We start from the raw sequence: 115,343 nt of genomic DNA, 5'->3' as shown, positions 1-115,343 counted from the left end.
TTACATGCTACAAACGACAAAGCTACTACTAATGTTACAATAATTTTTTTCATAAATTTTAAATTGAAACTCCTAAATAATTTTGTGGAGTTATTTGTTTTAATTCATTTTTTACCTCTGTTGAAACATTCAATGTGTCAATAAATGCGTGAATTGATTGTGCATTGATCACCTCGTTTGTTCGGGTTAAATCTTTCAAAGCTTCGTAAGGATTTGGATACGCTTCACGACGCAATATGGTTTGAATTGCTTCGGCAACAACTGCCCAATTGTTTTCTAAATCGCTCGCAAATTTTGATTCGTTGAGCAATAATTTGTTCAATCCTTTTAAAGTAGCTTCAAATGCAATGATAGTATGACCAAAAGGTACACCGATATTTCTTAAAACGGTGCTATCGGTTAAATCGCGTTGCAAACGAGAAATTGGTAATTTTGCTGCTAAATGTTCAAAAACAGCATTGGCAATACCTAAATTTCCTTCTGAATTTTCAAAATCAATTGGGTTAACTTTATGTGGCATTGCAGATGATCCCACTTCCCCGGCTTTGATTTTTTGCTTGAAATAGTCCATAGAAACATACGTCCAAATATCGCGATCTAAATCAATAATAATGTTATTTATACGTTTTAAAGCATCACAAAAAGCCGCAAAATGGTCATAATGTTCTATTTGAGTAGTTGGAAAAGAATGTTTTAAACCTAACACTCTCTCAACAAAATTCTCACCAAAAAATTGCCAGTCTTTATCTGGATAAGCCACTTTATGTGCGTTGAAGTTTCCGGTTGCGCCACCAAATTTAGCAGCAAACGGAATGTTGTTCAACAAACGCAACTGTTCTTCTAAACGAACCACAAAAACCAAAATTTCTTTTCCTAAACGCGTTGGCGATGCAGGTTGTCCGTGTGTACGTGCCAACATGGGAATATCCTTCCACTCTATGCTTAATTCTTTTAACTTATTAATTAATTGAATAAAAGTGGGCATATATACTTTTTCAAAAGCATGCTTTGTTGATAAAGGTATTGCGGTGTTGTTGATATCTTGAGAGGTTAATCCAAAGTGAATAAACTCTTTATACTCTTGCAAACCTAATTGGTCAAATTTATGTTTAATAAAATACTCAACAGCTTTCACATCGTGATTGGTTGTTTTTTCGGTATTTTTTATCCACAGTGCATCTTCAGTAGTGAAATTGGTGTAAATTTTTCTTAATTCCGAGAATAAATCTTTGGATACATTGGCTACTTGTGGAATTGGCAATTCGCACAGCGCAATGAAATATTCAATTTCTACTAAAACGCGATATTTTATAAGAGCTTCTTCCGAAAAATAATCTGCTAATGGAGCTGTTTTTGTTCTATATCTTCCATCGATCGGAGAAATAGCATTTAATTCTGTTAACATAAATATTTCCAATATTTTTATAAGGAACAAATATACTGAGGTTTTACAGTTAAAAAAAACTTATTTTATTTTGAATTTTTAAAATCGAAATTTTGATAGTACAAATATTAATTACCACTTTGCAAGAGAATACCACTATTTTATCAAAGCTTTATTATTAATGAAGTTTTGTATATTTGATATTCAACATTTTGTAATGAACTAAAATATTGAAGGGAATGTTTTTAAAAAAGATAAAAATCGTCAGTATTACTATTCTGTTATGTTTAACAACATATTTTATTATAACTTGTTTTAATATTACTAATTATTCTAAGAAAGATGAAACTCAAATAGCGGATGTTGGTATTGTTTTAGGAGCTGGAATTTGGAACGATGAACCTTCTCCCGTTTTCAGAGAGCGAATTAATCACAGTATCAGTCTATATAAAGATGGATATATTAAAAAGATAATTTTTACAGGAGGAAAAGCAAATGGCAAAAAATTTTCAGAATCTTGTGTTGCAAAAAGATATGCTGAAAAACTTGGTGTGAATCCTACAGATATCTTTATCGAAGAAAAGTCAAAAATCACTCAAGAAAATTTAAAGTTTGCAAAAGAAATAATGATTGAGAATAATCTATCAAAAGCTTTACTGATTAGTGATCCGTTACATATGAAAAGAGCAATTCTAATAGCAAAAGATTTTAATATTAGCGCACACACATCTCCTACAAAAACCAGCCAATACAAATCAACAAACAAAAAATCAACCTTTTTAATGAGAGAAAGTATTTTCTATATAACATATCAGATATATAGAATTTTCAACTAAATGTCTTAATAATTTGAGAGTATTTAAATGAATGAAAGAATAAAAGAAGCTGTCCGACTTTTCGGGCAGCTTCAACTAAAAGAAAGTAAATCTTACTAAATAAAAACTAGATTTACTTTCCGATACAAAAAGTAACTTCCTTTGTATATCAATAGTTTAAAATTTCAAGGTACAAATAAGGTACAAATTCAATTATAAATATCAATTATTAAACAATGGTAAGGCGAAATGTTGGATAATATTTTAATAAATTATTCTATAATATTTCGTTTAATATAATTGTAAAAAAAAAAACCCTTGTAAATCACATTTTTTTACAAGGATATTTTTATTTAGTTATTCAGCTACTTCCAGAATGATTTTTGATTTTTTTCTATCTGAATAAATTTTACTATCAAATGTTTGCTTGACTTTCAGAACTGGGTTTTGAATTGAATATTTAGCTTTATACTCTGTACTTAATACTTCATTTATATTTTTTAAATATTCATCATTCAAAGATTTTAATGCTTCTAAATTTACTTTATTTTTAATAAATGTATTGCGTTGTTCTTCATCTTCGTAGTTCTCATATTCACGTCCAGATCTAATTCTCAACAAAATTATTTCTTGTGTAATATTGATTAAATTTTCATATTCTTTGATAGCGTACTCAAATGTTAAGGTATCTTTAACCTTATCGGCACTTTTAATATATTCATGTAAACTATCTCGTATGATTTTAATACTATCTTTTGCTATAATATCTTTTGTCTTTTCAATAGATAATATTTCAAAATTTAATTCATCAGGTGTAGTACTAAATTTTTCTTTAATTTGTTTCGCTTTAAACTCCTTAAAAATTTCTTTTTCTTGGCTATCATTACAAGATAAACAAATACCAAATAATGAAAGTAATACTATTTTTTTCATTGTAAATTTTTTTAAATTAATTCAAAAATAACAAAAATGTAGGCATAAATGCGTTCATTCAATTCTTTTTTCAATCGAAATTTGAATAATGGATATTTCAGAAGAAACATTTATATCAAATTTGGGCATTCACATAAGACAATTACGTGAAAAGAAAAATATGTCTCAACAAGATTTGGCAAATGATTGTTCTATACCTAAATCTCAAATTGCAAGAATAGAACGTGCAACCATCAATACTACTGTAAAAACATTAATAAAAATTTGTAACGCTCTTGAAATTGAACCAAAGGAACTTTTTAATATTCCATTGAAATAAATAAGTTTTTTTTACATTTTTTTATCAGTCTTCGGGTTCTGTTTCCCCACTCCCTAAATCTATAATCGTAATTGTTTTTTGTTCTGTATTTTCTCCAAAACCTAATTGATTTTGTTTAGGTAGCACATAAACCAATAGTTTTATCATTATTTCTATACGCTCATGCGGTTTTAATTCATTTAACATTTTAGGTAAATTTTGAAGTTCATTACTTACAATGTTTTGAATTATATTTTTTGTTTCTGTTGTTATACGGTTTGGTGTACCTTTTACACGTCCGCCTGTTTTTTTTCCTGTTGCCATTTTTATATTATTAAATTGTTTCTATTTTTATCTACTTTAGATAATTTACTAAAAAAAATAAATGTTTTTTTTTGGTGCATTTTTTACATTTCGTGCATTTTAAAATAATAATCGGCTAGATCAAAACCGTTTTCAAAGTCTGTATTTTCGATTAAATCACTAACTAGAATTTTAAAATTAAAGCTGTTTAATTCAGTTGCTTTATTTAACCAATTGATATATTCGCCCTTATCAGGATATGCAATAACATTTCTTTTTTTTAATGGTTCTAATGTTTCAAACTTAAAATTGCCATTGCTTCCAGTAGCTAACCAAATGAAATCAGGTAAAAATATACTCATTACAATTGCAGTTTTTTCACTCTCAACAATTGCAATAGTTTTTTGATAGTCTTCATTTATAAGGTGTAAACCAAATAAACATTGACATAGATTAAAATCAGGCTCATTTATTGCTTTATGTAGCCAATTAATATGATTGTAAGGTTCTTTTATTCTTTTACCGTTTTGCTTGTTGTATAGCATTATTTTTGCCCCTTGTATTTGTTCTTTATGGTTTATTTGCCAAAATACGGTTGCATTATTCCAAAAGTAATTTGTACCAGTTAAGAAGTAGTTTTGCATTGCATTAAAAACCTCATCGCTTGTAAACTTTGTTTTTAGAAATTCGGTTAAATTGTTATTTATAGGATTTTCAAAATACATTTTATCTAATAATTCTAAACCGTGAAAACTTGGTTTTACTTTTGGTTTTGGTGCGGATCTAACTTCATTTATTATAGTAACCTCATCAGTATTAAAATACTTACTTTCACAATTGAAATAATTTATTGTTGAGGTTTTTAAATACCACTCAGAAATAAAACATTTCTTTTTTTGTTGCTCCAGTATTTGCGACTTTGGTACTATTGAAATAATGCCGTTTAAATCGACTAACTTATAAGCTTTATCACTTATACTGGTTAATGCTAAAAAGTTTATTAAATACGCCTTTTTGCCCTTTGGTGGTGCTTTATGATAGTTGCAATTTTGTTCCCTATCACATCGCCCAAAATCAGTGGGCAAATATTCGCCCGTTTCTGTATTAATATAAAAAACAAAAGTCTTTTTATTACAGTTCGGGCAAATATGCTTTTTACTTCCTTTGTCTAATGAATATTTAAAATTTTCCATTATCAAAACAAATTTTTATTAGTAGTTGTAATGTATGCTACATTCCCAATATCAATGCGTTTAACAAAGATTTTGAAACTATGTAAACGCTTCATAAAATTTGACTTATTAACTGGTCTAAAACCGTCCTCGATACAAAACGCTTTGTACTGGTTGTATAGTGTGCTTATTGTAGTGTAATCTGTTGAGGTTGTATATTCAAACTCATCAATAAACATTTTAACGCTGTCGCTTTGCTTTTCGTAATTACTTCGTGCGTTTTCTATTGCTTCACATTTACTGAAATTCTTTTGTTCCAGTAGTCTGTCAAGTCCTTGCAAAATCCAATTAAATACGCCCGATAATTCATTATTGATTATCTTTTGTGGTAACTGTTTATCTTGTTGGCTTTCGTGAATAGTTACATCAAAACCAATAATTAAAAACCGTCTAAAATATGCGTTTGTATGTTCTACATCTTTTGGTAAATCATTACAGTTAAATATTAATTTCGCATACTCATTTAGTATAAATGGTTCGCCATAGGGCAAACGTGCTTCTATTGGTTCGCCCGATGCCATTTGTTTAAAAATATCGGTTTCTAATTTGCCGTTTATTTCACTCGCATAGTTAACAAGCTTATTAGCAATTTTTGCCCTAAAATAACCGTTGTCATTTGTTAAACTTTGTAATGAATAGTTGCTTATGTTCTCCGTTCCTAAAAGTGCGTTTATAATTTCAAAAAATACACTTTTACCATTTGCTCCAGTACCATAAAGAATAAGCATTTTTTCAAGTTTTAAAACACTTGGTTTAATGAATATGTAACCGCAATACTCTGCAAATACTTTTTGTTTGTCTTTATCGGGCAAAACCTCATCTAAATACTTTTGGAATAGTGGTGCGGTTGCTTCGGGTTCGTACTCAAACGGTAACTGGTGCGTTATAAAGTCATTTCGATCGAAATTTCTTAAACCTCTTTTTGTGGGTGTAATTTCAAAAGTTCCATTTTGTAAATTAATAAGTACATTTTTTTTATTTGTCTTTGGTGTAGGCAAATAAGCATCTGCTAAAAACTGTTTAAATAACTCATCTTTAAAAGTGTGAATTTTAGCTCTAAACTTTTCAACTCCCATTTTTAAAGCTACATTACCTAAAAAAGATTGAAAACTTTCTTTGTCTATTTCGCTCCAGTAGCTACCATTATACAAATAAATGTAACCGTTCTTTTTACATAAGCCCCAATTATTAGCCTTTGCAATATTTATAAGTTGTTCAATACAAAGTATTAAAAAATGGTTTTTAGTTAGCTTAAAACTATTTAATTGCCTTTGTAATTCTGAATATTCTTTAAACTCTTTTTTGTTTTCTTTATTTACACTTCCGTCTTCATTAAATGCAAGTGGCTTTAATTCTTCAATCTTTTGTTTAATAATTTCAATTTCGGGAAAAGCCAATAATGTAAAGTCTATTTGCCCAATACTTTTAATAAGTTCTTGTAAAATATCTTCGTTTGTTGTTTGTATTGGTTCAATGCTATTAATATGCTGTACAATATCATTTGTAATAAGGTTTTTAAGATTTTGTTTATTTGCTTCCATTACTCAAATTGTTTAATTGGTTAGACTTTGGTTTTAGCAACCTTTCAAACTCATTTGGGTTGGTGCTTATTAAGTGTGCTGGGTACTTTGTTAAAGGACAAATAACCTCATCTATTGACTGTATTAAACGCCCCTCTTTTTCAAGTGTGCGTTTGTATCTGCAACCTGCTTCAATTGGAATATTTAAAGCTGTACAAAGTGCTTTTTTTGTAGTTGTAACATATTGTAATGCAATATAAAACAAACGCTCATCTGAATATTTACTTTTACATTGTTTTAATGAAAGTTTAGTACCTTTTTCAAGTGTCTTTATTATGAATTTTAGTACAAATTCAGTATCTTGTACCCGTCTTTTATGTGGGCTGTTCATTTGGTTATTTTCCATAGTTCAGCCCTTTTTTATTGTTAGACAAATACGCATTTGCTTCTGCTTCTATTTCTGCGTTTGATTTTTTACGCCCTTGTTTTATCCAATCAATAATTGTTTGACGGTCAAAATACAGACGTTTGCCCTGTTTACATACTCCTGGTAATTCGTTTTTTGAAATTTTTGAGTAAATAGTTGGCTTTGTGAGGTGCAAAAGGATTGCAACCTCATCAATTGTTAAAAGCTGTTCGGGTTGGTTGGTGGGTTCAACCGATTGGGGTTTGTGTTTAAGGTCGAGTATTAAGTTTTCAATACTGCTTAACCTTGCTTCAATTACTTCAAATGGATTGTTCATTTTGTACAAGTTTTAAATTTATTGTACAAAGTTTTCACGGTTGCAAAGTGGGTAACCAATTACAACCAGTTACAAAGTTTATTGATACTCTGCTTCGTATATCTTTTTTAATATTGAAACCTCATCTTTTGCCCGTTCCTGCTTATCTGTGGGCAATAATTCAATAATGCTTTCAATTAGCCTTATTTTGTTGTCAAGTTTTTTTGGTGTACAAAGGTTTGGTTTCCCTTTTCTATTTGCTGAACTTGAAAAGTATGTAAACCTTTGGAATAGTTTTTCGCCTGAATTATGCCCGTATTCTTTGGCTATTTCGTTGCCGTTTTCCCTTGTTATTTGCAAACCTTCATAAGCATATTTTAAGGCTATTTGGTCAATTTTCAGTTCAGGTTTTTGCTTAACAATCGGTTGAGGTTGTAATTCTTTAAAATATTGTTGAAAAAGAGGTGCAAAAAGATTATTGTTTGAAAAAACAATACTCCACGCTTTGTAAAAATACCCTTGCTTTTGTCCGTCTTCAAACGCACCTACTATTTGATAATCATAATTAATTTTAAAACCCGTTAATGTGAAAGCCCAACTGTGTTTAAAAGCAATATGTTTTGTTAGGTATTCAAAAACTTTGTTCACATAATCTTGCTTATCGGCTAATAATGTTAAAAACGGTTTAATTTGTGTATTGTCAAACTCGTTAAAACCATTTTCAAATCCTTTAGCATATTCTTTAAAGTACGGTATTAAATCAGTAATATATTTTACTGGTTTATTATTTATTTTTCTTGGAACTGAACCTAAAGCAATACTATTCAATTTATAATGAAAGTCTGAACGTGAATAAAAAGCCCCAAAAATATTTATTGAATAAGGTTTTAAAGCCGTTTCTTTTTTACCAACAAATCCGTGTTTTTTCATTTCTTCAAATTCAGCATCATTGATAAGTTTTTTTGTTGATAAACAATAATATTCATAAATAGGTTCATCAATATTAAAATTATTTAATAAGTGATCGTGGTTTAATTCGTTTGGTACAATTTCAGTTTCATTGTCATTGTCATTGTCAAATTCTAAATAACAAGTACCGTAACATAAACGTTTTTCATTAAGATATTCATCATTAATAACTATACTTTTCATTTGTCTTTTATGCTTTAAGTGGTTACATATCTAATTTAATTTTGTTTACTGCTGTTCGTTTAGCTTCATCAACTATTTTGGCATAAACCTGTGTTGTTTTTAAATCTTTATGCCCTAACATTTTTGAAACGGTGTAAATATCCGTACCGCTAAACAGTTGTAAGGTTGCAAACGTATGCCTAAAACAATGAAAAGTAATATCCTTTGTTATTCCTGCTTTACCTATCCATTGAAATAAATGTTTGTTGTGGTATGCTGAATATTTAAGCCCGTCAAATACTTTTTTATCTTGTGGCATATCCTTTGGGTTTTCTGTGCCTAATGTAAAACTGTACGCTTGTTCCGAAATTGGTAATACCTCAACGCCTTTGGTTTTCTTTTGATCAAAGTTTAAAAAATACCCTTGCCCGTTAATATGTTCAATTTCGCCCCAAACCATTTTTTGAATATCTGAAAATCTTAAACCTGTAAGGGCTGAAAATAAAGCCGAACGCTTTAATAAATCGTTATTACAAGGTGTTTTTACCAGCGTATTAAGTTCGTCAATAGTTAAATATGCTTTTCTTGTTTCTTCTTCTTTAATAGGGCTTATTTTAGCGTTTAAATCGGTTTGTAATAAACCGTCTTTATAGGCTTGTTTTAATGTAGCTTTAACCTTATTGAAATACGAAACGGCTGAATTTTGCGAAAGTGTTGTTTTGTCGCTTTTTTTACTTTTAGTTGTTAGTAGGTATTCTTTAAAATCTTCAAAAAAACTCTCGTTGAGGTCGCTAAATTTTAATTTACCTTTTGTAAATGCTTCAAGGTAATTAAGTGCCGATAACCAACTGTTATAACTACTACCAGCACGTTTATTTGTTAGTTTTTTAAAGTAATCAATAAAACATAGCTCGCTTATCTCTTTTTTGCGTAACTGTTCTTTTTCGTATTCGCTGTATATTTCGGGTTTGTTTAAAAAGTTTTCACGCTTTTGGCGTATGCTTTCGCCTATTTTTAAGGTTTCATTATTATGCTGTTTGTCAATAGGTGTTTTCGGCTTTTCAAAGATATAAAGCCCTAAAAACTCCCTGCGTGTTGGTTCGCCTGTTTTTGGGTGTGGTATTGGTGGGTAAAAGTCAAGGTATAAGCTTTTACGCCCGTTATTTATTTTTTTTTCTCTTAAACTTACTTTAGTTGCCATTGTCTTTTATGGTATTAATGCACGAAATGTAAAAAATGCACGTTAAAAATAAACTTTTTTTAACTCAATAAATTATCAATTATCAATTGAGGTACATAGGTGTACAAGCCTTTTTTTATTTTAGGTATGTTTTTCCGTTTTATTAGGTTTTGTAATGCCGTTTCCGATATGCTGAACTTTCCCAATACTTCGTTAATAGTATAACAATCTGTAATTTCAGATTGCATTACTTCGGCTTTATGCTGTTCCGTTTTTGGTTGTTCAAATAGTTTATCAATTTCAGAACGCTTAACCCTTGTTATTCTTTGCCCTAAATTAGTGGCTCTAATTGTACCGCTTTCTATGTAATAATAAATTGAACGTACAGAACAATTTAATAGGGTTGCTACTTCACGAACAGTTAAAAACTCCTTTACTTGTATTACTTCAATAGGTTTGGTTTTTATCTGTTGGGTTTCGCTGTTTGACTTTTGTACTTTTTCTGCTCTTATACGGGCTTTGTATAATGCTTTACTACATTTATCAGAACAACACTTTGTTACAGTTGTTCGGGCTGTAAATTCAGCACCGCAATGCTGGCAAATTCTTTGTACCTTAATATTTGAACTCATTTAATATCTTTTAGAATTTTTAAATGTATTTAAGTGCAATTAAGTGCAAAATAAAAAGAGCTTTTCACTCATTTTTTGTACCTCGTATTTACAAGGTACAACAAAGGTACAAATTTGTACCTAACAAAACAAAGTAACACAAAATAAATATTAAGTTAAAACAAATAAAAAAAACCTATAAACAAGGGCTTTATGTGGTTTTTATACCATTTATTAATTATTTGTTTTGTAATGGTTACTTTCCGATACAAAAATTCGCAAAAATATTTCCCAACAATTCATCATTTGTTACTTCTCCAGTAATTTCACCGAAATAATATAAAGCTTGACGAATGTCGATTGCCATAAGGTCGGCAGATATGTTAGTATCTAGCGCGTACTGCACTTTTTGAATTTCTTCTAAGGCTTTTATTAAAGAATCGTAATGTCTTGTATTGGTTACAATGGTTTCATTGTTGCGTAATGCACCTGTATTTACAAAGGATAATAGTTGATTTTTTAACTCTTCAATTCCAAGGTTATTTTTAGCAGAAATGGTTTCAAGCTTAACGTTTAAAGGCTCAAGTTGACTTTTAATCGTTTGAATTTCATCTTCAGAAAGCAAATCCATTTTATTGATCACAACAATCAACGGTTTTAATGGAAACTGATTTTTTATTTTTTCAATTTCTATAATGTATTCCGAGCTTTGAACTTTAAATTTTAAACTTTCAAATAGATACAAAACCACTTGGGCTTGCTCTATTTTTTCGAACGTTTTCTTTATTCCGATGCTTTCTACCACGTCTTTTGTATCTCGAATTCCGGCGGTATCAATAAATCGGAACCCAATTCCATTAATCACCAACTCATCTTCAATCGTATCGCGGGTAGTGCCGGCAATGTCTGATACAATGGCGCGTTCTTCATTTAGTAATGCATTTAAAAGCGTAGATTTTCCCACATTTGGTTCGCCAACTATTGCTACAGGAATTCCGTTTTTAATCACATTTCCTACGGCAAAACTGTCAATTAAACGTTTTAATACAAATTGAATGCGTTGAATTAAACTATGAAAGGCGTTTCGGTCGGCAAATTCCACATCTTCCTCTGAAAAATCGAGTTCTAATTCTATTAACGATGCAAAATTTAGCAGTTCTTCACGCAATTTGGCTATTTCGTTACTAAAACCGCCTCGCATTTGCTGCATGGCTATTTGGTGTGATGCTTCGTTGTCTGATGCAATTAAATCGGCAACTGCTTCGGCTTGTGATAGATCCATTTTTCCGTTTAAAAAAGAACGCATGGTAAATTCTCCTGCTGTGGCCATTCTGCAACCTTTCCTTAATAATAATTGTATGATTTCTTGTTGAATAAATGTTGAGCCATGACACGAAATTTCAACGGTTGGCTCGCCTGTATAAGAATTAGAACCTTTAAACAAGGATACCAAAACCTGATCTATAACTTTTTCATTTTCTACAATATAACCTAAATGTAAGGTGTGCGATTTCTGTTTTAAAAGATCCTTATCCTTCACCGAACGAAATATGTTTGCAACTGTTTCTATTGCTTTTGGACCAGAAACCCGAATCACGGCTATGGCACCTGCACCCGAAGCCGAAGCTAAAGCAACTATTGTATCGTTTAAAATCATAAAAATAGAATTGAATAGCAAAGTTACGCCAAGTTTATAAATTCTACCAATTTAAAATGTTCCGACTATTTGTTTGTTGAAAATAGTTTTGATGATTATATTTTTTTTTTGTAATTTCCTAACAGCAAAACCAACAACCCTAATGCTATGAAAAAGATTCTTTTCCCAACCGATTTTTCTGAAACTGCCAGCAACGCTTTTGTGTATGCGTTGAAGTTAGCACAAAGTATTGATGCAGAAATTTATGTGTTGAACACCTACGAAATGCCTATTATTTCAACTACTTCGGCAGGTCAACCAGAACTGATACAAAGTGTTTACACTTCTATTGAGTTGAATCATTTTGATACTTATAAAAAAGAGGTTCCTAAACTACGAGCAGTGGCAGAACAGTTGAATTGTGGCGATATACCACTCACTTTTATTTTTGAAGAAGGTATATTGCTTACAATTCTGCAAAAAATAATTACCGACGAACATATTGATTTTATTGTGATGGGAACCAATGGCAACTCGGGTTTTGAAAAAAAACTATTAGGGTCAAACACCGTTCATGTAATGGAAAATGTAGAAATACCTATTTTAAGTGTTCCTAAAAAAGCAACATTTAAACGTTTGAATCATTTTGGTTTTGCAACAATGCTTCGCGAAAGTGATAAAGCTGGTTTGCAGCAAATTATTAAAATTGCAGCAGCTTTGAATGCAGATGTTAAAGTGTTGCATGTTTTGCGAAAAGAAAACCCAAGCGCAATGGAAGTTTTAAACAGTTGGAAGAAAGAATTTAATGCTACAAACGTAAGCTTTCATACGGTTTTAAATGAAAAATTAGAAGATAGCGTTTTCTTTTTTATCGATGATCAACTGATTGATTTAATGTGTATTGTAAAACGTCATTTAAACTTTTTTGAAAAGATATTTTCAAGTAGTTTAAGTAAGCAGCTATCATATCATGCCGATGTACCTGTTTTGGTATTGAAAGAGCAAATAAACAAGTAATTATTATGAAATTTTAGATTTTCTCAACATCAAATAAATCACCAAAGGCGCGCCTAATATAGATGTTACCGCATTGATGGGCAATATAAATTGTTCTCCGGGTAACTGGCAAATAATATCACACACCACAAGCAGCAATGCACCAATTATGATATTACCAATAAACAATTGAAAGTGATTGGTGGTTTTATAAACAATACGAGTAATATGCGGTACGGCTAAACCAAGAAAAGCTATTGGTCCTACAAAAGCTGTGCAAACGGCTACCAACAAACACGTGATTAAAATAATAAAAAATTTTATTTTTTGTATGTTCAAGCCCATGGTTTTTGCATATTGCTCTCCCATTAATAGCGTATTCAGTGGTTTATTTAATAAAAAAGAAACTGATAAAGTTGTTAAAATAATTGGAACGATAAAGCCTATTTGTTGCCACGAAATATTTCCTAAACTTCCTAAACTCCAAAACGTGAATTTTTTTAGTTCTTCGGCAGTAGAAAAATAAGCCAGAATATTTACAAAAGCACTCGTAAAACTACTAAACATTAAACCAATTATTAATAAAGTAGCTATTTGCCGAACACGTTGTGAAATTCCTAAAATAATAAGCATAACCAAAGTGCTTCCTGCCAAAGCAAAAAGGATAATGGCTACATTTCCGCTTAAATAATTTTGAACAGCCGCAGAAAATAAACTTTTCCCTAAAATACAAATAGCAACTCCCAAACTTGCACCAGAACTCACTCCCAAAATATAAGGTTCAGCCATGGGGTTTTGAAAAAGCGTTTGCATCATCATTCCGGCTATTGAAAGTGCCATTCCCACAACGCACGCAATGATTAATTTTGGCAATCGGTATTCTAAAACAATGTATTCCCAACTGGCTTTTCCCGAGAAATTACCCGTTAAAATATCAATAATATCAAGCACGGGAATACGAACCGAACCAATCATTAAATTGCAAATTGCGGCAATTACCACGAATGCTAAAAGTAACAAATGATATTTTAAATAGTTTTTAAACATTATTTTAGGGGTTCAATAAATACAGGCTTATAATTGGAAAGCAATTCCGGATGAAGAATCGAAATAAAATCTTTTAGCACCAAATCAGGTCGGTTGGGTGCATCTTCATAAAAGACAATTCCGCCAGTTGGTCCTTTTTTTATTGAGTAAGAATAAATTTGTTTGTTTTGATAAGGTGCAAACTTTTCGTAGTGTTTATTCGCTTCCGTCATTTGATTATAAGTGGTAAATTCACCAGGACCAATCCAAATATTGGCATTTAAGGCTTTGTCTAGAACAGCTTCCAATGACAATGACAAACTGCCAGTGCCTTTTGTATGACTCCACAAATAATTTCCACCTGCATCTTTAATAAACGCGGCCATCCAGCTTTCACCTTGTGGCACATACCAAACATCCTGAAAAATAGCGCCGCTTAAAACAGTTGGTTTCTTGCGAACATTCTCTACCAACTTCTTGGCATTGGTGTATTCTGAAACTATATTGTTAAAATATTCATCGGCTTTTTGCTGTTGATCAAATAAAACTCCGAAAAATTTCACCCATTCTGCTTTTCCTAATGGAGAAGTTTCTACCCAATCGGCATTATACAAAACCGGAATGCCGGCTTTTTCAAATTGGTTGAATTTAGATGTTTCACTGTCCATGCTCAACCCAACGATTATTTGGGGCTGCAAATCAACTGTTTTCTCAAAATTAAGATTTTCCTTGTCAGACAATTCTTGAATACCACCTTGCGCTATTTTTTTTCGAACAACCGCAGAAGAAATATAATTCAAATTGGGAAATCCTACTAATTTATCTGAATGATTTAAAGCTACAACCGATGATATATGGGTGGTTGAAGTCACAACCAAATTTTTTACAGGTACTTGAATAAAAGGATATTTCGATAAACTATCAGGAATTTCTTTGTTTGATTTTGCACAAACGTATGTAAATGATTTTTCAGCATTTGGCCAAGGTTTGGTAACTTTCATAACTGTGAAATCGGCATAATTGTGTATTTCTAATCCGTTGGCAAATTCAATTTGGTTGTTAATTTTTTCGTTTGTGAGTTCTGTAGCCTTTTTACAACTGATAAAAGCTATAAAAACCGATAGTAATACATATTTTAAAACATTCATTTTTGTGCGCTTAGTTATGCAAAGATAGTTTAACTAAAGCTTTTATTGAAGTTTATATTTAATTTTCCGAATATATTGAAATGTTAACTGCAAGAAATATATCTTCTATAATTAGATAGATAAGTCTTGGCTTAAAAATATTATTTAAGAAATTTTTTTAGCTAAATGGGTGAGATTAAACATAATTTATGAAGTATTTTTTTTAATTTATTTTCGAAGTTGTTTTATTACTTTTCAATAAAATAGCTATGGAATGGCATCAATACCTCCGAGTTTGAGTTTGCCGTTTTCTTCTTTGAGCCAAAAGCCTAATTGCACACCTTCGTGTCCATCGCCAAATTCATTTTTGTGTTGAGTGGTGTATAAAATTAAGCAATCGCCGTAGTCTGTTGTGTTGGTATAAAAGGTGGTTTCGTTGCGTTTTAACCGTTGCACCAAATCATCATTAAAAATGTTTTGGAAATGCTTGCTGTAAAAGTTTTGCTTATTTACAAAAGGTTCGTGCTCGGGTCTTTCTGTAAAGCACAAATAGCAATATATTTTGTCGGTGCTGATTTGTTGTAATGCTTGTGTATTCTTTTGTTCAATTAAAGCAATGAGCTCTGTGGTAAAAGCTTCTACTTCGGTTTGTAAAGCTTGTTTGGTTTCAAGGGTTTGCATTAAAGCTTTTAAGCCATTTTTTGTACCTTCAAAAAAATTATTCTCTTTAAATTTTGGAATGAAACTTTCATCGATGAGTTGTTTGGTTTCGTCATCGCTTAAAATATTTTCTATGCCTTTTCCGTTGTGGATGCGCATTTGACGGTACTCTTTAGAAATAGCTATTAAAATTCCGTTGTCTTTCCCTTTTTGACCAACGCCCCAAGTGTTTGCCAGCTGAAGCGTGTAGGCTTCAAAATCGTCTTTATCACAATAAGATTGGTCGAGCGTTACTACCACAATTTGTATGGTGGTACGTTTTTCAAAATCATGGACAAGACTGTCTAATTCCTTGATTTGATTTTCATTAAAAAGAACTTCAAAATCGGTAATGTAGCCTTTTGGTTGCCATATTGTTGGCTTAAAAACATATTCGTTTTTGGAATGGCTTAAATTTGCCAAGATAGTACCGTTTTCATATCTTAAAACATTGCTTGTAAAAACATCTTCGCCACCAGCATCTTTTTGCACCTGTTGTAAAATAATCTTGTCCGGCTCTTCAACAGTCCATTGGGTGCGGTATTCGGAAACAAATTTTTCACTTTCGGGATCTTCAATACCCATGTCATTTGTTCTAACTTCTTTTTCTTTTACAATTACAGTGTCTTTCTCAAATTGCAACAAAATATAACGGTTAATTCCCCAATGCTGTGCCCTTACACCGCCATAGCGAACAAAAAACGTTTTCGCAGCGAAGGAAGAAATTGACGGTTGCCTCATTACATTCATCAACATATCGCTTTTTGAACGAGAGATTTCTGATTTTTGTGGTATTTGGGCGCAGACTGTAAAAAACTGGTTCAACAATAAAAGGATTAGGATGTGGTTTTTCATTTATCTAATAGTTAATTAAAACTCCATCCCTTTATTCCATTTATATTGCTCAATAGGTGTCCATTGATTTTGTTTTTCTATGAACCAAATGGTCAATAATGTGCTTTCGTTTACTTCCCAGGTTACTTCTTTTATGGGAATGGATTGCTTTCTTTGTTGTTCGGTAAAATGATTAAACAAAGCAATTCTGAATTCTGAAACAGAAGCTTCATAAAGTGGAAAGGTTTCTTCGTTTACGGCTGTATATTTTTCTCTGATTTGGTCAAAAGTCAATCCTTTTACATCTTGCGGATTGATGAATTTTCTTGTGTTCAATTCAATGATAAAACTGTAAATAAGCGCTTCTTTTTTAGGGTTGATTTCACCCTCAATGTCAAAATAAATAGGTAGTTGGGTTGCGTAATCTATAACTCCTATTTCATCGAAACTTCTTAATTTTTTTTCATTACAATTCTGATCGCATGGAATGAGGTTGTATTTTAATCCTGTCAGCTGGTCTGTAAAAACCGTTTTGCCGTTGGGTAATATTTCGACTGTTCCTATTAATCGTTGTTGTTTTTGTTCTTCCAACGCTTCACATTCTGCACAGGGTTTTTGGGTTTGCCATTCTTCACGGGTAAACCAGCTGTAAGCCAGCCACGATAGTACGAGCAACAATGCTGTGATGGATAGGATTTTTAGGGGTTTCATTCGGTTAGTTCTTTTGTTTTATTCCATATATTTAAGCCTTTTTCTTTTATTTCTTCTCCAGTTTCTTTTAGGTTTTCTGTGTTTGAATACTTTTCTAAATTTACCAAAATGGTTTTAAAATTATCTATGGTTTTAAAAATTTCTTCTGTATGAGGCACATTTTGTTGTTCTAATATTTTTTTCCAATCGATGTTAGACAAAATTGAAAACATATATTTTGTGGCAATTTTACTTAGAAAATATTTGTCATAGAATCTGTTGAGTACTTGGTCTGATTTTCTATTTTTTATGTACTCAATAGATTCGTCTATTTTTTCTTTTTCGGTAGATGAAAGTAGCTGGCTTGTTTTTAATTTGGTTAAGGATGTAATGGCTTTATCATTTTGATTATTTTTTAGGTGTATATAGGTTTCTATAGACCATACAATTTCGTTGTCTAATCCAATTTCCTGTGCATCTTTAAGAAAAATATCAAAATCATTTAATGCGCGTTTTTCGTCTATTTCTCGTTCCATCATCAATCTATCAAATCCTCTGAAAAGGTGATTTAACGCGTGCATGCCTGTATGTGTTTGTTGGTTATTGAGATTTCCCCACCCAAACATTGCTTTAGTATAAGGCAAATGCACGTTTTTGTTATGATTGAGCCAATTGATATTTCTTGATATTTCGTCTTCTGACAAATAGTAAAGTTGTTTTTCAAAAAATAGAAAACCTCTAAAAAATTGTAGCAATGTTTTGATTTCTGAATCTGGAAGTAATTCGGGCTTTGTTTTAGCACACTCGTAAAGTGCCACTTCTTTTCCTAAATCTTGACTTAAAATGACTATGGCGCTTAAAATGGAATGTTCTATATTTTGAACATATAGTTTATCATTTCCTTCTAAATATTTAGTTTGTTTGCTGATAGAATCACCATAAATTGTATTGAAAGCATCTGATAATGTTGGGAATATATCTTCATCAGTTTCTATGATAAAACTTTTCATTTTTTTGTAGTCACGATACATGGAAATATAGTCTAACAGTGATAAGCTTTCTGTATGTTCTATGTCATATTTTATTACTTTATTAAAAATTCTATCCATATCTGCCTTAAAAGATTGAAATTCGGGTGAAATAGTGTTTTTTTCTGCTGAGGCTCTGATGAGTATTTTTCCAAATTTGTAGGTTGTGACTTTGTCAGAATCTAAGTTTTTTAGCAGTTCTTTTTTATCAATGTTTAGTAATTGTTGGTCAGTTTTATCTTTATCAGAACAACTTGTAATTAAGATAATCAGAAGACTAATAAATAGGTTTTTCATAGTTTTAATATAAAATGGTTTCGTCTTTCTTAGTATTTTTCAAGTTCATAAATGGTAGTGTCAGCCATAATTTTGTTAAGTAAATCGCTTTTTAGTTTAAACGCTTTATCATTTTTTGTGATAATATATTTTGAGTTTTCATTGTTTTTTTCAGCTAAAAAAACTCTATTTGTATCCATTTTTGTAATTATTAATTCTTTGTTTACAATCTCCAAATAGCTATCTAGATGAAATTTTGCTGAATTTTTATCTATAACAATTTGAATCTTTGCATAGGCTCGGGGATCGGCACTTTCTTCTTTTATTCTTAGAAAATTCCCCGTATAATTACCATCCCATTCAGTAAATTTCGTTTCAGATGATAGTGGCACATTATAAAGTATATTTTCTTCATATACATTAAAATTGCTTAATGAAATTCTTTTTTCATTCAAATTAAAAGTTTTGAATTGATTTTCATTCGTATATAAGTTGCTTTTATTCAATATTACTCTTGTCAAATAAAAATCACTTGCTGTATTTGAGAATATGTATGAATAAACACTTAGTGAGTCACCAACAATACTATTTTTAGAGAAAGATATTTCAGTATCACTCAATTTAATGTCTGAATAAGAATCCATACCTCCTGATCCTCCTGCGCATTTTAGGCAAGGGATTACATTATCTGACACAATCATTCGTTGATAGCTAGATGATACTTTTTTTTCTAAAACAAAAATTCTTTTTTTATTTGTTTTGAACTCTTCTACGTGGGTATAGATTTTTATTCTATAATTAGGTGATTCAAGAATATTTTCTTTGTTTAGAATGTAGTTTTCTGGGATATAAGAGACAATATTATTGTTTTTCTCTATCATTTGATTTTGAACTTGAATAGAATAATCATAGAAATTTAAGTGACGATCATTTAAAATACTAGAAATCAAATAATTACCGTTTACATCTTTTTCTAGAAGAAGGTGAATGATTGTCTTTTCTTTGTCTTCGAATAATGAAAAGCTAATGCTGTATTCATTTTTATTATATAACGGTTCAATGTCTAAGGTCTTTATTAATGTTTCTGCATCCCAATCTTGAGCTTGAATAAAAGGGTCATAATCCAAAATCAATTCATTATTGGAAGTTAGGCTATCTATTCTATTCAATATACGTTTGGAGAGGTATTTACTTTTTAAATATTGATTTTTCTCAACATCATAAGAACCATAAAAAACGGAATAAAAGTCTTTTATAGTTTGAATGGCTTTTTCTGTATGAACGGTATCTTGTTCAATTTTATTTTTTTTGAAAGTTGCATTCTCTTTTTCAATTACCTTATTTTGACATTTGATAAACGAAAAAGAAAATAATATCATTAAAACGTATAACTTATTCATTATTTTTTCAATTTTTTAAGGTACGATATTCTTTTATTAAATTATTTTCCTTTAATCCGTCGGCTTTCAGTAAAGTTCCGTTACTTCCTTTACTATTTATTATATAATTATCGTTAAATCTGCACTCGTGCTTCCCAAGATATCCAAACATTCCATAAAACAAATAAGCATAATGATTAAACCCAGAAATGTTATAAAATCGTTTACAATTTTCTTTTGTTTCTACAATAATAGTGTCCGTTTTCAAAAATTCATCGAACGGAATTTTTGTCCATAATTCGTGATTTTCTGAAGTAATATTATAACTTACCAAGGTGTCTTTAACCACTTTATTATTTCTAACAATATAAAATTTTAGGGTATCTATCTCTGATTTGTGAAATTTACCCAAAATAATTGTTGGTTTTTCTGTTATTACTTCTATACTATCACATTGTTCAGAAAATTTAATTCCATCTTCTTTAGCTCTGATTTGATTAGTTTTTAAATACCACCAAAACCAAGCCCCTATTAATGCGAACATTAAAACTAAACTACCTATAAAAAATAAACACCCTTTTAAATATTTATTTATCTTCATTATTCATTAATTTTTTTGTCAATACTTCATTTTATATTTATAATTCATTCTAATTTCTATTCCCTAAAATGTTCAATAGCCTTTGGTTTTTCGCTGTTGTTGTAAGGAGCAAAAAAGTAAACCGTGCCAAAATCTTTGGTGTGGTATTGGGTGCTTACATTTTGGTTGCTCAATAAACCCAACCTAAACCTGCCCGAATACCACTTATTGATAAATATTGCAGGTACAACAACAAATTTTTGGCGTTGCAGAAAGTAGCCGTTTTTAATTTTGCCTTTAATGTCGTAGGTTTTTAGGGTAAGGCTGTCGTCGGTATGCAGGCGAACGTTTATTTTTTTGCTGTTTACTACTTTTAGGGTGGCGTAGAGCGGTTTGTTTTTTACTGTTTGGTGCATTTCGGGATTAAAAAATGATGTCTTCCCCCATAATATGTCGTTGTGGTACATAATGGCAAGGGTATCGGTAAGATAGGTGCCGTTAAGTGCCGAAAGGTTTTCGGGCGTTAAGGCTACGTGGTTTGTCGGGTTTTCTACTTTGTGAAACGTAGCACACGATGCCAGCAAAAGCAGGCTACACAGCAGGGTTAAAAATGGCGTTGGGGTTTTCATCTAAAATTGGGTTATTGTTTGCAATATCTTGCAATACATCCTTTTGTAAGGTTCTTTACATACAATCTTCGTTGTCCGTAATGGTAATCTATAGTATCTATTACACCTATCAAAGACTTGTTTTTATGAGAAAAAATACTATCGTTTTTTACAAACAAATACTTTTTGCTAAAAATCATTAAATCCGTAACAGTACAATCATCTCCACAAGATTTCCATATAGAATTTTCTAGGGGGTTTTTGTCTTTACAAAATTGCAATGCGAAAGTTATGATTAGGATGCAGGCTATTTTTTTCATTTAATTTATCGAATTTAATGTTAAAACTATTGTTTAATTAATATCATAGAATCATAATTAAAAGTGTCAACTTTGTAGTTTCCATTTAGTTCGGGTAGGTTGGTATTAAAATGGAACAATTGATCTTCTCTAGTCCATTTACCCTGTGTATATAGGGTGTCGTACTTGGTTTTTTTACTTGTCTGTGAGTTTCCATAAATCAAAACTCTTTGAATATTTATAATAGAATCTGTTAAGTCAAGCTCAATATGTCTTTCAAAAACATTTTCCGGAAGATTATCTATTCCAAAATAATAGCCATTAGAGTAAGTATCTTGGACATTAGCAATGATATCAATTTTTCCTTCGTCATATTTCTGGTTTTTTTTAGTCATAAATAGTGTATCCTGTTTTTTTGTCATACTAGCAAGCCAAATATCTTGCAAATCTATTTGTGAGAAATAGGTAATACTTTTTCTTAAACGGATAGTATCCATATCCCAAACTGTTCCAACTGGCACACCACCACGATTTTTTCTCGCTTGTAATCTTTTATCCTCATAACCTTTTTTTTCAATTTTTTCTGAGACACCAACTGGAGCATTTCCAAATCGTATAAAAAACTCATTTTGAGTTATTTCTGATAATTCAAACTTTCCATTTTTATCTGAAAACGTTTCTCCAACCTTACAGTTTTCTATAGGTTTTCCTTGTTCATCTACTATTACTCCAATCATTTTAGGTCTAACAACTACAGGAGTACAAGAAGTAATAAATATGGATAATATGATCAGTGTTAAAGTTGTTTTCATAGGTGATTCATTTTCAATAGATTGTCTTTTTAATCATTTTTTTATTTAAGATGCTGAATTTGAAGCTTGTACTGGTTTTGTTCAATCTTAAAAACAAGCGTACTATCATTAATCCAAAAATATTTTTCTATGTAATCTAATGCTAAAATGCTAGAAAAATCCAGCAAATATTCAGGTTTTGAATTTGCATTTGTTTTTTCTAAAAAATGAGTACTTGCTTGCCCATTATAGTATCCATTTAGTCGAAAAGTATTTTGTGGTGACGGCAAATAAGAATCTGGATTTCCTATTCTGTTGATATCATCTTTTCCATTTTTTAAGTTCACTAAATAGTTAGAAGAATGTCCACATTCTAATAATAAATAATGATAGGCAGGATAGTAAGCAGATACGCCACATTCTAATAGGTCTGATGTAATTTCTATGCCATTTTCGGCTATGATTTTTTCTATTATGTAATAATCATCTTCAAATTTTCCTTTTAAATTTTTATTTAACCTACTGACAATTAAATCAATATCTGTGATTTTTTCTACACTAGGTTTTGGTGTTATATAAGCTTCATACTTAAGAAATTCATCCTTAGAAATTTCATCTATTATAATTTTATGTTCATTAGATATAACCTCTATATGCCTATTTGTAAATTCACTAAAAACATAACCTTTGCTATGAGAATAACCTGTCTCTGCAATTTCTATCCAATGGTTTTTATTGTTCCAATTTTCAGAATAATGTATAGAAAGGAAATTGAAACGGGTGAGGTTTGGTGCGTAATCTATGATTTCACCATTTAATGTTGGTTTGTTGCGTATATTAACTCCTGAATTTGGCTGAGTTGTTATGATAACTTGGTCCTGAATCTCTTTAAAACCATTATTGGTAATGGAATATTTTTTTCTTGTATAATTTGGATTATGGTAGATGTTATGCATGCCAATGGTAAGAATATTATAATCAACATTAGATTTTACCTCTCTAAATCCTTCTGCATTATTATACGCTACTTCATCTATTTTATCTATAAGGTTTAAGGATTTATCTAAAAGTATGGCAGAATGAATATCCTCAGTAATCCAGTATTTTGATATAAAAAGAACGATTTGGTCATTAATCTCATACTTTCCTGTAATAAAATACTCTTTTTCTTTGAGCGGTTCGAGTGCTAATTTCTTTAAAATTAAGGGTTCGTTTTGTAAAGATATACCTTGCTTTTTTCCTGCTTCAAAATAATTTTTTGAGGGAATTTCTGTAATTATTTGTTTTAATGTTTTTTGCCCAAAAACGAATTGAAATGATAATAAAAAAATCATCATCATTGTCGGGTACAATCTCTTATGCAAGTGTAATATCATTATTCCTCGTTTATAGTTTCCATTTTTTTCAATTTTTCTGCCAATTTATTTGCTTCTTCCATAGAGAAATCTCCCGATATTTGAACTTTACCACCATCAATTTTACTTTGTACTATTGGCATAGAAATCACTTTTTTGTTGATGACGATTGCCAATGGTTTTCCCACATTTTTCTCGCTTGCTTCTGCAAACTTCAACGCACCTGCTTCGGTTAGTTTAACGTTAATGATGGGTCGATGAATATATTCACCAATTTCTGCTTTTGCTGCTTCAATATCGGCTTTTGACACAACGGGATTTTTGGCAAGCACTACATCTTTATACATATATTCATTATTGGATTTCAACACCACATAAATACCGTCTTCTCGCTCTACTGTAAAAGGTTCAAATACATAAGGGTCTTTATTGGCTTTTTTCACAACCAATTCATCAGGGTCAAAATCTACTTTTCTAGTATTATACAGCTGTTCAAGGCCAATTTCTTTCCAATATTTCTTTGGAAAAAATATTTTTTCTCGTATTACATCTGTATAAAATAGGAAAAGCGTTTCATTGATGTGTTCTTTTTTACTCCTTGCTTCTATCTTGTTTACATAGCGATCTGCAATTAGTTTGTTTTGCGGACTTCTATTCCATTTAAACTTAAAGAAAGGAACGTAATCATTTTTTGATTGAAAAATGTAAAAATTAACATAACCATCTTCAAGCGTTTCGTTTCTGGTATTAATGTGTGGATATTTAGGCGGAGGGCCAATCATTGCTTCCGTGATTGGATATGGTTCTTCTATGATTGCTATTTTACTATTGGATAACAAATAAGTTTGCACTTCTTCAAAATCTTTTATTTCTTTGGATGCAGCGGCAATTTGATTTAATTCTTCGTCATAAAAAACGGTTAAATTTTGTTGAATAAAGGCATAAATTTTTTGGCCATTAGTGGTTTTATAGTAGTTGGTGTTTTTGATTTTTTGAGTTGCCAATTTTATTTTCAAATCTTTTTTGGATAAAATATCTACCGTATTTCCGTCGTCATTAGCCGCTGTATTACCAATAATATAATCGCCAGATTGCCAAATGTCTATATATTTTTTTGGTAGATTTTTCCGAATTTCCAAATCCTTGTTATCCATCAAGAATGCGGTGCTATCATTGTAAGCGAACAGGTATTCCTTTCTGTCCATATCGACCAAATAGCTTCCCGCCAAATAATTAAAATTTTCTTTTTTACCGGTTTGTGTATTAATGATTATCGCACCATTATTTTTACTATTGAGCGCTATATATGGCGATTGGTAATGTAATGTGTAGTTTTTCCAATCATAGATGGGCGCAACAATTTCCTGCCCATCAGTATCTACAATACCATACTTGTTCTGCCAGCCAAATTCAAAATACTGTTGTTCTTGAGCCTTGGTGGCGATGGCTGTTAAAAGGAAGATTGTGGTAAGTGTAAAAAGTAGATTTTTCATTTGGTTAGTATTTAAAGCAATATTATCCATTGAATGCTAATTGCTATCCAAATTGGTTTTCTGCTTGGTTTTGTGATGTTTTGCAGACTTTGAATTGTTTTTTCTTTGATGATGTCAAAGAAATTTTGGTTTTCCTTACTAAAATCTACATAGTCTAATTTGATTTTTTTCATTCCGAAAACAATGATTTTTCTTAACCATTTATTTTCCGATTGGTCATTTTTTATCTCTTGGATTAATTTCAGTTTGTTTACGGAAAAATCTCCTGTATTTTTCAAAACTTCGGGTTGTTTTGTCTTGAATTTTTGAAGTCCTTTTTCCAACAAAGGATTGAGTGCGCTTTCCGATTTGTCTGTTATAACTTTGTTTGAGAGTTTTTGCAAGATGTACTTATTTCCGAGTGCAAAAAACAGAAAGGGGCTACCGATACAGATTAAATACCATAAAATAGAGCCGAGTGGACGAGCCAGAAATGTCAATAATAAAAACGGTAACGGACTAGCGTGTCCAGAGTTTCCCGCATTGATATTTTCTGTCAATAGGAAAAATCCGATAATGGCAACAATAATCGTTGAAAAGGTTGCCAAGATATTTATTTTCAGAAAACTGAATAAGTCTGTTGTTGAGAGTTTGGCAATATATTTAAAATTTTCTTTCATTTGGCTTTTGTGATTTTAGATATTTGTTTTTTTTCCAAAGTCCGAAGGACTGATAAGGTTATAAAAAAATTACATTTCATTTCCCAAAAATCCGCCTTGGCGGATGGCATAATTTTATCTGTTTCGACACGCTCAGCACACCGCCTTCGGAGTTTCCATTTATTAATCATTATCAATATTTTTTAATTCGTCTGTTTTTTCGTCAAGTACCTCAATACGGACTGTTCTTGTTGGGTTTCCTTGTTTATCATAGAACGTGCGTTCATTTTTTAAATAATTGTCAAGCCTTATCAAATTTCCATTTTGTGGGTTGTACCATTTCCATTCGCCTGTTCGTTCTCCGTTTATATAATTTGTAATCTTTAATAATTCACCGCTTTCGCCATACCATTTCCATTCACCTGTGCCTTTTCCGTTTTCAAAATTTCCTGTATAGTGCAATTGCCCATTGTCGTAATAAATATTCCACAAACCGGTTTCCTTGCCGTTATCATAATCGCCAACTGCTTTTAGCTGACCATTATCGTAAAAGCGTTGTAATTTTCCTGTGGCTTTTCCATTGCTGTAAAAGCCTATGTTTTTTACTTGACCGTTAGTGTAGTATCCTTTCCATTCGCCTTTTGCCAAATCATTTAGGTATTTCCCAATTGCTTGTAATTGCCCGTTGTCATAATAGAATTTCCATTCATCTATTTTAGCTCCATCTTTGCGAGAGCCAATATATTCAATTTGCCCATTTTCGTGGTACTTTTTCCACTCGCCGGTTTCTAAATTATTGTCATAACTTCCAATAAGCTGTAAAACTCCGTTTTCATTGTAGTTTTTCCATTCGCCAGTTTTTTTATCATCTATATAAAATCCAGATACGGCTAACTGTCCATTTCGATGAAAATAGGTGTAGGCACCATCTTGTTTGCCCTCTTTATAATTGATAATAGCTTTAACTTGTCCATCATCATAATAGTAATTCCATAAACCAGTTTGTAAGCTGTTTATATAATTGCCCGACTTTTCTATTTGTTCGTTTCTGTAATAAGCAGTCCAATTTCCTGTGTGTTTGCCATTTTCATACAGTCCGATTGTTTCTAATTGTCCGTTGTCGTGATAGCGTTTCCATTCTTTTATGGGCTCTCCATTCAAAAAAGTTCCTGTGACTGATAATAGTCCGTTGTCGTGAAAGCCTTTCCAATTACCATTTTCTAAATCGTTTTTATATTTTCCGATAGCTGAAATCTTTCCGTTTTCGTGGAACTCTTTGGATGATCCACTTCTTTTGCCTTTTTTATATTTTGTAATAACTTCTATGTTGCCATTATCATAGTATGCAAACCATTTTCCCTGAAGTTTTCCATTCTTGTATTTGCCTGAGTTTTTTAAATTTCCGTTAGGATGATAATATTTCCATTTGCCGGTTTTCTCTCCATCATTGTTATATCTACCTTCTTGTTTTAAACTGTCATTTGCCAGCAAAGCAATATTTTTGGTTTGTGCAGATGATAGAATAGAAGTGCAGAAAATTAAGAGTGTAAGAATTAGTTTTTTCATTTTCCCTCTCTTTTTCGTTCAATTATATAATAAACATTTGGGTTTGAAACTTGAATAATTGCATAATTCTTGTCTTTAAACGGATAATATAATACTTCAAATTCAGCTCCCATTTCTTCGAAAACAGTGTAAAAAGCTTGGGAAACATTATCTGTAATTACAATGTTTTTAAATTTTAATTTTAGCGGTTCTTGTTCAGCACCCATAAAAATACTTGTAAACCAATCTCCCAAATATCCTTTATGAGAAACACCTTGCGACATACCGCCAATGTTTGTCGAAAATTTTACTCGCTTTTTCTTGTGGAAATAATCGGTGTTGCGCAGAGCGTAAAAACGGTCATTCAAATAATCGTGATTATTATCTTCTTTCAGGTCCGGAAAGTCTATTTTGTGGTAATCGCCCAAGTGTAAAACGCTTAATTTTTCATTGGTATAAAAATAAACTTCGTGGCTTTTTGCTGATATGATATAATCTTTGTTTTTTGTAATTGCATCTGTAATATCTGCTTTTGTCCAGTCTAAATCAGCGTTCAGTTTTTGCAAAGGTTTATTTTCCTTTTCTCCATCAATAGCCCAAGTGTTATAGTGATGTTTTTCTTCGTCTATCAAAAAGCCGTTGACATAGTTATACATATATTCAATAAAGGGAAACTGGTCTTTGAACTTGCCATAGGTATCTGCTGTGCGAGCCAATTTACTAATGCTGTCGGTCACTATTCCGTTGCTGTCTAATTTGTAATAACAGGCGTATTGTTCATTTTTTTTCTTCATTTCTACAACAATATCTCCGTTAAGGGTTGTGTAAAAGTGAGGTTGTTGCCAATCTGTACCATCGTGATAAACTTTGAAAAACGGTTTTATTTTATAATATTGTGATGAGACGCCTTCTTCCAATGTTTTATAATCATTGTATTCTTGCGGTAATGGAGCATTTTGACAACTTATAAATAAAAGTGCTAAAGTTATCTTCATTAAAAATAGGCTGTTATTTATTTTCATAGTTATAGGTTAAAATGGGGTTAGCTTTTTCATTTGTTTTTCCGTTATTCAATTAAATGTTTTTGTTAGCCTTTATATTAGATTATCAAATATGTAAACATATTTTATTTAAACCACCCCAAAGAGGATGAGATGAAATAATTAATAGAAAAATGTTTTCTGTTTTCGTAATTGCCGATACTTACTATTTTTCCATTTTTGTCAAACTCTTTCCTTTCGCCAGCTTTTTCTTCCTTTTCTTTTGTTTTTTTCGATACGCTTCCCAAAAATATTTGAGAAAACCATAAAAACAGAGCAATAGGAAAATCCCTAAACCTGTACAGAATATTGCAACATTCTTGCTGACGGTTTCTTTATGGAGTATGAAATACTCATAGCCTATATTAAGTGTAAAATAGGTTATGAGCGAAAAGGCTATCGGAAAAATCACAAAACAAAATAGCGGTAACAGCACATTTTCGATACCGTCAAATTTGCCTGTCTTTGCCAGTTTGTAAAAAAGATAATAGAAAATTCCTAAAAAAGTAAGTGCTAAAATATTAAAGATGAATGCAAAAGTTTTTATTGGGCTTAGCATTCTTATTTGATTATTATCTATGATTATTTTGACTTCTGTTCCGATGGGTTCTTTGTTTTTTTCGCTAAAAGAAATGTCGCCATATTGTTCTTTTATTGCGCCATTTTCGTCTTTGTAGTTCAACAAAGGTTTGTAAAAAATGTTTCTTCTTGTTTTTGTTCTAGAACTCTTCGCACTTTCCCTAGTCGTATTTGTACTGTCATATTCTTTGTAAGCTGTTATGGTGGCAGATTGTTTATTGGGGTCGGTATTATCTTTTATTGTCGTGTAAAAACTCTGTATAATCGCAAAAAAAGCAATCACTAAATAATAACTTGTAAACCCCGCTAGAATTCCGACTAAAACTCTGATTATAACACGAACCTGCTGATGATTGCGAAACCAAGTGATTACAATAAATAAAGCAAAAAGAACCGCAAGTACTTGTAAAAATACATTGTCGCTTAACTTAAATTCTACCGAAAATGGATGCATATTTTATTTGTTTGATGTGGGTGAAATGGTAAATAGTAATAGTAGGTTTTTCATAATTTTATTGTTTTTGTATCTGTTTTTTAATAGCTGACGCCTCTCGTATCTATACATTCAGCACTTGTGAATTTATTATTTTTTTCATCTATTAGGTGGTCAAGTTTTTGAGTGTTGGCATTGTACACCAATTTGAAAATTAAGGCATCAAACTTATCTGACTTATTGGGACGGAAAGCCAGCGTATTTTTTTCAATTTCATATTTTCCGTTAATGATTTGAACAGTTACATTTGGAGCAATTAAATCACCCTGTCGCTCTGCTTTTTTCTTTCGTACAATGTCATAATCAGAAGTTATCACATTCATTGTAACCTCTGATCCTGGTATATCGTATTCCAAAATAGTATTGGTTATATAAATCCAATTTTCTATCTGCTCTTCCGATTGAAAATTGAAACACCGTTTTTCTTCATTTGCGGGTAAATCCTTAAGTTCTGGAAATTGCTCTGGTAATGGCGCTGGCACTGATTTTTCGTTCACCGATTTTTTTTGCTGACCAAATGCAGCGGTGCTAACGAATAATGCGAGGATAAATAATAGTTTTTTCATAATTTTTAAATTTTATTCAAATATTTCGGTTTCTTCATTAAAGTGATAAACCCGTTCTGTATATTTCAGAGAATTAGAAAAATTTGCCTTAAAATATTCTTGTATTAATGGATTGAATGAAACTTTTATGTCTTTTCCTTTTTTTGGCAATTCTATTGTAAACCCAAAATATTTTAAATCTTCTTTTATCTCTTGTTTTGTTCCTATTTTTGTAAAGTCACTGATTAGATTATTGATGAAAACGTCAAAATTAGAAGTATAATCCAATAAATAACCAGTTCTTGCTTCTGTCAAAATTTGATTTTCGTACGTAAAAAATTTGAAATCGTTTTGATGAGTTCCGCCATTGCTTCCCATAACGCTAGAAACAGCAATTAGTTTTTTGTTGTCTAAATTCCAATATGTGATTTCATAAATCCCAAATCCCGACTGTCCTTCGGTGTAACTTTGCTCCATTCTCAAATAACCATTTTGTCTGTCATAATCTAAGCTGTATAGCAAATCATCTTTTGTAAGTGTTTTGTTTTCAATTAGTTCTTTTCGTTCTAAATAGCTTAGATCATCTACATAATTTGATGGAATGGAATAAAAAAAATCTATGATATTTTGTGCCTTACTTTGGCTTGCAACAAGCATTATCAAAAAAAGTATAATTAGTTTTTTCATTAGCTATTTTTTTTTGGGGTATTCTTCAACGCCGGCTTTCACTTTAGTTGAGTGTACTTTGTTAAATTCTATTGGTTTAGCCTTTTTAGGCAGTTTAGGGCAATGATTAATGAGGGTATCTGTTTTAAAACGGCGATAATAACGGTGATGATACGTCATTTTAGCATAATAATTAACCGTGTCATTTTCACAAAAATCAATGCTAAATGTTGCTATTTTTTCATCTTGAATTTCAGATAAAAAATGTATGCTTGTTGGCCCGCCATCGTCTTCTTCATTTTCAATAAAGTGAGCAGTGTTACTACCTAAAAAATTATCTGTATAGTTGTAAAAATCTAAGTCATAGATTATCGAAACGCTTGAACTATCGGCGTTAAAATTTCTGTATTTTTCTTCATTTCCCAAAAACTCTTGGTTCATTCTATTTATTGCGATTTGTTTAATTATCGAATGAATGCTGTCTTTATTTTTTACTGGATTTTTGATGAAATACATACCACTATAAACTTTTGATTCTATTACTTCCATTTTTGTAAAAAACACTAAATCAACAACTTTGGCAACAAACAATATCCCAATCAAAGACATAGCCCAAATAACTCGCGTTTCCTTTTTGCTAATCCAAAGGATTATTTTATACAAAATAAAAACTGAAACAAGAATTATCAGTAAAAGTAGTATCAGAAAAATTATCATTTATTTGATATATATTTTTGTTGTAATAACGCAGTGATTTTCTTTAATGCAATAAACAGCAATAAGCCTAAGAAATACCCTGTTAAAATCGCACAAAAAACACCTATTAGTATGGCTGAATTCGTGCTCCACCAATCTTTTACGGAATTAACAAACCAAAAACAAAGGGTTGATATGATGCTTGTCCCTACTACACATACAGATATAAAAAAAGTTCTAAATCCTTTGCTGACTGATTTTTGCTGAATGCCTACCAATACAGAAGTGGACAATATGCCAGCGCCAATTAACCCCATGGAAATAAAAATAAAAAGTAAACAAAGTACAACTCCAATGATTATAGCAATTGCAAAAAATAGGGCACCCATCAGGATTATAACAGTAAGAAAATCATCGTCATTTTTAAATGAATCAATAATATATGGCGAATAAATACTAACAAAATATAGTAATGCTTTCATATGTTTATTGTAATTTTTCTATACTTTATTTAGCAATCATAACTATAATAAAAAACCTCTTCTAGTATGTTTTCAAGCCTTTCAATTTCTTTATTATTTACATTGATTTTATTGAGTTGAACTTTGAACTGTTTTTTTCCGTCAGGAGAAATCCACAAACCATTCATGCCATTTGCTTCTTTGTTCAATAAAAGAATACCTGTATTAAAGTCTTCAACTAATGTTAACTGTTTACTATTTTTTTGATAAGTAGGATGTAATAAAATCCAATCGTGTTCTTCACTTTTTTGATATTTATAAATGGCAATTATATCAGTTCGTGGGCAACCATCTTCATAGGTTTTTAGATACATAGAAATTTTAATATCATTGTTTATAACGCCCTCATAATACTCTTGAGTTATTATATTTTGTGCCATAAAATTTACAGACAATAGTAAAAATAGAATTGGTAATAATTTTTTCATTTTTTTTTGATTAATGTTGTAATACATTTTATTTAAGGTTTTGGCTTTGTGTTTAATTGGCAATTGTGCGTAAAAAAATACTTGAATGGAAGTATTTTTCAATGGTGAAATTCAAAAAGGAACTCTGCCCTTAATAACATTGCAAAATTGCCCAAGCATTATCAAAGTTTTTGACTGCTAAATCGTTATCTTTAATCCAAAAATAGATGCGCCCACAGTCACCCCACATTGTTCCCACATCATCAGAACTATCCATTTGGAAAAGTAAATTCCAATCTTGAATATTTTTTTCTAATTCCTTACTTTTTGAGCTTTGATAACCTACAGGACTACCGCAATTAATTCCATTTGTTACCAATTCGCATTCTAGCTCCATTCCACCTTGCACGTTATTTGAATGGCCAAGAAGTTTAAATACTTCATCTTGATATAATTCTTCCATCAAATTTTCATAGTTGGTTTCTTCATCATCTTCCAAAACCATATTATCTAGTAAATCACTTTGATAATCTAACATATCTATAGTAGATTTAAAACTTAAAGAACAACTATTAAAGAACGAATATTCATCTAAGTTTTTTGGTTTCTGTTTACGCTCTAATGCAGAAAAATCACCATCATAAAAGAAAACTTTTGCCCCTTCTTTATCTTTTGGATCAAATCCCCATACCTCTTGATCGGCATCGTAAAAGAAATATAGCATGCCTTTTTTTGGTAATTTTTGATCAAGGTCCAATTCAGTAACCTCACTCAAGTTTATTTGAGCCAAAAAAGACATTGGTTTTTGTTGATATTCAAACCAGCTTGTTACATTTGGCAAATCTGGACATCCACCAATTTTTGATTTTCCAATTTCAATATTCTCATCCTCGGTAATCACAGGTGAAATTAGAATACTATTTTTGAGATTAGGTTCTAATATAGTCCATATTCTCTGCAAGTTATTTTTGTTGAATAACGCTTTTAATTCTGTCTTATTCATTTAAATGTTATTTATAATGTGTCAAATCTCCTGAAAAACTATTGGCTGCTTGTAATGCTGCATCAAAGTTGGGCGTTGTGATGAAAAGATAGCAATTTATTTCATCATCATCTGCCATAATTTCTTTCATTTCTGCATAAATTTCATCGGTAAGGTAGAGTTGTTCAGGTTCAGATGGGGCATCATAATATGAGTTGCCATAACTCCTTTCGGGTTCAGGAAGCGCATAGTTGATGGACAATGAAAACGTAATGATTTTTGATTTTTCGATGAATTTAAAGTTTACCCCTTCGCCTCTAAACCCTTCTGGATGGAGTTCTGGTTTTCCAAAATCCATTATCAATTTATCCAAAATGTTGGTTATGTTTTGGGGTGTAGCATAACTTGTACTTGCATACGCCATGATGGCTTTTTCGTCTTCCCAATCAGTGATAATTCCAAGGCTTTCGAATGATACTCCGGCAAATTTTGACAACGGACGATCTTGGCTCATGGATATAGTTGTATAATTAATATACCCCATGTCGATTGAATCTCTTGAAATCCATTTTTCATCTACTTTAACATTGAAATCTGAATTTCCACGAAAAATGTCTTCATTTTGAAAGAATTTTTCAATGTTTAAATCAAAATTAAATTGGTCTAAATCCAGTGGTTTCTTACCGTATTCTTCTGTATTTCCTGCACAAGAATTCAATAAAAGTAAAAACAAAACTGTGCCTATTGATAGATTGATTTTCATAAAATTATTGGATTAGATTTCCTTGGTAATCGTAAAATTGATCATTTATTTCAAAAAAAGTAATGGTGCCATCATTTTTGATATCAAGATAATTACCCTCTGGGTTTGAAGGCATGTTTTTAAGAACCTTTCCGTTAGTATCGATCAAATAAACATTTCCATCTTTTTCTACCATAGCGGCTCCTTGATAAAAATCAGTTGCTTGGGTGTACACTGCTTGCAAAATTTCCTTTCCCTGTGAATTGAGATAACCAAAAAGTTTTCTGTTTTCCTTAAGAACCGAAAAAACGATGCGTCCCTCTTGAAGATAGCCTAAATCTAAATATTTTGGAGTTACAAGTATTTTTCCTTTCAAATCCATAAGACCACGTAGCTCATAATAGCCTTTTTCTACACTATAATCAACCATTTCAGGTGACACCATATCTATTGGAACTTCGCTAAGCGGTATGCTTAACATTCCGGATTTGTCAATCAACCCAAATTTTCCATCTCGGGAAATGATTACCACATTTGGGTTACCTTCGTAATACGAAACATCTGTAATTTTTTCTGAAGTTTCGATTTTCTGTCCATCAATTGTTTGGAATTCATAAAAACTTCGTCCACGTTTGGAACGATTCAAAACAAAAATATTTCCTATCAAATCAATCCCATCATATGCATATGGAATAATTTCGTCTTTTCTATTTTTCAATATCCCTTGGTATTTATTTTTGTCCGAGAAAACAGCATAATTTTCATCTATATTTTTCACGAATTCAACACCTTGTGGAAGTTTTTCTAGTTTCTTGTTTTTCAAATCCAAATAATAACCCACAGAACCATCTTCTAGCATTTCATAGTAAAAAAGACTATCTTTTGCGTACAACCTTTCATAATTAGCAGGAATGATGATTTTTGAATGTTGATCCATTAAACCGTATTTTTCTTTTGTTTGATCATAGAAAACTTGAACTTTTTCGAGTGGTTCATATTGAATTACAATGGTATTGAGTGAAAGTGTTTCTTCAGAATCCGAAAGGTAAAAGTTGAATGTATTGATTTCATTTGGATATGAAATTTCAACCGTTTGATAAAGAGGCCAATGAAGATCTTCATGTTTATTTTCAAATGCACGATATCCCTTTACCATTTCATCAAACTCCTTGTCCTTCAACTGACCCATATCATTTATATCCTTCAAATAAGCTTCAATTTTATTTTTATAAAGAAAACTGGATTCTGATATTGCCTTCAGTATTTTCAGTATTTCTTCTTTTCCAGAGGCATTCATAGCTTTTATCATCAGGTTTTTTGTTGAATTTAATTCCTCAATGATGACGGGATTTATGCCCATTACAGGATAAGATGAGTAGCTGTTGTGATCGACCGGGATGCCATTTTCAGTGACTCCTTGTACTCCTTTAATTTTACCGTACAATTCCATCGGAATTTTCAGCCCAATTCTTTCTGCACCGATGGTGTCGATTTTGATGAGATGCTTTTGATATAAAACCGAATCTTTTGCCGACCTATTTAAAACCAATGTGTCCAAACTTTTGGGAAACGTATAGTCAATTTTCACCAAAAGGCTATCCGCTCGTTCTAGTCCAATTTTTATTGGTGATAATCTTTTATTTTGGGCATAAATTTCTTTGATTTCATATTGCAATTCATTGGTTTCTAAATAGGAAAAATCATAGTCATAATTCTTTGTTTCAAAATCAAAAGTTGAGTGCGGAAGTTGGTATTTCTGTACCGTGAAAACCACATCTTTTATATGTTGAAAATCCAATCGAATTGAATCTTCATTGGGTAAACGAAACCAATCTGCCGTGTCTATTTCTTCCTTCATTTCGCCATTACCAAAGCCAAAAGACATCGTAAAACAAAAGGTAAGGTCACTTACTTCATCTACTTGATTTTGAATGAAATCCACATCTTTTTGAAGTTGGTTTTTTAAGGAACTTTCTGAAAGACTTTCCATTTCGGCTAGATATTCCGTTTTGGATTTAGCTTTTTCAAAATTCATTTCTGAACAAGAAACAAGAAAAACACATACAAATAGTGTTAGTAGGTATATATTATATTTCATCACTTTTGGGTTGTGAATTATTAGTTTGAATATATTAAATTTTAAGCATTAATAACATTTTAAATTTATCAAAACCCCTTTAAAAGAAAAGCCTATGCATGATAAGACAATACAAAGGCTTTATATAGGCATAGGTTGATTAGTTGCTTAGGTGTGGATATTTTTCAAAGAATTTCTTTTTGAAGTAACGCCCCAATAGTCCAAATTTCGCTTGGGTATCCATTGCGTTTTTCTCAAATGCTAGGGTTGTTTCGGGCATCCGTCTCACCTCGTTATAGTACAGAATATCGACCGGTTTTCCGTCAATGTCAATCGATAATTTGTTTGGTTTTTGTTGCATAATGGCCGACATACGGGTCACTTTTTCTGCATTGGTAATGGTGCCAACACGCGCATTGAGCAATCTGGTTTGGTCAAAAATCAAATGTTCTTTGGGCGCGCCTTCTTCAAAAAATAAATAATGTAATTCATCGCCACTCAAAACCAAATAGCTGGCATGGTCAGCTTCTTGATATTTTGCTTTTACACCTACTGCTGCCCATGCAACCGTTTTGGCTGCCGTGGCTGCAGCTGAAGCTACTTTGTTACCTACTGTAGTAATATGCGCACATTCAGTAAAAGCGTCAATGGGCGCACCTTGCATTTGTTTCTCTAGAGATGAAAAATATTTTGCAATCAATTCTTGTTGCATTTCAGGTGTTTTATTCAAGGCATCATCTCCTGAATATTTTTGTGCTGCGTTCTTTTGCTTGTTCATCATATAACGCATATATATGAACGATACTACAAAAAGTGCAGCAACCATGATGATAATTGTTGGTGACATAAATAATTTATTTTAAATGGTTTACAATTTTTTGGTGGGTATGATTTTCTCGCTTTCATCTTCATCTTTACTCCACAATACAAAAATGGCAGCGAGTAATCCAATGACCAAACTGATAATGGCAGCGACGGTTTTTCCAAAAATTCCGACCATAAAGGAAGCAATCAAAATGACCAAGAAAAATTGTCTTCCGCTCAAGTCGTCAAAGAAAAACATGGTATAAGCCAAATAGACAAATGTTGCCAAAACCACCAGTGCCGAAAAAAGTTTGTATAGGAATTTCATTTTACTCTTCTTCGATTAGCATATTCAACTTCCCGTCTTTGTCGGTTTTGTAATCGATTTCGTAATACGTGGTTTCTATACGGCGACCATTCATTTGTGTAGCACCCGTTTTAGGCGTTACTTGCAACACGATATGGTGCTCTATAAATCCTTCTTCTTGTACTTTTAATCGATAATCACCAATACCCGCATATTCATACTCCTCGGCAGGAATCATGGTGGCAGCTTCTGAAATATACATCGGAACTTTTGACAAATCAAACTCACTATAAGGCAAAGAATGTACTTTACCCACGTATTCATCATCTTCACGCTCTACTTTAAGTTCAGGTGAGAGGACTAAGGTTACTCTTTCCACTTTCTTTTCTTCTCCCGGTTTTCCCAGTGTTATGGTTACTACGTTGGGTTCGTTGCTAAATCCATCATGGCTACTTACAATAAAATTAATTGCATGCACCAAATCCTCAGTTTTGATATTTTTGTCGATTTCTGACTTTAATTCGGTGACTTTTTCGGGTTGTGCCAAGTCGTATTTTTCAGATGAATTGAGTAAATCACAACTTTGCAGGGTTAAAATACTTGCCGCAGCAAATAAGGCGAATGTTTTTTTCATTATATTTAATTTTAATAGTTTAACACCTCTTCATATTTAATTTCACTTTCTATAATATTTGGATTATCAGGGTCATAATACAAGACAACTTTATCTCCTTTTTTGTAATTATTATCTGACCAACCATCTTCACGTCCTCTAAAATTTACAGTTTTGAAAGTTTGTGATTTTTCTTCTTTAAATTGTACTGTATAAATTACATCAGCACCTTTCCCTATTCGTCCATTGGATTCGGTTGTAATAATTTCGGCTTCGGCACGTACATAATTTTTTAATTGTTCTTTTGTTTCTGTTTGTTGCTTGGCTTTGTCGCTGTTTGGTCCGTACATAAAAAACACGGCACCTCCTAAAACCAATACTACCAAAACAATAAATCCAATTTTTGCTCCTTTACTTTGCATATTATTATTTATGGATGGTTACATTGTCTAAATAAAAATTGTTACCGTCATAAACAACTGTTCCGCTGAACCTTAACTTACCATTAGAAACTTCTTGGTAATCATCGGTTGTGAATTTGATTGTTTCGTTGGAGAAATTTTTATCCACGATAGCTTGATTCCGCTCTTCCTCACCACTTAATGGTGTTTTATTATCTGCAAACAAAATTTCGGCATCCATTAGTTTTCCTCCTTTGCAAAATCCGTCTGAATAAATAGTCATTCTTCCTTTTTTTCCTCCTGTTACACTTGAGAAAGAGCCACAAAAAGAAGCAAATCCCTCAACCGACACCAATTCCCCGTTCATGGATTGGTCATTTGCCAAGGCATTAATTTGTTCTGTAGTTAGCATTTCGCCTTGTTTTGTGGGTTCGCCCTTGTGCGTGCAACTTACAACCATGGTTAAGCCTATTGTTAGGCATAAAATGTATTTTTTTATTCTTTTCTATATTTAATGTTTACTTTGCTAAAATTATTTTTTTTAACATCAAGGTTTACCAATCTCTAGTAGCAATCAGTTCTTCTGTATCTGCTTCTGCAAAACCATAAGAATCTGCGATAAACCTAAAATCCATTCCTATACAATCTCTTGCTGCCGTTTCAATTTCACTGTCATTTTCTTCAAAATCTTCCTGTAGATCATTGAACTTATCTGTGTAAAGATGTGTCAATTGATATAAATCCTCTATGGTTTGGGGTTTCTCCATTTCAATCTTAAAACACAATTCAAGTAGAATTTCTTTTCCTTTATCAACACATTTAGTTGGGAAATAGGTGTCTTGATACATTTCTGCTAAAAATGAATGATTTCTTATTTTCTCATTAATTAAGTTTACTTGTTTTATTTCCATTTCACTTAAATTTTAATTATTTTTTTCTTGAATTTTCTTAATTAAATCTCCCTCACTAGGGATTCCTGATGTGGGTAAAATACCGTGCTGGTCTTCATGCTCTCGTTTGCTTTGTTTGGGTTCTTCGCCCCAAATGGTATCTCTAGCTATTACTTTTTCGCTTGCCAAATCCAAAAAAGAAAAGGCAAAATACTGTTGATACGCTTTTTCTGACGAATGGTTGGGATCTTCTCCATCTTCTACATAAACCCCAAGATCTTTAGTCTCTTGTTTTACAAGTACCAAACCATTGATTTCCCCATTTGGGAAATATTGATCGGTTTTCAATGCTTCATTGCGTTTTTTGTTGTACACCAAATTTCCTTCCCAATCAAACAACATATATCGTCCATTCCAATTGACTTGTTGGGGTTCATAAGGATAGTCTTCAATGTTTTTAGATGCAAAAAAACCGGTTAAAGTAGATGGAATTTGAGCGGACAATTCACGGTTTTCTTGGATGTTGCTTAGCTTATTATACACCCAAAAAATCCCTGCAATGGTCACCAATAGAAAAATTCCTATAGCAATGAATATTCTGCTTTTTTTCATTTAGGTCTGTTTTTCAAATATTGTAAACCAAATGTACCTAATGAAAAGGTCAAAATTTCACTCTTTTGATATTTGGGCGTTCTACTTAAATATTCGCCGCTTGAAAATCAATATTTAAAAATGGATTAAAAAAGAGTATCAATAAGTTGTAGCAATTCTGCTCTTTTTCTTTGCGAAACTGGGATAATGTCACCGTTGCTCATTTCAACTTGTCCGTCTTTGTAATACTTTTTGAGAAATGTGGTATGGATTAAATACGATTGATGACAACGTACAAAGTGTTGACTTGGTAAGATGTTTTCAAATTCTTTTAAAACTTTACTTACCAGTATTTTGCTGTTGTCTTGTAAATAGAAAGTGGTATAACCTTTGTCTCCTTTGCAATAAATGATGTCTTCAATATTTACAATTTCTATAACATCGGCACTTCGTAAAGCAATTTTTTTGGGAAATTGCTGTCCTGATAAATGCTGTAGTGCCAAATTTACTTGCTGTTGATGCAAACCACTATTTTCAGTTTTTTGGTAACACTTGTCAATGCTTGTCCTAAAAGCATCCGTATCTAAAGGTTTGAGCAAATACGCTAAGGCGCCTAAGTTTAAAGCTTGAATGGCATATTGGTCGTAGGCTGTAATGAATATAATCTGTGCATCTGTTTGGATTTCTGCAAACATTGAAAGACTGTTGCCGTCTTCTAACTGAATATCTGACAATATTATATCGGGTTGCAAGTCAGGAATCTCCATTTTTGCTTTGGCGATATTAGGTGAATATCCCACAAGTTGCAAATACGGAATTTCATCTACCAAAGAAATGATGTATTGTAAAATATGGCTTTCGTCTTCTAAAATATATACTTTCATACGCTTTCAGTTTCTAATAATGGTATTGCGATTTTAACCAGAATACCCGTATTATCTTTTTGATTTTCAGATACAATATCTATATAGCTTTGTTTATTTTTTTGGTTGAATAAAATATCAATTCGTTCTTGAATTATAATTTTTGAAAGCGATTTTTTGTGCTGATTAAATTCAGTTGTGTTGTTCATTCCCTTGCCATTGTCTTTGATTAGAATCATTAACTGATTGTTGTTTTCGATAAAAGAGATAGTGATTACACCTTTGTAGGAAATGTTTTTGAAGCCGTGCTCAATCGCGTTTTCTACAAAAGGTTGCAAAAGCATGGGCGGCACTGCAATAGCTTGGGTGTCTAATTGATTGGTTTCAATAGTATATTCAAATTTATTATCGTAGCGAATTTGTTGTAATTTGAGATAATTTTGTACTGTTTCAATTTCTTGGTCTAAACTAATAAAATCCAATCTGTTATGTTCCAACACATTTCGCATTAATTTAGAAAAAGCTACCAAATATTCATTGGCTATACGCTTGTTTCCGCTGCTAATAAGTCCTTGAAGATTAGAAACTGCATTGAAAATAAAATGAGGATTGAGTTGCATTTGCCTAAACTTTTGTTCAAGATGAAGTTTTTTATTTTCTAAAACTAGTTGTTTGTTTTTTTCGGACAATACACGTTGCCTATAATAGTTGAACATAAACAAAACCACCAATAAAAAAGCTAGGCCCGAAGCCGCTAAAATCCATTTTTGTTGAGAAATAATTTTTTGATTTGAAGCATTGGTTGATTCTAAAGTTTTGATGGCTGTTTCTTTTTTTTCGGTTTCGTATTGTATTTTTAGTTCATCGAGTTTAGTGTTTTGAATTTTTTCTTGATAAGCATAATAGTGTTTGCGCATAGAATCTTTTGCGATACTAGCATTTTTATAATCACCTTGCTTGTCATAAACTTCTGCTAGCATTCTAAAGTGATTTTCTCCATAAATATCTTCTCCTTCTGCCTTACCTATTTTATAAGCCTTTTTAAAATAAACTAAAGCAGAGTCTAAATTATTGTTATCTAAAAAAGCAACCGCCAAGTTGTGATAATTTTCATAACTTAATTTTTTATTATTTTTATAATACTCAAAATATTTTTTGCTGCTTTCTAAAGCGCTTTTATAGTCTTGTTTAAAATAATAGTATTGTGCTTCATAATTTTGCAGCTTTGCATGAATTCGGTCGTTGTTTAAATCATGGGTAACTTCTTTAATTTTATTTATGTAAAATTTCATGGAATCTATATTTTCCATTTGGTAAGCAATAACAAACTTGTTTGAGTAATAATTATCTTTTACCCAAACGGAATTTTTGTTAGGATTGTTTTGAAACCATAAATCGTTATAGTAAGATGATTCTTTTTGTATATTATTTTGATAATAAGCTTCTGCTAGAGCTTTGTAAAGTAAAAATGTGAACATACTATTATGTTGTTCTGCAAGTTGAATATGTTGAAGAATTTTTGCAGATTTATCATAAGAAACACCTCCAAATGGTTGATAATCCATTGAAATTTCTTCAAGAAACTTCAAAATATTCATATCAATATCTTTGTTGTTTTCTTTTATTTTATTAAAATATAAAAGGGTGCTATCGGCATTGTTTTCTGCACGAAACCATTTGGTTTTTAACAAATAGTATATGTTTGTATTTTGACTTTCTTTGGACTGAAAATCTTGTAAATATAATTTTATACTATCTTTTTTATTATTGAAAGGAATACAATCTAACGCAGCAATTTTTTTAAAATACGTTTTATTTGTAAGCTGTTGTTGATTTGTATTTTGATTTTTGTTTTTATTGCAGCTACTGATTAATACAGCAATAAAACACAATAAAGTAATTCTATAAAGCCAATTATACATTTCAATAATATCTCTGTTAAAAATGAAATAAACTAAGACTACAATTATTAATTTTCATATTCATTCATCTCCGTAACTTTATTGTCTTTTAAAAGGATTTGAGTGTATATTCTTCGATACATAGTAGCCTCATAAAACAGTATCTTAAAAGTGCCTTTCTCGTTTTGATAAGCATCTTTACTACTTGGTTTTCCTAAACTTAGAGTACATTCTTCTTCGCTCATTCCTTTTTTTATTTGTCGATTTTTAATAGCGCTCCAGAAATCTTTTGATACGTTTGGATAGATTTTTTCTGGATTTTCAAATAAAAATAACTGCTGAAGATTCGCACTCGAAAAACACGAACCCAAAGTTCCGCTCACACAACCGTCTATAAAATAGTGCTTTCCATCGGATTCATTTTCAAACAAAACCCGAACAGGATAATTAGAATACATTCCTACTCCTACTTTCAATACTTTTATTTTTGCAAAACGTTCCGGATTGTGCATGTACGATTTTTTGCCATTCAGCTCATAACCCCATCTGTCAGCATTGAGCCAAACAGATTTTCCTTCTAGTTTTTTTTGCACGGCATCAATTTCATCTAGCCAAACGACAGAAGAAGCATCCCAATTCACGATTTTTTCTTCGTTGTCAGTTTTTAGTTCTTCCAGATAATACTCCTTTCCTTTGTTTTCAAAGTAATAAAGCGTTTTATCATAACCATATTTATCAGGAACTTCTTTCGAATTTTTATAGATGAAAATTTCGTTTTCAAAATCTTTTGCTGATATTTTTTCTCCGGTTTTGGTTTTAAAACTCAATTCATTGGGTGTACTTGGAACCATTTCCAAGATCATAAAACGCAGTCCAGGTTTCAGCGTGTTGTAACGAATGGGTTCCATCCATTTTTCCGACGATTTTTCTTTCACGTTGGTTCCTGAAGTATTGACCTGATACTTATTTTGCGAAAAACCGCTGAACGAAAATGCTGCGGTAAAAAGCAAGCCGAGAATGGTGTTTTTTTTCATTTGTTGATGTGTTTTAATGGATTGGTAATTTACATTTCAAATTTCAAGGTTTCATCATCCAAATAAATTCCTTTTGATTGGGTGATTTTAATTTTTTGTTCTGCTGTAAACCCAATTGTTTCGCCATTTTTTAGGGTAACATCGGATTCTATAATATAACTCAAAACCGTCAATAGAAACTCATACAAATCACCTCCTTTCATCGGACTTTTCAGGATTTCGATTTCTGTTTTCCCGAATTCTTTCATTCCGTAGGTGTAAATACTGCTGTGGTTTTCTTCGTTGATAATTCCTATATAAATCCACAATTGCAACGGTAACATATCTTGATTCAAGAAATCTGCAAAATCGAGATACAAATTTTTCGGAAGCAAAAGGGTTTGTGTTCCTTGGTAAATTCCAATGGAATTACTCGTTGTTCTTAGAATAGAAGCATTGACTTTTGTTAAAATTTTGAATCGTTCCACCTGATTGGTCTCGCTTGCCAAAACGGAAACAATTGCGTGATTGGTATGATTAGACACTTCTTCAGCAGCGTTTTTCCATAGATAATTAAATCCATAAATAGGCTCTAAATCACTTTTTGGAACGGGAACAGGCATTATTGCAACAGCAACCGTTTCATTTTCAATCTTGAAAGTTGCCAATGAATCATCGCCCGAAACTTCGGAAATATTCAGTTTCCAATAATTTTGTAAATCATCAATAATTTGATAGAGCGAATACCTTTCATCGGAATTAAACATCGGCATCGAAAGCAAAAGAGGGCTTTCTTTCTGTGGTGTTTCGTTTTCTTTTTTCATTTTAAACTTGTCGAAAAATCCCATAAGTGCATATTATTTTTAATTACTTTGATACAATATCTAAAGTATCTCTTCAAAGATAATTTTTAATTCTTAATTTTTCTTGTAGAACTTGTTTTACAAACCATGTAGTTTTTGTTGTGACAATCTGTTTTAAAAAAAATTAATTTGCATTATTGATAAAATAGAGTACATTTGCAACGTTTTAGGTTGCATTTTAGATGCATGAAAAGGGAAATAGGTGCGATTTTTTCAATTCCTATGCTGTTCCCGCAACTGTAAGCTTCGTTTACTACTGTAAATACTTGTTTTTATCTGTGCCACTGATTTTTTTTGGGAAGGCGAAAACAAGATGCAAGCCAGGAGACCTGCCTAATGAATACTAATTGATTATACCTTCGGGAAAAAAGGTTAACAAATGAGCAATAGATTTTTTCATTCATTGGCAGCGTGTTTTATAAGTTTTGTGGCTTTTTCACAAAACACTGCTCCTATTGAATTAGATGAATTGGTTATTGAAAAAACCAAAATTTCTGCACAATCAAAATCCCAAAACCTTGTCGTTTTAAACGATTCGCTTATAGAAAACAGCATCGGAACGTTTACTGATTTTCTGCAAAAAAACACTACCATTTATTTTAAAGAAAGTGGTTATGGAATGGTGAGTTCGCCTGCTTTTAGAGGAACCACTGCCCAGCAAACAAGTGTTTTGTGGAACGGAATTAGAGTTAATTCGGCTTTGTTAGGGCAATCTGATTTTAATGCTACCGCTTTTAAAAGTTACGACAACATTGTGGTTAAAGCAGGTGGTGGAAGCGTTTTGTATGGAAGCAGCGCTATTGGCGGAACGATTCATTTAAACAATCAATTGCAATTTAACCGCAAAACTGAAAATGAGCTGCAGTTGCACTACGGTAGTTTTAATACCCAAGGCATTCATTATAAAATAACAACAGGTTTTGATAAATTTGCAGTCAATGCTCATTTTGGTTACAATAAAAGCGATAATGATTACGAATGGATTGGTAAAAATCGCAACAACATTAACGGTCAATTTTACAATACCAACTTTGGACTGGAAACGGCTTATAAAATCAATCGAAAAAACACCTTGTCTTTTTATTCCACAACTTATAATGACGACCGTCACTTTGCATTGCTCACCCCATTTCAAACCAAAACAAAATATCAAAACAACAATTACCGCAATTTATTGAAGTGGCATTTTAAAACGAATACCTTTTTAAACACTTTTTATGCGGCTGTGTTGAACGAATCATACACCTATTTTGACCAATTGCCCACCAACAGCAAAACGGGCGGAAAAGCGAATACGCTGTACTTTAAAAATGAAAGCTTTTATAATGTTTTGCAACATTTTAAACTATCGGGCTTTGTTGAATACCAAAAAACAACAGGCGAAGGACAAAATTCGAGCTTGCCCTTTTCTACACAAGAAATTTTTGCAGTAAGTGTTTTGGGAAATTATGAGTTTACAGACCGCTTTGGAATGGAAGCAGGTGCTAAAAACGAAATGGCAAAAGATTACAGCAATCCGTTTTTGTTTTCTGCAGGGTTTTATTACAATTCACCGTTTTATCAGTTAAAAATAAATACATCTAGAAATTATCGCATACCCACATTTAATGATTTATATTGGCAACCGGGTGGAAACTTGAATTTGAACCCTGAAACCAGTTTGCAATTCGATGTCAATCAAAACTTTACCTTTAAAAACATGCGTCTGAATGTTTCGGCATATACTATTTCTATTAAAGATATGATTCGATGGATTCCTACAAACAGCGGTTTTTGGGAAGCCAATAATGTGAACGAAGTACGCGTTTTTGGAATGGATTTTTTTGCAAACTTCCAGAAAAAATGGGCGCATCATGTGGTGGAATTGCAAGCCAATTATGGATACACCCAATCTATCGATCAAACTACAAAAAAACAGTTGACCTATACGCCATTGCATAAATTGAATGCGCAATTGATTTATAAATATCGGAATTTTAGTATGAGTCCGTCGTTTTTATATGTAGGAAAAATCTATACCACTGCATCAAACACAGCAGCATCGGCTTTGAATTCTTATGGAATCATTGATGTAGATTTTCAGCAAAAACTCAATCTAAAAAACAACCCGTTTTATATCAATCTAAAAATAAAAAATGCTGCCAATACGGTTTACACCAATATGCCCGAACGAGTGATGCCCGGCAGAAACATTCATCTACAATTAATAAAAAAGTTTTAAAAAATGAAAAAAATTTTAGCTCCGTTATTTGCTGTTACCTTATTGTATAGCTGTAGCAATTCAGACGATAATTCAGTTACTCCTAATCCTGATGAAAAATATTTAGACGGATTTTTTGTATCGAACGAAGGAAATTTTAATGGAGGAAATGCCTCTGTATCGCATATAAATGGTGGTTTAAGCACTGTTGCAAACGATATTTTTCAAACGTCGAACGCCCGCTCATTAGGAGATGTTGCCCAACACATGGTGGTTACCGATAAATATGTGTACATAGTTGTGAACAATTCAAACACGATTGAAGTAGTAAATAAAAAAACATTCAAATCGGTTTATACAATCTCTGAAAACGTTACTTCTCCCCGATTTGCTGTTGTTAAAAACAATAAATTATATGTAACGAGTTTGGTTGACGCTAAAGTGAATGTTTATAATGCAGAAACATTTGCTTTTATAAAAAGCATTGCACTGAACCATACTGCAGAACAAATTGCGGTAGCAAACAACTATATTTATGCTGCCAATGGTTTTTATAGTGGCGGAATGGCAATTGAGGTGATTAATCCTGAAAATGATACCAATACGGTGGATATTGCGTTTGAAAAAGCCATTGTTGGTATCTCAACAAACGGGCAAAACGTATATGCTTTAAGCGCAAATGATACCACCACTAGCATTTCTATTGTTAACAACACCAGCATTGCATCAACAAAAGTTTTAGAACAACCCATTGCGCGCAATATTGTTGCAGAAGGAAGCAATGTATATTACACAGCCGGCACAGGTGTTTATAAAATGAATAATTCGTTAACCTCCTCTAGTACAAAATTATTTGATGTGGCCGCTGGTGATGAATATTCTGTTTTTTACGGATTTAATGTTTTGAACGGAACTATTTTTACATCTGATGCAAAAGGTTTTACAGATAATGCTAAAATTGTGATTTATAAAGAAGACGGATCGATTATTAAAGAATTTACAGCTGGTGTTGGAACAAACGGATTTTATAAGTTCTAAGAAAATTTTTGGTTTTTTAAATTTGACTAAAACGATCATTAAGGCTGTTAGTCTTTGATGATAATGTTTTTAATAACCACAAAAAAAGGAAGGCTTTTAAAACCTTCCTTTTTTATAAACTATTTGTTTATTTTTAAGGAATATATTTCTTTTCAAAATTAGGCTTTCGCTTCTCTAAAAATGCATTTCGGCCTTCAATAGCTTCGTCGCTCATATAGGCCAAGCGTGTTGCTTCACCCGCAAAAACTTGTTGACCAACCATTCCATCGTCGGTTAAATTCATAGCAAATTTGAGCATTTTTATAGAAATGGGCGATTTTTCTAAAATTTCTTGTGCCCATTGATATGCAGTTTGCTCTAATTCGTCATGCGGAACCACAGCGTTCACCATTCCCATATCATACGCATCTTGGGCAGAATAGTTTCTTCCTAAAAAGAAAATTTCACGCGCTTTCTTCTGACCCACCATTTTGGCTAAATATGCCGAACCATACCCACCGTCAAAACTTGTAACATCTGCATCGGTTTGTTTAAAAATAGCGTGTTCTTTACTGGCCAATGTTAAGTCGCAAACAACGTGTAATGAATGACCGCCACCCACAGCCCAACCATTAACAACAGCAATAACTGCTTTTGGTGTAAAACGAATTAAGCGCTGCACTTCTAAAATATTCAGGCGGTGATAACCATCTTCACCCACATATCCTTGATAGCCACGCGCTTTTTGATCGCCTCCGCTGCAGAAAGAATATACACCATCTTTAGGAGAAGGACCTTCAGACGAAAGTAAAATCACCCCAATTGAAGTGTCTTCATGTGCATCATGAAAAGCTTTTAATAATTCAGCGGTAGTTTTTGGGCGAAAAGCATTGCGAACTTCTGGTCTGTTGAAGGCAATTCGAGCAACGCCGTCACATTTTTTATAAGTTATATCTTCAAATTCTATGGCTGTTTGCCAATTAATTTTCTCCATATTATATCTTTTTATCTTTCAAAGATACATTTTTTACTTTTTATAAAATTAAACACCATTAAGTGTTTTAAAAATTTAGTAAAACTTTTATATTTGCTTACTTATAGCAAGTATATACCATGAAAAAATTTTTTGTACCGCTTCTTATTGTGGGTGGTTTTTTTACCACATCGTGTGATAAAAATTTTGATATCGCACAAGTTATACAAAAAAGAAGTGAACTTTATAAAGAAAAAAATAAATTAATCTCTAACGACGACCCTTATAGTGTAAAGTTTAACCCTGTTACTCCTAAATATAAATTAGAAACCCGAGAAATTATCGAAGATTTTTATAACAATCGAATTAATCGCGGTGGCTTTTGGGGGCAATTTCTTGTAGCAAAAAACGGTCAAATAATTTTTGAAGATTATCAAGGATACGCAAATTATCAGAAAAAAGAAAAAATAAACGACTCTACTCCCATGCATGTTGCATCGGTAGGTAAAGTTTTTACAGGTGTTACTGTGTTGCGATTGATTCAAAAAGGTAAACTATCGTTAGACCAAAAAGTGCAAAGCATTTTACCTAATTTTCCTTATGAAGACATCACGGTTCGGTTACTTTTAAATCATCGTTCAGGCTTACCTTATTACGGACATTTTACTTCAAAAGCAGGCGTTTGGAATAATAAGGTGACTTTAACCAATACAGATGTTCTTAATTTATTGACTACTAAAGCGATTAAACTTGATTTTCGTCCCAACACTCGGTTTACATATTCCAATACCAACTATGTGATTTTGGCTTTGATTGTTGAAAAAATCACCGAAAAATCATTTCAAAATGCAATGAAAGAATTGGTTTTAGAACCCTTAAAAATGAACAATACTTTTGTTTTGGAGAATTTAGAAAACAAGTATAACCTCACTCAATCATATTACGCAAACAATCAAATAATGCGTTGGGATTATTTAGATGGAACGTATGGCGACAAAAATATTTATACAACTGCCCGCGATATGTTAAAACTGGACAAAGCCTTGTATTCAGACGCTTTTTTAAGCAAAATACTGAAAGAGCAAATGTACAAAGGTTATTCCTACGAAAAAGCAGGTGAAAATAACTATGGTTTAGCTATTCGAATGATTGAACCTAAAAATGGAGGCAATCTTTACACTTTTCACAATGGTTGGTGGCGAGGCAACAGAACCTCGTATGTAACTTTGCGCAAAGACACAATAACCATTATTTGTTTCAATAACCATAATTCACAGTTGGCATACAAAACCAAAGAATTAGCACCACGCTTGGGCAATTATCCATTTATAGAAATTAATGATTAATTTAGAAAAATTATGAAAAAAATTTCCTATGCATTATTGGGCTTATTATTTGTGGCATGTGCAAGTCATGACAAACAAAACAATCACTTTTATTCAAAATTAACCCCTCATCAATTAAAAAAAGATGTAGAGTATGTGCAAAAACAACTCACAAATATGCATCCCGATTTGTATTGGTATATCTCAAAAGAAGCATTAAACAGTAAGTTCGACAGTTTAAAAAACACACTGGAGGAACCCTTAACTCCTAATGAATTTTTCTTAAAAATCAGTCCAATTGTCGCTTCAGTTCGCCAAGGGCACATGGGTATCTCTATGGTACAACTTACATCGGCAGATTCTGTAAAAAAAAAATACAAAAACTCATTAAACCCAATTGATAACTTTGAATATGAATATTTAAACAACAAATTATTTGTAAAACGCAATAAATTAAAAAACGATACACTTATTCAGAAAGGAACTCAAGTGCTATCTATAAACGGGATTACACCTAATTATTTGTTTGAAAAATACGGTAAAACTTTCACATCCGATGGATACAACAAAACTGCTGTACCAAAATTTTTTGCACGCAGAGTTAATTCGTTTTACCAGAATGAATTAGGATTTGTAGATAGTATCAACATGGAAGTGGTTTGTGCCGATTCTGTTTTTCACCACACAGTTAAAAGAATTTTTAAAGAAAAAAAGGCAAAGAAAAAAGAGGTTAATCAAACCAAAAAAGACACATTAACGAACCAATCTATTGCTAAGAATGATACCCTCCAAAAACGCACAAAAGAAGAGGAAAAGGCTCGAAAATTAGCTTTAAAAGAAGCAAGCAAAAAAACGTTTTACAAACACAGATGGTTTGGTTATGACAGTGAAACCAAAACCTATTCTAAACAAATATCTTATCCCGTTGCACAAGACAGCACCATTGCTGTACTCACAATTAAAGATTTTATTAAGGGAAAAACAAAAGTTTACGATACTATTTTTTCAGAACTGAACAAACACAATGTTCAAGATTTAATTATAGATTTGCGTGGAAACCCTGGTGGCAGATTAAATGAAATTCACCAATTGTCACAATATTTAAACGATACCACATTTGTTTTTACGCAACCGGCAACCATCACCAAACGAACAACTTTTTTTAATATTTTTAAAGGAAAAAGTGTAACATCAAAAATTTTAGGAGCACCTTTTTTAAGCGTTTTTTCAACAATCAGAGGAATAAAAGCGCAAAGAACTGCTGAAGGAGAGTTGCGATTAAAGCTAAAATCATCTAAAATTACAGAGCCCAAACCATTAAACTATAAGAACAATTTATATGTGATAACAGATGGTATGACCTTTTCAGCAGCAGCAATTATTTCATCGCATTTAAAAGGCAGAGAACGAGCATTTTTTGTGGGCGATGAAACAGGCGGTACTTTTAACGGAACAGTTGCAGGTATCATGCCCGTTGTGAAACTTCCTCATTCCAAATTAAAACTGCGTGTAGGTTTAATGACGATAAAGCCAAACGAACAAACCCAAACAGAAGGTTACGGAGTGATGCCTGATGTGTATATAAAACCAACTGAAGAGGATTTTATGAATGATAAAGATACCGCATTAGAATATCTTTTAAATAAAATTGAAACCAACAAAAAAGGCTCATAAGAGCCTTTTTTATGTATTACTTAATTTCAATCTGTGGAAACGACCATTTATAGCGAACTGCAAAAATGCGGATTAAAATGATGGTTCCTGCGGTTGCCACATAAATTATATCATTATTTACTTTAAGGAAATCTAAAGCAAAAAACATAAAACCACCTGTAAGACAAGCCGTGGCATAAACTTCTTTTCTAAAAATAACGGGGATTTCATTACACAAAATATCGCGCGCAACTCCGCCAAAACAAGCTGTTACTGTGCCAAGCAAAATACAAACAATTGGGCTTAAATCAATCATCAAACCTTGTTCAATGCCTATAATTGTAAAAATACCAATTCCAATGGTATCAAACAAAAACAACGATGTTCTTAAAAAACTCAACCGATGACGAAACACCACCGAAAGTATCGTTGTTGCGGTAACTATATAAAACGTTTGTAAATTTAAAAGCCAAAAAACGGGCGTATTGCCAATAAGCAGATCTCGCAAGGTTCCACCGCCGATTGATGTGACCATTGCAATCACAAAAACACCAAAAAAATCTAATTTTTTTTCGATTCCTGCCAATGTTCCTGAAATGGCAAATGCGATTAATCCTAAAATATCTAATATGGTAAAAATCATTATTTACTGGTTAAATGATTAAAATCGTTGATAATGGTTTGAATGAATTGGTGTTGATTAAAATTTTGATTTTTTATGGTGGTCACTTCTTCAATTTTAGCAATCAATTTGGTAATCATTTCATAATCGTTTTGAATAATTGCTGTGTTGTATGCTTTTTTAATAATGTTCATATCATGATCAGACAATCGCAAAACGGTGGGAAAGGTCACCACATATTCATTGGATAAATCGTCTAAAAATCTATGGTTTAATTGCACATTCGATTTTAAACTAATCACAGTGGTATCGGTTACCATATCGCCTATTCGCTGGCTTTTTTTGCTAAAAATTATTCCTAAAATAGCGGGTAAACCCATAAAAATAAGTATATCTACTAAACGGCAAACCCATCTGCTGAAATAATCTGAAAAACGTGCTTGGTATCCTTCTAATTTTACAACTCTAATTTTCATCATCATTTTTCCTGGCGTTTGTCCGTTGGTCCAACTTTCAAAAAACAAGGTATAAAAAATAAAAGGTATAAACAGCACAAAATAAACCACGCCAGATTCCCAGGCATCCAATGAATTCAAAAATCTGTTTAAGTTTAACAAATCAATTATAAAATAGTAAATAGCTGATACGTAAGCTATTTTAATAACCATATCTATTGCAAAAGCTACAATTCGCTCGCCTAGCGAAGCCGGTTTAAAATTTATAGCAACATTTTGTGCTGTGTTGATCGTTATTTCGGTCATTATTTATATTTTAGCATTTATGAGAGAAATTGCTTTTATAAAACAAAATAAAGAAAAATGGTTAAATATTGAGCAACAATTAACCATAAAAAATAAAATTTCTGCTGATAATTGGTCTAATATGTATGTGCAACTGAGCAATGATTTGGCTTTTGCCCAAACTTATTTTCCAAAAAGCGATTTAACAGCTTATTTGAATAACCTTGCAAGCACTGTGCATCAAAAGGTTTATACCAATTACCGATACGAAAAAGGTGTTTTAAATGCGTTTTTTTTCTACGATGTACCATTAATCGCTTATAAATACAGAAAAGTAATGTATTTTGCATTGATTCTTTTTTTGGTATTTGTAACCATCGGAGCGGTTTCGGCAGCAGTTGATGAGCGATATGTGCGCTTAATTTTGGGCGATGCTTATGTGAACCAAACTTTAGAAAACATCTCTAAAGGCGATGCAATGGCTGTTTATAAAAGTTCTAGCAATTGGGGAAGTGCTTTTGGTATTACTATTAACAATTTGTATGTGGGTGTGCGCTGTTATATTTACGGTATTTTTCTGGGGTTAGGTACATTTTATATCATGGTTCAAAATGCCGTTATGCTAGGCAGTTTCCAATACTTTTTTTATGAAAAAGGAGTGTTTAGTGAAAGTATTCGCGGTATTTGGCTTCATGGCGCTATGGAAATCATGGCTATTGTTATTGAAGTTGCTGCGGGTTTCATGTTGGGAGCCAGTTTGCTTTTTCCCGGAACTTATACGCGTATGCAATCACTAAAAATTGGGTTTAAAAACAGCTTTAAATTGTTTATAAGTACCATGCCTTTTACTATTTTTGCAGGATTAATAGAAGGTTACATCACCCGATACGCCAAAGAAATGCCCAATGTTTTAAACTATTTGATCATTGGTAGCACGTTGGCTTTAATTACTTTTTATTATTTTATTTATCCAGTTTTAATTCACAAAAAAACACTTAAAAACCTATAATTTTATGTTTCAATTATTTAAAATACGTGATTTTGGATCGTATATTTCAGATAGCTTTACGTTCTTAAAATTGCAAGGAAAAAATTATTTTAAAAACTATTTAAAATTTGCCTTTCTTCCGCTGGTATTATTAATGGCTTCCATGTCGCTCATTGGTACGTTTTATTACCGATTAATTGCCACCTCGTTGGGCGATACAAGCGGCGAAACACTCAACAACAGTTTTGTAAACAACAATGCGGTGTTATTGGTGGTGGGGCTTATTGCTTTAGTGGTGGTTGGTTTGTATTTGGCACTTGTAAACTATTCCTACCCGGTTTATTATATGCAAATTTTATCCAAAAACAGCGAGCAGAAACCCGAACTGCGCTCCATTCGCGCCTTGTTTAAAGCAGATTTTAGCCGGTTATTACTTTTTGGTTTTCTAAGTTTAATCGTTTTTTCGCTTATTGGAATCATTGCCTTAATAATAGCAGGAATTTTAATGTTTGTAATCATCGGATTTTTTCTTTTCTTACTAATAATTCCGTTTTTTATAACTTGGTATTCGCTTACTTTGTATTTTTATATCGATAAAAAACAACCTTTCTTTGACGCTTTTAAACACGGTTTTTATACCATCACCAACAATTTTTGGAACATAGTAGGTGCCAGTTTGTGTATGTTGATTATTGTACAAGTTTTAGGAACTATTGTCACCATGATTCCTTATTTTATCATGATTTTTGGAGTAGTTTTTGGCATTCAAACCCAAGGTCCTGAAAATTACGATCCTTCCAATATGTCATTTGTTGGAATTTTAACCATTATTATATACTGTTTTTCGATATTGGTAAGCACCATTTTAAATCATTTATTATTGATACAAAACGGATTAGTATATTATTCAGAACGAGAAAAATTAGAGTACAACACCATGCACCAATCCATTGATGATATTGGAAAATATGAATAAATTCGTAGTTTTTTGTTTGATTTTTTTTAGTTTTTCTGGTTTTTCACAAACCGGAACAGCAGTCGATACGATGGATTATCAAGAAGTAATCGAAGAAGCATATTCCGATGAATCCGAAATAAATTTAGCAATCGATACCTTAAAAAATGCTTTAATACCGCTGAATAACGAAACAGTTACCGCAAAAAAATTACCCGAAAATTTCAAAGAAAACTATTCCGGTTCTGAATTTAATTACGACATTAACAAAGAAAACGGCTTTTTGACTCGTTTGAGCGAAATGTGGCGTAATTTTTTAGATTGGTTTTCAACCGATAGTGGTGGTTCGTCAATCGTTGTGGATGAAATTATAAATATTGTTTTATTTATTGGTATCACAATAGGTCTAGGTTTTTTGATTTATTATCTCAACCAAAAAGGATTTATCCGTCTATTTGCGAAAAAAGAAACCCAAATTATAAACGAAAAATTTATTGAAGAAAATATTGAACAAATCAATTTTGATGCATTGACCACCAAAGCAAAAACCGAAAACAACCTTCGGAAAGCAGTTCGATATTATTATTTATGGATGTTAAAAAATTGGTCGCAAAATGGCTTTATTGAATACGAACCCAATAAAACCACTAAGCAATATCTCAACGAAATTCAGAATCCTACCAACAAGGCTGCTTTTCAGTATGTGTCGTATATTTATGACAATATTTGGTATGGTTATCATGAAATTCAATCCAATGATTTTCAAAAAATCGAAGAACAATTTGTACAATTAATAAATAAACAATCATGAAAAGCGAATACATTAAATATGTGATGTACTTTTTATTGGCTGTATTGCTTGTAATATTTGTACAAATGTATTTTCCAAACCCTATCAATTGGAACCGAAATTTTAATACGAATAGCAAAGATCCTTATGGGTTGTATGTTTTTAATGAAGAATTACCACAGTTGCTTCCCAACCAAAATCTTACAAAAACAGCATTAACACCTTATGAATTTTTGTTGGAAAGTGAACAAATCCCTGCTGCCCAAACTACTTTTTTAATGGTTGAAGGCAATCGGTTTATTGACCATTCTTCGATTGAAAAACTGCTAGAACAGGTAAAAAATGGTGCCGATTTAATTATTACTGCCGAAAGTTTTTATCAGGGAAGAAAAGCATTTTTAGACACTTTAAACATTCGTTCACACGAAATTAAAACCAACAATCTGCATTTTGTTTCCACACAAACACCAAACAAAGATACATTAGTTTTAAAAGATACATACAGCACCATTTTCACCATAAAAGATGCAGAAAAACATCAAGTTATTGCAAAAATGAACAGTAATCCCGTGTTTTTGTCTTCAAAATTTGGAAAAGGAACGGTTTATATCTGCTCCACTCCTATTTTGCTCACCAATTATTATTTGTTGCACAAAGATGAAAATACTGCAAGCTTTGCCGAAAATTTTACCTCTTTTTTGAAGAAAAAAAATGTAATTTGGTTCGATCAAAATCATCAATCAAATGAGCTGGCAAACAATGAATCTATTTTTAAAGTTATTCTAAAAAATAAAAGTTGGCGTTTTGGCTGGTACACGCTTGTGTGTGGATTGATTTTGTTTTTAATCTTCTACGGAAAGCGTAAACAACGCATTGTGCCAATCATTGAACCCGTGAAAAACACTACCGTTGAATATATTGAAACCGTGGGTAATTTATATTTCCAAGAAAACGACCACACCCAATTATTACAAAAGAAAATTCAGCATGCTTTGTATTTTATAAGAACAGAATGGAACATTTCAACCCAAACTATCAATCAAGAATTCAAAGAAAAATTAAAGCAAAAATCAATGGCTGCAGACAGCGATATAAATCAGTTTGTAACTTTTGTACAACAATTTAATTTATCCTATAAATACACTCAAAAACAGTTAATTCAGTTTACAAAACTATTAGAAAAACTAAATATTCATTATGGAAAATCAAGAAATGAACTCAAGTAACGAAACCAACGAAATACAATTCAACAGCCGTATTCCTTTAAACGATTTAAAAGAACAAATAAACGCAATAAAAACCGAGCTGCACAAGGTGATTGTGGGCCAGCATGAGTTAATTGATTTACTTTTAGTGGCACTTATTTCAAACGGTCATGTGCTTATTGAAGGTGTGCCCGGCTTGGCAAAAACCTTAACAGCCAAATTGCTTGCCAAGACCGTACAAACCAATTTTTCGCGCATACAATTTACGCCCGATTTAATGCCTTCTGATATTTTAGGAACATCGGTTTTTAACAATCAAACCAATCATTTTGAGTTTAAAAAAGGACCTGTTTTTTCAAATTTTATTTTGATTGATGAAATAAATCGTTCGCCTGCCAAAACCCAAGCTGCTTTGTTTGAAGTGATGGAAGAACGTCAAATTACCATTGATGGATCTACCTATCAAATGCAAGAACCTTTTTTGGTGTTGGCTACTCAAAACCCCATTGAGCAAGAAGGAACGTATGCCCTACCGGAAGCACAATTGGATCGTTTTTTAATGAAAATCACAATAGATTACCCTACATTGGAACAAGAAATTGAACTATTGCAATTGGAGCAAGCCAATGAAAAAGTTGATAAAACAAGCTTGTTAAAACCTGTGGTGAACGCCCAACAATTAATCGATTTTCAAAAATTGGCTCAAAAAGTAATGATTGAACCTCATTTGATTCAGTTTATTGCTCAAATTGTAAACAACACCCGCAGCCACAGTTTTTTGTATTTAGGCGCTTCGCCAAGGGCTTCTATTGCAATTTTAAATGCAAGTAAATCGTTTGCTTTGATAAACGGTCGCGATTTTGTAACGCCAGACGATATTAAATACGTGGCTTATTACGTGTTGAATCACCGTTTAATTTTAGCTCCAGAACGCGAAATGGAAGGAATTACCATTAAAGATGTGGTGAAACAAATTGTTGACACGGTTGAAATTCCCCGATAATTAAATGAAATCTATATTTCTAAATACACGTTTTTATTTGGTATTACTTGCAGTAATTACCGCTTTTTCCGTGGGATATTTTCTGCCCTTTTTCTACTATTTTGCTATTGGTTTATTAGTTGTTTTAACAATCACTTTAGCCATAGAATTGTTTTTATTGTTTCATATAAAAAACGGAATCACAGCAGAACGGATAATTACCGAGCGATTGTCTAATGGCGATACCAACGATATTCAATTGCAGGTTAAAAACAAGTATCCTTTTGCTGTTTCTCTGCAAATTATAGACGAGGTGCCGTTTCAGTTTCAAAATCGAGATTTTCTTATAACTACAAAAATTTCCAAACAATCCTCCAAACAATTAAACTATCAATTAGTTCCAAAAGAACGCGGTTTATATGAATTTGGAGCTATTAATATTTATGCATCTTACGGAACCAAACTGCTAGGTAAACGCTTTAAAGAAGCTGTAAATCAAAACATTGCGGTTTATCCTAGTTTTTTAAATCTTAGAAAATATGAGCTGTTGGCATCAAAAACAGCTTTGTTGCCAAACGGTATCAAACGCACCCGAAAAATAGGTCAATCGTCTGAATTTGAACAGATAAAAGACTATGTTATGGGCGATGATTTACGGCATATCAATTGGAAAGCTTCTGCAAAAAAACAACATTTAATGGTGAATCATTATCAAGAAGAAAAAGCGCAAAATGTGTATCTTTTGATTGATAAAGGCAGAACCATGAAAATGCCTTTCGACGGCATGTCGCTGTTAGATTATTCCATAAATGCCGCTTTAATGCTAGCAAATATCTCTGTGAAACGACAAGACAAAGCAGGTTTATGGACTTTTGAAAAGAAAACCGATGTGTTTTTGAAAGCCGATAATAAAATGTTGCAAGTGCGCAAAATTGTTGATGCATTGTATCATATTTCCACCGATTTTAAAGAGTCGAACTATCAATATGTGTTAACAGATAGTTTAAAGAAAATTCAAAAACGCAGTTTGCTGATTCTTTTCACCAATTTTGAAACCTTAGACGCTGTAAAAAGACAATTGCCCTATTTACGTGCCTTAGCAAAGAAACACGTGTTGCTAACCATTATTTTTGAAAATACCTTGTTGCACTCAGTAAGCGCTAAAAAAGCACAAACCACGAAAGATATTTACATACAAACCATTGCCTCAAAGTTTGTGCACGAAAAGCAACTCATTATTCAAGAATTACAAATGCACGGCATAAAAACCATTTACACAAAACCAAAGGATTTGTCGGTAAACTTGTTAAACAAATATCTAGAAATTAAACAGCAAGAAATTATTTAAATGAAACAAATTACCAGCATACACAATCAATTGGTGAAAGACATTTTGCAGCTGCAAGAAAAAAGTAAAACCCGCAAAAAAACACAACTTTTTGTGATTGAAGGCAAGCGCGAAATCGAAATTGCTTTAAAAAATGCTTATAAAATAGATCAGCTGCTCATTTGCTTTGATTTGTTTAACGAAACACAATTTCTCGATTTCAAGAAAATGTTTACCAATGAAACACAATTTATTGAACTATCGAAAGAAGTATATCAAAAAATAGCATATAGAGAAAGTACAGAAGGTGTAATTGCCATTGCACAAGCAAAAACGCACACATTGCAAGATTTACAATTGCCTAAAAATCCGTTGATTGTGGTTTTGGAATCATTAGAAAAACCCGGAAACTTAGGCGCTGTTCTTCGCACAGCCGATGCCGCCAAAATAGATGCCGTGCTAATTGCCGACCCAAAAACCGATGTGTACAATCCAAATATCGTGCGTTCTAGTGTGGGTGCTTTGTTTAGCAATCAAATCGCAGTGGGTACATCAACCCAGATTATTAGTTTTTTGAAAGATAAAAACATTGCCCTTTTTAGTGCTATTTTGCAGGAAGCAGTGCCATATTACAGTGTTGATTTTAGCCAACCTTCAGCCATCATAATGGGAACCGAAGCTACTGGGTTATCGCAAGAATGGCGCAAACAAGCAACAGCAAATATCATTATTCCCATGCAAGGACAAATTGATTCAATGAACGTTTCTGTGGCTGCGGCTGTATTAATTTTCGAAGCAAAAAGACAAAGAAATCAATAAAAGCTACAAATATTTAAAATTTTAGTTATATTTATAAAAAATTTTAGACTTTATGAAAAAAACAATCTTAAAAGCATTTTTTGCATTAAGCTGCATAGGTTTTTCAGCACAAGCACAGGTAATACATAAAAACGAACGCTATGTAAAAAGCTACAATTGGAAAGTTGGAGCAAGTTACAATATGATGGATTTTAACTTTAACCACACCGATTTACCAGAAGGTGCCAGCATGATTTCAGGGGGTATTCCTGCAAAAGTAATGATTGGTTACGAGTTTGCACCAAATTTTTCCGTTGAAGCAGATTTTTCAATGAACGAAATGGAGAAAGACAATGTGATGAACGGTATGGTTGTAAACGAAAACATCTCTATTGTATCGTTTAACGGTTCATTAGCTTATAGTTTAGGTGGTTTATTCAATATTCCAATTGCCGACCCTTATATTAAAGCAGGTGTTGGTCATTTGCGTTTAAACGAAACCGATTTAACAATGGCTAGCGCCGGTGGTGGTATTAATTTCTGGATTGCCGATATTCCCGCTACAAAAAGTTCCCGTTATCACCACGATAAATTTTATCGAAGATTAGGTATTAATGTAGAAGCAATGGGTAGAAGCAATATTTCAACCAAAGGTCAAGGCTCACACGCACAGTATTCAGCAGGTGTTTTCTATGTATTTTAGTAGATCATTCTCGTAAAAATATAAGAAAGGAGCATTTTGCTCCTTTTTTTGTTTAAAATAGTATAGCAATAACAGATTTTTTATATATTTAGTGAAGAAAATGGGCATTTTATGACACAAGAAGAAATTGAAAAAGAGAACAAAGAAATCGCACGCGAGTACAAAGAACTTTTAAGCATTAGTTATCAAACACTTAACGATGAAGACAAAAAGCTTATTCGCAAAGCATTTGATGTTGCTGTTGAAGCGCACAAAGACCAAAGAAGAAAATCGGGCGAAGCATACATCTTCCACCCTATTGCTGTTGCAAAAATTGTAGCATCAGAAATTGGTTTGGGTCCCACTTCTATCGCTGCTGCATTAATGCATGATGTGGTAGAAGATACCGATATAACGGTAGAAGATATAGAGCGCATGTTCAATCCTAAAATCGCTAAGATTGTGGAAGGATTAACCAAGATTTCGCGCATGGAACCCGATCCCGACATCTCGCTTCAAGCAGAAAACTACCGCAAAATGTTGCTCACGCTTAACGATGACGTGCGGGTAATTCTTATTAAAGTAGCCGATCGTTTGCACAATATGCAAACCATGGAATCGATGGCACCTTATAAACAAGCAAAAATTGCTTCGGAGACCTTGTATATCTATGCACCGCTTGCACACCGTTTGGGATTGTTCAATATAAAATCAAAATTAGAAGATTTGGGTTTAAAATATACCGAACCCGATGTGTATGACGATATTTTAAGCAAAACCAAAGAAAGCAGTGAAGAACAAGCTGCTTATATTAAAAGTATTACATCGGTATTGAACGAGGCATTAGAAAAAGAAGATATTTCGTTTACAATGAAAGGTCGTCCCAAATCGATTTATTCCATCCGAAGAAAAATGAAAGCGCAAGGGGTAACTTTTGATCAAGTATATGACAAGTTTGCCATTCGCATCATTTATAAATCAGCTCCAGCAGATGAAAAGTTTATTGCATGGAAAATTTATTCTATTGTAACCGATCATTACAGACCATCGCCCAGCAGATTGCGCGATTGGATTTCTTCGCCAAAATCAACCGGCTATGAAGCACTCCACATCACTGTGATGGGTCCAAAAGGACGTTGGGTGGAAGTACAAATCCGCAGCGAGCGTATGGATGAAATTGCAGAAAAAGGATATGCCGCACATTACAAATACAAACAAGGGGTTACCGAAGAAAACAGTTTAGATAAATGGTTGAATTTATTAAAAGAAGCTTTAGAAAACTCCGAAGCAAACGCTGTGGACTTCGTAGAAGATTTTAAACTGAATTTATACGCCAAAGAAATTTATATTTTCACCCCAAAAGGCGAAATAAAATCATTGCCAAAAGGAGCTACTGCCTTGGATTTTGCCTTTAGCATCCACACCGATATTGGCATTAAAACACGCGGAACAAAAGTAAATGGAAAATTAGTACCTTTAAACTACGAGTTAAATTCGGGCGATCAGGTAGAAATCATTACATCGGCAAACCAAAAACCAAGTGTGCATTGGTTAGAATTTGTTACCACAGCACGTGCCAAAAACAAAATTAAAAATGCATTAAACGAAGATGTTAAACATGTTGCCGAAGAAGGAAGAGAAATTTTAGCACGCAAATTAAAACATCTAAAAATAAATCTCGACGAAAAAGTGGTCAATGAACTGGTAAACTTTTTTAAACTAAAAACCAGTCAGGATTTGTTCTATAAAGTAGGAACAGGAAAAATAGAAAACCCGCATTTAAAAGAGTTTGCCAGCCATAAAAACAGCAATGCTTTCTTAAACTTCTTTAAAAAATCGATACGAAAAGAAGTAAACGAGGTGAAACCCGAAGCTAAACTCGATTTAATTGTTTTTGGTAAAGACGATGAAAAACTTGATTATAAATTGGCAAGTTGCTGCAACCCCATTCCGGGCGATCAAGTTTTTGGATTTGTAACCATCAACGAAGGCATCAAAGTACATAAAATAGATTGTCCGAATGCATTAAGCATGCGCTCTAATTATGCGTATAGAATTCTTCCTGCCAAATGGATTGATTCTTCTGCACAAGAGTTCAACGCATCTTTAATGATAAAAGGTATTGATGGATTAGGATTAACCAATGAATTAACACGCGTTATATCCAACCAAATGAACGTTAACATACAAAGTATTTCGTTAAGTTCAAACGCAGGAATTTTCACCGGACAAATCACAGTAATCGTACCAAACAAAAGCGTTCTTAACAAATTGATAGACAACATTCAGAACATAGACGGCGTTGAAAAAATCACGAGAATCATAGGAAGTGCTTAATTTTAAATATTTATTTTTAGTATCGGCAATAAACAATTATATTTGTGCTGTTAAAGACAACCATGGAAGAAAATAAAAATCAAGACATTGTTAAAAGCGTTTTTACTAAGTATTTAGAAGAAAAAGGGCACCGAAAAACCCCTGAACGCTATGCTATTCTTCAGGAAATTTATGAAAGCGAAGAACATTTCGATATTGAATCGCTTTACATTAAAATGAAAAACAAAAATTATCGTGTAAGCAGAGCCACACTCTACAACACGATTGAATTGTTATTGGAATGCGGTTTGGTGCGCCGCCATCAATTTGGGCAAAACCAATCGCATTACGAAAAATCGTATTTTGATAAACAACACGACCACATTATCCTAACCGATACTGGGGAAGTTATTGAATTTTGCGATCCACGTATCCAAAGCATTAAACAAACGATTGAAGAAATTTTTAACATTCAAATTCAAAATCATTCTTTATACTTCTACGGAACCAAAAAAGAAAATAACAGCACAACAAATAATTAAAAACAGACTAACATACCAAACATCATGACAGTAGATTTGTTACTTGGCCTTCAATGGGGAGATGAGGGAAAAGGAAAAATTGTAGACGTTCTTACTTCAAAATACGATATCATTGCTCGTTTTCAAGGAGGTCCAAACGCAGGACACACTTTAGAATTCGATGGAATTAAACATGTTTTAAGAACCATTCCTTCTGGAATTTTCCATAAAAATTCAATAAATATTATCGGAAACGGCGTAGTAATGGATCCGGTTGTGTTTCAAAAAGAAATCGAAGGTTTACAAAAATTTGATATTGATGTGCAATCACGCCTATTAATTTCGCGTAAAGCTCACTTAATTCTACCAACCCATCGCTTGATCGATGCCGCTTCTGAAACAGCAAAAGGCAAAGCAAAAATTGGTTCTACCTTAAAAGGAATCGGACCAACTTATATGGATAAAACCGGAAGAAATGGCTTGCGAATTGGCGATATTGAATTGGCAGATTTTAAAGAACGATACAATGCATTGGCTGAAAAACACATTGAAATGATAAAATTCTACAATGTTGATTTACAGTACAATTTAGCAGAAATGGAAGAAGAGTTTTTCACAGCTATTGAAGAATTAAAAAAACTTACTTTTATCGATTCTGAGTTTTATCTAAACAACGCTTTAAAAGAAGGAAAATCTATTTTAGCCGAAGGTGCACAAGGATCTTTACTAGACATTGATTTTGGTACTTATCCATTTGTAACTTCTTCAACCACAACTGCTGCTGGCGCTTGTACTGGTTTAGGAATTGCACCCAACAAGGTGAAAGATGTATTTGGTATTTTTAAAGCATACACCACCCGCGTTGGTTCAGGGCCATTCCCTACCGAATTGTTTGATACAATTGGAGAAACAATGGCAAAAGTGGGCAATGAATTTGGATCAGTAACCGGACGTGCACGTCGCTGTGGTTGGTTAGATTTAGTTGCTTTAAAATATGCAGTTGAAGTGAACGGTGTTACCGCATTATATATGATGAAAGGCGATGTTTTATCTGGTTTCGATACATTGAAAATCTGCACAGCATATACTTATAAAGGTAAAGAAATTGATCATTTGCCCTATAATATCGAAGCAGAAAATGTGCAACCTGTATATGTAGAGAAAAAAGGTTGGAAACAAGATTTAACCGGCTTAACAAATTATACCGATTTGCCTGAAGAATTAAAAGAATACATCACATTTATTGAAGAATATGTAGGTGTGCCGATAAAAGTTGTTTCTGTTGGTCCTGACCGCAAGCAAACAATAATGAAATAATTTTCAACCAAAAAAAAAGTCCTGCAAACGAAAGAATGCAGGATTTTTTTTGAAAGATAAAAATTTATCCTACTTTTACTGCGAAACATATTAAAAATACTATGAATAGTTTTACTGCCGATGTTTTTCAGGCATTTCAAAACAAATTAAAAGTGGGTAACCGCCGTGGTGTGCACTTAAATGCCATTCCCGGAAACTCTAGATATAAATTCGATTTGGCGCGATTGGCTGAAATATATCCAAGCTTGCCCGAACGCTTTATTTTAGATTTGTTGACCTTGAAAAATATGAATTTTTCTTTTTCAATTCATGACAAAGCAACTAGCGACCAAAATGTGGAACTTGTTGAATTGGAAGAAGAAGTCATTGCGCAAGAAGTAGATCCAACAGATGCAGCAGCAGAACGCGAAAAAAACTTACTAAAAATTGCCAATAGTTTTGAAAATTTAATTTTTCAAAGCGAAGCTATTGAGTCTGAAAAAGGAATCAACACCTTTGGTTTCGGCTTTCCAATTTTGATTCGGAAAGATCAAAACGATGGGCAAATCACGGCAGCTCCGCTATTTATTTGGTCGGTAAAGGCTAAGCAATCATCGGAAATGAACACTTGGAAAATAAGTCGTACCGAAGAAGACCCGATTTATTTAAACGAAGTGCTTATCAACCATTTGCAAAATGATTCCGGCATTAGCCTAAACCCTATTCCGCCTGAAATGCTCGAAGACGGAAAGTTAGACAAACCCGAAATTTTTGCTATCTGTACCGAGATTCTTCAAAAACTTAAAATGGATCAAAACATTGATTTTTTGTTGAATAACTATGAGCGCATTCCTTTGCTAAAAACCAAAGCGGCATACGACAAAAAATTAGAAAAACGCGGCGATGCGGTAATCGAAAAATGTGGTATTTTTTCACTTTTTGAAGTGCAAAAGCAAAATATTATTAACGATTACGAAAGCTTAATCACCGATTTTAAACCCCAAGAAGTAACGAATGAAAATAAAATTTTTCAATCAATTACTTCCATAGAAACCGATCCCTCACAACAACAAATTTTAGAATCGCTAAAAAATCAATCCAAAATTGTAATCCAAGGACCACCAGGAACTGGAAAAAGCCAAACCTTAACTGCAGTGCTGATCAATGCTTTAGAAAACAAACATCGCACGATTGTAGTTTGTGAAAAACAAACTGCTCTAGAAGTTTTGTATAATGCATTGCAAGAAAAAGGCTTGGGAAAATACTGCATCATGATTAAAGACAGTCTTTCGGACCGCCGATTGGTGGTCGATGCGGTACGCAACACTATTGATCAACCCGATTTTAAAAAAGCAAGCGAATTGCATTGGCAAGAATTTTTGAATAGAGAGGTGGTAGCAATTGACAAACTCAAGGAAAAACTGAACACTATTCATCATACACTGAACGTGCAATTGATTGACAACAGAAATTGGACCGAAATTATTGGAACCATTTTATCGTTAAAATCTGTACAAGAACCAGTAGATTTAAATCTGATTCCGTGCAGTTTTACCACCGATGAATTTCAGCAGTTACTTTATCTATTTTCAAACGGGCAACCCCTTTATGAAAAATTTAAACCGTTTAGCACTTCGTTTTTTTATAACGACCAAATGCTTTTGACCGATCATTTTTTCGCTATTCAAAATAAAATAAACGAAGCATTTGCGCACTATAAAAAACAATTTGCTGCAATTGAACAGCAAGCGGCTGCATTTGAACATTTTTATTATGGTAAACGAAAAACCGATTTCACCAAAAACAGTGAGCAATTAACCAATTATATCAATGAAACCGAATTGCTTACAAGTACTTTTGCCGATACAGCAGATATTTATGACCCTGAGAAAACCAATGGCTTTTTCTATAAATTGCTGGCGATTGTGTCTTCTAAAAAGAAAAAAGCAATAAAAGCACAAAAACGACTAATTGAACTCGGGCATTTAATTAAAACCATTACCCAACACGATGATTTTGATGCTATTGAGATTTCTGCCGATTTATTGAAAAACAAACAAGAGATTCTTGCTTATAAAGATAAATTAGCCACATTAAAAATACATTTTACAGAAAAGATAACCACAGATTTTGCTGCAATTGATGTTTTAAATTACTACGACAGCAATTTCACTACCGATGTGTTTAATGAATTGGTAAACAATATTTTACAGTTGAAAAAGCAAATCATTAGTGATGCGTGGTTGGCAAATACCGATTTTGGAACGACCTATTTTTCCTTCAAAGAAAAAATTACGGCAAGTTTTGAAACCTTTGACAATTACAGCTCCAATATTGAAAATCCTTTATTGGCAGGACATGAATGGTTTCATTTTTACAGCACTCTCTCGCCTTTTCAGCAGCAATGTGTGGCAGTGCTTTATGATGTTTCTAATTGGGAACAGTCTTTTTTATATGCTTATTTCGATAAATTATTAAAAGAAAAATCGAAACGTATTTTGCAAGTTAGCGAGAAAAACTACCAAGATCTTTCAAAGAAAATTGAAAACTTTTCATCGATACAAAAAAATTTCATTCAGAATTTCTGGAGCGATGCACAAAAAAATGCCGTAAAAGAGTTTGAACTAAAAAACAAAGATTTAACCGTAGCGAATTTATACAACAAACGTAAAAGCACCAATCACAACCGTTTGTCGTTAAGGCAAATTACGTTTAAAGACACCGATTTGTTCACCGCTTTTTTCCCTGTAATTTTAACTACGCCCGATGTGTGCTGTAACTTGTTTCAAGGTAAAAATTTTTATTTTGACAATGTGGTTTTTGACGAAGCATCGCAGTTAAAATTAGAAGACAATCTGCCAGCGTTGCTCAAAGGAAAAAACATCATTGTGGCGGGTGATGAGCACCAAATGCCTCCTTCAAATTATTTTAGTAAAGTTTTTGACGGCAGCGTGGAAGACGAAGATGATGTGGAAGACGAAAAAGTGCTTACATTTAAAAATGCACTTTTAAACATTGAATCGCTATTAGATTTTGCTTTAGAAAACAATTTTGAAAAAAATCATTTAGATTTTCATTATCGATCCAAACATCCGCATTTAATTGATTTTTCAAATCATGCGTTTTACAATTCACGCTTGCGACCACTTCCAGCTTCAAAAAATGAAAAACCCATTGAGTTTTATGAAGTGGGTGGCACATTTCACGAACATATCAATGAAGAAGAAGCAGAAAAAGTACTGGAAATTTTAGAGGAAATTCAACCCAAAGCAAACGGTTTGTATCCATCGGTTGGAATTGCAACGTTTAATATCACTCAGCGAAATTTCATCCGCAGAAAAATCTTGCAAAAAATGAATGCACCAGAAAACAGTGCTTTTGCAGACAAAATGAATGCATTAGAAAAAGCGGGGTTCTTTATAAAAAATTTAGAGAATATTCAAGGAGATGAACGCGATGTAATCATTATATCAACCACTTACGGCAAGAAAAAAGACGGTAGATTTGTGCAAAGTTTTGGTCCTGTAAATCACACCAAAGGATACAAATTGCTCAATGTGATTGTGACCCGAGCAAAGGAAAAAATCTACATTTGTAATTCTATTCCTTCCGAATTTTACAGCAATTACAAAGATTTTTTAGCACAAGAAGGCGCCAATAACCGCCGCGCTGTTTTTTATACCTATTTAGCTTATTGCAAAGCTGTTAGCGAGGAAAACGAAACAGCCAGAAAAGATATTTTGGCAGAATTAGAAAAATACGGCAACAAACACTCTGAAATTCACCAAAAACCAGAAAACGAGTTTAAAAAACAAATTTTTCAATTAATTTCGGAAAATTATCCAACTGTAAAAGCAACTTTAAATTACGATTTTGGTGGTTATGCAATTGATATACTTTTACAGCCCGAAAACAAACCAGCTGTTGCAATTGAATGTATGAGCAAAGAAATTTATCAAGAAAACTTGGCTTATTTGGAAGATATGCACAAAGAGAAAATCCTTAAAAAATCAGGTTATGAATACGTTCGTATTTGGAGTCACAATTGCTGGCAAAACTTGGATGCCGAATTTAAAAAGTTAGCTCGTTTTTTATAAAATCCATTAACAAAAGTTTAGTGAAGATATCGCTTAAAATGCGTAATTTTGAAAAAAATAATCTCAATTGAAAAACGTTTTTTTAAACCTACTTTTTATTTTGGTTTGCAGCCTGTCATTGCATGCACAAACAACCGAAACAAGTGGTAAAATTATACGACTGTTGGCAGCCGATTTTACCGATGTGAACGAATATGAAGTTCCCGGTGCCAAAATTCTTACAGGTAATGTTCAAATGCAACACGACAGTATGTATATTTACTGCAATAAAGCCTATTTTTTTGAAAAAGAAAATTACGCAAAACTGTTTGGAAATGTACGAATTGTTCAAGACGACACTTTGCAATTGAACAGCAAATATGCCGAATATAATGGTATGCAAAAAATTGCGTATGCTTCGGGAAATGTAGTAATGACTTCGCCAGATTCGTCTTTAAAATCAGAAAAAGTATATTACGACCGAAACACGGGAATTGCCTATTACAACGATCACGCAACCATTACCAACAAACAAAATACCTTAAAATCGAAAACCGGAAAATACTACACACGGGAATTAAAATATGAGTTTAGAACGCAAGTAGTGATTACCAATCCTGAAAATGTGGTAAAATCGAACCATTTAGACTATTACGAAGATTCGGGTCATGCCTATTTGTTTGGTCCTTCCACGATTGATAATAAAGGAAATCATATCTACACCGAAAATGGTTTTTACGACACCCGATTAAACGAAGGAAAAATGATTGAAAAATCGTTTATTCTTTATGACAACAAGCGTATTGAAGCTGATGAAATGTTTTATGATGAAAAACGTTCGTATGCCAAAGGAATCAATAATGTAAAAGTTACCGATACTATTAACAATACTGTTGCAACAAGCCATTTTGCTGAAGTTTTTCGGGCAAACGATTCACTTTACATGACTAAAAAACCCCTCATAACCTATTATACGCCAAAAGATACCACCTATTTTCATGCAAAAAATTTACAAATTGTGGGACCTGATAAACAACGTGTGATAAAAGGTTATCCCAATGCACATATGTATCGCACACCCGACATGAGCGGAAAAGCAGATTCATTGCATTACGATCAAAAAATTGGACTTTTGCAATTAATTCGAAAACCTGTCTTATTCAATGGTGAAAGTCAGTTAACTGGCGATGTGATTCATTTGATAAACAATGTGCAAACCGAAAAATTAGATTCCTTAAAAGTACTAAACAACGCCTTTGTGATTCAGAAAGATACCTTAGGATCAGGCTATAACCAGGCCAAAGGAATTAATATGTATGGAAAATTTATCGATGATAAAATTCGGCAGATTGATTTGGTTCAAAATGCAGAAATGATTTATTATGTATATGATGAGCAAGTTTTGAAAGGAATTGATAAAGGCATTTGTAGCAAAATTGTTTTAGAATTAGAAGAAAACAAAATCACAACTGCCACCCGAATGATTAATCCAGAAGGAACCACTTACCCACCCGAGCAATTTCCAGAGAATGCCCGAAAATTAGCAGGTTTTAATTGGCGGGGCGATGAACGAATGTACAGCGTAGATGCACTCTTTAGCGAGGAAGAATTGAAGCACGACGATAAAGCCGAGCAAGAAATTAAACAGAACGAAAAAATAAGCGAAAAACCTATGGAAATTCAAGAAAAAACCTTGAATTTTAAGCGAAAAGCAAAAGCACCAAATGTGATTAAAAACCGAAAGGAATAAATGAAGCAAGATTTTTTTAAGTACCAAGCACAAACTACTGAGCATCCGCTAGCACTAGAAATTAGCAGTGCCAAAGGCAGTTACATTTATACCACCGATGGCAAAAAACATTTAGATTTTGTTGCCGGTGTATCGGCTTGCACCTTAGGACATCAGCATCCGCGTGTGGTTCAAGCAATAAAAAACCAAGTAGATCATTATTTACATGTGATGGTTTATGGCGAATACATTCAAAAACCTGCAGTTGATTTTTGCAAACTGTTAGCAGCACAGCTTCCCGCATCGCTCAACAAAACCTATTTGGTCAATTCAGGAACCGAAGCTATTGAAGGCGCGTTAAAATTGGCAAAACGTGCCACTGGCAGAACACAGATTATATCGTGCAACAATGCCTATCACGGCAATACACAAGGTGCGATGAGTATCTTGGGGAACGAAGAACGCAAAAGAGCTTTCCGCCCGCTGTTGCCCCATGTAGATTTCATCACCTTTAATAACGAAGTCGATTTAAAACAAATCACCAACCAAACGGCTGCGGTGGTTTTAGAAACCATTCAAGGAAGCGCCGGATTCATCACTCCAGAAAATAATTATTTAGTAAAGGTGCGAAAACGCTGTGACGAAACCGGAACTTTACTAATTTTAGACGAAATTCAACCGGGATTTGGTAGAACAGGCAAACTGTTTGGTTTTCAAAACTATAACATCATACCCGACATTGTAGTTATGGGCAAAGGAATGGGCGGCGGCATGCCCGTTGGTGCATTCACAGCCAATGAAAAACTTATGGATTTATTGGCAAGCGATCCTAAATGTGGGCATATTACCACTTTTGGCGGACACCCTGTCATTGCGGCAGCCTGCTTGGCTACGCTGCAAGAGTTGCTTGAAACCGATTTAATGGCAAAAACTTTAGTGAAAGAACAATTGTTCCGAAGCTTATTAAAACACCCACTAATCACTGAAATTCACGGAAAAGGATTAATGTTGGCACCCATGACACCCTCTGAAGAAATCACCAATCGCGTAATTTTAAAATGCAAAGACAAAGGTTTGGTATTATTTTGGTTGATGTTTGAAGGGAAAGCCATCCGCATCACACCGCCGTTAACCATTTCTGAAGAAGAAATTAAAGAAGGTTGTGCGTTGCTATTGGATGCGTTAAACGAAGTTCAAGCCGAATTTTGTTAATTAAAATGTTAATAATATAGTTTTTAAAAGCAAAAAAACTGCATAAAATGAACTATATTTAATAAAAAGAAAGGTCGATTATGTTTACAAACGACGAAGAAGATTTTTTTAGAATGTCTATTTCAAAATTCGAGAATATGCTTAAAACAAATAAAGTTTGTTTTTTCGATTCAGAAGAATTTGAAAACATTATACTGCACTATTTAGATTCAGGGAAAGTAAACCTTTCTAAAAAGGCACTAAAGCTGGGTTTGGAGCAACACCCCAACTCTATCGGACTGAAATTGGTTCAAGTAGAGCTTTTGGTTTTTGAAGATAAATTAGACAAAGCCGAAAAACTGCTTAACGAGATACAAGCTATTGATCCGCGAAATGATGAAGTGTATATTCAACGAGCAACCATTTTTTCAAAACAAGGTAGCCATCAAAAGGCCATTGAGTGTTTAAACATTGCTTTGCAATATACAGATGATTTTGCCGATGTGTATTCGCTTTTGGGAATGGAATATTTATATATCGATGAAATTGTGCAGGCAAAAGACGCCTTTATAAAATGCTTGGAACACGATGTGGAAGACCAAACAGCACTTTATAATGTGGTGTATTGTTACGATTTTTTAGACAACAACAAAGAAGCCATTGAGTTCTTAGAAGAATTCATAGACCACAGCCCTTATTCAGAAGTTGCTTGGCATCAATTAGGACGCCAATTCTATATCACAAAAGATTATAGAAAAGCCATTGAAGCTTTTGATTTTGCTTGTATTATCGATGAAAAATTTACAGGCGCTTATATTGAAAAAGGTAAAGCTTATGAAAAATTGAAAATGTATCAACAAGCAATTAACTGCTACAAAGATGTATTGCAAATTGAAGATCCATCATCGTATGTATATCGCAGAATTGGCGCTTGTTATGAGCAACTAAAGAATTTAGATAAAGCATTAAAATATTATTTGAAATCGGTACATGAAGATCCTTTAATGGATAAATCGTGGATTGCTATTGCAGATTTATACCTGAAAAAAAACGATTTTAAAAAAGCCTTACAATTTGTAAATAAAGCATTGGGAATCGATGAGCACAATTATTTGTATTGGCGCCGATTTGCAATCATTAATAAAGATTTATTGTTTTTGGAAGAAGCCGAATTGGGTTTTAGAAAAGCAATTGAACACGGCGATGCCTTTTTAGACACGTGGCTTTTTTGGAGCGATACTTTGCGATTGCTAGAAAATAATAACGATGCTATACAAAAATTACTAAAAGCACGCGATATTTTTAATGACGAATACGAAATTGAATATCGTTTGGTGGGTTTATATATGTTGACAGATCAAACCGAAAAAGCATTGTATCATTTAACCAATGCATTGGCATTAAATTATAAAAACCGAACATTGTTACAAGATCTTTTTCCAACGGTTTGGGAACATGAGCAAGTACAAGCTTATATTCAAAATTTTAATCAAGAATAATATTCATTTTTTAAATTCCTGCAAGGTCTGTTTTCAAACCTTGTAGGTATTTAAAAAACTTCTATGGATAAAATAATAAGACCATTTTTCGTCTATATAAATTCTCAGAAGCATTACAATTAACTCTACAATATAAAAATTACTTGGTTTACTTTTTTAACTAATTTCTATGAAAACATACGGCTTAATAGGCAAAAACATCAGCTATTCTTTTTCGAGAAATTACTTCAACAATAAGTTTAACAAAGAAAGTATTTTAAACACGCAATACATTAATTTTGATATAGATAACTTATCAGAGTTAAATCTTTTATTTAAAGATAAATATCAAGGCTTTAATGTTACCATTCCTTACAAAGAAGCAATCATTCCGTATTTAGATGAGCTAGATATACATGCGGAGAAAATAGGTGCCGTTAACACCATAAAAATCGAAAACGAAAAAAAAATTGGTTACAATACAGATTGGATCGGCTTTAAAAAATCAATAGCAACTTTATTAGAAGTACATCATACGAAAGCATTAATTTTAGGAACAGGCGGTGCAAGCAAAGCAGTAATTTACGCTTTAGAACAATTGCAAATTGAAACATTATTAGTATCGAGAAGCGGAAAAACAACTTACAACGATTTATCGGAAGATATCATACAGAATCACAAAATTATTATCAACTGTACGCCTTTGGGTACTTTTCCAAATACCGAAACCGCTCCGAAAATTCCTTATAAATTATTAACAAACAACCATTTAGCTTACGATTTAGTGTACAATCCGGCGGAAACATTATTTCTAAAAAATTGTAAAAAACAAGGTGCAACCATAAAAAATGGATGGGAAATGCTGCAAATTCAAGCAGAAGAAGCTTGGAAAATTTGGAACAGTTGATTGTTTTTTCAAAAAGTATTTGTTAATTATAATTAATTATTTATCTTTCAAAAATAATTTTGTTAAACTTAAACATTAGAAAAATGTTAGAAGAAAAGAATGATAACCTGCATGAAGCAGACGGATTTACAACTGAAAATGAATCAAATACCATTGTGGATCAAATCAATTCTACCAATGCAGAAGACGGCGAAACGTCATCAATCAACGAAAATAACGATATTCCTTTACTGGATTACGATGAATTATCGTTAGAAGCATTGAACGAGCAATTGGATCTTTTGCTAAAAAACGAAAAGGTAACTGCCATTCGCGAGCATGTAGAAACTATAAAACGTAGTTTCTTACAGAAATATCATGATGTGATCGATGAAAAAAGAACACTTTTCTTAGAAGAAAACCCAGATGCTTATGCTTCCGATTTTCAGTATGATTTGCCGGCAAAAAATCATTTCGATTCTTTATACAGCCACTACCGCGACCAACGCAACAAACATTTTAAATCGATACAAGATCAATTAAAGAAAAATTTGGCAGAACGCAACCAAATTATCGAAGAATTAAAAGATTTAGTAGAAAACACCGATAACTATAATGCTGCTTTAAAAGATATTAATCAGTTGCGTGAACGTTGGCGCAATGCGGGTTCTATTCCCAAAGACAATTATAACCACGTTTGGAATAATTTCCATTTTCATTTGGAACGTTTTTACGATCAATTGCACATGGACCGTGAGGCACGTGATTTAGATTTTAAAAACAATTTAGAACAAAAACAAAAATTAATAGAACGTGCTTCGTTGTTAATTCATGAAAAAGACATTCGAAAAGCTTTTAGAGAATTGCAGACTTTGCACCGCGTTTGGAAAGAAGAAATTGGACCGGTAGCAAAAGAATACCGCGAAGAAATCTGGCATAATTTCAGCAACATCACAAAAGAATTGCACAATAAACGAGAAATGTTGCAAAATGAAATTCGCCAACGTGAAGAACAAAATTTAGAACAAAAAAAGGAATTAATAGCTGCTATTGAACAAATTGCGACTAAATCGTTCCACTCACACAACGATTGGCAAAACGGCATTAAAGAAATCGAAGAATTGCGAACAAAATTCTTTAATACTGGTAGAGTTCCTGCTGAACAAAGTGAAGAAACTTGGACCGCTTTCAAAAATGCCACACGCAATTTTAATGTTTTAAAAAATAATTTTTATAAAGACATTAAGAAAGAACAGCAAGACAATCTTGCTAAAAAACAAGCATTGGTGGAACAAGCAAAAGCTTTGAATGAAAGTTCTGATTTTGAAACGGTTACTCCTTTGATGAAAAAAATACAAGAAGAATGGAAACACATTGGGCATGTGCCAAGAAAGTTTTCAGATAGCTTGTGGAAAGAATTTAAACAAACCTGTAATGCGTACTTTGATCGTTTGCATGCCGAACGCAGCAAGGAGATAGAAGCAGAAATGGAAAATTTTCACAAGAAAAAAGAATATTTAGAAAGTTTAAAAGATTTTCAGTTGACAGGCGATCACAAAACCGATTTAGACGGTATTAAAGCCCATATTGAAAACTGGAAAAGTTTAGGAGTGGTACCACAAACCCGAAGACATATTGAAGGCAAATTCAATAAAATTTTAGACGCTTTGTTTGACAAACTTAGTCTTTCTAAAAAAGAAGCGGAATTGGTGAAATTCAACAATAAAATTGAGCATTTAATTGAAAACAACGACAACCGCCGCTTGCAAAACGAAACCATTTTTGTGCAACGAAAGATAGAAGAAATTCGTTCGGAAATTTTTCAGTTAGAAAACAATGTGCAATTTATTTCAAATGCAAAAGCAGATAATCCTCTGGTAAAAGAAATCAATAAAAACATTGACCGCCACAAAGATGAATTGAATCTTTGGAAAGAGAAGTTGGATCAATTAAAAAACATCCCTAAAAATGATGAATAACATACAAAACCGGAGCATTCCGGTTTTTTTCATATCAAAATACATCTTAATTTGTTTTTTAACGATGGCTGCCTTTTCCTGCAAATCAAAAACAGATTGGCGCGATAAATACAACCAAGAAAAAAACAATAAAAAAGAAGTTGTAAAAACCAATAAAACTGTTTCAAAACCCGCTAGTTTAGAAGAAATTAGCACATTGTTAGACGTTAGCACGAGTAGTTTAAAAAACAAAAGTCTGTATCAATTTATTATTGATTGGTACGGCACGCCTTATCAATTTGGTGGTATTTCCAAAAGAGGAGTCGATTGTTCGGGTTTCACCAATTTGTTGTATAAAGAAGTGTATAATCTACAACTTCCAAGAGTTTCAAAGGATATTGCTGCAAATGTGAAACGAAAATACACCAAAGATTTAAAAGAAGGCGATTTAGTGTTCTTCTCGTTTGGAAACACGGGCGTTGTAAACCATGTAGGAATTTATTTACAAAACAACATGTTTGTGCATGCTTCTACATCGAAAGGAGTTATTATTTCGAACCTAACAGCACCTTATTACGGAAATTTTTTGATAAAATGTGGTTCGTATCAGCAATATGACTAGCAGAAAATCAATACGTTAAAAATGAATTTGGTAAGATAATTAGGCGTACCTTTAAAGAAATTAAAAAAACTACTTTTTAATTTCCTTAATGATGTTTGATATATGCCAAGAAAAAATCCAATAGCAGCCGCAACCGCCATCACTGACTTAGATGCGCTGTTTGATGAAATTAAAAAGGAAGGAATTTGTTTAGAAACTTTGTTTAACCGCATTCAAAATTTAAAATACTTTCACAATTCCAAAATCGTAATTAAATCATTCCAGAAAGCAGCTTTTGAAAAAACGTACAATAAAAAAGGATTTTTAGAGCCCAATACACATGGAGCAAAGTTTAAATTAGAATACTTTTTTCATCACTTAATAAACACAGAAGAAATCACTTTTGAAGAATTTTTATTGATTAACAATTAGAGGTTTAATAGCAGAAAGTAGCACTTCAAATGGAACAATTTGCCGAAAAAATCATAGCTTTTAATAAAAAAATTGCATATAAGGGTTTGTTGCCCAATGGGTTTCAGGTATTGAACCCATATCATAGCAACCCGGAAACGTTGGTGGTGATGCAACAGTTTTATGAAAAATACTACAACGACACCAACCAACGAAAATTTATTATTGGTATTAACCCAAGCCGGCATGGTGCGGGTGTCACTGGTGTGCCATTTACAGATACAAAACGATTAGAAAGCGTTTGTGGCATTCAAATGAAATCGGCACACACTCATGAAATTTCTTCGGTTTTTCTATATGATGTGATCGAAGCTTTTGGCGGTGCTGATGCTTTTTACCGTAATTTTTATATAAACTCTCCTTTTCCGTTGGCCATTATTCGGCAGAACAAATCAAATAATTGGGTGAATGCCAATTATTACGATGATAAAAATCTTTTCAAAAATGTAAAAAATTTTATGGTTTCTTGCTTAAAAAAACACATTTCATTGGGATTAAATAGTGAAGAAGTTTTTGTTTTAGGTATTAAAAATGCTACATTTATTCATGAAATTAACAATGAAGCCCATTTGTTTAAAAAAATTACTGTTCTAGAGCATCCGCGGTATATTCAACAATATAAATCAAAAGAAAAAGAATGGTATATTGATAAATATGTGGCAACACTATCAACTATATAAAAATGGAAACTTTTGAAAGCTATAACAGCAAGCAAACGCAACCACACCAAGAAGTGTGCAATGTATTGAACAAACTTATATCTCAAAACCTTTCAAATGCAGAAAGTAAAATTTGGCATGGGCATCCAGTTTGGTTTATCAACGGAAACCCGATCGTTGGTTACAGCAAACAAAAAGCAGGTATTCGACTAATGTTTTGGAGTGGTGCAGATTTTGATGAAGATTTGTTAAATGTTCGTGGAGCGAAATTTAAAGACGCATCGATTTTTTATAACCATGAAGATGAAATTATCGCTGCCGATTTAGAACGCTGGTTGGAAAAATCGATAAACATTCAGTGGGATTACAAAAATATCGTTAAACGAAAAGGCGTGCTTATTAAATTGTAATTTTTTTTTTATTGATGAATTTGTACCTTATTTGTACAAAAAATACCCAAATTGAGTCAATAATTTTGTCAATTAAATAACACCAAGATCCAAAATTACAATTAATAAATAGATAAAAATCTACCATAACAAACATTTTTATGGATTTAGAAGGATTACTTTTAGGTAAAAATAATTGGACGTTTATGCTTTCAATAGCATTTAGAACTTTTGTGATGTTTTTAGTCATCCTTATTTTCTTACGCATTTTAGGCAAGCGAGGTGTAAAACAATTATCTGTTTTTGAATTAGTTGTGATTTTAGGATTGGGGTCTGCTGCGGGAGATCCTATGATTTATAAAGAAATTGGTATTTTAAATGCTTTAGTGGCTTTTTGCGTAATTGCCGTTTGCTACAAATTGCTAACCTTATTGGTTTTTAAGTTTAAGTGGCTCGAAAACGTGGTGGAAGGCAAAGAAGTATATATCATTAAAAAAGGAAAATTTGCTATAGAAGATTTTTCAAAAGAAACTTTAAGTAAAGATGAATTTTTTATGGAAATGCGTCGAAACAGTGTTTTTCATCTTGGTCAGGTTGAATATGCAATTTTAGAGATTTCCGGCGAAATAAGTGTTTATTTCTACCAAACAGAGCAAACAAAATATGGGTTGCCCATTCTGCCTGATTCCCTAAAAAATATTGTACATTCGTTTGAAATTGGCATCTTTTATGCATGTACCTTTTGTGGAGAAACGGTTTCATATAATCAAGAGCATGCAATGAAGTGTAGGGTTTGCAACAGAAATGAATGGGTGAAAGCATCAAACAGAAAAATTTCGTTTTAAAGAAATAAGAATACAGAGCTATTTTAGTGATTAGCAATTGCAAATTCTTAAGAATTAGTAAACGCGACCTCACCTTTAGTTCTTTAGGGTAATGCTTATCTTTAAGGTAAGCATTATCTGCTTTATAAATTCACTGCAATTAAATGCACTTTGAAAAAAATAATAGAGTTTTCATTTGCAACGAGGCTTTAAAATTAACAGTGGCATTTAATATTTAAAGATTTTTATTAGTTCTAGACTTGCTTGATTTATAAATTTGTTTCTATATTTGCGTACTCACCTTTTTGATTCAAAAACTCTATTAAAAGAATGACATTTGGTCCTCCGCTAATGGGGTTTTTTACTCAAAGAGAATTAAAAGGTGAGATATTTAATTTGCGCGGAGGACTTTTTTTTAACGCACCTTTTATCTCTCTAAAACGTTGATTTCAAACCCTGAACGATTATTTAACTTTTACAGATTTCTTTTTTAATTTATCAATCTTTCCAGGACTTCCAAACACATAAAAAAACTTTTCTTTTAAGCTTTTTGCATCTTTCACATCGCTGGCGATACTTTCGTATTCATGAAAGTTTAAATACAATGGATTCCATTTATTATTAATTTTGGTAGTGATACCATACGTTGGTCGTTCTTCTTCGGGTTGATAGGTACCAAATAATTTATCCCAAAAAATAAAAACAGCCCCAAAGTTTTTATCAATGTATTTTTCGTCTGACCCATGATGAACCCTGTGATTGGAAGGCGTTACAAAAATATTTTCGAAAAAACGTGGCAATTTACCAATATATTCCGTGTGTTGCCAAAATTGGAACAATACCGAAATTTGATTTACAATAAAGAAGATTACGGGATGAAAACCCAAAAAAGCTACCGGCAAAAAGAACAACAACTTAAAGTGTTGCACCCAACTTAAACGAAAAGAAACCGTTAAATTATAATGGTCGGCACTGTGATGCACCACATGCGTAGCCCAAAAAAACCTATTGAAATGCGACACACGATGTGCCATATAACTGCATAAATCGTAAATTAATAAACAAGGAATTAATGTCCACCAATTGAATTCCATACGCCACGGAACGGTATTGTATATGTAAACAGCTCCATAAATAAATCCTACTTTAAAAGCTAAATTTATTACCACATTACCCAAACCAACAAACAAAGAACCCAAGCTTTCTTTAGTGGAATAATTATTTCTTTTAGAATACCACGAATACCAAATTTCCAAACCTGTAAAAAAAGCCATTAAAGGAATAGCATAGATGATTAAATCGCCCGATTGGGCTTCTAAATTCTTGATGTCATCATAAGAAATTGGTGATGCTCCAAAAAAATTACTCATATATTGATTTTAATTAAGAAATTTATACTTTTAGTAGTGATTCAGTTATTCACATTCTACAATTTACAAATAAATACCTCCATACGCAAAATGGCTCAAGATATTTAACAAATAGCCTTTCAAAAAACGAACCAAAAACACTAATAAAATTATAATAATTTTTGATGGATGCTCATATTTCAGTAATTTTGCTCGATTTTACAATAAAAACACATCATCAGTTTAAATAGCTCCGTCTTTAAACGGGATCATTTTGCTTATTTTTAATAATAGATTCTAAAAAAAGGAGATTGTTTTCGAAAAGCGTCTTTCCTTCCCCTATCTATCAAAATATACCTTTATGCAAAAAATCATCAATTTATTTGATTTCAAACAAAAAGTCGATTATAAAAACGAAATTTTAGCAGGACTAGCAGTAGCCATGACCATGGTGCCAGAGTCTTTATCCTTTGCAATATTAGCCGGTTTATCACCATTAACTGGTTTATACGCAGCCTTTTTAATGGGAATTGTTACCGCCGTTTTTGGGGGCAGACCAGGAATGGTTTCCGGAGGTGCCGGTGCAACTGTTGTGGTGCTCATTGCGTTGGCTGCTTCGCATGGAGTGGAATATTTGTTTGCGGCAATTGTTTTGGCAGGTATCATGCAAATGTTGGTAGGAATTTTTAAGTTGGGTAAATTTGTACGCTTAATCCCGCAGCCTGTAATGTTTGGTTTTTTAAACGGACTTGCAGTAATTATTTTCATGGCACAAGTTGCTCAATTTAAAATTGTGGAAAATGGTGTAGAAAGTTGGATGAGTGGATCGGCACTTTATACAATGGGCGGACTAACACTGCTAACCATAGCAATTGTGTTTGTTTTACCTAAGTTTACCAAAGCTGTTCCAGCATCTTTAGTAGCAATATTGGTGGTGTTTGGCATTGTTTATTTTTTTGGAATTGAGACTAAAAAAGTAATTGACATTGCATCGGTCAGCGGATCGCTTCCATCGTTTCACATCCCTCAAATACCTTTTACATTGGAAACACTCCAAATTATTTTTCCGTATGCATTGGTTATGGCAGGTGTGGGATTAATCGAAACTTTGCTTACACTTAATATGGTTGACGAAATTACGAATACGAAAGGGCAATCGAATCGTGAAGCTGCTGCTCAGGGATTAGCAAATATTACAAATGGGTTTTTTGGTGGAATGGGCGGTTGTGCCATGGTTGCCCAAACATTAGTAAATGTGGGCGCAGGTGGCAGAGCCAGACTCTCTTCAATTGTTGCATCAATAGCTATTTTGCTAATTATTTTAGTTGCAGGTCCTGTGATTGAGCAAATTCCCATGGCAGCATTGGTTGGTGTAATGATGATGGTTGCTATTGGCACTTTTGAATGGGTGAGTTTTAGAATCATTAATAAAATGCCGCGTCACGATATTTTTGTAGGAATTTTAGTAGCTTTAATAACCATCATGCGTCACAATTTAGCTTTGGCGGTTTTAGTGGGTGTTGTGGTATCGGCGCTGGTTTTTGCTTGGGAAAGTGCCAAACGAATAAGAGCCCGAAAATATATCGATGAAAACGGAGTGAAACATTACGAGATTTATGGACCACTTTTCTTTGGTTCAACAACTGCTTTTTTAGAAAAATTCGATTTAATAAATGACCCTGAGGAAGTGATTATCGATTTTAAAGAGAGCAGAATTGTGGATATGTCGGCTATTGAAGCACTAAATAAAATTACCGAAAAGTACCATAAACAAGGGAAAAAAGTACAATTAAAGCATTTAAGTGAAGATTGCAGACGTTTATTAAAAAATGCCGACAGCGTCATTGCAATAAACATTATAGAAGATCCCACATACAAGGTGATGACCAACAAATAAACGAAGAAATAGTGGATTAAATTTAGATAAAGATAAATAAAAAAAATCCGCTTAAAATTTTTCGTAAACATTATTTATCGTAATATTGCAATATAATAAATAAAAAAATGGGTGTTACCAAAACCGAAATATTCAACGAACAACAAAACCGATTGGCTGCTATCTTTAAAGCTTTGGCACATCCTGCCCGCATTGCTATTATTCAACATATTATGAAGCAAAATGCTTGTATATGCAATGATTTGGTAGAAGAATTGGGGTTGGCACAAGCTACTATTTCGCAACATCTAAGAGAATTAAAAAGCATGGGCATTATTAAAGGAACCATTGAAGGAACCAGCGTATGCTATTGCATAGATGAAACCGTGTGGCTTTCGCTAAAAAACGAATTGCTTGTGTTTTTTAAAGATGATGTAAGTGTTAAGAAATGTTGCTAGGGCATTTTTTTAATTTTATTAATCGTAATATTGCAATAAAACAATTTAACATTCAATAACATGAAATTATCAACCATTAAAGAAATTTTACCAACATTGGAAAATGTTGCATTTCAATTAGAAAATGGAACGTTTGTACCCGAACATTTTCACGTAACAGAAGTAGGACAAATCACCAAAAAATTTATTGATTGCGGCGGGGTGGTTCGCACCGAAAAAGTTATAAATTTTCAATTATGGAATGCCGATGATTACAACCATCGATTAAAACCTACCAAACTTTTAAACATTATTAAACTTTCTGAAGAAAAATTAGGAATAGAAGATGCGGAAATTGAAGTGGAATATCAAGTGGAAACCATCGGCAAATTTGATTTAGATTTCAATGGAAAAACATTTGTATTGAAAAATAAAACTACGGCTTGCTTGGCAGAAGATGCTTGTGGAATTCCATCAGAAAAACAAAAAAAGAATTTGGAAGATTTATCTGTGAATACCAGTAATTCATGCACTCCGGGCGGCGGATGTTGTTAATTTAAAACATTTAATTTTATGTATCCATTCTTATCAAAAACCATCGAAAGCTTACCTCCTATTCCGGCAGAAAGAAAAAATATTTTACAACCGCTTATCGATTTCGTGCAGCAAAAAACAGCAGATAAGCAAGAAATAAATATAAACTTCATTTGTACACACAATTCGCGCAGAAGTCATTTGGCACAAATTTGGGCACAAGTGGCTGCTGCGCATTTCCATATTCCTCATATACAATGTTATTCCGGAGGAACAGAAACAACTGCAGTGTATCCAAACATAATAGATACCTTGCAAAATCAAGGTTTTAATATTCTTAAATTATCCGAAGGAAATAACCCCGTTTATGCGATAAAATACAATGAAAACAGCATGTCGATTATTGGTTTTTCAAAAAAATACGACGATGATTTTAACCCAAAATCAGCATTTGCAGCAGTGATGACCTGTTCACAAGCAGATGGTGGTTGCCCTTTTATTTCCGGAGCTGAAAAAAGAATACCAATCACATTTGAAGACCCAAAAATAGCCGACAATTCGCCAGAGCAATCAAAAGTTTATGCTGAACGCAGTTTGCAAATTGCAGCTGAAATGTTTTATGTTTTTTCAAAAATCAATTTATAAAAATGCAACCAAAACTTAAATTTTTAGATCGATACCTCACATTATGGATATTTCTCGCAATGGCGGTTGGTGTGTTGTTGGGCAATCTGTTTCCAGACATCTCCAAAATTTTCGACAATTTATCAACCGGCACTACTAATATTCCATTAGCAATTGGATTGATTTTGATGATGTATCCGCCATTGGCAAAAGTAGATTACAACATACTGCCGAAAGCATTCAAAGATAAAAAAGTAATTGGCATTTCATTATTGTTGAATTGGGTGGTTGGCACATTATTAATGTTTGGTTTAGCTGTTTTATTTCTGCGAAACGATCCTGATTACATGACCGGTTTAATATTGATTGGTTTGGCAAGATGCATTGCAATGGTGATTGTGTGGAGCGATTTAGCAAAGGCAAACCGTGAATATACAGCAATGTTGGTAGCTTTAAACAGTGTTTTTCAGATATTTTCATACAGTTTTTTGGTGTGGCTGTTCATCAACGTTTTGCCTGCTCAATTAGGATTAGCACAATTCAACGTAAGCGTGTCGATGAAAGATGTCACAGAAAGTGTATTGATTTATTTGGGTATTCCGTTTGCAGCAGGGTTTTTAAGTCGATTCTTTTTGGTAAAATCTAAAGGAATAGAATGGTTCAACAGAAAATTTATACCAGCTATTTCGCCACTTACTTTATATGCGTTGCTGTTTACAATTGTGTTAATGTTTAGTTTAAAAGGTGATAAAATTGTAGAATTACCAATGGATGTGGTTAAAGTTGCTATACCATTAATCATCTATTTTGTATTGATGTTTTTCGTGAGTTTCTTCATAAACAAAGCTTTAAAAGTTCCTTATGATAAAAATGCTTCGATTGCATTTACAGCCACAGGCAATAACTTTGAATTGGCAATAGCGGTTTCAATAGCGGTTTTCGGTATTCATTCGCCGCAAGCATTCGTAGGTGTGATTGGACCATTGGTAGAAGTTCCGGTGTTGATATTACTGGTAAAAGCCAGTTTGTGGTTGCAAAAGAGATTTTACAGCTAGAATTTAACAGAAAATGGAAAAAGATGCTTCTTTAAAAGATATTGCTCAGCTATTTTTAAAATTGGGCGTTATAGGGTTTGGTGGACCAGCTGCTCATATTGCTATGATGCGGAAGGAAGTTATTGAAAAAAGAAAATGGTTTACCGAACAACACTTTTTAGACTTGATAGGTGCCACCAATTTGATTCCGGGACCCAATAGTACCGAAATGGCGATTCATATTGGGCACGAAAAAGGCGGTTGGAAAGGATTGATTGTTGCAGGTCTCTGTTTTATTTTACCTGCCGTTTTTATTACAGGATTTTTTGCTTATCTCTATAAACAATACGGACAACTTCCAAAAGTACAACCATTTATTTACGGGATAAAACCAGCCATTATTGCCATTATTTTAGGAGCCATTTTTCCATTGGCAAAAAAATCGTTAAAATCAACATTGCTTATTCTTATCGGCATCGGGGTTTTAGTAGGCTCTTTATTCGGAATTAATGAAATATATTTGATGTTTGGTGCAGGGTTTCTGGCATTGACTTTAGCATATTTTAAAAACAGAAAGCCACACGCTCTCACTAGTTTTTTCCCAATAACTCTCTTACAAATTTCAAACACAACGGTACTTTCTGCAACCAATGCCAATTTGTTTTGGATTTTTCTAAAAATTGGTGCAATACTTTATGGAAGCGGTTATGTTTTGTTTGCATTTCTCGACACAGAATTAGTAGCAACTGGGCTTTTAACAAAACAACAATTGATTGATGCCATTGCAGTAGGGCAATTTACTCCCGGTCCCGTTTTTTCGTCGGTAACATTTATCGGTTATCAAATTAATGGTTTTTCAGGCGCAATCGTTTCAACAATCGCCATATTTTTACCCTCCTTTGTGTTTGTGGCGTTGCTCAACCCAATTGTGAAGAAAATGCGAAACTCTAAACTATTATCAGTTTTTTTAGATGCCGTGAATGTGGCTTCTGTTGCCCTGATAGTAGCCGTTTGTTTTGAAATGGGAAAAGATACCATTACCGACTGGCGCAGCCTTTTAATAACTTTTTTAAGCATTGCTACTGTATTTAGCTTTAAAAAAATGAACAGTGCATTTGTAGTTTTGGGTGGTTCCGTTTTGGGATATTTGTTAACATTGTTATAAAAAAAAGAGTTCCATTTTTGAACTCTTTTTCTCTCTTTTAAATATGATCAAATAATTTTCGTTCTTCAATCATTTCAGCAACAATTTGTGGCACATCATCTTTCCAAGTTTCATTGTTCTCTTTCATTTTTTGTAACACTTTGTGAGAAAATATTTTCAAATTTTTCTCTTCAAAGTTATGAATATCAATAATTTGCTTTTGATCTTTAAAATAATTATAAATTGGTTTCAGTGCATCGTCATGAAGGTCCATATTTTCGCTGGTAATTATTTGTTCCTCTTCATTCAAAAAAGGGTACACATAAATTTCTAAACCGTGTTTGAACAATCTGCCTAAACCTTCAAACAAACCGCCACTTAAATTGGCATAATGCTTTGCATCAAAAATTTCAATTAAACTTGGAATACCTATTGTTAGCGCAATTTTTTCTTGGGAATAATTCCAAATATAATCCACCGCTTTGAAATATTCCTTGAAGTTAGAAATCATTACAGTGTGACCCATTGCGCAAAGTAAATCGGCTCTGTCTAAAAAATCTTGTTCATCTACACCACCCAAAGCTAAAAGGTTGTTTAAGGTAATTTCAAAAATAACAGCGGTGTTTTCTAACAATAAATTGTTCTTTGCCAAAAATTGATTCAATGATTTTTGATACATATTAATGTTTACAACAGTCACCGGACGAAAACTACCGCGAAGCAATAATACGTTTTTTCTAAACAAGGTATTTGCCGGAAGGATGTTTTTTCCGTTTGGTGCAAACATTACCGCATCGGCCATTCCATTTTTCACCAAAAACAAACTCATTAAACGATTGTCCACCTCTTTAAACGCCGGACCTGAAAAGTTAATGGTATCAATTTCTAATTGATCTTTATCTAAATGGTCGTACAAATGATAAATTAATTTTTTGGGGTCGTGGTATTGATAAAATGCGCCGTAAATTAAATTTACGCCTAATGTTCCTAAAGTTCGTTGCTGCAACAGCACATCGTTTTCTTTGAATTGAATGTGCAAGATGATTTCGTTAAAAGCACCCTTTGGCTCATTTTGAAAACGAATTCCTACCCAGCCATGACCTTTGAATTTTTTAGCAAAATCTATCGTTGCTACGGTATTGGCATAACTGAAATAGATTCGGTTGGGATTATCGGCTTCGTCTAAGCGTTCTTCCAAAAGCCGCACTTCATGGTTCAGCATTTTATGTAACCGGTTTTCAGTTACATAGCGTCCGTCTGGTTCTACGGTATAGATGGCATCGCTAAATTGCTTGTCGTATGCAGACATGGCTTTGGCAATGGTTCGCGAAGCTGCGCCGGCTCTAAAAAAGTGACGTGCAGTTTCTTGACCTGCTCCAATTTCAGCAAAAGATCCGTATATATTTTTATTCAGGTTTATTTTTAATGTTTTGTCAGAAAGTGCTTGTTTTTGTTCCGTTACTCGATCTCCTTGTAGTGTTAAATCTTCTGCAAAAAAATTGTTCATATTTCTATTATTGTTTAGGCATAAAATTACTAAAATCATTTTTAATGTGCTATTTTTGTAAAAAAGAATGTAGTGAAAGTTTATTTTTTAGGTACTGGCACCTCACAAGGTATTCCTGTAATAGGTAATAAACACCCTGTTTGTCTAAGTAATAATGCAAAGGACAAGCGCTTACGTTCTTCTGTTTTAATTGAATGGAATCACACTAAAATAGCGATAGATTGTGGACCTGATTTTCGGCAACAAATGCTTCGTATTGATAATGATCGTTTAGACGCTCTTTTATTTACACACGAACACGCCGATCACACAGCTGGTTTAGATGATATTCGCCCTTATTGCTTTATGGAAAGTAAATCAATGCCTATTTATGCACAAAAAAGAGTGATTGAAAGTTTAAAGAACCGCTTCGATTACATTTTTGAAACAGAAAACAGGTATCCAGGAGCACCATCGGTAACCATTCATGAGGTAGAAGCTTCAAAAGATTTTTATGTGGAAGGTAATAAAATCACTCCTATTAATGTTCACCATGGTTCATTACCCATTTTGGGCTATCGTTTGGATGCATTTGCATATTTAACCGATGTAAAAACATTAGACGAACACACTTATGATCAATTAAAAGATTTAGATGTTTTGGTAATTAATGCATTGCGTATTCAAGAGCATCCAACACATAATAATTTAGAAGAAGCTTTGATACATATTCAAAAAATCAATCCAAAAAAAGCATACCTCACACATATTGGTTTTCAAATGGGTTTTCATGAAGAGGTACAGAAAACATTGCCCGAAAATGTTTTTTTAGCGTATGACCAACTAATTTTAGATATTTAAAATGAAACGTATTTATTTATATTTATTTTTGTTTTCACTGATTATCAATATTTTTTTGATAGTGAATGATTCAAAAGTATTAAAAGCAAAAGAACAACACATTGAACGATTAGAAATTAAATTAAAAAAAGTGCAAGACTCTTTAAATAATATACAAAATCAAAAATCGTAATATTATGAAATTCAAAATAATAACATTTGCAATTAGTAGCGTTTTACTTTTATCATGCAACAAAGAAAAAGAGGTGAACAATGCTTTGAACACAGTAATGATAAAGGATTCTTTAGAAATTTATAAAAAACTTTATGACGAAGCAGCTTACTTTTCTATTGATAAGAATGAAAATGCCCAAAAGCAATTTGCTCCCCAATCTTTAGAAGTAGTTATGAGCAAAGTGGTGCAAGATTTCAGTGCTTTAAACAAACAAGAAGGTGGCAATCCTTTATTGCCTTTAGATGCGTCTGGAAAACCAACAAAAGTTAATAAAATGTCGGTTATAAATCACAAATGGCTAATAATCGATTTTTTTGGAGAAGGTGTCGTGGGAGAATTAATTATTAAGTATAATTACAGTCCAGATACTACTACACAATTTACAGTACTTGATACTGTTTTGTACTAAAAGCGTTTCAACTGAAACGTTTTTTTTTCTAAATACATTCTTCAAAATGCTGCATTACTCCCACCAAATGTTGCACACTTTCAATTGGCAACGCATTATACATAGAAGCACGGTAACCGCCAACTGTGCGGTGACCTTTTATACCGTAGATGCCATTTTTGATGCACCAATCATCAAAAAGTGTTGTTAAACGTGGTTCGTTCAAATAAAAAACGGCATTCATTATAGACCGATCTTGTTGCTGTGCTGTTCCATAAAATAAACTATTGCGGTCTATTTCTGAATACATTAAATGCGCTTTTGCTCGATTTCTGCGTTCCATTGCTGCAATTCCGCCTTTATCTTTTATCCAGTTGAGCGTTAAATAACTCACATATACCGAAAAAACAGCAGGAGTATTGTACATACTTTCTTTTTCGATATGTTTACTGTAATTCATGATATTGGGAATTTCTCGTTCTATCTTCCCTAAAATATCATTTTTTATAACCACTAGATTAACCCCAGAAGTGCCGGCATTTTTCTGTGCACAAGCATATATTAAATCAAATTTAGAAAAATCTAAAACGCGTGAAAACAAATCCGAACTCATATCGCAAACCAAGGGCACATCAACAGTTGGAAATTCGCTGTATTGTGTTCCGTAAATTGTATTGTTTGATGTAATGTGTACATAATCTATATCTTGGGGAATATGAATTGATTTTGGGATGTACGAATAGTTTCTATCTTTTGAAGAAGCTATCTCTTGAACTTCACCAATAAAAGAAGCTTCCATTTGAGCGTTGTTTGCCCAATTTCCTGTATTAATATAGCCCGCTTTTTTATTGAGTAAGTTAGTAGCAATTCGCACAAACTCCATACTAGCACCTCCTTGCAAAAAAAGCACCGAAAAACCTTTGTCTTTTAAATCTAGAAGTTCTAAGGTTAAGCTTCTGGCTGCGTTTAATACTTCAACAAATGCTGGATCGCGATGTGAAATTTCAATCAAAGAAAGTCCAGAATCGTTAAAATTAACTACGGCTTCAGACGCTTTTTGAAGTACTTCTTTTGGTAAAATGCTGGGACCGGAACTAAAATTATGTATCTTCATAAATTTCAAAAAAATTTCAGGCTACACCCTACCCTTCAACGCATTAAAAACCCATGCTATTGCAAAAAAGCCAACGCCAACTGCGCCAAATCCCCAACCGGCAACATCGGCATATCTATAAATTGCTAAGCCTACCAACAAGCCGCCCATCAAAACCATAATGAGCGTGGCCCAACCAAGTATTTTATTTTTGTTTAATCCCATTACTTTGTATTATCTAAATAATTTAATAATCAGTTCTTTTAGTAAATCGTCGTGCGATAAACTACCGTTTACTCCTTTACCTTTTAAATCAATTTCACGAATCACTGCAATATTTTGACTTACTTTTTTCATTGGATACTTTTTGCTTGCTGCCTGATAATCTTTCAGCCCGTAAGGATTAATACCTAATTGTTTGGCAATTTCTGCAGGATTGGCTCCGGCATTCTTGTATGTGATGCCATGATATTGAAGCAATCGTGAAAAAAAATTATACAGTAAAGCAGTTGTAACCACCAATGGATTGTTTTTAGTATTCAGCGCAAAATATTTAGCAATTTGAAAGGCTTTTGCCTCATTGTTATATGCAACTGCATTGATCAATTCAAAATTGTTGTATTCTTTACTAATTCCAATGTTTTGCTCAATTAAATCAGCTGTAATTAAGTTATTTTGATTCAAGATAATCTTTATTTTCCCAATTTCATTTGCAATTTTGCTTAAATCGTTTCCTAAAAATTCAGCAAGCATGGCAACGGCTTTTGGTTCAATTTCTAAACCATTATCGTTTACAAAAGATTTAATCCAAGCTTCTAATTGATAATCTTTCACCTTGGCACTTTCAAAAAGTACTGCACTTTCATTTTTTGAAAGCGTTTTGTACAATTCTTTTCGCTTGTCTAAATTTTTGTATTTATAGCAAAAAACCAAAATGGTTGTGGGCTGAACAGCTTTAAAATAATCAACCAATTGATCTATTGTTTTCCCTAAATCTTGAGCTTCTTTCACCACAACAAGCATTTTATCGCCCATAAAAGGATATTGCCGTGCTTGCGAAATCACATCATTCACGGTTACATCTTTGCCATACAAAATCACCTGATTGAATGATTTCTCTTCTTCAGAAATAACATTTTCGGTAAAATAATCACACAAAAAATCTATAAAATAGGGTTCTTCTCCCATTAAAAAATAAACCGGTTTGTATCCTTCTTTTTTAATTGAAGTCAGCATTTTTTTTAGTTCACTCATAAACTTTCGTAGATTTATAAAGGTTTTTTAAAGAGAATGAATAAATTTGCATTATGCGTGATTTAAATTTTCCCAAGTTTGAATTCCGTTTCAAAATTAATGAAAATAAACGGTTCATTTTTGATGAAATCAGGAAAAAATACGTTTTATTAACCCCAGAAGAATGGGTAAGGCAACATGTGGTGCGGTTTTTAATTGATGTTAAAAAATACCCAAAATCGTATATAAATGTTGAAAAAGTAGTGAAAATCAACAATATGAATAAGCGTTACGACGTTGTTGTGTTTGCACCCAACGGAAGTATTTTTTTGCTGGTGGAATGTAAAGAACCAAATGTAAAGATCAATCAAACGGTTTTTGATCAAATTGCAAGGTATAATTTAAGTTTAAACGCAGCATTTTTAATGGTGACTAATGGTTTAAATCACTATTATTGCAAATTAGATTATAAAAACAGTAAGTATCAGTTTTTAGCTGATTTACCTTAATTAAAAAATATGAGTAAAAACTGCATATATATAAGTTTGCTATCATTGTTGACGTTTGCTTCGTGCGAAAAAGAAAAAATGACACCTGTAAACACTTCAAATGATACCATTACAGAGGTGCACTATGCATCGGATCCGGATTACGCATTGGCTAATAAAAATGCTCAAGAATTAGTAGTTCATTTTGAAAATGAGCAAAAAAATCTCCAAAAAAAGCTAAAAAAAGCCAATAAAAAAGAAGCAGAGGCGCTGTTTATTGATTATTACAAAAAACTAAGCGTGATTGTTGACTCTATTAGTGTGGCTGAAACCAACACTTTAAACACCTATCATTCATTAGGAAACACCAAGCCAGACAGCATTATTAGAAAAGAAAAACTCTATGAAAAACTGGGGCTGTACTTTAGAAAATTAGATTCAACAAAATATGATTTTAAGATAAAGCCCGGTTATTTCTATAATCTTTTTCACAAAAAAATATCTTCCGAGTACGAACAATATCTAAAACTGCGGTTTAAAGAACACAAACTTTTGTATGATTTGCAGTTCAAAAACAAAAAAATCACCTTGCAAGACCAACGCGAATTAATCATAAATTGGGAAAAATTTATTTTAAAGCATAAAGATTTCAAGTTTATTGATCTCGCCAAAAAATCATATACAGATAATTTAACCATGTATCTTTTTGGAACTCCTGAAAAACCCACTTTTGAAATTTCAGCAAAAAAACTATATATGGAAAACGAGCAAGAGTATATTTCGTTTGTAAAGAATAACCCAAAATTGATTTCAGCAGAAATTACCAAGAAATTCTTAAAACATTTTTATGTAAACGATAAAAACTTTACTGCTGAAGAATTTTATATAGATTTAAAAGAGTTTACAAAAGCAGAAATAGCCGAAAGAATTAAATAAATGAAGCAAATTGCCGTTGTTCTTTTAAACTGGAACGGACTGAATCTTTTAAAGCAATTTTTACCAATTGTAGAAAAATTTTCTGCCCAAGCCGCTATTTATATTGCAGATAATGCCTCTACCGATTTATCGAAAGAATATGTGCAACAACATTTTAAATCGGTTCAATGGATTCAACTTGCTGATAATTTTGGTTATGCAAAAGGATATAATTTGGCTTTAGAACAGATAAATGAAGAATATATTTGTTTGCTGAATACCGATATCGAAGTTTCTGAAAATTGGTTGCAACCTGTGTTGGATTTATTTCAAAGCGATGCTTCTATTGGAATTATTCAACCAAAGATTTTAGATTTTAAAAACAAAGATTATTTTGAATATGCAGGTGCAGCCGGCGGATTTATCGATAAATACGGCTTTCCATTTTGCAGAGGTAGAATATTTGATACCCTAGAAGATAATACAAATCAGTACCAAACCCAACCCATTTTTTGGGCATCTGGCGCCTGTTTTTTTATTAGAAACCGTGTGTTTAAACAATTAAATGGCTTTGATGCCGCTTTTTTTGCCCATCAAGAGGAAATTGACTTATGCTGGCGGGCTTTTAACCAAAACATAAAAACTTATTATTGTAATGAAAGTACTGTGTACCATATTGGTGGTGCCACTTTAAAAAAATCGAACCCTAAAAAAACATTTTTAAACTTCAGGAATTCGCTGTGTATGCTCTATAAAAATGTACCAAAAGACAAGCGTTTTTCAGTCATTTTTAAAAGATTGTGCTTAGATGGTTTAGCCGGTATTAAATTTTTTATCAGTTTGCAACCATTGCACACTTTTGCCATTATCAAGGCACATTTTGCGTATTACGGGCTGCTTTCAAAACTGAAAAACAAAGCAGAACAAAACCCTAAAACCAATTATTTTTATACAGATAATATCGTAACTGCTTATTTCTTAAAGGGCAAAAAGAAGTTCAACGAATTATAGTTATTTAATACCTTCAAAGACACCTAATCCAAACAAAGCAAAATCGTATTTTACAGGATCTGTTGGGTCTAATTTGCGTAAAGATGCATCGAGTTCTTGCAAGGCTTTGGCATCGTTTTGCTTGCGTTTTAAGATTCCTAATGTCCGAGCCACATTGCCCGAATGCACATCTAACGGACAAGATAATTCCGCAGGCGATACCGATTTCCAAATACCAAAATCTACGCCCTTGTTGTCATTGCGAACCAACCATCTTAAAAACATATTCAGACGTTTTGAAGAAGAACCCTTTGAAGGATCTGAGACATGCTTTGTGGTTCTGGATTGATGATTCAGTTCGAAAAATACTTTTTTAAATGCCGAAATTCTATTCTGTAAATCAATTTGTTTAGTATTTGAAAAAATACCTTCTAAACCGCCATGATGCGTATAAATATTGCGTAGAGAATGTATAAAATATCTAAAATCTTCTGAATTAAACGTTCGGTGTACAATATAATCAATCGCATTTATTTGATTACTTGAAGCATTCATCACAAAATCAAAAGGATTATTGCCCATTGCTTGCATCATTTTATCGGCACTATTGATAATCATTTTTCTGTTTCCCCAAGCGATTGTTGCTGCTAAAAATCCGCTTATTTCAATATCTTCCTTTAACTGGTACTTGTGCGGAATTTGTATAGGATCTGATTCAATAAACCGAGGGCTGTTGTATTGATTTGCCTTAAAATCTAGATAGTCTTTTAACTCGTTAAAATTCATGTTGCAAATTTACGGAAGAATCTCATGAATCGCAATCTGTGTATTTTTGTAATACATTGCTTTTACAATTCCATCAGACAGTCCAATTTTTGGTACATAAATGTGTTTGGCATTGCTCCATTTCATTGCATTTGCATAAATGCGGATAGCTGGAATAATCACATCTGCACGATCGGTATTAAGTCCCAATGTATAAATACGTTCTTCGTAGGTTAACGAATTCAAATATTTGTAGCGTTGCATTAAATAGCTCTGCGTAAGTGGTTTGTCATTGGTTTTCCCAGACATTTTAAAAATCTTGTTGATATTTCCACCAGAACCTATAATTTCTAGATTAGATAAATGGGCAGTATGTGTTTTGATCCATTTTTCAATTTCGGTCCAAACACTTTCTGTAACCATATTGTTCAACAAGCGAACTGTACCGTTTTTAAAAGATTTGGAAACCATTTGTTTGCCGTTTGAAAACAAAGTGAATTCGGTACTACCACCACCCACATCCACATATAAATAGTGTCCATTGCTTTTTATAAAAGCCTGTAAATCTGAATTTGCAATAATAGCTGCTTCGGTTTTTCCTTCAATAATATCAATATGTATGTTGGCTTTTTGAGCAATTTCTTCAACCAACTCTTTTCCATTGTATGCTTCGCGCATGGCTGAAGTGGCGCAAGCAGCATATTTTTCTACTTTATAAACGTCCATTAACAATTTAAAAGCTTGCATTGCCTTTATCATTCGGCCAGCACTTTCTTCGGAAATTTCGCCTACTGTAAAAGCATCTTGTCCCAATCGGATAGGTACACGAATTAAATGACTTTTATTGAATTGTGTGGGTTTATTTTGTTCTTCTACCACATTGGCAATAAGCAATCTCATGGCATTAGAGCCAATATCAATTGCGGCGTATTTTTTAATTTTTATCATTAATCTAAAATAACTTCTATTTTATTTCGGTAATAATTGAAAAGTTCTTCTTGGGCTTTAAATCGCGATTCTCCCAAACGGCGGTATCGGTTTTCTAATCGCTCTGAATGCAGGCGAACTTTCACATTGCCTTTCCAGTAAATTCCAAATGTATCGATTAATTCTTTTTGAATGTGCGTATCATAAATTGGGCAAGTAACCTCTACCCGTTCGTCGATATTTCTAGTCATAAAATCGGCAGATGAGATAAAAACTTTTGCTTGATCATCTGTTCCAAAAATATAAATTCGGGAATGTTCTAACAAATTATCCACAATACTAATTGCTTCAATATTTTCGCTTAATCCGGGAACGCCGGGTATTAAACAGCAAATTCCCCTTACGATTAATTGAATCTTAACTCCTGCCCGACTGGCATCATACAATTTATCAATCATTTTATAGTCTGATAAACTGTTCATTTTTAATCGAATCATTGCAGGTTGCTCATTCAATGCTTTCTGAATTTCCTCATCTATTAATTTGGTAAATTTAGAGCGGGTGTAATGCGGCGAAACAATTAATTCTTTATAACGATAGATTTTATAATTCACTTCAAAAAATTCAAACACTTTATTTACTTCCTTCATGATGCGTGAATGGGAAGTTAACAAAGTTACATCGGTATAAATATTGGAAGTGCTTTCATTGAAATTTCCGGTAGATATAAAGCCATATCTTTTTACTTTTTTGCCTTCTAAGCGCTCAATTACACAAATTTTGCTGTGCACTTTTAATCCCTTCACACCAAAAATCAGTTTAATGCCTTCGGCTTGCATTATTTCGGCATAATTAATGTTACTGGTTTCATCAAAACGCGCTTGCAATTCAATTTGTACGGTAACTTGTTTGCCGTTTTTCGCAGCATTTATAAGCGATGAAATGATTTGAGAATTTTTTGCCAAACGATACAAGGTAATTTTTATGCTTGTTACTTTTGGATCTAATGCCGCTTCGCGCAAGAATTTCACTACATAATTAAACGATTGAAAAGGCGTGTGTACCAAAAAATCTTTGTTTTTTATTTGCTGAATCATACCTTGCAGATTCAATCCGCTTACAGGCATTGGTTTAATTTTACCCAAAGTAAGGTCGCTTCTACCTAAATTGGGAAAATTCATATAATCGCGGCGGTTGTGATAACGCCCTCCCGGAATGATGCTATCTACTGCTTCGATATCCATTTTATCCAAGAAAAAATCAAGGGTGTCTTTGTCAATAGTGCTGTCGTACACAAAACGAACCACCTCGCCCAGCCTACGTTCACGCACTGAATTGGAAATTTTCTCTAAAAAAGATTTGTGTAAATCTGAATCGAAATCCAACTCGGCATCGCGGGTAATTTTTATCATGTGTGCAGAAATACTCTCGTAATCGAAAATCGAAAAGATATAATCTAAATTAAATCGAATCACGTCATCAAGCAAAATAATATACTGCTTTCCGTCGATTTTAGGCAGTTCTACAAATCTATTGATGTGTGTAGGTATTTCAATTAAAGCATAACGGGTGCGCTTTTTGATTGATTTTACAGAATCTTCGCTGGATTTTTTTACCAGCTTTACAGCTAAATATCCGTATGCATCTCTGATCAACGGAAATTCGGCTAAATCATTCAAAATAATGGTTACCAAAACCGGACTCACATTGTGAATAAAAAATTCGCGTATAAATTGTTCTTGTTCGTGGTTGATTTGTGACTCATCTACAATAAAAATCCCTTCTTTTTGAAGTTCTTCTTCAATTTCATTTAAAATTGCCAAGCTTTTTGATTGCTGATTAATCACAATTTCGGTGATGTCTTGCAATAATTCTTTGGCAGAAATACCGCTTATCAAATTTTTTTGTTGGTCTTTCGAAATGGATATTCTGCGAATTGATGCATATCGAACCCTAAAAAATTCATCTAAATTATTTGAAAAAATTCCTAAGAACCGCAATCGGTCCAAAAGGGGCACCGTGTGGTCTGCGGCTTCTTGCAACACGCGCTCGTTGAACGCTAACCAGCTTTTTTCGCGGTCTATATATTTTGGTTGATTAACTTGCATTTATTAAATCTTTTGGAAATAAAGTTTCGGTAACAGTACCTTTTTTTATAGTGTTCCAATTCTCATCGTTGAATTCTAAAATCACGATACCCGACGTGGGAACATTATCTATAAATTTATCGCCAAATGTATTAACAAAATCGGTAATTGCATTGTTATGCCCAAAAATAATAAGACTTGGAACGGAATCTTTACAATTTCTTATTATTTTGGTTAAATGTGTGGCATCAAACGTGTATAAATCTTGCTTTAAAACCGTTAATTCTTGCGGAATATTTAGGACTTCATTGAAGATTTTAGCCGTGTCATGCGCTCTTTTCGCAGTACTGGACCATATTAAAAAGCGTTCGGGTAATTTATCTTGAATAGTTTCAAAAACTGCATTTGAGTTTTTAATGCCTTTATTTGTCAACGGGCGTTCATGGTCTTCAATTGGCATATCCCATGATGATTTTCCGTGCCTTATTAATATTAATTTTTTCATACCCAACACTTTTATTTTACACAATCGTTTATTTTTTACTAAATATAGAAAAAATCATTTAGTAATTTTTAAGATGACACATTTTTTTTGTGATAAAAGTTTGATTAATTTTGTTAAAACATAAAACGTACAATGAACAAAATAGGAATCGAGCTGAAATGGGCAGCGTTAATTACTGCATTTACTTGCGGTTGGGCGGCTTTAGAGAGTGCTTTGGGTTATCATAAAGATTTTAGCAATATTATTGTAACAGCCTTTATTTATTATGTGATTTTGACTTTTTTGTGGGCAATTGCTTTTATCGACAAGAAAAAATCATTAGGAAAAAACGCCGTTTGGGAATTTAAAAGTGCTTTTAAGTTTGGTTTATTCCTTACTGGATTGTTAACCCTTCTAAGTCCTATTTCGCAATATATCATTTATGAAAATATTTCACCCGATTATTTTGAAAACATCATTAATTATCAACTTTCTAAAGGAAAACAAACGCGTGAAAGTTTAGAATTAATCCACAATATGAATTTTACGATTAGGCAAGGTGTGATGAACGCTTTATCTTTAGGTGTGATTTATTCCGCTTTGTATGCGTGGGTTTTTAAAACTAAAAAACAAGTAATCAATACCCCGCCAACCCAAACCAACTTCAATAAAAAGAAAAAATAATGAATTTAGCAAACATACCCCAAATTAAACATTTAAACAGCGGCAACTTTTTTGTATTGGCAGGTCCTTGTGCAATTGAAAGTGAAGAAATGGCATTGAAAATTGCCGAACGATTGATTGCTATTACCGATCGCTTGCAAATTCCGTTGGTTTTTAAAGGATCGTTTAAAAAAGCGAACCGTTCACGCATTGATTCTTTTACAGGAATTGGTGATGAAAAAGCATTGAAAATACTGCAAAAGGTTTCCAATGAATTCCGTGTGCCAACGGTTACTGATATTCATGAAAGCAGCGATGCAGAAATGGCAGCAGCTTATGTAGATGTGCTACAAATACCTGCTTTTTTGGTACGCCAAACCGATTTAGTGGTTGCAGCAGCCAAAACAGGCAAAACGGTGAATTTAAAGAAAGGACAATTCATGAGCCCGGAAAGTATGAAACACGCCATTCAAAAAGTGTTGGATTGCCAAAATGAAAACGTGATGGTGACCGATCGAGGTACGATGTTTGGATACCAAGATATGATTGTGGATTACCGCGGTATTCCTACCATGCAACAATATGCTACCACAGTTTTAGACATTACACATTCTTTGCAACAACCCAACCAAGCAAGTGGTGTAACAGGCGGAAGACCCGATTTAATTGAAACAGTGGCAAAAGCAGGTATTGCTGTGGGCGTGGACGGAATTTTTATTGAAACACATTTTGATCCTGCGAATGCAAAGAGTGATGGTGCAAACATGTTGCATTTAGACTACTTTGAAGCTTTAATGGAAAAGCTAGTAGCAATCCGCCAAACGGTTAGAAATTTTTAATAATAAAGAATATTTTAAAAATACAAAAAAACCTCTAAATCAATAATTTAGAGGTTTTTTGATAAAGTTATTATTTAACTGGTATATTCTTTAAAATCTCAACCACAAATTTCCAATATTTTTGGACAGATGCGATAGAAACACACTCTTCTGGTGAATGCGCACCGCGAATGGTTGGTCCAAAAGAAATCATCTCCATATCGGGGTAATTGGTACCTAAAATACCACATTCCAATCCGGCGTGGCAAGCCACAACATTGGCTTTTTGTCCGTTTTGTTTTTCATATAATTCATCTAAAACTTTTAAGATAGATGAATTGGGGTTCGGTGTCCATCCCGGATATGTTCCTGAAAAATTTACCTCACAGCCCATTAATTCAAATGCAGCACGCAAACTATTTGCCAAATCAAACTTTGAAGTTTCAACCGACGAACGTGTTAAGCATTGAATTTGCAATTTTCCATCACCAACCGTAACTTTTGCAATATTGTTGGATGTTTCTACTAAATCTTCAAAATCAGCACTCATTTTATAAACGCCGTTGTGTGCAGTATATAAAGCACGTACTAAATAAAACTGAGCCATTGCAGGCATCACTTTTTCGGGCAATGTATCTTGCTTTTCAAAAATAACTTCCAAGTTGGGCTCGGTGGTTGCATATTCCGCTTTAATTTCATTTACAACAGTTTGCATATCAAACACAAACGATTCATCGTACATTTTAGCGATAATTACCTGAGCAACACTTTCGCGAGGAATGGCATTGCGAAGACTACCTCCATTGATACTTGCAATTTGCAAACCAAAATTATCAAAACCATTAAAAAGCAAACGGTTCATGAATTTGTTGGCATTGCCTAAACCTTTGTGAATATCCATACCCGAATGGCCGCCTTTTAAACCTTTTACAGTAATTTTATAAGCAACAGATCCATCGGGAACTTCTTCTTCTTCATATTCAGCAGTAGCCGTTACATCAACCCCACCAGCACAACCAATATCAATTTCATCGTCTTCTTCGGTATCTAAATTTAATAAGATTTCGCCGGTTAGCAATCCACCTTTTAATCCCATTGCTCCTGTCATTCCGGTTTCTTCATCAATGGTAAACAACGCTTCAATTGCCGGATGCTCTATTTCTTTTGATGCTAAAACAGCCATTATGGTTGCAACGCCAATACCGTTATCTGCTCCTAAAGTGGTACCTTTTGCACGTACCCAATCGCCATCGATGTACATATCAATTCCTTGGTTGTCAAAATCGAAAACGGTATCGTTATTTTTTTGGTGCACCATGTCTAAATGCGACTGTAAAACGATTGTTTTACGGTTCTCCATGCCAGCAGTTGCCGGCTTTTTTATAATTACATTTCCTACTTCATCTACAAGGGTTTCTAAACCTAAACTTTCACCAAATTGTTTCATAAAAGCAATCACACGCTCTTCTTTTTTAGACGGACGCGGCACTGCGTTTAAATCTGCAAAATGATTCCACAATGGCAGTGGCTCTAAATTGCGAATATCTTGACTCATATTTTTAAAATTTTAATCAAAGTTACTTATAATAAAGTAAAAAAGCCACTTTAAACGGGGTTTAAAATGGCTTACATACAAAATAAAACAATAATTATCTTAGAAAATTACGCAACAATATATTTGGTGAATAATTTCTGGGCTTTTTTCTTGGTTACTTCTTTTTTATATTTCTTTTCAGAGTCGATATAAAAAACGGGAGCACTTTTACACATGCCTTGGCACTTCATTTTTTGAAGAGAAACACTGTTGTTTAAACCCGTTTCACATAATAATTCTTTTAAGCACGACTTTGCTTCTTCATTGTATCTGCAGCATTTTTTTCCGTCGCAAAAATAAATTACTTCACTAAAAGATTTACATTTACCCATTATTACTATCTTTAACGAGTACAAATATAAATAATAATTTTTATTTATTCTAAATAAAACATTAAAATGAAGAAAAATTTTTCTTGGAAGTTTTTGTTGCTTGGATTTGTTGTTGCAAGCTATTATTTAGCGTCTGATTTTCCTTTGTTTTTCACTGAAATTTACAACCAAAAAATCTATTCCATATTAGATCGATTCATGCATGTTTTTTCTAAAATCCCGTTTTCTGTCGGCGATGTGTTGTATGCTTTCGTGGTTGTGTTTATCATCTATAAAATAGTTATAGGCTTAAAAAAGAAAGCATATCAACAATTGGTTCTGTTTTTATCAACTTGCTTTTTACTTTTCTTAGCTATTTTTCAGCTTTTTTGGGGATTTAATAATTACAAATATGGTGTTGCACATCAATTAAAATTAGAACGAAATTACACCAAACCTGATTTAGATACGCTGACTAAAAAATTAATCAAGCTTGTAAACAATCAACAAATAGCGCTTACAAACGATGTGTCTAAAAAAGTAGTGATTGCAAAGAAGCTAGAGGTTTTCAATGAAACAGCTGCACTGAATTATTCCAAATTGCCTGACCATTTACAAAAATTGCTGATTAAAAACGCCATCAATCCTGTAAAACCATCATTTTATTCCTATGCTTTATCATATACCGGATTTAGTGGATATTTTAATCCGTTTACGCATGAAAACCATGTAAACATAGAAATACCATCGATTGGAATGCCGGTAACAGTAGCTCATGAAATGGCGCATCAGTTGGGAGTTTCGAGCGAAGCCGAAGCCAATTTTTTTGGTTTCCAAGTGATGCAATTAAGCAGCAATGAAACGTTTAAATATGCCGCAAATTTGTATGCCTTGAAATATTGTTTAAAAGAATTTAGATATGAAAACGAAGAAACCTATCTTTTACTATTTGATCAATTAAACAAAGGCGTTCAAGAGAACATCTTAGAAAGCGAACTGTTTTGGAGCAATAAAAGAAATGTTTCTACGTATTTTTTTAAATATCTCTACGGTGGATTTTTAAAAATGAACAATCAAAAAGACGGTATCAAATCCTATAATAAATTTGTTGATTTATTGATCAATTATGACAAAAAATTCCATCAATTTTAATTTTCGGTCGGTTTTGCATCTCTGTTTTTACGAAACGGACGAATAATAACGCGCGATTCTCTATCGAATACAAAATAATTATACACCCAACTCCAAAAAACCAACGTTTTGTTTTTGAAACCAATTAGCGAAAAAAGATGCACAAACATCCAAACAAACCAAGCAAAAACACCGTTGAAATGTAATTTTGGTAAATCAACAACCGCTTTGTTTCTACCAATTGTTGCCATAGAGCCTTTGTCGTTGTAAACAAACTTTTTTAGCGATTGCTTTTTGGTTAAGCGTTCTAAATTTTCGGCCAATAGAGTGCCTTGCTGAATGGCTGGTTGTGCCATCATGGGATGACCGTATTGGTATTTATCGCCATACATCGCAGCTACATCGCCAATTGCGAAAATATCTGTAAAACCTTCCACTTGATTGAATTCGTTTACTTTGATACGTGCCGCCCGATCCAACGAAGCATCGACGCCATTTACAGGTGCACCCTTTACCCCTGCTGACCAAATCACGGCTTGCGTTTCGAAGGTTAAGCCATTTTTGGTTTCAACTTTTGTGCCATCGTAATTGGTAACAATGGTTTTTAAATGGATTTTTACACCCAAATTTTTAAGGAATTTTTCTGCAGCTTTTGAAGATTTTCTAGACATAGCATCTAAAATATTTTCTGAACCTTGGACCAAATTAATTTCCATCATCGAAATATCCAAATCGGGATAATCTTTAGGAAAAACTGCATTCTTCATTTCCGCCAAAGCTCCGGCTAATTCCACACCGGTTGGTCCTGCACCAACAATTACAAAATTCATCAGTGCTTTTCGCTGTTGCATGTCATTGGTTTGCAACGCCAATTCAAAATTTTCAAGAATTAAACTGCGAATATTTAATGCTTCGGGTATGGTTTTCATTACCATACTGTTTTTTTCAATCTGTGTATTTCCGAAATAATTATTCGTAGATCCCGTGGCAATCACCACATAATCATAGTAAATAGTACCAATATCTGTTATGATTTTTTTATTCTCGGTATCAATTTTTTCTACCAAAGCCATTCGGAAAAATGCCTCTTTATGTTCTTTAACGATTTTGCGAAGCGGATAGGCAATCGATCCGGATTCTAATCCACCCGTTGCCACTTGGTACATAAGCGGTTGAAAATTATGGTAATTGTGTTTATCTAACAAAACCACCTGAAAATTTTTATTTTTTAGTTTTCTTGCAAGCGATACACCCGCAAAACCGCCACCAATGATAACAACTCTTGGATTACTAGAATCTGGAATATTCAACATAACTACTTTACTTTTACACAAAATTACAAACAAATTGGCAATAAAAACATTATAATTTTGTTTTTCGTGTTCTGGTGGATTATTGTAAAATATGTTGTTATTTTGCAATGAAAAACAAGAAGGCAGTAATGAATTTAAGCTTTTTTAAAGATAATTATAGCAAAAAATTGAGCGAAAATTTTTCGAGTCGATCGGAATTGTACATCAATATTAAAAAAAAATCTGTACAAACTTTATGGTGGATTATTGGTGTAACCCTATTGAAACTTACTTTTTTTATTATTTCCGGAATTATACTTGAAGAAAATACCCAACTAACAATAAGCCCATGGCTCATAAATACTTTGCATGCCCTTGATTTAAGCCTTTTGATTTTACCTGCATTTTTTTCGATTATAAATGGAATCTTAATATTTAGGATAACATCTAAAAACACTTTTGAAGCGTTATTACAAAGCATAAAAAGGGCAAGGAATTACTTTAAATTATATATTTCGTTGGTTTTAGTAGCCTATCTTTGTATTATTTACATCACGATTTATTGGACTATTGTTTCAAGCACCAACGATTTGGCATTGTATGATCGTTTTTCATTTTATGCTTCGCTGATTTTGACTTGTGTGGTTTCAACAATTCTTATTTTATTGATACTTTGGGGTGTTTATAAAATTTTGTACAGCCGATTTTTAAAGCGTTTAAATATATTTTACAATCTTTTGAAAGATGCCGTTTAACAAAAAGAAGCTGTCCGAAAAGTCGGACAGCTTTTTTTTGTTGTATTTTTTCTCCAAAATAATTATCTTAGAGTTGCACAAAAAACCAACAATGGCTAAGGTAGTTTTTAAAAATCAAACAGGCAATAGTCCTGAACTTTTTCCGATTAATATTTTTGATAAAATCCCTAATAATCACCCTGTTCGATTAATCGAAGAGGTTGTTAACTCGTTGGATATTAGCAATATAATTAAGTTGTACAAAGGAGGTGGTACCTCTGCATATCATCCAAGAATGATGATTAAAGTGTTGTTTTACAGCTATTTGTCAAACGTTTATTCTTGCCGAAAAATAGCTAAAGCACTCACCGAAAACATCTATTTCATGTACATTTCGGGCAACTCTACGCCTGATTTCCGAACCATTAACGACTTTCGAGGGAAAATATTAAAAAATCATATTCAACAACTATTTGCCGAAGTAGTGAAAATGCTGGTTGAAATGGGCTATGTAAGTCTTGATATTCAGTACATTGATGGAACAAAAATCGAAGCCAAATCGAATCGTTATACTTTTGTTTGGAGAGGTTCGATTGAAAAATACAAGGAAAAATTAGAAGTTAAAATCAACACGATTCTTTCAGATATCGAAAGTGCTATTCAGTCTGATAATCAAGAAATTAACAAAGAAGAATTACCTAAAAGCATCAATTCGGAAGAACTTCGGGAGAAGCTATCGATCTTGAATAAAAAGCTGAAAGAACCCACTAAAAAACAGGCAAAAGAGCTACAAAAACTTCAGGATGAGCATCTTCCAAAATTAGAAAAATACGAAAAAGACCTAGAAACTTTAGGCGATAGGAATTCTTACAGCAAAACCGACCCTGACGCTACTTTTATGCGGATGAAGGAAGATCACATGAAAAACGGACAGCTTAAACCGGCTTATAATACGCAGATTTCAACTGAAAATCAGTTTATTACCCACGTTTCCATCCATCAAAAACCGGGGGATACCACGACTTTGGAATCGCATCTTGATGGTTTTGAAAATCTCTATGGAAAACAAAGCAAAGATGTGGTTGCCGATGCAGGTTATGGAAGCGAAGAAAATTACGAAATGCTTGAAAATAAAAGCATTAAAGCCTACGTGAAGTACAATTATTTTCACAAAGAAGCGAAACGGACGATGAAAAATAATCCGTTTTTGGTTCAGAATTTATTCTACAACAAAGAACAAGATTTTTACGTTTGTCCGATGGGTCAACGAATGGAAAATGTTGGCAAAGGAAAACGAATTTCGAGCAACGGACACGAATCGCAAGTGTCTTATTATCAGGCAAAAAACTGTAATAATTGTCCGCTTCGAGAGCAATGCTTCAATGCAAAAGGTAATCGCAGAATAGAAGTCAATCACCGGTTGAATGAGCTTAAAGAAAAGGCTCGAAATTTATTAACGAGCGAGAAAGGGCTGGAACATCGCAGTAAACGCCCTATAGAAGTAGAGGCTGTTTTTGGGCAACTCAAGCACAATAATGATTTTAATAGATTTACATTCAAAGGCTTAGAGAAAGTAGAATTAGAATTTCTACTGATGGCTCTTGGACATAATTTTAGAAAAATGGTGGCTGTAGCAGTTGCGGGAAGAAAAACGGTATTCAAACGCCGTATTTTTGGTTCTAAACTTGTCATTTTTGTCGAATTTAGATGCTATCAGCGGTCTTTATTTCAAAAAAAGCAAGAAATTAACTTTAGTGATGATGTTGAAAAGTTAGTAGTATAACAAAGAGGCTATCCTTTTTGGACAGCCTCTTTTTTATTTTACAAAAATTTACCCAAAATCCAATACAGGATTATGAATACAACAACGGTTCCAAAGCAACCGAAACCGGCTTTTTTTGCGCCCCAACCTGCCAATAATGCTCTTAACAAATCTTTCATAACATTTAATTTTAATTAAATATAATAAAAATAAACGTTGCTATTCTGATTTTTTAACTTTATTCCAATAAACATCTAACTCTTTTAAGGGCAGATCGCCTAAAGCTTTTTGATCATTTTTTATCAACTCTTCCATTTTAGTGAAGCGGTTTATGAACTTTTTATTGGTTTTGTTCAATGCTTCTTCTGGATTGATATTACAAAAACGCGCATAATTGATCAATGCAAATAATACATCGCCAAATTCTTGTTCTTGTTTTTCGATATTGTTTTGAGCCACTTCTACTTTAAACTCGTTCAATTCTTCTTCCACCTTAGCCCAAACATCTTCTTTGTTGTCCCAATCAAAACCTACACCTTTGACCTTGTCTTGAATACGATATGCTTTAACAATGGCGGGCAGCGAATTAGGAACACCACTCAAAACTGATTTATTCCCTTCTTTTAACTTTAATTTTTCCCAATTCTCCAGCACTGTTTTCTCGTCTTCGGCAACTACATCTCCGTAAATATGCGGATGCCTCGCAATGAGTTTATCACAAATTCCATTGCATACATCGGCTATATCAAACAAATTGGTTTCACTGCCAATTTTAGAATAAAAAACAATGTGGAGTAAAATATCGCCCAATTCTTTTTTAATTTCATTGGAATCGTTTGCCGAAATGGCATCATTCAGTTCATAAACTTCTTCAATGGTGAGGTGTTTTAACGATTGCAGCGTTTGCTTTTGATCCCACGGACATTTTTCGCGCAAATCATCCATTATATCTAACAAGCGTTCAAAAGCTTGCAACTGTTGTGTGCGGTTGTTCATTTAATGGGTTGGTATAAAAAATCCGGCAATTGCCGGATTTCAAGTTATTATTCTTTTTCTTCTGTTTTCTTTTTTGTGGTGCGTTTTGCTTTTGGCTTTTCTTCCACAACTTCTGCTGCTACTGTTTCTTTTTCTTCAGTAGTATTGTTAATTGTTACCGAACCAGTTGTTGATACAGTTGGTTGGTTCATAGTTGCTACATAGTTCGCAGCTTGCAAAATATTGTACCAGTTTAAAACTTTTTTAATGTCTGATACATATACGCGGTCGCGATCAAAATCTGGAACCACTTCACCAAAATAGGCAAGCAATTCATCATTGTTTGCTTTGTGGTCTAAAGCGGGACCGTTATTTTCTTTTTTTGCAATACGAGCAAAAACTTCAAACAGCTTTAATTCACTTGTTTCTGTGTAAATAGAAATTTCTGATAATAAGCTTACATTGCTACGCAAACCAACTGTTAACTTTTTACCATCAATTAATGACTCTGCAATAAATCCTGATCTTGTTTGGATTTTTAATTCGTATAATCCTGGTTTTCCAGATATAGCTAAAACTTTCTCTACGCTCATTCTATTATTTTTTTCAAGGTCACAAATATCCTAATTTGAATTTAATATCCAAAATTATCTACCTTTTTTGTTTATAAATTTCATTTTATAGTCTGGAAAAACTTTTCCTTCCATGATGTTTTGTAATCGTTTGGCGTTTAATTTCTTTTTTAAGGTAGAAATTTTATCGGTAAACAACACGCCTTCTATATGATCATATTCGTGCTGAATTACCCGAGCTGCATAGCCTGAAAACGATTTTGTGTGCTTTTCAAAATTTTCATCAAAATATTGAATTGTAATATTTGGCTTGCGATACACATCTTCACGCACACCGGGAATACTTAAACAACCTTCGTTAAAAGACCACTCCTCGCCTTCTTCGCTCAAAATTTTTGGATTGATAAACGTGCAATTAAAATCGGCCAAAAAATTACGCTCTTCTTTTGATAAATCTTCGTCTTCGCTAAACGGTTTGGTATCAACAATAAACAAACGTATGGGCAAACCTATCTGCGGTGCTGCCAAACCAACTCCGTAAGCATTATCCATTGTTTCGTACATATTGGATATAAGTTCTTTTAACTGCGGATAATCTTTGCTAATTTCCTCACATTCTTTGCGTAAAACCGGATCGCCGTAACCTACAATAGGTAAAATCATTTTATTGTTTTTAAAATATCTGTGCAAAGTTACGAATTATAGTAAAAATTGCAGTTATAATTAATAACTTTAATGCGTGTTTTAGGTAAATCAATTTTTTTGTAATGTTTGATAAATTAATTATTAAGTTTGGTGACAATCAGTTTTACAACGCCATAAAAATTACTTTTACGGCTATTTTGGCGTTTTTTATCTTTTATGATACCGCCGATTTTACTGCTGCATTTACCGTGACTTTAGGTGCATTGCTGTGCGCACCAATTGATATTTCGAGCAATTTTAAACATAAGATTATTGGTTTGCTTTTGGTGGCTTTTTTAATACCAATTATCTCATTTTTATTAACATACACCTATTCCTATTTTTTTGTTTTTGCGCCCCTTTTTTGCGGGCTTATCTTTTTATCGGCAATAATATCGCTTTTTGGTCACCGTGCCAATTTGCTTTCTTTTACCTTATTGCTTACTATTAGTTTATCGTTTATTCATCATGACAAACCCGAAATATTGGTAAATAATTGTTTGTATTTATTGCTGGGTGGCTTGTTTTACACCTCCATTTCGGTGCTTTTTTACTTTATTAAACCCAACCGATATATTAATTTAGAAGTTGCTGAATGTATTGAAATAACGGGAGAATACTTGCAATTGAGAGCCGATTTGTGGACCACAGATGCTGATCGGGAGAAAATTAACCGACAAATGCTTGAAAAACAAATTCGGATTAATGAACTGCACGAGCATATTCGTGAATATTTGGTTTATAACAAAGCACGCACCTTAAATTCAAACAACAATAGGAAGCTTTTAGTGGCACTGACATCTGTGGTTGAAATTTTGGAATTGGCTATGGCAAACACTTTTAATCATGAAGAATTTATCGATTTTTTTAAAGAAGATCTTTCTGTTTTAAAAGCATATAAATCGTTGGCAGAACAATTTGCTTTTACATTAAAAAGGTTGGCTTTTCATATCAAAACTAATAAAAAACACCATTCACAAGGAAGTTTAGCAAACGATTTTAAACAATTAAAAAGCAAAATGGATGCATTTGTGAAACGTCAAAATATTTCCATTTATGATGAAAATGCTGTAAATATCAACAACTTGCTTTTTTATGCCGATAAACAAATTGAAAAAATTAAAGGTTTAGAACGTATCTACAAAGAACGTGTAAATGCAGATGAATTGCGAGGAAAATACCGCGATTTGGAAAAATTTTTCACACCTGAACACTATCGTTTAAAAACATTAATTGACCATTTAAACTTTAAATCGGCTACATTTAGATACGCGCTTCGCATAACCATTACCATGTTTATTGGTCTGCTTATTGGAACAATTTTTAAGTTTGAAAACGCTTATTGGATTTTGCTCACTATTGTTGTAATTATGCGTCCGGGCTATGGTTTAACGAAACAACGCTCTTCACAAAGGGTCATTGGAACCGTAATTGGTGGTGTTTTAGGAATTGTAGCTTTGATTTTAATTGACAATAATATCGTGCTTACTGTGTTGGCTATTTTGTCGATGCTTTTTGGATATTGGCTTTCGGCTACCGATTATAAAATAGGCGTTAGTTTTGTAACCTTTTATGTGATTTTAATTTATGGTTTACTTACAGACAATGCCGAATCGCACTTAATTTATCGCATTCTTGATACGGTAATTGGTGCATTGTTGGCTTTTTTGGCTACAAGATTTGTATGGCCCACTTGGGAATTACAATCAGTGAACACCTATTTAGAAAAGTCGTTACGCGCCATTAAATTCTATATTATCGAAGTGAAATATTACTATATAAAAAAAGGAGAACCTACCACATCGTACAAAATCGCACGAAAAAATGCATTTATCGAAGTTGGAAATTTAATGGCCAGTTTTCAGCGAATGATTCAAGAGCCCAAACGCAAACAAGCTAATCGCGTAGAGCTTTATGAACTCACGGTTTTAAATCAAACATTGGTTTCATCGGCGGCAAGTATCGGAACATACATTCAGTTTCACAAAACCACCGAGGCTTCAAAAGCATTTAAAATGGTGATGGATTATATCAACAACAATTTAAGCCAGGCGCTTCACAACCTTGATTTTGATGCAGAACTTACAACAGATAGCCAAGAGGATTATCAAATAAGTATCAGCCAGTTGAAAACAATCCGCCGACAAGAAGTTGATAAACTAGATATTGATGAGCAATCGAAAATTCAAAAATTAGAGGAAGCGCAGCTGATTATTGATCAATTAATTTTCATGAGCAACCTGTCCGAAAAAATCGAAAAACTCACATTGAAAATGAAATAAGCATTTAAAAGCTTTTTACTCAGCCTTTAAAACCAATTTTGTTGTGGTTTCCATCACAAAACGGCTTGTTTGCCGATGCGCCACAACGACAAAGAGCTGTATTGTTTTGTTTTTCCTCTGTGCGTCCGTCGGGGTAAACAATTGTTATGTTTCCACTACAAAGCAACGGACCATTTGCCAGCACTGTAACATTAGTTGCTTGATTTTCAAGATTCACTTCCACCTTTTCATCTTCTAAACTATATGATAAAGCGCCACTTGGGCATTGTTTTATATGCGCAATAATCGTTTCGATGGACTCCTTTTCAGGTTTAATCCACGGTTTTTCTTTAGGATTAAACACAGTTGGCAAACCTGTTTCGCCACGCCAACACTTCGTAGAGTGTATGCATTTTTCAGGTTCCCAATTAATTGTTAGTGTGTCTTTTTTGTATTTTTTCATGGTTTTGTATTTTAAATTTGTCTATTAAGTGTATTCCATCTTTATGTTCAAAATGAAGTTTTTTGAAATGTAAATTTTTTTACAAAATACTATATTTTCTCGGCGGATTCAAATCTCAAATTCAAATCTCAAATTCAAATCTCAAATTCAAATCTCAAATTCAAATCTCAACTTCAAATCTCAAATTCAAATCTCAACTTCAAATATTAAATTCAAATTTCAACTTCAAATCTCAACTTCAAATCTCAACTTCAAATCTCAACTTCAAATCTCAACATCAAATCTCAACTTCAAATCTCAACATCAAATCTCAACTTCAAATCTCAAATCTCAAATTCAAATTTCAACATCAAATTTCAACATCAAATCTCAACTTCAAATCTCAACTTCAAATCTCAACTTCAAATCTCAACTTCAAATCTCAACTTCAAATCTTAACTTCAAATCTCAACTTCAAATCTTAAATTCAAATCTCAACATCAAATCTCAACATCAAATCTCAACATCAAATCTCAACATCAAATCTCAACTTCAAATCTCAACTTCAAATCTCAACTTCAAATCTTAAATTCAAATCTCAAATTCAAATTTCAAATTCAAATCTCAAATTCAAATTTCAACTTCAAATCTCAACTTCAATTCTCAACTTCAAATCTAAAATTCAAATTTCAACTTCAAATCTCAAATTCAAACCTTAAACCTTAAACTTTAAACTTGAAACCTTAAACTTTAAACTTGAAACCTTAATCTTCAACAACAATTTACATTATACAGTAAAACCGCGTTAGGGATAGCAGCGAAAATCCTTTTTGTGAGCTTGCGAACAAAAAGATTGTAGCGAATAGCCCGACCCGACTGCTTACTGGTATTTTTCTGTGATTGACAAAATGGTGCGTGTTTTCCGAGCTTTGTTTTGAAACCGAATGGAAGGGGAACGCCCTAATGATTAAAATTAAACTAGATTTATGATTAATAAAAATCTACATTTATTGTGGTTCTTACGGCCTTGAAGGCACCGATGCTGTCTAAACTATTGATGCTTTTTTGGATGGCTGCTTTTAATGAATGTGCCGATTTATTGATGGGCATTTTTACTAAAATGATTTGTATGTACTTATTTCGGATACGGTTTACAGATGGTTCTTGTGGTCCTAACACTAAGATATCGGCGATGTTGCTTCGCAGATTGGTTGCAAGCCATTGGGCTGCGTCTTTTGTTTTATCGAAATTGGTGTGTTTTAGCTGTAATCGTATCAAACGGTAAAAAGGCGGATATTTAAAATGTAGGCGTTCATACATTTGTTCTTTAAACATGGCTTGATAGTTGTTTTGGGTAACTTGTTGTATGGTGTTGTGATACGGATTATAGGTTTGAATGATTACTTTTCCTTGTTTGTTTTTTCGGCCGGAACGTCCTGCTACTTGTGTAAGCAATTGATATGCTCGTTCGTATGCTCGAAAATCTGGTAGTGTGAGTAAACTGTCTGCATTCATGATACCTACAAGTATAACATTATCAAAATCGAGTCCTTTGGCTAGCATTTGGGTGCCGACCATTACGTCTATTTCTCTGTTTTTGAATCCGTCGATCAAGCGCTCAAAAGCAAATTTACCGCGTGTGGTATCTTGATCCATTCGTGCGATATTTTTATTTGGAAAAATGGTTCGCAGAGCATCTTCTATCTGTTCGGTTCCTAACCCTTTGGTGGATAATTCATTGCTGTGGCACGAATGGCATTTGGTGGGCATTGCCATGGTGTATCCGCAATAGTGGCATTTTAAATAATTTTGTCGTTTGTAATAGGTGAGGCTTACATCGCACATGGTGCAGTGCGGAACGTGGCCACAGGTTAAGCATTCTAAAACGGGAGAAAAACCTCGGCGATTTTGAAAAAGCAATACTTGTTCGCCGTTGTAAAAGGCTTCGTTCATGGCATCGATTAATTTGATGCTGAAAAAGCCGTTTACTTCTTTCTTTTTTCGAGCTTCTTTTAAATCTACTACTACTACTTCTGGCAATTGAACATTTGTAAATCGTTGATTGAGTTCCACATAGCCATATTTTTGTTGGTAGGCATTGTAATAACTTTCTAAGCTTGGTGTGGCAGAGCCTACCAACACTTTGGCTTTGAACATTTTTGCTAATACAATGGCTGCGTCGCGTGCATGAAAGCGCGGCGCTGGATCGGCTTGTTTATAACTGGCTTCGTGTTCTTCGTCTATAATGATTAACTGTAAATTTTTGAAGGGAAGAAAAACCGATGAACGTGATCCTATTACAATTTGTGCATTTTCGGTATGGTTTAAAACGTGGTGGTACACCTCTACCCTTTCGTTTTCGGAATATTTTGAGTTGTAAACTGCTACTTTGTTGCCAAAATAGGCTGTTAACCGCTGTACTAATTGCGTGGTTAAACCAATTTCGGGCACTAGAAAAAGTACTTGTTGTTGGTTTTGTACAGCTTCTTTTATCAATTCTATATACATTTCGGTTTTACCAGAACCAGTTACTGCGTTTAAAAGGGTTACATCGTGTTTTTGAAACGATGTTTGAATATTTTGCAGCGTTGCTTGCTGTTTTTGGGTGAAATCGATATCATCTAAAAAGGCGTCATGGAACTGTACACGGTCTTCAGCCAATGTATAAACCGTAAAAATTTCTTTCTTTTCTAAATTACTAAAAATGGCTGCTGAAACTTCGGCTTCTTTCAACAACTCTTTTAAGGCAATGGGTGTGTTTTTGGCTTGTAATTGAAAATACTTTAAGACAAGTGCACGCTGTTTTTCTGTTTTCAGTTGATGGTCTAACAGGTGTATTAGTTTTTGTTCTTCTTTATAGTTTTCGTGCAAAGCAACATATTTTACTAGTTTTGGCTTGTATTTTTCGTGAATATGTTGGTTTAGGTAAATGATTTCTTTTTGCAGTAAGGCATCAATCACATGGAAAACCTTTTTTTTGTTTAATATATTCTGAACCTCATCAAACCGAAGAATGGGTTGCTGTTCAAAAGCTTCAAAAAGCAGGTATTCATCATCGGTAAGTGTGCTTAAATCTACCGTTAAATGGGTGTTTAAGCTTAAAATGGTTTCGCTTTCTAACAAAAAAGCCGAAGGCAAAGCTGCTTTGTACACTTCGCCCAACGAACACATGTAATAATTGGCAATCCACTGCCAAAATTCTAGTTGAATTGGAGTTGCAATGGGTTGTTCATCTATAATTGTAAGGATATCTTTGGGTTCATAAAGTGCTGGTGTTTCATGGTGTTTTGCCCACACAATTGCGGTATATATCAAGCGTTTGCCAAATGGAACAGCAACGCGCATACCAGGCTGCAAAAACTGATGTTCTGCTTGAGAAACCTTATATGTGAAGGTGGTTGCTAGCGATAAGGGTACAACAACATCTATAAAATAATCCATAAAACAAAGATACAAAAAGCTTTTAGCGTTTTATTCTTAATCGTTTTTATTTATGTTGATTTTACAACTGAATTTCGTAAATATATATTTTATCATTTATGGTATCTTGAAAGTATCTTGAACCTTGATCAAATGAATCATTAATTTTATATTTAATTGTATTTTTTGGCGGATGAAACCAATCTGGTTTATCAGAAATTAAAAAACTATTGTCAAGAGTATCAACAATTAAATTATGCTCCTTTACAAACACTTCCCAAAATTTTTTGTGCGCCTCAACCTCTAAAAAAAGAATATATTCATTTGTAAAATGTGCAGACTGCCAATAATTTCCATTTATCGGATTAATATTTTCTAATGGTTTCTCTCCTAGCCACAACTCATAAACCTCATCTGGATTGTTAATGTTTTTTTCAGAGCATGAAATAAACAAAAAAGGAATTACAACAAATAATTTAAGCACATAACTTTTCATCAGTATCTAAATTTTCTTAAAAATAAAAACCTACAAGTTTAAAAAAAACTTGCAGGTATATATAGTTCATCTTACAAAATTATTTAACGCGTACCCAGGTTTGTGTGCGTCCTAATGCTTGGATTCCAATGTATCCACGAACATCTAATTTATCGGCACCGTTTAGTTTTAATAAACATTTATACTCTTTTCCTGAAGATGGATCGGTAATTGTTCCGCCCGAATATTCCTTACCGTCTTTAGAAAGTCCTTTAATAATTGTTAAACCTTTAATGGGTTTGCCTTTATCGGCACCGGGACATTTATCGCATTTGGCATCTTTTTTATCGGTTAAAATTTCAACTACTTTTCCGTAAATTTTACCATTTTTTTCCGAAATTTCTACAATCGATTTTGCTTTACCTGTTTCGTCATCAATCGTTTTCCACTTACCAGTTACTGTTTGTGCTTGCATGCTGATTGCAGCAAAAGCCGTTAATACAAA

Annotated in this window: 113 protein-coding genes, 1 pseudogene and 1 riboswitch (2 of these 115 cut by a window edge); of the genes and pseudogenes, 46 read left to right on the top strand and 68 right to left on the bottom strand. The window is 33.0% G+C overall.

Translation table 11 applies throughout. From position 1 onward, the window contains the following. Together MG290_RS03230 and purB are read right to left on the bottom strand one after the other, a co-directional pair. On the bottom strand, positions 1–53 hold the 5' portion of the coding sequence (locus MG290_RS03230; RefSeq protein WP_264562474.1) for a lipocalin family protein. It extends 382 nt beyond the left edge of the window; the window shows 53 of its 435 coding nt (coding positions 1–53); it begins with the start codon at positions 51–53; its stop codon lies beyond the left edge, outside the window. Between the two features lie 5 nt (positions 54–58). Next, entirely contained in the window at positions 59–1,405 is a 1,347-nt protein-coding gene (gene purB / locus MG290_RS03225; RefSeq protein WP_257499130.1) for an adenylosuccinate lyase, read from the bottom strand. 218 nt (positions 1,406–1,623) lie between these two features. Here purB and MG290_RS03220 point away from each other — a divergent pair, with 218 nt between their 5' ends. After that, positions 1,624–2,220 (top strand): YdcF family protein, encoded by a 597-nt coding sequence (locus MG290_RS03220; protein ID WP_264562473.1) that lies wholly within the window; start codon positions 1,624–1,626, stop codon positions 2,218–2,220. Between the two features lie 336 nt (positions 2,221–2,556). Here the strand turns inward: MG290_RS03220 and MG290_RS03215 are convergent, their stop codons facing one another. After that, positions 2,557–3,132 (bottom strand): hypothetical protein, encoded by a 576-nt coding sequence (locus tag MG290_RS03215; RefSeq protein WP_264562472.1) that lies wholly within the window; start codon positions 3,130–3,132, stop codon positions 2,557–2,559. Between the two features lie 88 nt (positions 3,133–3,220). On the opposite strand from MG290_RS03215, the gene MG290_RS03210 reads away from it, so the two are divergent. Continuing rightward, a complete protein-coding gene (locus MG290_RS03210; protein ID WP_264562471.1) occupies positions 3,221–3,451 on the top strand; it encodes a helix-turn-helix domain-containing protein in 231 nt (76 codons plus the stop codon). Between the two features lie 24 nt (positions 3,452–3,475). Here MG290_RS03210 and MG290_RS03205 read toward each other — a convergent pair whose 3' ends face one another. The 9 genes from MG290_RS03205 to mnmE form a co-directional block, all read right to left on the bottom strand. After that, on the bottom strand, positions 3,476–3,754 hold the full coding sequence (locus MG290_RS03205; protein WP_264562470.1) for a hypothetical protein: 279 nt from the start codon (positions 3,752–3,754) through the stop codon (positions 3,476–3,478). A gap of 83 nt (positions 3,755–3,837) precedes the next feature. Then, entirely contained in the window at positions 3,838–4,926 is a 1,089-nt protein-coding gene (locus MG290_RS03200) for a DUF6371 domain-containing protein (RefSeq protein ID WP_264562469.1), read from the bottom strand. A 2-nt stretch (positions 4,927–4,928) separates the two neighbouring features. Continuing rightward, positions 4,929–6,506 (bottom strand): DNA primase family protein, encoded by a 1,578-nt coding sequence (locus MG290_RS03195; protein ID WP_264562468.1) that lies wholly within the window; start codon positions 6,504–6,506, stop codon positions 4,929–4,931. Next, positions 6,493–6,891 carry a hypothetical protein gene (locus MG290_RS03190; RefSeq protein WP_264562467.1) on the bottom strand — a complete coding sequence of 133 codons (399 nt, stop codon included), beginning with the start codon at positions 6,889–6,891 and terminating at the stop codon, positions 6,493–6,495. The genes MG290_RS03195 and MG290_RS03190 overlap by 14 nt, the downstream gene beginning before the upstream one ends. Next, entirely contained in the window at positions 6,881–7,228 is a 348-nt protein-coding gene (locus MG290_RS03185; RefSeq protein WP_264562466.1) for a helix-turn-helix transcriptional regulator, read from the bottom strand. The genes MG290_RS03190 and MG290_RS03185 overlap by 11 nt, the downstream gene beginning before the upstream one ends. Positions 7,229–7,306: 78 nt before the next feature. Further along, positions 7,307–8,359: a hypothetical protein gene (locus tag MG290_RS03180; RefSeq protein WP_264562465.1), complete on the bottom strand. Its 1,053-nt coding sequence runs from the start codon at positions 8,357–8,359 to the stop codon at positions 7,307–7,309. 22 nt (positions 8,360–8,381) lie between these two features. Further along, positions 8,382–9,539 carry a site-specific integrase gene (locus tag MG290_RS03175; RefSeq protein ID WP_264562464.1) on the bottom strand — a complete coding sequence of 386 codons (1,158 nt, stop codon included), beginning with the start codon at positions 9,537–9,539 and terminating at the stop codon, positions 8,382–8,384. A 59-nt stretch (positions 9,540–9,598) separates the two neighbouring features. Further along, positions 9,599–10,150 (bottom strand): helix-turn-helix domain-containing protein, encoded by a 552-nt coding sequence (locus MG290_RS03170; protein WP_264562463.1) that lies wholly within the window; start codon positions 10,148–10,150, stop codon positions 9,599–9,601. A 235-nt stretch (positions 10,151–10,385) separates the two neighbouring features. Then, a complete protein-coding gene (gene mnmE, locus MG290_RS03165) occupies positions 10,386–11,786 on the bottom strand; it encodes a tRNA uridine-5-carboxymethylaminomethyl(34) synthesis GTPase MnmE (RefSeq protein ID WP_264562462.1) in 1,401 nt (466 codons plus the stop codon). 147 nt (positions 11,787–11,933) lie between these two features. Between mnmE and MG290_RS03160 the strand changes: the two genes are divergently transcribed. Then, the gene (locus MG290_RS03160) at positions 11,934–12,782 is read left to right on the top strand and encodes a universal stress protein (protein ID WP_264562461.1); all 849 of its coding nucleotides are present in this window, start codon (positions 11,934–11,936) and stop codon (positions 12,780–12,782) included. Positions 12,783–12,785: 3 nt separating this feature from the next. Here MG290_RS03160 and MG290_RS03155 read toward each other — a convergent pair whose 3' ends face one another. The 34 genes from MG290_RS03155 to MG290_RS02990 all read right to left on the bottom strand — a co-directional run bounded on the left by MG290_RS03155 (position 12,786) and on the right by MG290_RS02990 (position 44,084). After that, the gene (locus MG290_RS03155) at positions 12,786–13,808 is read right to left on the bottom strand and encodes an iron ABC transporter permease (RefSeq protein ID WP_264562460.1); all 1,023 of its coding nucleotides are present in this window, start codon (positions 13,806–13,808) and stop codon (positions 12,786–12,788) included. After that, positions 13,808–14,935, bottom strand: coding sequence for an ABC transporter substrate-binding protein (locus MG290_RS03150; RefSeq protein ID WP_264562459.1), 1,128 nt, complete (start codon positions 14,933–14,935; stop codon positions 13,808–13,810). The genes MG290_RS03155 and MG290_RS03150 overlap by 1 nt, the downstream gene beginning before the upstream one ends. A gap of 246 nt (positions 14,936–15,181) precedes the next feature. Further along, the gene (locus MG290_RS03145; RefSeq protein WP_264562458.1) at positions 15,182–16,468 is read right to left on the bottom strand and encodes a TPM domain-containing protein; all 1,287 of its coding nucleotides are present in this window, start codon (positions 16,466–16,468) and stop codon (positions 15,182–15,184) included. A 15-nt stretch (positions 16,469–16,483) separates the two neighbouring features. Further along, positions 16,484–17,158 carry a hypothetical protein gene (locus MG290_RS03140; RefSeq protein WP_264562457.1) on the bottom strand — a complete coding sequence of 225 codons (675 nt, stop codon included), beginning with the start codon at positions 17,156–17,158 and terminating at the stop codon, positions 16,484–16,486. Next, positions 17,155–18,462 (bottom strand): short-chain dehydrogenase, encoded by a 1,308-nt coding sequence (locus MG290_RS03135; RefSeq protein WP_264562456.1) that lies wholly within the window; start codon positions 18,460–18,462, stop codon positions 17,155–17,157. Before MG290_RS03135 ends, MG290_RS03140 begins: the two co-directional genes overlap by 4 nt. 29 nt (positions 18,463–18,491) lie before the next feature. Then, a complete protein-coding gene (locus tag MG290_RS03130; RefSeq protein WP_264562455.1) occupies positions 18,492–19,841 on the bottom strand; it encodes a YbjP/YqhG family protein in 1,350 nt (449 codons plus the stop codon). Positions 19,842–19,848: 7 nt separating this feature from the next. Beyond that, a complete protein-coding gene (locus MG290_RS03125; RefSeq protein WP_264562454.1) occupies positions 19,849–20,421 on the bottom strand; it encodes a hypothetical protein in 573 nt (190 codons plus the stop codon). Between the two features lie 56 nt (positions 20,422–20,477). Further along, positions 20,478–21,029 carry a hypothetical protein gene (locus MG290_RS03120; RefSeq protein WP_264562453.1) on the bottom strand — a complete coding sequence of 184 codons (552 nt, stop codon included), beginning with the start codon at positions 21,027–21,029 and terminating at the stop codon, positions 20,478–20,480. A 325-nt stretch (positions 21,030–21,354) separates the two neighbouring features. Next, complete coding sequence (locus tag MG290_RS03115) at positions 21,355–22,119, bottom strand: hypothetical protein (protein ID WP_264562452.1); 765 nt, start codon at positions 22,117–22,119, stop codon at positions 21,355–21,357. Between the two features lie 41 nt (positions 22,120–22,160). Beyond that, complete coding sequence (locus MG290_RS03110; protein ID WP_264562451.1) at positions 22,161–23,438, bottom strand: SH3 domain-containing protein; 1,278 nt, start codon at positions 23,436–23,438, stop codon at positions 22,161–22,163. 35 nt (positions 23,439–23,473) lie between these two features. Then, the gene (locus MG290_RS03105) at positions 23,474–24,946 is read right to left on the bottom strand and encodes a SecDF P1 head subdomain-containing protein (protein WP_264562450.1); all 1,473 of its coding nucleotides are present in this window, start codon (positions 24,944–24,946) and stop codon (positions 23,474–23,476) included. Positions 24,947–24,957: 11 nt separating this feature from the next. After that, positions 24,958–25,605: a hypothetical protein gene (locus tag MG290_RS03100; protein ID WP_264562449.1), complete on the bottom strand. Its 648-nt coding sequence runs from the start codon at positions 25,603–25,605 to the stop codon at positions 24,958–24,960. 162 nt (positions 25,606–25,767) lie between these two features. After that, on the bottom strand, positions 25,768–27,150 hold the full coding sequence (locus tag MG290_RS03095) for a toxin-antitoxin system YwqK family antitoxin (RefSeq protein WP_264562448.1): 1,383 nt from the start codon (positions 27,148–27,150) through the stop codon (positions 25,768–25,770). Continuing rightward, on the bottom strand, positions 27,147–28,124 hold the full coding sequence (locus MG290_RS03090) for a hypothetical protein (RefSeq protein ID WP_264562447.1): 978 nt from the start codon (positions 28,122–28,124) through the stop codon (positions 27,147–27,149). Before MG290_RS03090 ends, MG290_RS03095 begins: the two co-directional genes overlap by 4 nt. A gap of 211 nt (positions 28,125–28,335) precedes the next feature. Then, positions 28,336–29,202 carry a TMEM199/VMA12 family vacuolar ATPase assembly factor gene (locus tag MG290_RS03085; RefSeq protein ID WP_264562446.1) on the bottom strand — a complete coding sequence of 289 codons (867 nt, stop codon included), beginning with the start codon at positions 29,200–29,202 and terminating at the stop codon, positions 28,336–28,338. An 80-nt stretch (positions 29,203–29,282) separates the two neighbouring features. Next, positions 29,283–29,807, bottom strand: coding sequence for a hypothetical protein (locus tag MG290_RS03080; RefSeq protein ID WP_264562445.1), 525 nt, complete (start codon positions 29,805–29,807; stop codon positions 29,283–29,285). Positions 29,808–29,819: 12 nt separating this feature from the next. Beyond that, the gene (locus MG290_RS03075) at positions 29,820–30,473 is read right to left on the bottom strand and encodes a hypothetical protein (RefSeq protein ID WP_264562444.1); all 654 of its coding nucleotides are present in this window, start codon (positions 30,471–30,473) and stop codon (positions 29,820–29,822) included. A 3-nt stretch (positions 30,474–30,476) separates the two neighbouring features. Then, the gene (locus MG290_RS03070; RefSeq protein WP_264562443.1) at positions 30,477–31,115 is read right to left on the bottom strand and encodes a hypothetical protein; all 639 of its coding nucleotides are present in this window, start codon (positions 31,113–31,115) and stop codon (positions 30,477–30,479) included. Positions 31,116–31,165: 50 nt separating this feature from the next. Further along, on the bottom strand, positions 31,166–31,630 hold the full coding sequence (locus MG290_RS03065; protein WP_264562442.1) for a hypothetical protein: 465 nt from the start codon (positions 31,628–31,630) through the stop codon (positions 31,166–31,168). Between the two features lie 29 nt (positions 31,631–31,659). After that, positions 31,660–32,097: a hypothetical protein gene (locus tag MG290_RS03060; protein WP_264562441.1), complete on the bottom strand. Its 438-nt coding sequence runs from the start codon at positions 32,095–32,097 to the stop codon at positions 31,660–31,662. Positions 32,098–32,227: 130 nt separating this feature from the next. After that, positions 32,228–33,079 (bottom strand): YwqG family protein, encoded by an 852-nt coding sequence (locus MG290_RS03055; RefSeq protein WP_264562440.1) that lies wholly within the window; start codon positions 33,077–33,079, stop codon positions 32,228–32,230. Between the two features lie 7 nt (positions 33,080–33,086). Beyond that, positions 33,087–33,821, bottom strand: a complete 735-nt coding sequence (locus tag MG290_RS03050) for a hypothetical protein (RefSeq protein ID WP_264562439.1) — start codon at positions 33,819–33,821, stop codon at positions 33,087–33,089. Positions 33,822–33,825: 4 nt separating this feature from the next. Then, the gene (locus tag MG290_RS03045) at positions 33,826–35,835 is read right to left on the bottom strand and encodes a WG repeat-containing protein (protein WP_264562438.1); all 2,010 of its coding nucleotides are present in this window, start codon (positions 35,833–35,835) and stop codon (positions 33,826–33,828) included. A gap of 202 nt (positions 35,836–36,037) precedes the next feature. Next, entirely contained in the window at positions 36,038–36,724 is a 687-nt protein-coding gene (locus MG290_RS03040; RefSeq protein WP_264562437.1) for a hypothetical protein, read from the bottom strand. Positions 36,725–36,745: 21 nt separating this feature from the next. Then, positions 36,746–37,009, bottom strand: a complete 264-nt coding sequence (locus tag MG290_RS03035) for a hypothetical protein (protein WP_264562436.1) — start codon at positions 37,007–37,009, stop codon at positions 36,746–36,748. A 1-nt stretch (position 37,010) separates the two neighbouring features. Continuing rightward, entirely contained in the window at positions 37,011–37,622 is a 612-nt protein-coding gene (locus MG290_RS03030) for a hypothetical protein (protein ID WP_264562435.1), read from the bottom strand. An 11-nt stretch (positions 37,623–37,633) separates the two neighbouring features. Next, entirely contained in the window at positions 37,634–38,023 is a 390-nt protein-coding gene (locus MG290_RS03025) for a DUF3592 domain-containing protein (protein WP_264562434.1), read from the bottom strand. 4 nt (positions 38,024–38,027) lie between these two features. Continuing rightward, positions 38,028–38,462 carry a hypothetical protein gene (locus MG290_RS03020; protein WP_264562433.1) on the bottom strand — a complete coding sequence of 145 codons (435 nt, stop codon included), beginning with the start codon at positions 38,460–38,462 and terminating at the stop codon, positions 38,028–38,030. Between the two features lie 94 nt (positions 38,463–38,556). Beyond that, positions 38,557–38,913 carry a DUF5713 family protein gene (locus MG290_RS03015; protein WP_264562432.1) on the bottom strand — a complete coding sequence of 119 codons (357 nt, stop codon included), beginning with the start codon at positions 38,911–38,913 and terminating at the stop codon, positions 38,557–38,559. A 12-nt stretch (positions 38,914–38,925) separates the two neighbouring features. Then, positions 38,926–39,504, bottom strand: a complete 579-nt coding sequence (locus MG290_RS03010) for a hypothetical protein (protein ID WP_264562431.1) — start codon at positions 39,502–39,504, stop codon at positions 38,926–38,928. A gap of 125 nt (positions 39,505–39,629) precedes the next feature. Further along, positions 39,630–40,367 carry a LytR/AlgR family response regulator transcription factor gene (locus MG290_RS03005; protein WP_264562430.1) on the bottom strand — a complete coding sequence of 246 codons (738 nt, stop codon included), beginning with the start codon at positions 40,365–40,367 and terminating at the stop codon, positions 39,630–39,632. Then, positions 40,364–42,268, bottom strand: coding sequence for a histidine kinase (locus MG290_RS03000; protein ID WP_264562429.1), 1,905 nt, complete (start codon positions 42,266–42,268; stop codon positions 40,364–40,366). The genes MG290_RS03005 and MG290_RS03000 overlap by 4 nt, the downstream gene beginning before the upstream one ends. A 47-nt stretch (positions 42,269–42,315) precedes the next feature. Next, complete coding sequence (locus tag MG290_RS02995) at positions 42,316–43,281, bottom strand: hypothetical protein (RefSeq protein ID WP_264562428.1); 966 nt, start codon at positions 43,279–43,281, stop codon at positions 42,316–42,318. A gap of 29 nt (positions 43,282–43,310) precedes the next feature. Then, the gene (locus MG290_RS02990) at positions 43,311–44,084 is read right to left on the bottom strand and encodes a DUF4261 domain-containing protein (protein WP_264562427.1); all 774 of its coding nucleotides are present in this window, start codon (positions 44,082–44,084) and stop codon (positions 43,311–43,313) included. A 190-nt stretch (positions 44,085–44,274) separates the two neighbouring features. Further along, positions 44,275–44,474, top strand: a riboswitch (cobalamin riboswitch). Positions 44,475–44,502: 28 nt separating this feature from the next. On the opposite strand from MG290_RS02990, the gene MG290_RS02985 reads away from it, so the two are divergent. Both MG290_RS02985 and MG290_RS02980 read left to right on the top strand, forming a co-directional pair. Then, positions 44,503–46,344, top strand: coding sequence for a TonB-dependent receptor plug domain-containing protein (locus MG290_RS02985; protein WP_264562426.1), 1,842 nt, complete (start codon positions 44,503–44,505; stop codon positions 46,342–46,344). Between the two features lie 3 nt (positions 46,345–46,347). Further along, positions 46,348–47,361: a YncE family protein gene (locus MG290_RS02980; protein ID WP_264562425.1), complete on the top strand. Its 1,014-nt coding sequence runs from the start codon at positions 46,348–46,350 to the stop codon at positions 47,359–47,361. A gap of 133 nt (positions 47,362–47,494) precedes the next feature. Here MG290_RS02980 and MG290_RS02975 read toward each other — a convergent pair whose 3' ends face one another. After that, the gene (locus MG290_RS02975) at positions 47,495–48,334 is read right to left on the bottom strand and encodes a 1,4-dihydroxy-2-naphthoyl-CoA synthase (RefSeq protein WP_257499036.1); all 840 of its coding nucleotides are present in this window, start codon (positions 48,332–48,334) and stop codon (positions 47,495–47,497) included. Positions 48,335–48,453: 119 nt separating this feature from the next. Between MG290_RS02975 and MG290_RS02970 the strand changes: the two genes are divergently transcribed. Then, positions 48,454–49,659, top strand: a complete 1,206-nt coding sequence (locus MG290_RS02970) for a serine hydrolase domain-containing protein (RefSeq protein WP_264562424.1) — start codon at positions 48,454–48,456, stop codon at positions 49,657–49,659. Positions 49,660–49,671: 12 nt separating this feature from the next. Further along, entirely contained in the window at positions 49,672–51,312 is a 1,641-nt protein-coding gene (locus MG290_RS02965) for a S41 family peptidase (protein ID WP_264562423.1), read from the top strand. Positions 51,313–51,328: 16 nt separating this feature from the next. On the opposite strand, the gene MG290_RS02960 is transcribed toward MG290_RS02965, so the two are convergent. Beyond that, positions 51,329–51,934, bottom strand: a complete 606-nt coding sequence (locus MG290_RS02960) for a trimeric intracellular cation channel family protein (RefSeq protein ID WP_264562422.1) — start codon at positions 51,932–51,934, stop codon at positions 51,329–51,331. Next, the gene (locus MG290_RS02955) at positions 51,934–52,674 is read right to left on the bottom strand and encodes an RDD family protein (RefSeq protein WP_264562421.1); all 741 of its coding nucleotides are present in this window, start codon (positions 52,672–52,674) and stop codon (positions 51,934–51,936) included. The genes MG290_RS02960 and MG290_RS02955 overlap by 1 nt, the downstream gene beginning before the upstream one ends. A gap of 19 nt (positions 52,675–52,693) precedes the next feature. Here MG290_RS02955 and MG290_RS02950 point away from each other — a divergent pair, with 19 nt between their 5' ends. The 22 genes from MG290_RS02950 (at position 52,694) to MG290_RS02845 (ending at position 78,796) form a co-directional block, all read left to right on the top strand. Continuing rightward, positions 52,694–53,662, top strand: coding sequence for a stage II sporulation protein M (locus MG290_RS02950; protein WP_264562420.1), 969 nt, complete (start codon positions 52,694–52,696; stop codon positions 53,660–53,662). A gap of 4 nt (positions 53,663–53,666) precedes the next feature. After that, complete coding sequence (locus MG290_RS02945) at positions 53,667–54,617, top strand: hypothetical protein (protein WP_264562419.1); 951 nt, start codon at positions 53,667–53,669, stop codon at positions 54,615–54,617. After that, positions 54,610–55,407, top strand: coding sequence for a hypothetical protein (locus MG290_RS02940; RefSeq protein WP_264562418.1), 798 nt, complete (start codon positions 54,610–54,612; stop codon positions 55,405–55,407). Before MG290_RS02945 ends, MG290_RS02940 begins: the two co-directional genes overlap by 8 nt. Then, the gene (locus tag MG290_RS02935; protein ID WP_264562417.1) at positions 55,404–56,612 is read left to right on the top strand and encodes a DUF4350 domain-containing protein; all 1,209 of its coding nucleotides are present in this window, start codon (positions 55,404–55,406) and stop codon (positions 56,610–56,612) included. Before MG290_RS02940 ends, MG290_RS02935 begins: the two co-directional genes overlap by 4 nt. Beyond that, entirely contained in the window at positions 56,584–57,594 is a 1,011-nt protein-coding gene (locus MG290_RS02930; protein ID WP_264562416.1) for an AAA family ATPase, read from the top strand. Before MG290_RS02935 ends, MG290_RS02930 begins: the two co-directional genes overlap by 29 nt. Positions 57,595–57,598: 4 nt before the next feature. Then, entirely contained in the window at positions 57,599–58,921 is a 1,323-nt protein-coding gene (locus MG290_RS02925) for a DUF58 domain-containing protein (protein ID WP_264562415.1), read from the top strand. Next, on the top strand, positions 58,922–59,719 hold the full coding sequence (locus tag MG290_RS02920; RefSeq protein WP_264562414.1) for a TrmH family RNA methyltransferase: 798 nt from the start codon (positions 58,922–58,924) through the stop codon (positions 59,717–59,719). 52 nt (positions 59,720–59,771) lie between these two features. Beyond that, positions 59,772–60,401 (top strand): porin family protein, encoded by a 630-nt coding sequence (locus MG290_RS02915; protein ID WP_257499047.1) that lies wholly within the window; start codon positions 59,772–59,774, stop codon positions 60,399–60,401. Between the two features lie 111 nt (positions 60,402–60,512). Then, on the top strand, positions 60,513–62,717 hold the full coding sequence (locus MG290_RS02910; RefSeq protein WP_257499048.1) for a RelA/SpoT family protein: 2,205 nt from the start codon (positions 60,513–60,515) through the stop codon (positions 62,715–62,717). Between the two features lie 62 nt (positions 62,718–62,779). Further along, complete coding sequence (locus MG290_RS02905) at positions 62,780–63,238, top strand: Fur family transcriptional regulator (protein WP_257499049.1); 459 nt, start codon at positions 62,780–62,782, stop codon at positions 63,236–63,238. Between the two features lie 24 nt (positions 63,239–63,262). Continuing rightward, a complete protein-coding gene (locus tag MG290_RS02900; protein ID WP_257499050.1) occupies positions 63,263–64,534 on the top strand; it encodes an adenylosuccinate synthase in 1,272 nt (423 codons plus the stop codon). A gap of 101 nt (positions 64,535–64,635) precedes the next feature. Continuing rightward, a complete protein-coding gene (locus MG290_RS02895; protein WP_264562413.1) occupies positions 64,636–68,610 on the top strand; it encodes an AAA domain-containing protein in 3,975 nt (1,324 codons plus the stop codon). Between the two features lie 67 nt (positions 68,611–68,677). Next, positions 68,678–70,339: an OstA-like protein gene (locus tag MG290_RS02890; protein ID WP_264562412.1), complete on the top strand. Its 1,662-nt coding sequence runs from the start codon at positions 68,678–68,680 to the stop codon at positions 70,337–70,339. Next, positions 70,340–71,530: an aspartate aminotransferase family protein gene (locus MG290_RS02885; RefSeq protein ID WP_264562411.1), complete on the top strand. Its 1,191-nt coding sequence runs from the start codon at positions 70,340–70,342 to the stop codon at positions 71,528–71,530. It abuts the gene before it with no gap. An 80-nt stretch (positions 71,531–71,610) separates the two neighbouring features. Further along, complete coding sequence (locus MG290_RS02880; RefSeq protein WP_264562410.1) at positions 71,611–73,008, top strand: tetratricopeptide repeat protein; 1,398 nt, start codon at positions 71,611–71,613, stop codon at positions 73,006–73,008. A gap of 169 nt (positions 73,009–73,177) precedes the next feature. Continuing rightward, positions 73,178–73,894, top strand: coding sequence for a shikimate dehydrogenase family protein (locus tag MG290_RS02875; protein WP_264562409.1), 717 nt, complete (start codon positions 73,178–73,180; stop codon positions 73,892–73,894). A gap of 83 nt (positions 73,895–73,977) precedes the next feature. Beyond that, a complete protein-coding gene (locus tag MG290_RS02870; RefSeq protein ID WP_264562408.1) occupies positions 73,978–75,852 on the top strand; it encodes a DUF349 domain-containing protein in 1,875 nt (624 codons plus the stop codon). Next, positions 75,842–76,453: a C40 family peptidase gene (locus MG290_RS02865; protein ID WP_264562407.1), complete on the top strand. Its 612-nt coding sequence runs from the start codon at positions 75,842–75,844 to the stop codon at positions 76,451–76,453. Before MG290_RS02870 ends, MG290_RS02865 begins: the two co-directional genes overlap by 11 nt. 102 nt (positions 76,454–76,555) lie before the next feature. Further along, positions 76,556–76,864, top strand: coding sequence for a hypothetical protein (locus tag MG290_RS02860; protein ID WP_264562406.1), 309 nt, complete (start codon positions 76,556–76,558; stop codon positions 76,862–76,864). 29 nt (positions 76,865–76,893) lie between these two features. Continuing rightward, entirely contained in the window at positions 76,894–77,583 is a 690-nt protein-coding gene (locus MG290_RS02855; RefSeq protein WP_264562405.1) for an SMUG2 DNA glycosylase family protein, read from the top strand. A 2-nt stretch (positions 77,584–77,585) separates the two neighbouring features. Further along, entirely contained in the window at positions 77,586–77,972 is a 387-nt protein-coding gene (locus tag MG290_RS02850; RefSeq protein WP_264562404.1) for a DUF1801 domain-containing protein, read from the top strand. A gap of 140 nt (positions 77,973–78,112) precedes the next feature. Next, positions 78,113–78,796 (top strand): DUF421 domain-containing protein, encoded by a 684-nt coding sequence (locus MG290_RS02845; protein WP_264562403.1) that lies wholly within the window; start codon positions 78,113–78,115, stop codon positions 78,794–78,796. A gap of 443 nt (positions 78,797–79,239) precedes the next feature. On the opposite strand, the gene MG290_RS02840 is transcribed toward MG290_RS02845, so the two are convergent. Further along, positions 79,240–80,145 carry a sterol desaturase family protein gene (locus MG290_RS02840; RefSeq protein WP_264562402.1) on the bottom strand — a complete coding sequence of 302 codons (906 nt, stop codon included), beginning with the start codon at positions 80,143–80,145 and terminating at the stop codon, positions 79,240–79,242. A gap of 340 nt (positions 80,146–80,485) precedes the next feature. Here MG290_RS02840 and MG290_RS02835 point away from each other — a divergent pair, with 340 nt between their 5' ends. From MG290_RS02835 to chrA, 6 genes are all read left to right on the top strand, one after another. Then, on the top strand, positions 80,486–82,021 hold the full coding sequence (locus tag MG290_RS02835; RefSeq protein ID WP_264562401.1) for a SulP family inorganic anion transporter: 1,536 nt from the start codon (positions 80,486–80,488) through the stop codon (positions 82,019–82,021). Between the two features lie 107 nt (positions 82,022–82,128). Further along, entirely contained in the window at positions 82,129–82,458 is a 330-nt protein-coding gene (locus tag MG290_RS02830) for an ArsR/SmtB family transcription factor (RefSeq protein ID WP_264562400.1), read from the top strand. A gap of 60 nt (positions 82,459–82,518) precedes the next feature. Then, on the top strand, positions 82,519–82,992 hold the full coding sequence (locus tag MG290_RS02825; RefSeq protein ID WP_264562399.1) for a DUF6428 family protein: 474 nt from the start codon (positions 82,519–82,521) through the stop codon (positions 82,990–82,992). An 18-nt stretch (positions 82,993–83,010) separates the two neighbouring features. Next, complete coding sequence (locus MG290_RS02820; RefSeq protein WP_264562398.1) at positions 83,011–83,616, top strand: arsenate-mycothiol transferase ArsC; 606 nt, start codon at positions 83,011–83,013, stop codon at positions 83,614–83,616. Between the two features lie 2 nt (positions 83,617–83,618). Then, positions 83,619–84,650, top strand: coding sequence for an ACR3 family arsenite efflux transporter (gene arsB, locus MG290_RS02815; RefSeq protein ID WP_264562397.1), 1,032 nt, complete (start codon positions 83,619–83,621; stop codon positions 84,648–84,650). 13 nt (positions 84,651–84,663) lie between these two features. Next, positions 84,664–85,794 (top strand): chromate efflux transporter, encoded by a 1,131-nt coding sequence (chrA, locus tag MG290_RS02810; RefSeq protein ID WP_264562396.1) that lies wholly within the window; start codon positions 84,664–84,666, stop codon positions 85,792–85,794. 37 nt (positions 85,795–85,831) lie between these two features. On the opposite strand, the gene MG290_RS02805 is transcribed toward chrA, so the two are convergent. Then, positions 85,832–87,280, bottom strand: a complete 1,449-nt coding sequence (locus tag MG290_RS02805) for a TonB-dependent receptor (protein WP_264562395.1) — start codon at positions 87,278–87,280, stop codon at positions 85,832–85,834. A gap of 72 nt (positions 87,281–87,352) precedes the next feature. Here MG290_RS02805 and MG290_RS02800 point away from each other — a divergent pair, with 72 nt between their 5' ends. Beyond that, on the top strand, positions 87,353–88,120 hold the full coding sequence (locus MG290_RS02800; RefSeq protein ID WP_264562394.1) for an MBL fold metallo-hydrolase: 768 nt from the start codon (positions 87,353–87,355) through the stop codon (positions 88,118–88,120). A 176-nt stretch (positions 88,121–88,296) separates the two neighbouring features. After that, the gene (locus tag MG290_RS02795; protein ID WP_264562393.1) at positions 88,297–88,743 is read left to right on the top strand and encodes a hypothetical protein; all 447 of its coding nucleotides are present in this window, start codon (positions 88,297–88,299) and stop codon (positions 88,741–88,743) included. Positions 88,744–88,771: 28 nt separating this feature from the next. Here MG290_RS02795 and serC read toward each other — a convergent pair whose 3' ends face one another. From serC to holA, 3 genes are read right to left on the bottom strand one after another with little or no spacing between them, the layout of a single operon-like run. After that, on the bottom strand, positions 88,772–89,836 hold the full coding sequence (gene serC, locus MG290_RS02790) for a 3-phosphoserine/phosphohydroxythreonine transaminase (RefSeq protein WP_264562392.1): 1,065 nt from the start codon (positions 89,834–89,836) through the stop codon (positions 88,772–88,774). A gap of 21 nt (positions 89,837–89,857) precedes the next feature. Continuing rightward, positions 89,858–90,040 (bottom strand): CAL67264 family membrane protein, encoded by a 183-nt coding sequence (locus MG290_RS02785; RefSeq protein WP_257499075.1) that lies wholly within the window; start codon positions 90,038–90,040, stop codon positions 89,858–89,860. Between the two features lie 9 nt (positions 90,041–90,049). Further along, positions 90,050–91,069 (bottom strand): DNA polymerase III subunit delta, encoded by a 1,020-nt coding sequence (gene holA, locus MG290_RS02780; protein ID WP_264562391.1) that lies wholly within the window; start codon positions 91,067–91,069, stop codon positions 90,050–90,052. A gap of 53 nt (positions 91,070–91,122) precedes the next feature. On the opposite strand from holA, the gene MG290_RS02775 reads away from it, so the two are divergent. Genes MG290_RS02775 through MG290_RS02765 form a run of 3 tightly spaced genes read left to right on the top strand, consistent with a single transcriptional unit; the run spans position 91,123 to position 93,462 of the window. Beyond that, the gene (locus tag MG290_RS02775; RefSeq protein ID WP_264562390.1) at positions 91,123–91,557 is read left to right on the top strand and encodes a type I restriction enzyme HsdR N-terminal domain-containing protein; all 435 of its coding nucleotides are present in this window, start codon (positions 91,123–91,125) and stop codon (positions 91,555–91,557) included. A gap of 9 nt (positions 91,558–91,566) precedes the next feature. After that, entirely contained in the window at positions 91,567–92,472 is a 906-nt protein-coding gene (locus tag MG290_RS02770; protein WP_264562389.1) for a hypothetical protein, read from the top strand. Then, positions 92,473–93,462: a glycosyltransferase family 2 protein gene (locus MG290_RS02765; protein ID WP_264562388.1), complete on the top strand. Its 990-nt coding sequence runs from the start codon at positions 92,473–92,475 to the stop codon at positions 93,460–93,462. On the opposite strand, the gene MG290_RS02760 is transcribed toward MG290_RS02765, so the two are convergent. Genes MG290_RS02760 through MG290_RS02745 form a run of 4 tightly spaced genes read right to left on the bottom strand, consistent with a single transcriptional unit; the run spans position 93,463 to position 97,725 of the window. Further along, on the bottom strand, positions 93,463–94,227 hold the full coding sequence (locus MG290_RS02760) for a TIGR02757 family protein (RefSeq protein WP_264562387.1): 765 nt from the start codon (positions 94,225–94,227) through the stop codon (positions 93,463–93,465). A gap of 9 nt (positions 94,228–94,236) precedes the next feature. After that, positions 94,237–95,154, bottom strand: coding sequence for a Ppx/GppA phosphatase family protein (locus MG290_RS02755; RefSeq protein WP_257499081.1), 918 nt, complete (start codon positions 95,152–95,154; stop codon positions 94,237–94,239). Further along, positions 95,154–97,241, bottom strand: a complete 2,088-nt coding sequence (gene ppk1 / locus MG290_RS02750) for a polyphosphate kinase 1 (protein ID WP_264562386.1) — start codon at positions 97,239–97,241, stop codon at positions 95,154–95,156. The genes MG290_RS02755 and ppk1 overlap by 1 nt, the downstream gene beginning before the upstream one ends. Next, positions 97,231–97,725 (bottom strand): SixA phosphatase family protein, encoded by a 495-nt coding sequence (locus tag MG290_RS02745; RefSeq protein ID WP_257499083.1) that lies wholly within the window; start codon positions 97,723–97,725, stop codon positions 97,231–97,233. The genes ppk1 and MG290_RS02745 overlap by 11 nt, the downstream gene beginning before the upstream one ends. A gap of 132 nt (positions 97,726–97,857) precedes the next feature. On the opposite strand from MG290_RS02745, the gene MG290_RS02740 reads away from it, so the two are divergent. Continuing rightward, positions 97,858–98,388 carry a DUF4199 domain-containing protein gene (locus MG290_RS02740; RefSeq protein ID WP_257499084.1) on the top strand — a complete coding sequence of 177 codons (531 nt, stop codon included), beginning with the start codon at positions 97,858–97,860 and terminating at the stop codon, positions 98,386–98,388. Further along, entirely contained in the window at positions 98,388–99,206 is an 819-nt protein-coding gene (kdsA, locus tag MG290_RS02735; RefSeq protein WP_264562385.1) for a 3-deoxy-8-phosphooctulonate synthase, read from the top strand. The genes MG290_RS02740 and kdsA overlap by 1 nt, the downstream gene beginning before the upstream one ends. A 70-nt stretch (positions 99,207–99,276) precedes the next feature. Here the strand turns inward: kdsA and MG290_RS02730 are convergent, their stop codons facing one another. Together MG290_RS02730 and MG290_RS02725 are read right to left on the bottom strand one after the other, a co-directional pair. Then, positions 99,277–100,740: an aminoacyl-histidine dipeptidase gene (locus tag MG290_RS02730; protein WP_264562384.1), complete on the bottom strand. Its 1,464-nt coding sequence runs from the start codon at positions 100,738–100,740 to the stop codon at positions 99,277–99,279. A gap of 107 nt (positions 100,741–100,847) precedes the next feature. Beyond that, positions 100,848–101,111, bottom strand: a complete 264-nt coding sequence (locus MG290_RS02725) for a (2Fe-2S) ferredoxin domain-containing protein (protein WP_264562383.1) — start codon at positions 101,109–101,111, stop codon at positions 100,848–100,850. Positions 101,112–101,177: 66 nt separating this feature from the next. Between MG290_RS02725 and MG290_RS02720 the strand changes: the two genes are divergently transcribed. Continuing rightward, positions 101,178–102,242: a DUF3810 domain-containing protein gene (locus MG290_RS02720; protein ID WP_264562382.1), complete on the top strand. Its 1,065-nt coding sequence runs from the start codon at positions 101,178–101,180 to the stop codon at positions 102,240–102,242. On the opposite strand, the gene MG290_RS02715 is transcribed toward MG290_RS02720, so the two are convergent. Then, positions 102,239–103,534 (bottom strand): NAD(P)/FAD-dependent oxidoreductase, encoded by a 1,296-nt coding sequence (locus tag MG290_RS02715; RefSeq protein WP_264562381.1) that lies wholly within the window; start codon positions 103,532–103,534, stop codon positions 102,239–102,241. The two genes, MG290_RS02720 and MG290_RS02715, sit on opposite strands and share 4 nt — an antisense overlap. A gap of 107 nt (positions 103,535–103,641) precedes the next feature. Between MG290_RS02715 and MG290_RS02710 the strand changes: the two genes are divergently transcribed. Both MG290_RS02710 and MG290_RS02705 read left to right on the top strand, forming a co-directional pair. After that, entirely contained in the window at positions 103,642–104,268 is a 627-nt protein-coding gene (locus MG290_RS02710) for a hypothetical protein (protein WP_264562380.1), read from the top strand. A gap of 91 nt (positions 104,269–104,359) precedes the next feature. Next, positions 104,360–105,871 (top strand): annotated as a pseudogene (locus tag MG290_RS02705) (IS1182 family transposase); the annotation flags it as partial. Between the two features lie 357 nt (positions 105,872–106,228). Here MG290_RS02705 and mazG read toward each other — a convergent pair. Genes mazG through def form a run of 3 tightly spaced genes read right to left on the bottom strand, consistent with a single transcriptional unit; the run spans position 106,229 to position 108,219 of the window. Then, positions 106,229–107,005 (bottom strand): nucleoside triphosphate pyrophosphohydrolase, encoded by a 777-nt coding sequence (mazG, locus tag MG290_RS02700; RefSeq protein ID WP_264562379.1) that lies wholly within the window; start codon positions 107,003–107,005, stop codon positions 106,229–106,231. A gap of 47 nt (positions 107,006–107,052) precedes the next feature. Next, positions 107,053–107,577 carry a DUF5606 family protein gene (locus tag MG290_RS02695; protein ID WP_264562378.1) on the bottom strand — a complete coding sequence of 175 codons (525 nt, stop codon included), beginning with the start codon at positions 107,575–107,577 and terminating at the stop codon, positions 107,053–107,055. 54 nt (positions 107,578–107,631) lie between these two features. Continuing rightward, entirely contained in the window at positions 107,632–108,219 is a 588-nt protein-coding gene (def, locus tag MG290_RS02690; protein ID WP_264562377.1) for a peptide deformylase, read from the bottom strand. 104 nt (positions 108,220–108,323) lie between these two features. On the opposite strand from def, the gene MG290_RS02685 reads away from it, so the two are divergent. Beyond that, a complete protein-coding gene (locus MG290_RS02685; RefSeq protein WP_264562376.1) occupies positions 108,324–110,522 on the top strand; it encodes an FUSC family protein in 2,199 nt (732 codons plus the stop codon). Between the two features lie 19 nt (positions 110,523–110,541). Here MG290_RS02685 and MG290_RS02680 read toward each other — a convergent pair whose 3' ends face one another. From MG290_RS02680 to MG290_RS02665, 4 genes are all read right to left on the bottom strand, one after another. Continuing rightward, positions 110,542–110,964, bottom strand: coding sequence for a (4Fe-4S)-binding protein (locus tag MG290_RS02680; protein WP_264562375.1), 423 nt, complete (start codon positions 110,962–110,964; stop codon positions 110,542–110,544). 969 nt (positions 110,965–111,933) lie between these two features. Next, on the bottom strand, positions 111,934–114,384 hold the full coding sequence (priA, locus tag MG290_RS02675; protein WP_264562374.1) for a replication restart helicase PriA: 2,451 nt from the start codon (positions 114,382–114,384) through the stop codon (positions 111,934–111,936). Between the two features lie 61 nt (positions 114,385–114,445). After that, positions 114,446–114,847: a hypothetical protein gene (locus tag MG290_RS02670; RefSeq protein ID WP_272586038.1), complete on the bottom strand. Its 402-nt coding sequence runs from the start codon at positions 114,845–114,847 to the stop codon at positions 114,446–114,448. A 91-nt stretch (positions 114,848–114,938) separates the two neighbouring features. Beyond that, on the bottom strand, positions 114,939–115,343 hold the 3' portion of the coding sequence (locus MG290_RS02665; protein WP_264562372.1) for a DUF2147 domain-containing protein. 21 nt of this gene lie beyond the right edge of the window; only the last 405 of its 426 coding nucleotides appear in the window; its start codon lies beyond the right edge, outside the window; its stop codon occupies positions 114,939–114,941.

It is taken from the genome of Flavobacterium sp. CBA20B-1, assembly GCF_028473145.1.
Taxonomy (GTDB): Bacteria; Bacteroidota; Bacteroidia; order Flavobacteriales; family Flavobacteriaceae; genus Flavobacterium.
This window is presented reverse-complemented; position numbering and strand designations above follow the sequence as displayed.

What these genes read in the sequence shown, in the direction of transcription:
- MG290_RS02725 (WP_264562383.1), bottom strand. Translation starts at nt 101,111, where the DNA reads ATGGGTAAATGTAAATCTTTTAGTGAAGTAATTTATTTTTGCGACGGA.
- MG290_RS03055 (WP_264562440.1), bottom strand. Translation starts at nt 33,079, where the DNA reads ATGAATAAGACAGAATTAAAAGCGTTATTCAACAAAAATAACTTGCAG.
- MG290_RS02905 (WP_257499049.1), top strand. Translation starts at nt 62,780, where the DNA reads ATGGAAGAAAATAAAAATCAAGACATTGTTAAAAGCGTTTTTACTAAG.
- MG290_RS02860 (WP_264562406.1), top strand. Translation starts at nt 76,556, where the DNA reads ATGCCAAGAAAAAATCCAATAGCAGCCGCAACCGCCATCACTGACTTA.
- kdsA (WP_264562385.1), top strand. Translation starts at nt 98,388, where the DNA reads ATGAATTTAGCAAACATACCCCAAATTAAACATTTAAACAGCGGCAAC.
- MG290_RS02775 (WP_264562390.1), top strand. Translation starts at nt 91,123, where the DNA reads ATGCGTGATTTAAATTTTCCCAAGTTTGAATTCCGTTTCAAAATTAAT.
- MG290_RS03185 (WP_264562466.1), bottom strand. Translation starts at nt 7,228, where the DNA reads ATGAACAATCCATTTGAAGTAATTGAAGCAAGGTTAAGCAGTATTGAA.
- MG290_RS02980 (WP_264562425.1), top strand. Translation starts at nt 46,348, where the DNA reads ATGAAAAAAATTTTAGCTCCGTTATTTGCTGTTACCTTATTGTATAGC.
- MG290_RS03150 (WP_264562459.1), bottom strand. Translation starts at nt 14,935, where the DNA reads ATGAATGTTTTAAAATATGTATTACTATCGGTTTTTATAGCTTTTATC.
- ppk1 (WP_264562386.1), bottom strand. Translation starts at nt 97,241, where the DNA reads ATGCAAGTTAATCAACCAAAATATATAGACCGCGAAAAAAGCTGGTTA.
- purB (WP_257499130.1), bottom strand. Translation starts at nt 1,405, where the DNA reads ATGTTAACAGAATTAAATGCTATTTCTCCGATCGATGGAAGATATAGA.
- MG290_RS03020 (WP_264562433.1), bottom strand. Translation starts at nt 38,462, where the DNA reads ATGGTTGTAAGTTGCACGCACAAGGGCGAACCCACAAAACAAGGCGAA.
- MG290_RS02685 (WP_264562376.1), top strand. Translation starts at nt 108,324, where the DNA reads ATGTTTGATAAATTAATTATTAAGTTTGGTGACAATCAGTTTTACAAC.
- serC (WP_264562392.1), bottom strand. Translation starts at nt 89,836, where the DNA reads ATGAAGATACATAATTTTAGTTCCGGTCCCAGCATTTTACCAAAAGAA.
- MG290_RS02995 (WP_264562428.1), bottom strand. Translation starts at nt 43,281, where the DNA reads ATGAAAAAAAACACCATTCTCGGCTTGCTTTTTACCGCAGCATTTTCG.
- MG290_RS02795 (WP_264562393.1), top strand. Translation starts at nt 88,297, where the DNA reads ATGAAATTCAAAATAATAACATTTGCAATTAGTAGCGTTTTACTTTTA.
- MG290_RS02730 (WP_264562384.1), bottom strand. Translation starts at nt 100,740, where the DNA reads ATGAGTCAAGATATTCGCAATTTAGAGCCACTGCCATTGTGGAATCAT.
- MG290_RS03000 (WP_264562429.1), bottom strand. Translation starts at nt 42,268, where the DNA reads ATGTATAATTGGCTTTATAGAATTACTTTATTGTGTTTTATTGCTGTA.
- MG290_RS02870 (WP_264562408.1), top strand. Translation starts at nt 73,978, where the DNA reads ATGTTAGAAGAAAAGAATGATAACCTGCATGAAGCAGACGGATTTACA.
- MG290_RS03140 (WP_264562457.1), bottom strand. Translation starts at nt 17,158, where the DNA reads ATGAAACCCCTAAAAATCCTATCCATCACAGCATTGTTGCTCGTACTA.
- MG290_RS03210 (WP_264562471.1), top strand. Translation starts at nt 3,221, where the DNA reads ATGGATATTTCAGAAGAAACATTTATATCAAATTTGGGCATTCACATA.
- MG290_RS03125 (WP_264562454.1), bottom strand. Translation starts at nt 20,421, where the DNA reads ATGAAGATAAATAAATATTTAAAAGGGTGTTTATTTTTTATAGGTAGT.
- MG290_RS03135 (WP_264562456.1), bottom strand. Translation starts at nt 18,462, where the DNA reads ATGAAAAACCTATTTATTAGTCTTCTGATTATCTTAATTACAAGTTGT.
- MG290_RS03085 (WP_264562446.1), bottom strand. Translation starts at nt 29,202, where the DNA reads ATGCATCCATTTTCGGTAGAATTTAAGTTAAGCGACAATGTATTTTTA.
- MG290_RS03160 (WP_264562461.1), top strand. Translation starts at nt 11,934, where the DNA reads ATGAAAAAGATTCTTTTCCCAACCGATTTTTCTGAAACTGCCAGCAAC.
- MG290_RS03190 (WP_264562467.1), bottom strand. Translation starts at nt 6,891, where the DNA reads ATGGAAAATAACCAAATGAACAGCCCACATAAAAGACGGGTACAAGAT.
- MG290_RS02900 (WP_257499050.1), top strand. Translation starts at nt 63,263, where the DNA reads ATGACAGTAGATTTGTTACTTGGCCTTCAATGGGGAGATGAGGGAAAA.
- MG290_RS02835 (WP_264562401.1), top strand. Translation starts at nt 80,486, where the DNA reads ATGCAAAAAATCATCAATTTATTTGATTTCAAACAAAAAGTCGATTAT.
- chrA (WP_264562396.1), top strand. Translation starts at nt 84,664, where the DNA reads ATGGAAAAAGATGCTTCTTTAAAAGATATTGCTCAGCTATTTTTAAAA.
- holA (WP_264562391.1), bottom strand. Translation starts at nt 91,069, where the DNA reads ATGAGTGAACTAAAAAAAATGCTGACTTCAATTAAAAAAGAAGGATAC.
- MG290_RS03105 (WP_264562450.1), bottom strand. Translation starts at nt 24,946, where the DNA reads ATGAAAAATCTACTTTTTACACTTACCACAATCTTCCTTTTAACAGCC.
- MG290_RS02760 (WP_264562387.1), bottom strand. Translation starts at nt 94,227, where the DNA reads ATGAATTTTAACGAGTTAAAAGACTATCTAGATTTTAAGGCAAATCAA.
- MG290_RS02965 (WP_264562423.1), top strand. Translation starts at nt 49,672, where the DNA reads ATGAAAAAAATTTCCTATGCATTATTGGGCTTATTATTTGTGGCATGT.
- MG290_RS03115 (WP_264562452.1), bottom strand. Translation starts at nt 22,119, where the DNA reads ATGAAAACAACTTTAACACTGATCATATTATCCATATTTATTACTTCT.
- MG290_RS02845 (WP_264562403.1), top strand. Translation starts at nt 78,113, where the DNA reads ATGGATTTAGAAGGATTACTTTTAGGTAAAAATAATTGGACGTTTATG.
- MG290_RS03220 (WP_264562473.1), top strand. Translation starts at nt 1,624, where the DNA reads ATGTTTTTAAAAAAGATAAAAATCGTCAGTATTACTATTCTGTTATGT.
- MG290_RS03035 (WP_264562436.1), bottom strand. Translation starts at nt 37,009, where the DNA reads ATGAAATTCCTATACAAACTTTTTTCGGCACTGGTGGTTTTGGCAACA.
- MG290_RS02885 (WP_264562411.1), top strand. Translation starts at nt 70,340, where the DNA reads ATGAAGCAAGATTTTTTTAAGTACCAAGCACAAACTACTGAGCATCCG.
- MG290_RS02805 (WP_264562395.1), bottom strand. Translation starts at nt 87,280, where the DNA reads ATGAACAATTTTTTTGCAGAAGATTTAACACTACAAGGAGATCGAGTA.
- MG290_RS02960 (WP_264562422.1), bottom strand. Translation starts at nt 51,934, where the DNA reads ATGATTTTTACCATATTAGATATTTTAGGATTAATCGCATTTGCCATT.
- MG290_RS02785 (WP_257499075.1), bottom strand. Translation starts at nt 90,040, where the DNA reads ATGGGATTAAACAAAAATAAAATACTTGGTTGGGCCACGCTCATTATG.
- MG290_RS02925 (WP_264562415.1), top strand. Translation starts at nt 57,599, where the DNA reads ATGAAATCTATATTTCTAAATACACGTTTTTATTTGGTATTACTTGCA.
- MG290_RS02950 (WP_264562420.1), top strand. Translation starts at nt 52,694, where the DNA reads ATGAGAGAAATTGCTTTTATAAAACAAAATAAAGAAAAATGGTTAAAT.
- MG290_RS03025 (WP_264562434.1), bottom strand. Translation starts at nt 38,023, where the DNA reads ATGCAAAGTAAAGGAGCAAAAATTGGATTTATTGTTTTGGTAGTATTG.
- MG290_RS03095 (WP_264562448.1), bottom strand. Translation starts at nt 27,150, where the DNA reads ATGAAAAAACTAATTCTTACACTCTTAATTTTCTGCACTTCTATTCTA.
- MG290_RS02955 (WP_264562421.1), bottom strand. Translation starts at nt 52,674, where the DNA reads ATGACCGAAATAACGATCAACACAGCACAAAATGTTGCTATAAATTTT.
- MG290_RS03110 (WP_264562451.1), bottom strand. Translation starts at nt 23,438, where the DNA reads ATGATGATGATTTTTTTATTATCATTTCAATTCGTTTTTGGGCAAAAA.
- MG290_RS02930 (WP_264562416.1), top strand. Translation starts at nt 56,584, where the DNA reads ATGGAAAATCAAGAAATGAACTCAAGTAACGAAACCAACGAAATACAA.
- MG290_RS03195 (WP_264562468.1), bottom strand. Translation starts at nt 6,506, where the DNA reads ATGGAAGCAAATAAACAAAATCTTAAAAACCTTATTACAAATGATATT.
- MG290_RS02820 (WP_264562398.1), top strand. Translation starts at nt 83,011, where the DNA reads ATGTATCCATTCTTATCAAAAACCATCGAAAGCTTACCTCCTATTCCG.
- mazG (WP_264562379.1), bottom strand. Translation starts at nt 107,005, where the DNA reads ATGAACAACCGCACACAACAGTTGCAAGCTTTTGAACGCTTGTTAGAT.
- MG290_RS02915 (WP_257499047.1), top strand. Translation starts at nt 59,772, where the DNA reads ATGAAAAAAACAATCTTAAAAGCATTTTTTGCATTAAGCTGCATAGGT.
- arsB (WP_264562397.1), top strand. Translation starts at nt 83,619, where the DNA reads ATGCAACCAAAACTTAAATTTTTAGATCGATACCTCACATTATGGATA.
- MG290_RS02935 (WP_264562417.1), top strand. Translation starts at nt 55,404, where the DNA reads ATGAAAAGCGAATACATTAAATATGTGATGTACTTTTTATTGGCTGTA.
- MG290_RS02710 (WP_264562380.1), top strand. Translation starts at nt 103,642, where the DNA reads ATGAAAAACAAGAAGGCAGTAATGAATTTAAGCTTTTTTAAAGATAAT.
- MG290_RS03205 (WP_264562470.1), bottom strand. Translation starts at nt 3,754, where the DNA reads ATGGCAACAGGAAAAAAAACAGGCGGACGTGTAAAAGGTACACCAAAC.
- MG290_RS03145 (WP_264562458.1), bottom strand. Translation starts at nt 16,468, where the DNA reads ATGAAAAACCACATCCTAATCCTTTTATTGTTGAACCAGTTTTTTACA.
- MG290_RS03170 (WP_264562463.1), bottom strand. Translation starts at nt 10,150, where the DNA reads ATGAGTTCAAATATTAAGGTACAAAGAATTTGCCAGCATTGCGGTGCT.
- MG290_RS03050 (WP_264562439.1), bottom strand. Translation starts at nt 33,821, where the DNA reads ATGAAAATCAATCTATCAATAGGCACAGTTTTGTTTTTACTTTTATTG.
- MG290_RS02755 (WP_257499081.1), bottom strand. Translation starts at nt 95,154, where the DNA reads ATGATAAAAATTAAAAAATACGCCGCAATTGATATTGGCTCTAATGCC.
- MG290_RS02875 (WP_264562409.1), top strand. Translation starts at nt 73,178, where the DNA reads ATGAAAACATACGGCTTAATAGGCAAAAACATCAGCTATTCTTTTTCG.
- MG290_RS03100 (WP_264562449.1), bottom strand. Translation starts at nt 25,605, where the DNA reads ATGAAAGAAAATTTTAAATATATTGCCAAACTCTCAACAACAGACTTA.
- MG290_RS02830 (WP_264562400.1), top strand. Translation starts at nt 82,129, where the DNA reads ATGGGTGTTACCAAAACCGAAATATTCAACGAACAACAAAACCGATTG.
- MG290_RS02680 (WP_264562375.1), bottom strand. Translation starts at nt 110,964, where the DNA reads ATGAAAAAATACAAAAAAGACACACTAACAATTAATTGGGAACCTGAA.
- MG290_RS02970 (WP_264562424.1), top strand. Translation starts at nt 48,454, where the DNA reads ATGAAAAAATTTTTTGTACCGCTTCTTATTGTGGGTGGTTTTTTTACC.
- mnmE (WP_264562462.1), bottom strand. Translation starts at nt 11,786, where the DNA reads ATGATTTTAAACGATACAATAGTTGCTTTAGCTTCGGCTTCGGGTGCA.
- MG290_RS03045 (WP_264562438.1), bottom strand. Translation starts at nt 35,835, where the DNA reads ATGAATTTTGAAAAAGCTAAATCCAAAACGGAATATCTAGCCGAAATG.
- MG290_RS02990 (WP_264562427.1), bottom strand. Translation starts at nt 44,084, where the DNA reads ATGAAAAAAGAAAACGAAACACCACAGAAAGAAAGCCCTCTTTTGCTT.
- MG290_RS02940 (WP_264562418.1), top strand. Translation starts at nt 54,610, where the DNA reads ATGAATAAATTCGTAGTTTTTTGTTTGATTTTTTTTAGTTTTTCTGGT.
- priA (WP_264562374.1), bottom strand. Translation starts at nt 114,384, where the DNA reads ATGGATTATTTTATAGATGTTGTTGTACCCTTATCGCTAGCAACCACC.
- MG290_RS03175 (WP_264562464.1), bottom strand. Translation starts at nt 9,539, where the DNA reads ATGGCAACTAAAGTAAGTTTAAGAGAAAAAAAAATAAATAACGGGCGT.
- MG290_RS02770 (WP_264562389.1), top strand. Translation starts at nt 91,567, where the DNA reads ATGAGTAAAAACTGCATATATATAAGTTTGCTATCATTGTTGACGTTT.
- MG290_RS02765 (WP_264562388.1), top strand. Translation starts at nt 92,473, where the DNA reads ATGAAGCAAATTGCCGTTGTTCTTTTAAACTGGAACGGACTGAATCTT.
- MG290_RS02745 (WP_257499083.1), bottom strand. Translation starts at nt 97,725, where the DNA reads ATGAAAAAATTAATATTAATAAGGCACGGAAAATCATCATGGGATATG.
- def (WP_264562377.1), bottom strand. Translation starts at nt 108,219, where the DNA reads ATGATTTTACCTATTGTAGGTTACGGCGATCCGGTTTTACGCAAAGAA.
- MG290_RS02920 (WP_264562414.1), top strand. Translation starts at nt 58,922, where the DNA reads ATGAAACAAATTACCAGCATACACAATCAATTGGTGAAAGACATTTTG.
- MG290_RS03215 (WP_264562472.1), bottom strand. Translation starts at nt 3,132, where the DNA reads ATGAAAAAAATAGTATTACTTTCATTATTTGGTATTTGTTTATCTTGT.
- MG290_RS02825 (WP_264562399.1), top strand. Translation starts at nt 82,519, where the DNA reads ATGAAATTATCAACCATTAAAGAAATTTTACCAACATTGGAAAATGTT.
- MG290_RS02910 (WP_257499048.1), top strand. Translation starts at nt 60,513, where the DNA reads ATGACACAAGAAGAAATTGAAAAAGAGAACAAAGAAATCGCACGCGAG.
- MG290_RS03040 (WP_264562437.1), bottom strand. Translation starts at nt 36,724, where the DNA reads ATGTCACCAACAATTATCATCATGGTTGCTGCACTTTTTGTAGTATCG.
- MG290_RS02855 (WP_264562405.1), top strand. Translation starts at nt 76,894, where the DNA reads ATGGAACAATTTGCCGAAAAAATCATAGCTTTTAATAAAAAAATTGCA.
- MG290_RS03130 (WP_264562455.1), bottom strand. Translation starts at nt 19,841, where the DNA reads ATGAATAAGTTATACGTTTTAATGATATTATTTTCTTTTTCGTTTATC.
- MG290_RS03120 (WP_264562453.1), bottom strand. Translation starts at nt 21,029, where the DNA reads ATGAAAACCCCAACGCCATTTTTAACCCTGCTGTGTAGCCTGCTTTTG.
- MG290_RS03030 (WP_264562435.1), bottom strand. Translation starts at nt 37,622, where the DNA reads ATGAAAAAAACATTCGCCTTATTTGCTGCGGCAAGTATTTTAACCCTG.
- MG290_RS03080 (WP_264562445.1), bottom strand. Translation starts at nt 29,807, where the DNA reads ATGAAAAAACTATTATTTATCCTCGCATTATTCGTTAGCACCGCTGCA.
- MG290_RS02715 (WP_264562381.1), bottom strand. Translation starts at nt 103,534, where the DNA reads ATGTTGAATATTCCAGATTCTAGTAATCCAAGAGTTGTTATCATTGGT.
- MG290_RS03015 (WP_264562432.1), bottom strand. Translation starts at nt 38,913, where the DNA reads ATGGAAATAAAACAAGTAAACTTAATTAATGAGAAAATAAGAAATCAT.
- MG290_RS03005 (WP_264562430.1), bottom strand. Translation starts at nt 40,367, where the DNA reads ATGAAAGTATATATTTTAGAAGACGAAAGCCATATTTTACAATACATC.
- MG290_RS03065 (WP_264562442.1), bottom strand. Translation starts at nt 31,630, where the DNA reads ATGAAAGCATTACTATATTTTGTTAGTATTTATTCGCCATATATTATT.
- MG290_RS03200 (WP_264562469.1), bottom strand. Translation starts at nt 4,926, where the DNA reads ATGGAAAATTTTAAATATTCATTAGACAAAGGAAGTAAAAAGCATATT.
- MG290_RS03010 (WP_264562431.1), bottom strand. Translation starts at nt 39,504, where the DNA reads ATGAAAAAAAGCAGAATATTCATTGCTATAGGAATTTTTCTATTGGTG.
- MG290_RS02865 (WP_264562407.1), top strand. Translation starts at nt 75,842, where the DNA reads ATGATGAATAACATACAAAACCGGAGCATTCCGGTTTTTTTCATATCA.
- MG290_RS02695 (WP_264562378.1), bottom strand. Translation starts at nt 107,577, where the DNA reads ATGAGCGTAGAGAAAGTTTTAGCTATATCTGGAAAACCAGGATTATAC.
- MG290_RS03075 (WP_264562444.1), bottom strand. Translation starts at nt 30,473, where the DNA reads ATGAAAAAACTAATTATACTTTTTTTGATAATGCTTGTTGCAAGCCAA.
- MG290_RS03090 (WP_264562447.1), bottom strand. Translation starts at nt 28,124, where the DNA reads ATGAAGATAACTTTAGCACTTTTATTTATAAGTTGTCAAAATGCTCCA.
- MG290_RS02975 (WP_257499036.1), bottom strand. Translation starts at nt 48,334, where the DNA reads ATGGAGAAAATTAATTGGCAAACAGCCATAGAATTTGAAGATATAACT.
- MG290_RS03180 (WP_264562465.1), bottom strand. Translation starts at nt 8,359, where the DNA reads ATGAAAAGTATAGTTATTAATGATGAATATCTTAATGAAAAACGTTTA.
- MG290_RS02720 (WP_264562382.1), top strand. Translation starts at nt 101,178, where the DNA reads ATGAAGAAAAATTTTTCTTGGAAGTTTTTGTTGCTTGGATTTGTTGTT.
- MG290_RS02740 (WP_257499084.1), top strand. Translation starts at nt 97,858, where the DNA reads ATGAACAAAATAGGAATCGAGCTGAAATGGGCAGCGTTAATTACTGCA.
- MG290_RS02850 (WP_264562404.1), top strand. Translation starts at nt 77,586, where the DNA reads ATGGAAACTTTTGAAAGCTATAACAGCAAGCAAACGCAACCACACCAA.
- MG290_RS02880 (WP_264562410.1), top strand. Translation starts at nt 71,611, where the DNA reads ATGTTTACAAACGACGAAGAAGATTTTTTTAGAATGTCTATTTCAAAA.
- MG290_RS03155 (WP_264562460.1), bottom strand. Translation starts at nt 13,808, where the DNA reads ATGTTTAAAAACTATTTAAAATATCATTTGTTACTTTTAGCATTCGTG.
- MG290_RS03060 (WP_264562441.1), bottom strand. Translation starts at nt 32,097, where the DNA reads ATGAAAAAATTATTACCAATTCTATTTTTACTATTGTCTGTAAATTTT.
- MG290_RS02895 (WP_264562413.1), top strand. Translation starts at nt 64,636, where the DNA reads ATGAATAGTTTTACTGCCGATGTTTTTCAGGCATTTCAAAACAAATTA.
- MG290_RS02945 (WP_264562419.1), top strand. Translation starts at nt 53,667, where the DNA reads ATGTTTCAATTATTTAAAATACGTGATTTTGGATCGTATATTTCAGAT.
- MG290_RS02840 (WP_264562402.1), bottom strand. Translation starts at nt 80,145, where the DNA reads ATGAGTAATTTTTTTGGAGCATCACCAATTTCTTATGATGACATCAAG.
- MG290_RS02985 (WP_264562426.1), top strand. Translation starts at nt 44,503, where the DNA reads ATGAGCAATAGATTTTTTCATTCATTGGCAGCGTGTTTTATAAGTTTT.